The organism is Arthrobacter sp. NA-172 (assembly GCF_043952055.1).
Classification (GTDB): domain Bacteria; phylum Actinomycetota; class Actinomycetes; order Actinomycetales; family Micrococcaceae; genus Arthrobacter.
Window position 1 is genome coordinate 1 of sequence record NZ_JBINOT010000003.1, and the last position, 112,082, is coordinate 112,082.

Below are 112,082 nucleotides of genomic sequence, written 5' to 3' on the forward strand. Positions count from 1 at the left end.
GGTAAGTTTGGAAAGTTGCTCCGGAGCGATCTTGGACCGTGTGGTTTGGGTGGTGTCGGGTGTGTCTGTTGTTTGAGAACTCAATAGTGTGCCAAGTTTGTTGATACCGGTTTATTTTATATGAATTGGTTGATTTGCCGGGCTGCCCGCACCCCCGTGTGTGGTGGTCTGGTTTTTTGGCTGGTTTCAAATTTTGTGCAGCTGTTTCTGCCGTTATTTCCGGTGGTTGTGGTTGTGTCTGTTTTTGTTTTACTTCAACGGAGAGTTTGATCCTGGCTCAGGATGAACGCTGGCGGCGTGCTTAACACATGCAAGTCGAACGATGATGCCCAGCTTGCTGGGTGGATTAGTGGCGAACGGGTGAGTAACACGTGAGTAACCTGCCCTTGACTCTGGGATAAGCCTGGGAAACTGGGTCTAATACCGGATACGACCAGTCTGACCGCATGGTCAGGTTGGTGGAAAGCTTTTGTGGTTTTGGATGGACTCGCGGCCTATCAGCTTGTTGGTGGGGTAATGGCCTACCAAGGCGATGACGGGTAGCCGGCCTGAGAGGGTGACCGGCCACACTGGGACTGAGACACGGCCCAGACTCCTACGGGAGGCAGCAGTGGGGAATATTGCACAATGGGCGCAAGCCTGATGCAGCGACGCCGCGTGAGGGATGACGGCCTTCGGGTTGTAAACCTCTTTCAGTAGGGAAGAAGCGAAAGTGACGGTACCTGCAGAAGAAGCGCCGGCTAACTACGTGCCAGCAGCCGCGGTAATACGTAGGGCGCAAGCGTTATCCGGAATTATTGGGCGTAAAGAGCTCGTAGGCGGTTTGTCGCGTCTGCTGTGAAAGACCGGGGCTCAACTCCGGTTCTGCAGTGGGTACGGGCAGACTAGAGTGATGTAGGGGAGACTGGAATTCCTGGTGTAGCGGTGAAATGCGCAGATATCAGGAGGAACACCGATGGCGAAGGCAGGTCTCTGGGCATTAACTGACGCTGAGGAGCGAAAGCATGGGGAGCGAACAGGATTAGATACCCTGGTAGTCCATGCCGTAAACGTTGGGCACTAGGTGTGGGGGACATTCCACGTTTTCCGCGCCGTAGCTAACGCATTAAGTGCCCCGCCTGGGGAGTACGGCCGCAAGGCTAAAACTCAAAGGAATTGACGGGGGCCCGCACAAGCGGCGGAGCATGCGGATTAATTCGATGCAACGCGAAGAACCTTACCAAGGCTTGACATGGACTAGTAAAGCGCAGAGATGCGTTCCCCTCTTGAGGCTGGTTCACAGGTGGTGCATGGTTGTCGTCAGCTCGTGTCGTGAGATGTTGGGTTAAGTCCCGCAACGAGCGCAACCCTCGTTCTATGTTGCCAGCGCGTGATGGCGGGGACTCATAGGAGACTGCCGGGGTCAACTCGGAGGAAGGTGGGGACGACGTCAAATCATCATGCCCCTTATGTCTTGGGCTTCACGCATGCTACAATGGCCGGTACAAAGGGTTGCGATACTGTGAGGTGGAGCTAATCCCAAAAAGCCGGTCTCAGTTCGGATTGGGGTCTGCAACTCGACCCCATGAAGTCGGAGTCGCTAGTAATCGCAGATCAGCAACGCTGCGGTGAATACGTTCCCGGGCCTTGTACACACCGCCCGTCAAGTCACGAAAGTTGGTAACACCCGAAGCCGGTGGCCTAACCCTTGTGGGGGGAGCCGTCGAAGGTGGGACCGGCGATTGGGACTAAGTCGTAACAAGGTAGCCGTACCGGAAGGTGCGGCTGGATCACCTCCTTTCTAAGGAGCGCCTTTATCGCCCTTTTCCTGCCGCATGGTGGGTGGGGGGTGTATTGGAAGCAAAGCCCATTGCGCAGGCGTCTGTTCTGCGGTGGGTGCTCATGGGTGGAATATCAACGAATCAAATTTTTGGCATGGCCTTTTCCGTGGTTGTGTCCTGGTGCCAGTACGGCGTCCTGTGTGTCCTGTGTCCCTTTTGGGGGGTGCGGGTGCGGGGTGTTGGGAACGTGCCGGGGTGTGGGTTGCGGGGGTTGTGTTTGGCGCACTGTTGGGTCCTGAGGCAACAGGCCCGTCGCTGGTGTCACCTTTGTGTGTCCTTCCCTGTTTTTTGGGGGTGGGGTGCTGGGGTGGGGTTGGTGGTGGTTTTGGGTGTTTCTGGTTTCCTGGCTGCATGGCTTTTCACGCTGTTTGGTGTGGGGGGTGTGTGGTACGGGGTTGTTGTTTGAGAACTACATAGTGGACGCGAGCATCTGACATGGGCAGGCCTTTTGGGGTTTGTTCCGTGTCTACAGCAATTTCTTTTTATGAACCTGGTGCCGGTGTGCGCTCCTTCGGGGGTGTGTGTCGGTGTCTGTGGTTCTCTCGAAATTTGTGTTGTTTTTGTGTGGTCAAGTTTTTAAGGGCACACGGTGGATGCCTTGGCATTAGGAGCCGAAGAAGGACGTAGGAATCTGCGATAAGCCTGGGGGAGTTGATAACCGAACGGTGATCCCAGGATGTCCGAATGGGGAAACCCCGCCAGACGCGTTTTGCGTGATCTGGTGACCCGCATCTGAACACATAGGGTGCGTGGGGGGAACGCGGGGAAGTGAAACATCTCAGTACCCGCAGGAAGAGAAAACAAGAGTGATTCCGTTAGTAGTGGCGAGCGAACGCGGATGAGGCTAAACCGTTCCATGTGTGATAGCCGGCGGGTGTTGCATGGGCGGGGTTGTGGGACTTTCCGTACTGGTTCTGCCGGACCGGTGGGGTGAGAGTGTGGGCATAGGTGAACGGTCTTGAAAGGCCGGCCGTAGAGGGTGTGAGCCCCGTAACCGTAATGTCGTGCACCGCCTGGAGAGGATCCCAAGTAGCACGGGGCCCGAGAAATCCCGTGCGAATCTGTCAGGACCACCTGATAAGCCTAAATACTTCCTAATGACCGATAGCGGACCAGTACCGTGAGGGAAAGGTGAAAAGTACCCCGGGAGGGGAGTGAAACAGTACCTGAAACCGTGTGCTTACAATCCGTCGGAGCATCTGCAGCTTGTCTGTATGGGTGTGACGGCGTGCCTTTTGAAGAATGAGCCTGCGAGTTAGTGTTACGTCGCGAGGTTAACCCGTGTGGGGTAGCCGTAGCGAAAGCGAGTCTGAACAGGGCGAGTGTAGTGGCGTGATCTAGACCCGAAGCGGAGTGATCTACCCATGGCCAGGTTGAAGCGACGGTAAGACGTCGTGGAGGACCGAACCCACTTCAGTTGAAAATGGAGGGGATGAGCTGTGGGTAGGGGTGAAAGGCCAATCAAACTCCGTGATAGCTGGTTCTCCCCGAAATGCATTTAGGTGCAGCGTTGCGTGTTTCTTGCCGGAGGTAGAGCTACTGGATGGCCGATGGGCCCTACAAGGTTACTGACGTCAGCCAAACTCCGAATGCCGGTAAGTGAGAGCGCAGCAGTGAGACTGTGGGGGATAAGCTTCATAGTCGAGAGGGAAACAGCCCAGACCACCAACTAAGGCCCCTAAGCGTGTGCTAAGTGGGAAAGGATGTGGAGTTGCGAAGACAACCAGGAGGTTGGCTTAGAAGCAGCCATCCTTGAAAGAGTGCGTAATAGCTCACTGGTCAAGTGATTCCGCGCCGACAATGTAGCGGGGCTCAAGTACACCGCCGAAGTTGTGGATTTCAGAGTATAGACAAGCCTTCGTGGTTCAGTCCTCTGGAGTGGTAGGGGAGCGTCGTGTGGGCGGTGAAGTCGCGGTGGAAACCAGCGGTGGAGCCTACACGAGTGAGAATGCAGGCATGAGTAGCGAAAGACGGGTGAGAAACCCGTCCGCCGAATGATCAAGGGTTCCAGGGTCAAGCTAATCTGCCCTGGGTAAGTCGGGACCTAAGGCGAGGCCGACAGGCGTAGTCGATGGACAACGGGTTGATATTCCCGTACCGGCGAAGGACCGCCCATGCTGATCGGGGGATACTAACCGCCCGGAGCCTGCCCAATCACCCTTGTGGTGTGCGGGTTTTGGCCGAGCGCGGGATCTGATCCCGGGAGGTAAGCGTATTAACAGGTGTGACGCAGGAAGGTAGCCGGGCCGGGCGATGGTTGCCCCGGTCTAAGGATGTAGGGTCAGCGATAGGCAAATCCGTCGCTGTGTCTTGGATGACGTGCCTGAGATCTGACGGGACTCCCGCAAGGGGGGATCCGGTGATCCTATGCTGCCTAGAAAAGCATCGACGCGAGGTTCGAGCTGCCCGTACCCCAAACCGACACAGGTGATCAGGTAGAGAATACCAAGGCGATCGAGAGAATTATGGTTAAGGAACTCGGCAAAATGCCCCCGTAACTTCGGGAGAAGGGGGGCCCCAACCTTGAACGGTACTAGCGACCGGGAGGGGATCGGGGCCGCAGAGACCAGGGGGAAGCGACTGTTTACTAAAAACACAGGTCCGTGCGAAGTCGCAAGACGATGTATACGGACTGACTCCTGCCCGGTGCTGGAAGGTTAAGAGGACCGGTTAGCCGCAAGGCGAAGCTGAGAATTTAAGCCCCAGTAAACGGCGGTGGTAACTATAACCATCCTAAGGTAGCGAAATTCCTTGTCGGGTAAGTTCCGACCTGCACGAATGGAGTAACGACTTCCCCGCTGTCTCAACCATAAACTCGGCGAAATTGCAGTACGAGTAAAGATGCTCGTTACGCGCAGCAGGACGGAAAGACCCCGAGACCTTTACTATAGTTTGGTATTGGTGTTCGGAGTGGCTTGTGTAGGATAGGTGGGAGACGTTGAAGCCCGGACGCCAGTTCGGGTGGAGTCATCGTTGAAATACCACTCTGGTCACTTTGGACATCTAACTTCGGCCCGTGATCCGGGTCAGGGACAGTGCCTGATGGGTAGTTTAACTGGGGCGGTTGCCTCCTAAAAAGTAACGGAGGCGCCCAAAGGTTCCCTCAGCCTGGTTGGCAATCAGGTGTCGAGTGTAAGTGCACAAGGGAGCTTGACTGTGAGAGAGACATCTCAAGCAGGGACGAAAGTCGGGACTAGTGATCCGGCGGTACATTGTGGAATGGCCGTCGCTCAACGGATAAAAGGTACCTCGGGGATAACAGGCTGATCTTGCCCAAGAGTCCATATCGACGGCATGGTTTGGCACCTCGATGTCGGCTCGTCGCATCCTGGGGCTGGAGTAGGTCCCAAGGGTTGGGCTGTTCGCCCATTAAAGCGGTACGCGAGCTGGGTTTAGAACGTCGTGAGACAGTTCGGTCCCTATCCGCTGCGCGCGCAGGAAATTTGAGAAGGGCTGTCCTTAGTACGAGAGGACCGGGACGGACGAACCTCTGGTGTGTCAGTTGTACTGCCAAGTGCACCGCTGATTAGCTACGTTCGGATGGGATAACCGCTGAAAGCATCTAAGCGGGAAGCTCGCTTCAAGATGAGATTTCCAAACACCTCGCGTGTGAGAGGCCCCCAGCCAGACCACTGGGTTGATAGGCCGGATGTGGAAGACAGGACTAAAGACTGTTGAAGCTGACCGGTACTAATAGGCCGATAACTTACATCACACCAAAAAAACTGCTTGCGTCCACTATGTGGTTCCCAGACAACAACACTGTTGCACGGGAACAAAAAACCACAACTGAATAACACGACTGTCACAACACAACAGCCGCAACCACAACACTTCCCACACCACCCCCCCAAAGGGTTGGTGACGGGTGAAAAGGTTACGGCGGTCATAGCGTGGGGGAAACGCCCGGTCCCATTCCGAACCCGGAAGCTAAGACCCACAGCGCCGATGGTACTGCACCCGGGAGGGTGTGGGAGAGTAGGACACCGCCGGACAACCAGTACAGGTCGAGACCCCCCAACCACCAGGTCGGGGGGTCTCCCTCATTAACCCCCAAACCACACCACCCAAACCAAACCCGGCCCCGGCTGGCCACCAGGCCAAACCCCCGCCGTCGAACACTGCAGGAGCGTTCAGAAAACGGGAAAGAGCTAGCCGGAGAAGAAGTCGGAGAGCTCGGCGATGAGTTTGTCGGGCGCTCGGATCACTCCGTCGTGGCCGTGACCGGTGAGGATCGTGTAGCTAGAGCCGGAGAGGACGTCGTGGATCTGACCACACGCCACTCCGAAATAGGCCGGGCTCTTTTCCCCCACCACAATGAGGGTCTCCAGGGGAAGCTCAAGGAACGGCTCTGCGGGCATGTCGGCGGCGATGACTGCCTTGATCTCGCGGACTCCGGCCTGCATGAGCTCACGCATTTGCTTGCCCATAGGGGTGCCCGCGGTCAGCTTGTTGACGAGGGTGAGCATGGACAATGGCATCCGCGCGAAGGCACCCTCGGTCTCAACGCCTTTCACCAGCACGGCGAGCCCGCGGTCAAAGTCTCCAGCCGCCGTCGCGCGCTCGTATTCGCTCGTCCATTCAGCCTTCACGCTGTGGTTGACCGAGACTGCGGGGTCGTAGACCGCTAGGCGCTCCACTGGCAGCGTGCGCGCCGCGTGAAGGGCCACTGCGCCGCCGAAACTGTGGCCGAAGACATCGGTGCTGGCCGTGTGCTTCATGACTTCTGACAGATCGTGGATGTCGACGTCGAGCGTGTAGTCCTCGGGCTGGGGCGATGATTCGCCACGGCCGCGGCGGTTGAACGTGTGTACCGGCCGGCCAAGGGCGGCGCTAAGTTTCTGGGCAAACTTTGAGTAGTCTGCGGCGGTCACCATGGAGGCTGGCACCACCACCACGCCGGAGCCGGCAGCAGCCAGCTCACCGCCAGTGGTGAAGAGCTCGAGGGTTCCGCCGTCGGCCGTTGTGATGTTCTCGCGCGTCATGCTTCGAGCCTAACGGAGCCGCAGGGTTCCGTCAGTTCTTGAAGTAGCTGGAAATGTCCGCCACGAGTTCTTTCACGGCTGCCGGGATGGATCCGTGGAAGCCTTTTGGCGATACCACCAGCGTGCTTCCGGGGACGGCCGCGTACAGTCGCTCTGCGGTGACCTTGTAGTATTGAGGACTTTTGCTGCCCACGATGAATCGCGTGCTCCGAGGGAGCACGGAGAAGTCCCGGGGGAGCGCAGATTCGTCGTAGGCAGCCTTGAGTTCGGCCACGCCCGTTGGCATGAGACCGCTGAGGACCTTGTTGACCTGGGTGTGGGAAACGAGGGCCATGAGTCCCGCCAAGATGGGCTCCGGGATTCGCGCCAAAGCGGTCCCCGGCTCCAGTCCCCTCTTCATGCGGGCCAGGGCATGTCCCACATTGCCGCTGTTCACGGACTGGGCAAAGCCGTCCAGCCAGCCTGTGTCCACGCTCCCATCGATATTCACGGCAGCGTCGTACACGGCAAGTTTGTCCGGTTCGTAGCTTGTTCCTGCAAATTCCTGCACGGCGTTCAGCGCCACGGATCCGCCAAGGCTGTGGCCAAGGAGGTTCCTGGCGCCGGTTACATCCATGATGGTGCGTACGTCGGAGATTTCGGTGGCCATGGAGTAGTCCGGGGGTAGCTCGGACGAACTGCCGCGACCCCTGCGATCGTAGACGTCCACCGCCCAACCGTCCCCGAGCCCTTTGGACAACGCGACGGAAAACGGCCGGTAGATGAACGCAGTAAGGAATGCGCCGCCAATCAGCACCACACGGTGCTCTCCTGGAGCGTCCACCGAGCCATAACTGTACAAAGCGAGCTTGCCGCCGTCGGGCGTTGGGACCTCACGTTCTCTCACCGGTTCATCCTATGGGGACGGCGCCTTCGCCGTTCCTAGTGCGAGGTAGCGGGCGATTCTTACCGCGAGCTGCTTCCCCGGCCGGAGGGGTCCTTCGTGGAATTGCAAGGGAACTATTGCGAATTTCACCGGCGGGAGGGCGGCCGCAAACTGCCGGCCGGTCTCGGCGAAGTACGCGGGACTCCAGCCGCCGCTGAGCATCAGGGTTGGCGTTGCCAGCGTTGCGAAGTCTTGAATGTGCGCGTCGGAGTCGAGGATCGCCCGCATCTCCAGCACGGCGGTGGGTAACAGATCCCTCATCTCGGACCCCAGCCTGGTCTTTGCAGAGAGGATGCTGAGCACTCGGAGCGCCCCGAGCGGCAAATAGGAGATCGGCCCGGCCGTGGCCAGCCCTTGAACCAAATGTGCCCACGCATGGTCAAGTTGGCCGGCCGTGACGGCCTCTTCCAGTTGCGGACGCCAGCGCCCGTTCAGGCTGCCGGACAAGGAAACGGCGGCATCGTAGGTGACGAGCCTGGAAATGGGCGTGCGCAGCGCGGCCTGGAGTGCCACGAATCCGCCATAGCTGTGCCCAACTACATCCGTGGAGCCGCTCGCTTGCATGACGGAAGTAAGATCACTGATTTCCGTCGCAGCGGAGTAGCCAGGCGGCTGCGGCGCCGAGCGGCCGCGGCCGCGCCGGTTGTAGGTGTGCACCGGCCGGCCAAGCAGGATGCTTAGGTTCCTGGCAAATGGCCAATAGAGGGAATCCGTCACCAAAGTGCCGTGAACGAGTACGACGCCGGGTCCCCCCGCTGTGCTCTGGGCTCCCGGAATCGAGGCCTCGGCCGCGGGCCGGAACGAGTGCACCTCAAGGTGGCCGCCGTCGTCGTCCGTTTCAACTGTCCATGTCTCCACAGCCCGAGTCTATGTCGGCGCGGACGCCGGAAGGCAAGATAGGGAACTCCAAGGAATCCCCGGTAAACTTGGGGATTGTGACTTCCGCAAACACCACAACCACGCACACCGCCCCAGAGCCTGCCGACGCCAGCGAGCAGATGCGCATCCGCATGGAAAAGCGCAGCAAGCTGCTCGAGCGCGGCGCCGAGGCCTACCCGGTGGGTGTTGAGCGGACGCATTCCCTCGCCGAGATCCGCGAGAAGTACGCGCATCTGCAGGCTGATGAAACCACGGGCGACACCGTGGGAATCACCGGGCGCGTTGTGTTCGTGCGTAATACCGGCAAGCTTTGCTTCGCCACCCTCCAGGAGGGAGGGGTGGACGGAAAGGCCGTGCGCCTGCAGGCGATGCTCAGCCTGGCGAACGTCGGGGAGGAAACCCTGGCGGACTGGAAGGCGTTGGTGGACCTCGGAGACCACGTCTTCATCAAGGGTGAAGTCATTTCCTCCCGGCGCGGCGAGCTGTCCGTCATGGCCGAATCCTGGTCCATGGCGTCGAAGGCTTTGCGCCCACTACCGGTGCTGCATGCTGAATTGAATGAAGAGACCCGCGTCAGGCAGCGCTATGTGGACCTGATGGTCCGCGATGAAGCACGGGAAATGGTCTACACCCGCGCAGCCATCACCCGTTCGGTTCGCGACACCCTGGACCGCCGCGGCTATGTGGAGGTGGAGACCCCCATCCTGCAGCTCGTCCACGGCGGCGCAACAGCCCGCCCGTTCGAGACGCATATGAATGCCTTTGACCAGAAGATGACCTTGCGCATCGCCACCGAGCTGTTCCTCAAGCGTGCCGTGGTGGGCGGAATCGACCGCGTTTACGACATGGGCCGCGTCTTCCGCAACGAAGGCGTCGATTCGACGCACAGCCCCGAATTCACCACATTGGAATGCTACGAGGCGTGGGCGGATCAGTTCGTCATGGCCGAGCGGATGAAGGAAATCATCCTCAACGTCGCCGACGTCGTGGGTACCCGCACCATCCAGACGGATGCCGGGGAAATCGACCTCGACGGCGAATGGGCGTGGGTTGCGGTTTACCCCGGGCTTTCCGAGGCGATCGGCGAGGAGATCACGCCGGACACCACCGTGGCGGAACTGCAGGCGATCGCAGCGAAGCATGAGGTCAAGGTGGATCCCAAATGGGATGCCGAAAAGCTCGTGGTTGAACTGTTCGGCGAGATAGTCGAACCCACCCTCCTCAACCCGACCTTCGTCTACAACTACCCGCCGTCCGCGCAGCCCCTTGCCCGCCCGCATCGGGAGGACGGCCGCCTGATCGAGGCTTGGGACCTCATCATCGGTGGCATGGAACGCGGAACCGCCTTCTCCGAACTGATCGACCCCGTCATTCAGCGCGAACGCCTGACCGAGCAGTCCCGCCGTTCGGCCGCCGGCGACGTCGAAGCCATGCAGCTGGATGAGGACTTCCTGCGGGCCCTTGAGTACGGTGCTCCGCCCATGGGCGGCATCGGGCTCGGCATCGACCGCTTGGTCATGCTGTTCACCGGCTCAGGTATCCGCGAAACAATCTTGTTCCCACTACTCAAGCCCGAAGGGCACTGATCATGGATTATATTGCCGTTCTTGCGCCGTCCGTCGTTGTCGGACTGCTGTTTTGGTTTGCCATGAAGGCTATCTTCAACGCGGACAAATCAGAGCGCCAAGCAGAAGCCCGGGCCCAGGAAGAAGCCGGATTGGGAATTTCGAAGCCAGCAGGCGACGGTTCAACGCCAGCCAAATAGGGCTTTCTCGGGCTGTTCACAAGCTTTAATAGTGTTTTTGATAACGTCTTTGACGATCTCTTTGACGAGTGGCCATGACCTGGACGATAATCTTTAAATTAGTAGTCTAGCTATTCTGCATACCCGACCCCTCCAAAAGAGAGTCTTTTCATGGCACAGAAAGTCAAAATTATCCTCGTTGACGACCTGGATGAAGGCTCCGCGGATGAAACTGTCCGCTTTGGTCTTGACGGAGTCAGTTACGAAATGGATCTGTCCAGTGCGAACGCTGCGAAGCTGCGGGACGCTCTTGGGCCATTTGTAGCGAAGGCACGTAAGACCTCCACCGGCCGTGCAACGCGTAGCCGCGTTGCCGCGGGGAGAAACCAGGACTCGGCACAGATCCGTCAATGGGCGCGCGAGAACGGTTATACCGTAAACAGCCGTGGCCGTATTCAGGCCGAAATTCAGGAAGCCTACCAGAAGGCCAATTCCTAACACGAAGTATCAATACCCCGGCCCTAGGGCCGGGGTATTGTCATTTCACCGCCCGTTTGCCCGTTGCGGGTGTTGGCTGACAGTTGAACCGCATTATTCGCCTGCAAGCTTGTGGCGGACTGTGTATATCCGGCATGTAGTCACTGTGTTTGCCGTTGTTTGCTGCGGTGGCCAACAGTGATGGCCTACTGCGGTGGCCAACAGTGATGGCCTACTGGGATGGCTTGCTGCGATGGCTTGCTGCGGTGGCCGACTGTAATCAACGACGCCGGGTGGCCGTCCCGTGTGGGCGGCCCTCGGCAGACTGGGGTGGTTGTCCTGGGGTGGTTGTCCGCCCTTTTGGCTAAGGTCCGCTGGGATTCCATTGGCCCCGAAGCCCGTTGGCGACCTGAAGCGAACTTATTCCATGGCGCGGTCATGTTTCCCCTGTGGCGAACACGCCCCAAAATTCCAGCGTTGCCACGTAGCATCAAAGTACGTCGTAGCTAGGAGTGTGGCGAAATGTTTGAGAGATTTACGGACCGTGCCCGTCGCGTTGTTGTGCTTGCCCAAGAAGAGGCACGCATGCTCAACCACAACTACATCGGTACCGAGCACATCCTCTTGGGTCTGATCCACGAGGGTGAAGGCGTTGCTGCCAAGGCGCTCGAGTCCCTGAGCATTTCGCTCGATGGCGTCCGCGAGCAGGTGCAGGAGATTATCGGCCAGGGCCAGCAGGCCCCGTCCGGGCACATCCCCTTCACCCCGCGCGCCAAGAAGGTGCTCGAGCTCTCGCTCCGCGAAGCCCTGCAGCTCGGCCATAACTACATCGGTACAGAGCACATCTTGCTCGGCCTCATCCGCGAGGGTGAAGGCGTTGCCGCGCAGGTCCTCGTCAAGCTTGGCGCCGACCTCAACCGCGTCCGCCAGCAGGTCATCCAGCTGCTCTCCGGGTACCAGGGCAAGGAAACTGCAGGCTCTGGCTCAGGACCGGGACAGCAGGAAGGCACCCCGGCCGGTTCGGTGGTGTTGGACCAGTTCGGCCGCAACCTGACTCAGGCTGCGCGGGAAAACAAGCTCGATCCCGTGATCGGCCGCGAGCTGGAGATGGAACGCGTCATGCAAGTCCTCTCCCGCCGCACCAAGAACAACCCCGTGCTGATCGGTGAGCCCGGCGTCGGCAAGACCGCCGTCGTCGAAGGCCTCGCTCAGGCGATTGTCCGCGGAGACGTCCCGGAGACCATCAAGGACAAGCAGCTCTACACGCTTGACCTCGGCTCCCTTGTGGCCGGTTCCCGTTACCGCGGTGACTTCGAGGAGCGCCTGAAGAAGGTCCTCAAGGAAATCCGCACCCGCGGGGACATCATCCTCTTCATCGACGAAATCCACACGCTCGTGGGTGCCGGCGCTGCCGAGGGTGCCATCGATGCCGCGTCCATCCTCAAGCCGATGCTTGCCCGTGGTGAACTCCAGACCATTGGGGCCACCACTTTGGATGAGTACCGCAAGCACATTGAGAAGGACGCCGCGCTGGAGCGCCGCTTCCAGCCGATCCAGGTCAAGGAGCCTTCAGTCGCACACGCGATCGAGATCCTCAAGGGCCTGCGTGACCGTTATGAGGCGCACCACCGTGTGACCATCACCGACGGCGCCCTTGCCTCTGCGGCGACGTTGGCCGAACGCTACATCTCGGACCGCTTCCTGCCGGATAAGGCGATCGACCTGATCGACGAAGCAGGTGCGCGTTTGCGCATCCGCCGCATGACGGCTCCGCCGGAGCTCAAGGCGATGGATGAGCGCATTGCCGAAGTGAAGATGGAGAAGGAATCCGCCATCGACGCCCAGGACTTCGAAGGCGCCGCCTCCCTGCGCGACAAGGAGCAGAAGCTCATTGCCGAGCGTGCCGATAAGGAACGCAACTGGAAGTCCGGCGGCATGGACGATATTTCCGAGGTGGACGAGGAGCTGATTGCCGAAGTTCTCGCGAACTCCACCGGCATCCCGGTCTTCAAGCTCACCGAGGAAGAGTCGTCGCGTCTGCTCAAGATGGAAGACGAGCTGCACAAGCGCGTCGTCGGCCAGGACGAGGCCATTCGTGCCCTCTCCCAGGCGATCCGCCGTACACGTGCAGGCCTGAAGGACCCCAAGCGTCCGGGTGGCTCGTTCATCTTCGCCGGCCCCACAGGCGTCGGCAAGACCGAGCTCGCCAAGGCTTTGGCGGAATTCCTGTTCGGTGAAGAGGACGCCCTCATCACGCTGGACATGTCCGAGTACTCCGAGAAGCACACGGTTTCGCGTCTCTTCGGTGCGCCTCCGGGCTACGTCGGCTACGAAGAGGGCGGGCAGCTGACCGAGAAGGTCCGCCGTCGTCCGTTCTCCGTGGTGCTGTTCGACGAAGTTGAGAAGGCCCACGCCGATCTCTTCAACTCGCTGCTGCAGATTCTGGAAGACGGCCGTCTGACCGACTCCCAGGGCCGCGTGGTGGACTTCAAGAACACGGTGATCATCATGACCACCAACCTGGGTACCCGCGATATCTCCAAGAGCGTGGCGACCGGTTTCCAGTCCGGCACGGACACCACCACCGGTTACAACCGGATGCGGGCACGGGTCACCGAGGAGCTTAAGCAGCACTTCCGTCCCGAGTTCCTCAACCGCGTTGACGACGTCGTGGTGTTCCCGCAGCTCACGCAGGACGAGATCATCGAGATCGTTGACCTGTTCGTCACGCGCCTCGAGGGCCGCCTCAAGGACAAGGACATGGGCATCGAGCTCACCACGGCCGCCAAGGTGCTTCTGGCAACCCGTGGCTACGATCCCGCTATGGGTGCCCGGCCGCTGCGCCGGACCATCCAGCGCGAGATCGAGGACCAGCTCTCCGAGAAGATCCTCTTCGGCGAACTCCACCCCGGGGACATCGTGGTGGTTGACGTGGATGGCGAAGGTGACGAAGCCAAGTTCACGTTTGCCGGCAATGCCAAGCCGCGCATCCCGGAAATCGCACCTAGCGCCTAAGTAGCGAATTCGCGCACGCTCCAACTCAAAGGCCCCGCCCACTCCCCAAAGGAGAGGGCGGGGGTTTTTGCGCTCCCGTACTGGAGTTTGTGTACAGATCGTGTCCCGTAAGAGCCGTCTTAAGGGACACGATCTGTACACAAACTGCGAGTTAGTTGGGAATGTGTGAAATAACTGTTTCACTCTCAGTGAACGTTCTGTGATATGCCACACATTGCGTGTTGAATCAGAGCATGGATTCGAATGCCTTAGAGACCCCGAGCACACAACCCGAAACTCCTTTCCACGATCTGGACCACTACCTGGCCATTCCCCGGGTCGGTGGCCTGGCTCTCAGCCCGGACGGAAACCGCTTGGTCACTACGGTTTCCACCTTGAACACCCAGGGCACCGGATACGTCACTGCCCTCTGGGAACTTGATCCTGCAGGAAAAAAGCACGCCCGTCGGATCACGCGCAGCGCCAAGGGCGAGACCGGTGCTGTGTTCGCCGCCAACGGCGACCTCTATTTCACCTCGGCCCGGCCGGACCCGGACAGCCCTGAGGCCGATCCCGTGAGCGCCTTATGGCTTCTGCCCGCCGACGGAGGGGAAGCACGGGTGGTGCACTCCCGTTCCGGCGGCGTCGGAGGTGTCATGGCCGCGTCGGCCGCCGATGCCACTTTCGTGACGGCCTCGGTCTTGGCTGGCTCTCTTGACGAGGAAAACGATGAGGTGCGGCGGAAGAACCGCAAGGAAAACAAGGTGGCGGCCATCCTGCACACCGGCTACCCGGTTCGCTACTGGGACGCCGATCTGGGACCGGCCCAGCCAAGGCTCTTCGCCGTGGAAAACGGGGAGATGGTTGACGCCGGAAAGCCCTCGACCGTGGACGCCACCGCGCCCTTGAAGCTGCGCAATCTGACTCCCGACGTCGGCAGCAGCCTTCGCAACACCCACGCTGTGGTCAGCCCGGACGGGAAAACGATCTACACGAGCCTCGCCAAGCCGCTTGCGAAGGCCGATACGCGCTTTGTGCTCGCCGCAATCGACGTCGCTTCGGGGTCCCTCAAGGTGCTCCTTGACCGCGAAGGAATGAGCTACTTCCCAGGCCCGGTCAGCCCCGATAACAGCATGCTTGCGGTGACCAGCGAAAGCGACAGCACTCCCGCGCAGGCGCCCCAGGTCAAAATGCACATCCTGAACCTTGCCGCCGGGGAGACTCTCGACCTTGAGCCGCTTGCACCCGGTTGGGACCGCTGGGGCAGCCCGGCGGCTTGGCTTCCGGATGGGCTCTCGCTCCTCGTGACAGCGGACGACGACGGCGCGACGCCAGTCTTCCGGGTCGGCGTCGCCGACGGTACGGTCACCCGGGTGACGCCAGACGCCGCCGCGTACACCGACGTCGTGGTTTCCGTGGACGGACTGAACGCGTTCGCGTTGCGCAGTTCGTACGAGTTCCCGGCGGAAGCTGTCCGGATCGATCTCGCCACGGGAGAGGTTGAACGGCTCCCCGCGCCGGCCGAGCGGCCAAAGATCCAGGGTTCGCTGGAGCGGGTTGAGGCGAACGCCGTCGACGGCTCGCGGGTTCCGGCTTATCTCGCCATGCCGGAAGGGGCCTCGGAGGCGAACCCGGTACCGCTGTTGTTGTGGATCCACGGTGGTCCCCTTGGCTCGTGGAATGCCTGGACCTGGCGGTGGAACCCGTGGCTGCTCGTGGCGAAGGGGTATGCCGTGCTGCTGCCAGATCCCGCGTTGTCCACCGGGTACGGCCAGCAATTCATCCAGCGCGGTTGGGGTGAGTGGGGCAGGGCGCCGTACACCGACCTCATGTCAATCACCGATGCCGTAGTCCAGCGCCCCGACATTGACGAAAACCGGACTGCAGCCATGGGCGGATCATTCGGCGGGTACATGGCCAACTGGATAGCCGGGCAAACCGACCGGTTCAAGGCGATCGTGACGCACGCCAGCTTGTGGGCTCTCGACCAGTTCGGCCCCACCACCGACGCTTCCCAGTATTGGCTTAAGGAAATGACCGCGGACATGGCGATGCAAAACTCGCCACATCTCCATGTCGGAAAGATCACCACGCCCATGCTGGTGATCCACGGTGACAAGGACTACCGGGTGCCCATCGGTGAAGGCCTGCGGCTTTGGTACGAGCTTCTCTCCAGCTCCGGGCTGCCTGCGGACGAGAACGGCGAGACAAGGCACCGCTTCCTATATTTCCCCGACGAGAACCACTGGATCCTGCAACCGCAGCATGCCAAAGTCTGGTACGGAGTGGTGGAGCACTTCCTGGCCAAAGAGGTCCTCGAGCAAGATGTCTCCGTGCCTGAGGAGCTCGGGCTGTAGGGAGGGCCGATCGGGGGCGGGCGGGACGCTGGATAGGATGGGGCTGTGACTTCGACGTTCAGTATCCGCCCTGCCCGCACCGGCGATGTTGCCGCGATCAAGAGGCTGGTGGCCCCACTGGCGGAGCAGCGAATCCTGATGGCCAAGGAGACCGTGGCCTACTACGAAAGCCTTCAAGAATTCCGGATTGCCGAATCGTCCGACGGCGAGGTTATCGGTTGCGGCGCCTTGCACGTGATGTGGGAGGACCTGGCCGAGGTACGCACGTTGGCGGCGGACGACTCTTGGCGGGGCAAGGGTGTGGGTCATGTCCTGGTTCAGCACCTCCTGGAGGATGCGCGGGCCTTGGGCGTCGGGCGGGTTTTCTGCCTCACCTTCGAAGTGGACTTCTTCAAGCGCCACGGATTCGAGGTCATGGCCGACCAAACGGCGGTGGACCCCCAGGTGTACTCAGAACTGCTCCGTTCCCATGACGAAGGTGTGGCCGAGTTCCTCGACCTGGCACGGGTAAAGCCCAATACCTTGGGCAACACCCGCATGATCAAGCTCCTCTAGTTCCGGCTTCTTCCTTACGGTTCTGTACCTGCACTTGTCCACATACGGCGCCTTCCCCTACCAAGCCGGGGGTGCTGGTAGTAGGGTCAAATCACCTACCAGCAACGTATCAGGAGCGCGCCATGAAGAAGCTCATCAACGATCCCCGTTCAGTGGTGGACGAGTCTGTCGAGGGTTTTGGCATGGCCCATGCCGAGCTCGTGGACGTCCATACGGACCCCATTTTCGTCGTGCGAAAAGGCACGCCGAGAGCTGGCAAGGTGGCCCTTGTGTCCGGAGGGGGAAGCGGGCATGAGCCTCTTCATGCCGGCTTCGTTGGGCATGGAATGCTCGACGCCGCGGTGCCGGGTGCCGTTTTTACCTCGCCCACTCCGGACCAGATCATTCCGGCCACTGCGGCAGTTGATTCCGGGGCCGGCGTGTTGCACATCGTGAAGAACTACACCGGTGACGTCTTGAACTTCGAAACCGCCGCTGAGATGGCCCAGGCGGAAGGGATCAGCGTTCGCACCGTCCTCGTCAACGACGACGTCGCGGTGGAGGACTCGCTGTACACCGCTGGCCGGCGCGGTGTCGGGGGCACCGTGCTGGTGGAAAAGATTGCCGGAGCGGCCGCGGAACGGGGAGATTCGCTCGAGGCGGTCGCCAGTGTCGCGGAGGGGGTTGTCCGCAACGTACGCACTATGGGCGTCGCCTTGTCCGGCTGCACGGTGCCACATGCCGGGGTCCCCAGTTTCGAGCTTGCCGAGGACGAAATCGAAATCGGCATAGGCATTCATGGAGAGCCAGGCAGGCACCGGATTGCCATGGAGAGCGCCGACGCCATCACGAGCCGCCTGCTGGACCCCGTACTGGAAGACCTGGCGATCAAGCCCGGGGAGCAGGTGTTGCTCTTCGTCAATGGCATGGGCGGTACACCACTCAGCGAGCTTTACATTGTTTATCGCCGGGCGGCCCAGATCCTCGCGGAAAGGGGAGTCAAGGTGGAACGCTCGCTGGTGGGCAACTACGTCACATCGCTGGAGATGCAGGGCTGCTCCATCTCGGTGCTCCGCCTCGATGACGAATTGACCACACTCTGGGATGCGCCCGTCCACACTCCTGCGCTGCGTTGGGGGATGTGATCGTGAGACTGGGCGTCGGCTGGGCGGTTCAATGGTTGACGCTCTCGGCGCAGCTCATGTCGGAGCATCGTGAGGAACTGATTGCATTGGACCGGGCGATCGGCGATTCAGACCACGGCGAAAACATGGACCGCGGATTCCGGGCGGTCATGGACAAACTGGCTCAAACTCCGCCGGAAACGCCCGGCGCAGCGCTGAAGCTGGCGGCGATGACCCTCATGTCCAAGGTGGGCGGGGCGGCCGGTCCGCTGTACGGAACGGCCTATCTCCGGGCCGGCACGGCACTGGGCGATAGCGCAGAGATCGACGCCGCTGCGCTCACCGCTGCATTGACTGCGGCCCGCGACGGAATTGTTGCCCGCGGCAAGGCGGAACTGGGAGACAAAACCATGGTTGATGCCTGCGTCTCCGGCAGTGGAGGCGGCGGATGAGGTCCTGGTAGCGGGCGGGGATGCCGTGGCGGTGCTGGCTGCCGCAGCCGAGGCCGCAGAGGTAGGTGCGGTCACCACCGATCCCTTGGTAGCCCGCAAAGGCCGCGCAAGCTATCTGGGTGAACGCAGCGCCGGGCACCGCGATCCGGGCGCCGTGTCATCGGCGTTGTTGTTGCGCGCAGCCGCCACCGCTGCGGGGTTCCCCGAGGGATCCGCTGAATGACCGTGGGTTTGGTGGTGGTCTCGCACAGCCGGAAGATCGCGGAAGGCGCGGTGGAATTAGCTGCCCAGATGGCCCCCGATGTGAAGTTCTATGCCGTGGGTGGCACGGACGACGGCCGGATTGGCACTGACCTCGAAAGAACGATCGCCGCGTTCGAAGCCGGACTTGCCGAGGCTGCCGGGGACGGCGTGGTGGTCCTGACAGATCTTGGCTCCGCAGTGATGACAGCAGAATCAGCGACTGAGTTCTGCAGTGATCCGGACACGGTCTTTCTTGCCGACGCTCCCTTGGTGGAAGGCCTCGTTGCTGCCGCTGTCGCCTGCCAAGGCGGTGCACTGGCAGCTGCGGTAAAGGCCGCCGCCGAGGCGGTCCGGTTCGGTCCGGAACCCGCTTTTGACGCAGCGGGTTCCGCACCATTCCCGGGCAGGGGTGAACCGGCGGAAACCGGCGAATTCGAGCTCATCAACCCCATGGGAATGCACGCCAGGCCTGCGGCGAAAATTGCAGGTGGACTCGCTGGCTTGGACGTCGAGGTCACGGTGAACGGCGTCGATGGAACATCCATCATGGAACTCATGACCCTCGCCGTGGGCCAGGGCGCCAAGCTCAGGATCGAGGCCTGGGGCAAGGATTCGTCGAAGGCAGTGGACTATGTCCGGCGGCTGGTGGAACAGGGATTCGGGGAGATCTGAGGGGAGTTCAGGCTTGAGGTAGAGGCGTGGATTTCAGGTCTGCCGTAGGCCGCTGGCATCCAGGAGGAGGCTTGCTGTGATGGTGGCAGGACATTGCTCGCCCCAAGGTTTCGCGCTCTTCGGCGTGAAGTCCAGTGTCCTGACCGGCAACGGCCCGCCGTTTACGCTGTAGCCCGTCACTTCCGCATTGACAGGCGATGCCGTCAGGGTACCCATGTTCAAGAACCCGTAGCGGGTGCCATCCGGGGAGGAAGTAGCGGAACAGGCCCCGTCTGGTTCGGGGCTGCAAGGTTGAGCGACCGATATGCTGCCCGGGCGCAACTCCAGCTCGGCCTCACGGCACTTCCCGTCCTGGCAGGCCTTCAAATGCAGGGATTTGACCGCTGGCACGTAGTCCGCGGCAATCGTCAGGGACACCACCGGGGCGATTGCAATTGCCGGGCACACGGTCACCTGAGGCTGGCATCCCGAACCGAGCGCCGCCGTCGTGGTCAATGCGATAACGGCCCACAACCTGCGCATACTTGAGGATATTCCCGCCGTAGGGAGCTGCGACCTGAGGCCTGCAACTGGCAGGCACATCGTTACGGACGTCCGCCCGCCGTTGCAGCTCTGCGACTTGTGGACCCCGGCCAGCCGCGCGCAGTCTTGTACGCCCACGGAATAGGGTTCTTTGCATGACTGAACCCGCCGACGTGCGCACCACCCGCGCCGCTTACAACACCGTGGCTGCCGACTGAGGGGTCGATGGAGGCCTTGGAGCTGGCGGACGGCTCGCTTGGCGGCGTTGTCGCGTGGTATTCGAATATCCACACGCCACCGGCCCGATTGCCCGGGGTGTTCGCCGAGTTCCACCGGACGCTGCGCGATGGCGGCCTGCTCCTGCTTGCATTTCAGGCCGGTGACGAGCCCAGGCGCCTGGATTTCGCCTATGGCCACGAGATCGACCTTGACGCCTACCGCTTGCCACCTGGACGCACCTCGGAGCTCTTGCGTCGCGCGGGCCTTGTTGTGGAAGCACAGCTTCTCCGCGAACCAGACGACCATTACGAAAGAACCCCTCAGGCTTTCCTTCTGGCTCGCAAACCCGTCCCCGGCCTAGAGGAAAGCGGCCTAGAAGAAAGCGGCGTCGCGGAAGCTCAGGTCGGGAGCCGCAACCCGCCGTCGTGCATCTCGGCCAGGCCGTCGCGCACGAGTCCCTCGAGCGCCCGTTCGAGCTGCTCCGGCGCCGAATTCAGGCGGTGCAGGGCGGCCAGCGGCACAGCGGCGCCATCAGGCGCGAAGCCAAGGTCGGCTGCTGGGCGCTCAAACAGTTCCGGCGCCACGGGGGAATCGGCAACACGCAACACGGCCATGACGGCACCCCGCAGCTGCCGGTCCGTGCCGTGCCAGGCCTGGCCCTTGGGCGTGTACGTCGGCGGTGGCTCTCCGGCGGCAAGCCACGCGCAGGACTCGCGGACCGGGCAGCCGGAACACTTGGGGGAGCGGGCTGTGCAGACGAGCGCTCCGAGTTCCATGACGGAAGCGTTCCAACGGACGGACAGTCCGACGTCGTCGGGCATGAGCGATTCAGCGAGGCGCATCTCGGATGCGGTGAGCGACGGCGCGGGCAGCGCCAATCCTGAAAAGAGCCGGGCGTGCACGCGCCGGATGTTCGTGTCCACCACGGTTTCGCGGCGCCCAAAGGCAAAAGCGGCCACCGCCGCAGCGGTGTAGTCGCCGACGCCGGGAAGGCTGAGCAGCGCTGCATGCGTGTCCGGCACGTTGCCACCGTGGTGTTCCATCATCGCGACGGCGGCCGCGTGGAGCCTGAGCGCGCGGCGGGGATAACCGAGTCTGCCCCAATGCCTTACCGCCTCGCCCGAAGGCTGGCTTGCCAGATCCGAAGGCTCCGGCCAGCGTTCCAGCCAGTCCTCCCACACCGGCAGCACGCGAACCACGGGGGTCTGCTGCAGCATCACTTCACTGACCAGGACTCCCCACGGGCTGCAGTCCGGTGACCTCCACGGGAGCACCCGCGCCGACTCGGCAAACCAGCGTTCCATGGACTGGTGCAAGTCCGGGAGGTGTTGGGTGCCGGCAAGTTCAGCGGCGCCTGGCAGTGGCATGGGGTTCCTCGTAGGCGGTTCCTGGCGGGGCCCTGGTGGCCGCCGATTCCTGCCATCCACTGTAGTGGAACCGGCCCGGGATGACGGACGTCATACTCCCTCCGTTCAGGCCTTGGCGGCGTGGTGCGGCGTCATCTCGGCCTTGCGTTGCCTAGCCTAGAAGTATGGTCAACAAGGGCAAGCAACCGCCAAGGGCGCGCACGTCGCCGTCGGCTAATGGCCGTGCCCGGGCCCAAGGCACTAACCGTTCCAGGGGCCCCGCCCGGCCCCCAAGGCGCCGGCCGAGCCCTGCCGTTTACCGGCGTCGTCGGCTGGTTGTATTCGGCGCCCTTCTGCTGGTCCTGGCGATGCTCATAGCCGGGGTTATTGCCGTGAGTTCCTCGCTTTCAAGCAAGGCTGATTCCGGTGCACCCAAAAACCAAGCGCTCGGAGCGGCATCCGCCAGCCCGGACCCCTCCGCGGTTCCCACTGTTGTCAGCACTACAACCCCACCGCCGACGCCGGTCTGCGACCTCAATCTCGTGACGGTAACCGCGTCCACGGACCAGCCCGCCTATGCGGCCGGGCAGAACCCGGTGCTGAGCATGAAGATCACCAACGGCGGAGCGGCTGCCTGCCAAGTCAACGTCGGTACGTCCCAGATGGAGTTCCTGGTGATGAGCGGCGAGGACCGGATTTTCTCGTCGAAGGACTGCCAAGCGAAGGGCGAAGACCTCGTGAAGCAGATCGACCCGGGCAAGAGCGAGATCGCAAACTTCCCGTGGCAACGGAACAGAACGTCGGAGGGCTGCGGCGTCGTGTCGGCCAAGCCAGCAAGCGGAACCTACACGTTCAAAGCCGTTCTGGGAAACAAGGCGAGCACCAAGGCCATCTTCCAGCTCGGCTAGGGCTAGAGGAACCTGTCGAGCAGGCTGGCTTCTGCCATGCGGCTGAGGCCTTCACGGACGGTCCGGGCGCGCTGGTCACCGATGCCGTCCACGGTCATGAGATCTTCAATGGTGGCAGCCATGAGGTTCTGGAGACCGCCGAAGTGGTCCACCAAACGGTCGGACACGGCCTTCGGAACGGACTTCAGCCCGGACAGGAGGCGGTAGCCGCGGGGCTGCACACCGGCGTCGAGCACATCCATGCCGCCCGCGAAACCGATGATGCTTGATATCTTGCTCAGGTCGATCAGCTCCGTGGGGCCAAGGTCCAGAAGCGCTTGGACCGCGGCGTCGATCTCCTCCGGCGACGCGTTGGCGCCCGCGTAATCGCGGATGATCACGTCGCTGCCCGGTCCCCGGCCCGTGGTGAGTTCCTCCAGCTGCAGGGAGAGCAACCTGCCGTCCTCGCCCAGCTCCAGGACGTATTGTGCGATTTCTTCGGCAATGCGCCGGACCATTTCCTGGCGTTGCAGGGTGACTGCCACATCCCGGACGGTGACCATGGCCTCGATCTCAAGGGCCGAAAGCGCGCTGGTCACCTGGTCCAAGCGGGCGCTGTAGCGCTCGAGGGTGGCGAGGGCCTGGTTGGCGCGGGCCAGGACCTTCTCCGAACCCTCCAGCACGTGCCGCAGGCCGTTCACGTAGAGGGCGATGATCTGCATGGACTGGCTGACCGAAATCACCGGCACGCCTGTCTGGATGGCCACACGCTCGGCCGTCCTGTGACGCGTTCCTGACTCCTGGGTCTCGATGCTGGAGTCAGGCACAAGCTGGACCGCGGCGCGAAGGATGTTGCCGGCGTCTTTGTCGCAGATGATGGCACCGTCCATCTTCGCGAGTTCACGCAGGCGCGTCGGGGAGAAATCGATGCCGATTTCAAAGCCGCCAGAGCAGATGGACTCGATGGTCCGGTCCGTACCCAAAACGATCAGGGCGCCGGTGCGCCCGCGCAGAATGCGTTCCAGGCCGTCGCGCAGCGGCGTTCCGGGGGCCACCCTGCCCAGAGTCGCCTTGAGCGATTCTTCGGGGCTCCGAGCCATAGGTGTTCCCTTCAAAGGTGCAGGCAAGCGCGCCCGCGAGTATGCCGGTTTTCAGTCATGAGCCGGCAGGACAAAAGTGCTAGGTTTCCCGCAAGCTCAATGATAGAGGTATTGACCGGCAACAACCGCACGGGCAAGCCTTAAAGTGCCCCAAAGAAGGTTACGTGACGCGTGCTCCGAAACGCGTTCGACGGCGGCCGCCAGACCACCATTTTGTGCTGGGTCCTCCAAGGTGTTGGAACCGAGGTGTTAAAGCCCTGGTTTTAGAGTCCTGGTTTTGGAGCCCTGTGAACTCAGCTAGTCATCCGAACCCGCGCAAGCAGCGCAAGCCGTTCGAGGTCGAGCCGCACGCTGTGCAGCGCGGCTTCCCGTGCCAGTCCATTCCTAGCGTCCGGGCGCGCTCGCCCGGGGGATGCCTGGGTTCGGCTGGAGGGTGTGTCTTGGGTGTGTCCGGGCCGAGGCCGTTTGTTGCCCGCTTCGGTGTTCGAGGCGGAGCTTGCCGTGGCGCTCGACGTCGGGCTCGCAGAGGCGCTCGCCGTCGCGCTCGCCGTCGCGCTCGCCGTCGCGCTGGCGGCGGAGGCGGTCCCGAGCGGGTCGTAAAACAAGTCATTCCGTGGGTTCATTGATGCACTGCCCTTTCGTGCTATTGCCGGCGTGAGCGATTGATTTTTCGCGGAGGGGTCAAGGCAACTCCGATGTAACTGCCTGCAATTTCAAACTAGCGGCGGATGATTTCCGGGACTTGTGCAGCCCGTTTCAGCCCTGTTAAACGGTGGGTTCTTAGTGCTGCCTCCGGCTGGTTCGCGGGCTGCGATAAACTTGGTATCTTGGCTGGCGCGCAATTCGCGCCGCTCCCTGAGTTGGCCCCGGCCAGCAACGGGCCAGTATCCAGCCGCAATTCCACGTCTGGCCCGTCGTATTTCAGTGCGGGCAACGCCCAAATCGCAGCGAAAGTAGCACCGTGTCCCAAGAAGTCCTGAGCCCCGCCCGAGTCCAGGCAATTCACCACGAAGCCTCCCGGCGTCGGACTTTTGCAGTCATTTCTCACCCCGACGCAGGCAAGTCCACCCTCACGGAAGCGCTCGCCCTGCATGCCAAGGTCATTGGCACCGCGGGTGCGTCGAGCGGCAAAGCCAACCGCAAGGAAACTGTTTCCGACTGGATGCAGATGGAAAAGGACCGCGGTATTTCCATCAGTTCCGCGGCGCTCCAGTTCTCCTACCGGGACACCGTGATCAACCTGCTTGACACCCCTGGCCACGCCGACTTCTCGGAGGACACCTACCGGGTCCTTGCCGCCGTCGACTGCGCAGTGATGCTGGTGGACGCGGCGAAGGGCCTGGAAACGCAGACCATGAAGCTCTTCGAGGTCTGCAAGCAGCGGAACCTGCCCATCATTACCGTGATCAACAAATGGGACCGCCCGGGTCTGGACGCACTTGCGTTGATGGACGAGATCACGGAGCGAACCGGCCTTCAGCCCATGCCCCTGACCTGGGCAGTGGGCATTTCCGGCGACTTCCGCGGAGTCTGGGACCTACGCAATGACCGCTTCGCCCGCTTCATGCGGAACAACGCCGGGGCCAACATCGCCCTGACCGAATACTTCACCCCGGAAGAGGCAGCGGAAACCCAGGGCAATAACTGGAGTGACGCCGTCGACGAAGCCGGACTGGTGATCGAATCAAACCTTGAATTCAATGTGGAAAGCTTCCACGCCGGAACGGCAACCCCCATCCTCTTCAGCTCTGCGGCCCTGAACTTCGGCGTCAAGGAAATCCTGGATGCCTTGGTGGACTTCGCGCCCCCGGCAGCGCCCCGCCCGGACGTGGACGGCGAGCCCCGCCCCGTTGACGCGCCCTTCGCTGGGTTCGTCTTCAAAGTCCAGGCCGGCATGAACAAAGCCCACCGTGACCACGTTGCCTTCATCCGCGTGTGCTCCGGCGTCTTCGAGCGTGGCATGGTGGTCACGCAGACCCGCACCGGGAAGTCCTTCGCCACGAAGTACGCCCAGCAAGTGTTTGGGCGCGAACGCGAAGTGATCGACGAGGCCTACCCGGGCGATGTTGTGGGCCTGGTGAACGCGTCCTCACTCCGGGTAGGGGACAGCCTGTTCCTGGAGCAGCCAGTCGAGTTCCCGGCGATCCCGTTGTTCGCGCCTGAGCACTTCCAAGTGGCTCGGTCCCAGGACCCCAGCCGCTTCAAGCAGTTCCGCCGCGGCATCGAGCAGCTTGAGCATGAGGGCGTCATCCAGGTGCTCCGCTCCGACGTCCGCGGAGACCAGGCGCCAGTGCTCGCCGCCGTCGGTCCCATGCAGTTCGAAGTGGTGGAAGACCGCATGGCCCACGACTTCAACGCCCCGATGCGGCTCGAACGGCTCCCGTATTCGATGGCGAGGATCACGACGGCGGAGGCCATGCCCGCGCTCGCAAATGTCCCCGGCGCGGAGGTGCTGCTGAGGTCCGACGGCGAATACCTGGCCCTGTTCAACGACGTCTGGGCCCTGCGCAGGATCGAGAAGAATCACCCGAATCTCACGTTGGTGCCCATCGGGACGCACAATCCCGCCAAGTAACCCTCTGGACATGCCCCCCGTTTGACTCTATGCACTGGACATAATGCCTTTATGTCCAGTGCATAGCTTGAGCAGGGGGCATGTCCAGTGCTGGCTCGGGTTGGTGGCGGCCGGGGCTTAGTAGCGGACCTGGCGTTCGAGCTTGTTCCCGGCCCACAACATGGCGAGGCTCACCATGAGGAAGCCCACGGAGATCGCCGCTGCGAAGACCACCACTCCGCCCCAACCGCCTGCGCGTGCAGGGTCGATGAACCAGTAGGCGTACCAGTTCACGAACGAGCCACGAATCAGGCTGTAGACGAGGTACGCAACCGGGTAGAGCAACCAGTACCAAAGGTGCTTGACGGTCAGGGTGGACCGCGGGGGTTGGAACAGCCAGTCGGCCACCATGACCACCGGCATGAGGTAGTGGACCACGAAATTGACCCAGGGGAGCAAGGATCCAAGATCCTGCCCCGCCAAGAGCGCTCCGAACACGAGTCCCACAACGGCCATGGCGATGGTGGCAGTGCCCCGGGTGGCGTCGTCGAGCTCGCTGGGGCGCTTGCCAACCAGAAGGCGATAGGCGCTGATCAGCAGCACCACCGACGCAAAGATGTTGGACAGGTTGGTGAAGTAGCTGAAGAAGTTCCACGCATCGAAACCCAGGCCGATGTGGACGGTGAGTTGCGTTATTACGGCCACCAGCGTCAGGAGGCCAAAGAAGAGGCGTCCCCCGATGAGCACATTTCTTTTGGTCATACGGACATCATCCGGTGGCCGCAATGAGCGGCGCCCTCCGACACTCCGAGACCAACCCGGCTGCTACGTAATCAGCAACTCGAGTGCTTCCGCCAAGTGCCCCACCTCGCGGACCGAGAACCCGTCCGGGACGGGCCCCGGGCCATTGGGACTGGCAGGCACGATGGCGTGCGTGAAGCCAAGGCGCTGGGCCTCATGGATGCGTTGGTTGATCCCGGGAACAGGACGGACCTCGCCAGCCAGGCCAACCTCACCGAACGCAATCAAACGCTGCGGCAGCGCCTTCCGGGCCTTGGCCGAAGCTACGGCAAGCGCGACGGCCAGGTCCGTGGCTGGTTCGCTCAGCTTCACCCCGCCCACTGTGGCCACGTAGGAGTCGTCCTTGTGCAGGATGCAACCGGCTCGCTGTTGGAGCACGGCAAGGAGCATCGCCACGCGCGAGCTGTCCAGGCCGCTGGTGGCCCGGCGCGGCTGCGAGCTGGAACTCTCGGCAAGAAGCGACTGCACTTCGGCCAACAAAGGCCTGCGCCCTTCCATGGTCACTGTGATGCAGGTTCCCGACACAGGCTCACGCGTCCGCGAGACAAAGAGGCCGCTGGGATCGGCGAGCCCCTCGATGCCGCCTTCGTTCAAGTCGAAACACCCGACGTCGTCGGTGGCCCCGTAACGGTTCTTGACCGCGCGCAACAAGCGGAGCCGGGAATGGCGCTCGCCTTCGAACTGGCACACGACGTCCACCAAGTGCTCCAAGAGGCGCGGACCGGCAATGGAACCGTCCTTGGTCACGTGACCCACCAGCAGGGTGGTCATGTTGCGGCGCTTGGCGGCGGCGATGATGGACGCGGCCACTTCCCTCACCTGAGAAACACCGCCCGCGCTGCCTTCGACGTCGGCGCTGCTGAGGGTCTGCACCGAGTCCACAATGAGCAACTTCGGCTCAAGCTTCTCCACCTGGCCCAGGGCTTGCCCGAGGTCCGTTTCCGCCGAGAGATAAAGGCTGTGCGCGACGGCGTCAATACGTTCGGCGCGGAGTTTGACCTGGGCGGCCGATTCCTCGCCCGTGACGTACAGGACGTCTTGACCCGTGCGCGCGAACTTCGCCGCGACGTCCAGCAGCAGGGTGGATTTCCCGACGCCGGGCTCGCCGGCGAGCAGGATCACCGCGCCGGGGACCAGACCTCCGCCCAGCACCCGGTCCAGTTCATCGACGCCGGTGGGTAGGAAGGCCGCGGTGGTGCCATCTACCTCGGCAATGCGGCGGGCCGGCTCCAAAACTGTTGTTGCCGCCGTCGTACGTGCAACCGTGGCGCCGGATTCCTCCACGGTGCCCCACGCCTGGCACTCGCCGCAGCGGCCCACCCACTTGACCGTGGTCCAACCGCATTCGGCGCATTTGTACGCGGGTGTCTTGGAGGTGCGCGAGGTCTTGGAAGCCATGCGTACAAGGCTAGTGGAGGGGTAGGACAGTCAAGCGCTCATCACTGCAAGGAAGGCAGGACATCTCTTGCCTCGTCGGGATCCATCCCGGCAGCTTCGAGCAAGTCCACCATGAGGGGCCGGAAGAGCATCACCACGGTTTCGCCCTCGAGTTTCTGGACGTGAAGCATTTTCGGGTGAAGCCGGGTGGCAATGCCCGCCAGGTCCCTGCCGCGCACCGCGCATGTGGGCCCTGCGGGCGCCGTCGTGCACTTCCGCGAGGCCCAGAGACAGTTCCTCGACGGCGGCGGAGGTGTCCTGAAGGACTTCCGAGATGCTGTCCGTGGCCTCATCCGTGAGCGCGGCATGGTTGATGGCGCTGGTGAGGCGCCGGGCGAAGACGCGGCTGTTGCGGAGCGCGAGGTCGATCGATTCGAGCGACTCCTCCAACCTGGTGAGTTCGTCGCGGTGCTGTCGGTAGGCCGGGGCGAGAGTCGCTACCTCGCCGGACGCCCGCAGGGATTGGCGCATCCTGTCCACGAGGGGTTGGCAATTCCGTCCCCGGATGAGGGCGTGCCAGGCCTGGTGGAATCGCTGTTGATCAAAGCGTCGGCGCACTCGCGAAGTACTTCGGAGAGCTCGTGCAGGAGTTTTCGGACGTCCTGACGCGGTTCCCGGCGAGGGTCCTTGGGCACAAGTACGGTGACCAACAAGGCGAAACTACCCCCGACGACGGCGTCGAGGCTGCGGGTGAACGGTCCGCCCGCCGGCGCCGGCAACAAGACCACCAGCAAGGACTGTAGCCCCAGTTGGGTGGTGAAGATGGTTCCGCTGTCCAGAAACCGGGCAAGCAGGATGGAGAAAAGCAGCACGACGGCGGCCTGCCAGATCCCGGCGCCCAGCCAGTGCAGCAGCAAATCGCCCACCACGATCCCGAGGGTGCAGCCAAGTCCGACCTCAACAACGCGGCGCAATCGCGGATCCCGCGAGAATCCCAAGGCGATCAGGGAAGAAGTAGCGGCGAAAAGCGGGCCTGTGTGTCCGAGGATGTACTCGGCGAACGCATATGCGCCCACGGCGCACACGGTCATCTGAACTGCCGGAACCAGCGAGCCCCGGCTGCGGACGAAGCCAGTGCGCAGCCGCGCCCGGAGGAATTTCTTGCTTGCTGAAAGTCCTTGGGGGGCGGTCATGGTTCAAGTCTATTCAGGAGCCGCTCGCGACGTGTTCCTGCCGTCGGACTTGTCTGTCAATCATGGCTTCCAAAGTGAGGGGCATCACTTAAAACCCCATGCCGCACCAAAGCAAGGGCGACGCTGCATATGTAAGCCAATAGTCCACATCCGTTAACCTGCTGTTCACTTTGCACCGCCGATCCCGTTACCTAGGCCTCTTACCGTCAGTGAAGGTACAAACACGTACGCAAATCTTTCGTATGCCGACTTTCTCCTTCGGCACGCATCAGAGAATCCCTGGAAGGGGTACATCCCAGTGAAGGCAACTCGCTTCGGCCGCAACGCGGCAATCGCGGTCCTCGCAGTCGGCGCCCTCGCGCTGACCGCTTGCGGTTCGGACAACGCAACCAACGCTCCGTCAGCTTCCCAGAGCCCGGCGGCCGTCAAGGTCACCGGCACGCTGACTGGTATAGGCTCCTCGGCGCAGGGCGCCGCAATGGACGCTTGGAAGACCAACTTCGCTTCCGCGAACCCGGGTGCCACGGTCCAGTACTCCCCGGACGGCTCGGGCGCAGGCCGTAAGGCCATCCTCGACGGCTCTGCACAGTTCGCAGGCTCTGACGCCTACTTGACCGACGCTGAGCTGGCCACCTCCAAGACCAAGTGCGGCACCGACGGCGCCATCAACATCCCGGTCTACATCTCGCCGATCGCCGTTGCCTTCAACATCCCGAACGTCAAGGACCTGAAGCTCGACGCCGACACCGTTGCGAAGATGTTCCGCGGTCAGATCGTCAACTGGAACGACCCGGCAATCGCCGCCCTGAACGCCGGCGTCACGCTTCCGGACCTCAAGGTCACCCCGGTCAACCGCTCTGACGACTCCGGCACCACCCAGAACTTCACGGACTACCTGGCATCTGCTGCTCCTTCTGTCTGGACCGACAAGGCTGCTGGCCTGTGGCCTGCATCCCTGAAGGGCGAGAACGCCAAGGGCACCTCCGGCGTCGTCAAGACCGTCACCGACACCCCGGGGGCTGTGACCTACGCTGACGACTCCGCTGTTTCCGGCAAGCTTGGCACCGCGCAGATCAAGGTTGGCTCGGACTTCGTCAAGATCTCCGCTGCCGCTGCCGCCAAGGCTGTTGAACTGGGCAAGCCTGTTGCCGGCCGCGCCACCGGCGACCTGTCCATCAAGCTCGACCGCACCACCACGGATTCCTCGGCCTACCCGGTTGTCCTGGTTTCCTACCACGTCGTCTGCACCACCTACGACAAGCAGGCAACCGCTGACCTGGTCAAGGCTTTCGAGAACTACGTAGTCTCCGACGCCGGCCAGCAGGCTGCCGCCGGTTCCGCCAAGTCCGCTCCGCTCTCCAAGACGCTGCAGGACAAGGCAAAGGCCGCTGTTGAGTCCATCAAGGCCAAGGCCTAAGGACCACCACGGAGTAGTGGCGCGGCGGACCGCGGCACCACTACCCTTGAATATCAACGTTCCCCGTCCCGCGCTGGTGAAACATCACCGGGCGGGGCGGGGAACTTGGCCGTTTTTGAGTGAATCTGAAGGATCGTGAAGTGACCACCAACTCCTTGACCACTTCCCAAGGTGCCGGACGCGCCGGGGACAAGGTCTTCTCCGGGGCCACCCTGGCAGCGGGATGCCTGATCCTTGCGGTTCTCTTCGGCGTCGCACTTTTCCTTGTCATCCAGGCCGTTCCGGCTCTTGTGGCTTCACCCGCCGACATCCAAGGCGGTCAGGGCTTCTTCGCCTACATTGGGCCGATCGTGGTGGGGACCCTGATTGCCGCCGTCATCGCGCTCGTGATCGCCACTCCCGTAGCCATCGGCGTTGCGCTGTTCATCTCGCACTACGCGCCCCGCAGACTTGCCTCGGGCCTCGGCTATGTGGTGGACCTCCTCGCTGCTATTCCTTCCGTGGTCTACGGCGCATGGGGTGCGGCGTTCCTTGCCCCCCAGATTTCGCCCGCCTACGGATGGCTGGCCAGCAACATGGGCTGGTTGCCGATTTTCCAAGGCCCGGCCTCCGCTACCGGCAAGACCATCCTGACCGCGAGCATCGTCCTCTCTGTCATGGTTTTGCCGATCATCACTTCCTTGTCGCGGGAAATTTTCCTGCAGACCCCCAAGCTCCACGAGGAAGCCGCTCTGGCCCTCGGCGCGACTCGCTGGGAAATGATCAAGATGGCTGTCTTGCCATTCGGCCGTCCGGGCATCGTCAGCGCCGTCATGCTGGGCCTCGGCCGTGCACTTGGGGAGACCATGGCCGTGGCGCTGGTCCTGTCCTCCGGCGTTCTGACCGCTAGCCTCATCCAGTCCGGCAACCAGACCATTGCCGCGGAAATCGCCTTGAACTTCCCTGAAGCTAGTGGGCTCAAGGTCAGCACGTTGATCGCAGCAGGCTTGGTATTGTTCGTCATCACCCTGGGTGTCAACATGATTGCACGCTGGATCATCTCCAGGCACAAAGAATTCTCGGGAGCCAACTAATGACCGTCACAGCCCCCGTGGCGCGCAAACGCTCCGCACTGACCAAGGGCCAGTTGCCCGCTTTCGCCCCGTACGTCGTCTTGGCCGTCGCCTTGGTGCTCGGCGCAGCGATCCTTGCGCTGATCGGCTTCAACGCTTTCGGCTGGGGGCTTGTGTCCGCCATCCTCTTCGCGATCGGCCTGGTCGGCTGGAGCGCCGCTGTCGAAGGCCGCCGCAAGGCGAGCGACAAGCTCGCCACCTGCCTGATTGTCGGCTCGTTCCTTGTGGCGCTGCTGCCGCTTATTTCGGTGATCTGGACCGTCCTCGTGAACGGCATTCCGGGCATCATTACCCCGGGCTTCCTGACGACTTCCATGAACGGCGTCACAGGTTCCCTTGACAACAAGAGCGTCGATGAGGGCACGAAGGTCCTCGGCGGCATCTACCACGCGCTGATTGGCACCGTTCAGATCACCCTGCTCGCAACCGTGATCTCGGTGCCCGTTGGCCTTCTGACGGCGATCTATCTGGTGGAGTACGGCAACGACCGGACCCTCGCCCGCGCGATTACCTTCTTCGTCGATGTCATGACGGGTATCCCGTCGATCGTCGCAGGTCTCTTTTCTGCCGCCTTCTTCTTCGCCGTGGTCGGCCCGGGCACCAAGACCGGTGCTGTCGCCGCCGTCGCGCTTTCGGTCTTGATGATCCCGGTGGTGGTCCGCTCCAGCGAGGAAATGCTTAAGATCGTCCCGAACGAGCTCCGCGAGGCGGCTTACGCGCTTGGTGTGCGCAAGTGGCGCACCATCCTTAAAGTGGTCATCCCGACGGCGATTTCCGGCATCGCGTCCGGCGTCACCTTGGCGATCGCCCGCGTGATTGGCGAGACAGCTCCGATTCTGGTCACCGCAGGTTTCGCCACAACGATCAACAGCAACGTATTCGGCGGCTGGATGGCCTCGCTGCCTACCTTCATCTACACGCAGATCCTGAACCCGACCTCGCCGTCCAACCCGGACCCGTCGAGCCAGCGAGCTTGGGGTGCCGCGCTGGTCCTGATCATCCTGGTGATGCTCCTGAACCTCGGCGCCAGGCTGATCGCCCGGGCCTTCGCACCCAAGGCCGGCCGTTGAGCCGCCAGGCCACACGCACACTTCCAACCACAGCACCGAAGGAACACCATGTCTAAGCGGATCGACGTCAAGGATCTGAACGTCTACTACGGCAGCTTCCTGGCCGTTGAAGGCGTCAATATCAACATTGAAGCCAAATCGGTCACGGCATTCATCGGCCCGTCCGGTTGTGGCAAGTCCACCTTCCTGCGCACCCTTAACCGTATGCACGAGGTACTGCCCGGTGCCCGCGTTGAAGGCGAAGTCCTGCTCGACGGCGACAACCTCTACGGCCACGGCGTGGACCCGGTGACGGTCCGCACCCAGGTGGGCATGGTCTTCCAGCGGCCCAACCCGTTCCCCACCATGTCCATCCGCGACAACGTGTTGGCCGGCGTGAAGCTGAACAACAAGAGGATCTCCAAGGGCGCGGCAGACGCGCTGGTGGAGAAGTCCCTGCGCGGCGCCAACCTCTGGAACGAGGTCAAGGACCGCCTCGAGAAGCCGGGCTCCGGACTCTCCGGTGGCCAGCAGCAGCGGCTCTGCATCGCCCGCGCCATCGCCGTGGAACCGCAGGTCATCCTCATGGACGAGCCTTGCTCCGCGTTGGACCCCATCTCCACCTTGGCCGTCGAAGACCTCATCAACGAGCTCAAGGACGAATACACCGTGGTGATCGTGACCCACAACATGCAGCAGGCTGCGCGCGTTTCCGACAAGACGGCGTTCTTCAACATCGCCGGCACCGGCAAGCCCGGCAAGCTCATCGAATTCGCGGACACCACCACCATCTTCAACAACCCGTCCCAGCGGGCCACGGAAGACTACGTGTCCGGCCGCTTCGGATAAGCACAAACCGACGGGAAAGCCCGACGGCGGCAGTCACCTTGGGGTGACAGCCGCCGTCGGGCTTTCGTGTTCTTTGGCTACAAGCGGCTTGGTGCGGATGGTGGAGTAGCTGCGAAGCTAATGGGACAGGGGTGAGAGCGCCAATCCCAGGACGAAGGCCGCTGCGGCCGTAACGATCGGCGTCGCCACCCAGAACCCCAGGATCCGCAGAACCATCCGACGGTTGGTGACGGAAAAGTTCTGGTTGGTTCCTGCGCCGAGCACCGCTGAAGTCACGGTGTGGGTGGTGGAGAGCGGCAAATGGAGTCCGATTGCGCCAACAAACAGCATGAGCGAGGTCAGGGTCTGTGCGATGAATCCCCGTAAGGGATCCACCTTGGTCAGCTTGTAACCCAGGGTGTAGGAGATACGCCAGCCGCCACAAAGCGTTCCCGCTGTCAGCATGACCGCCGTGAGGAGGATGACCCACACTGGAAGGTCGGCTTGACCGGACACTCCCGCGGCCACAGCGCCCAGCAGGATCACGGCGACGGTTCGCTGCCCATCCTGCAGGCCATGGCCGAATGCCACAGCGGCGGCCGAGACGGATTGGGCGTGGCGGAAACGGCCGTGCACGACATCGGGTTGGGTGTAGCGTGCCGCCCACGTGACAGGCCACACGAGAAGATACGCGCCAAGGAAGGCAATCACCGGGGACAGCAGGAGCGGCAGGGCCACCTGGACCAGCAAGATACCGTCTACTCCGTTGATGGAGCTGCCGCCCATGATTGCGCTTGCAACTCCGGCGCCGGCCAGGCCTCCCACCAGGGCGTGCGTCGACGAGAGCAGGGACACCTCGCCACCAGGAATAGATTCCCCAAAGGATGGCACTGCACAGCCCCGAGGCGAGCACAGTGAGCCCGCTCATGCCCGGAGGGAGGATCACCCACGATTGGCTGAATATCAGGGCGAAACCGCCGCTGAGCAACACACCGGCAAAGTTGAAAACTGCCGCCAATAAAACAGCGACGGAAGGAGTGAGGGCGCGGGTCCGCACCGAGAGCGCGACGGCGGTGGAGACGTCGCGGAAGCCGTTGAGGAACGCGAAACCAGCCGCCAGCGTCACCACCAGGGCGAAGAACGCGACCTCCACGTCATGCTTCCTTGACGATGATGCTGCCCACTTGCGTGGCGACGCGGCGCATGTCCTTGGTGACGTCCACCAATTGGTTGGCTACGTCTCGGTTTCTCGAAAACTGTGCGGATTTCATGTCGCGCAGCATTTCGGCCACCCAGGTCCGGTGGCTGCGCTCTGCGCGCTTGGCCAGCCGGAGGACCTCGATCCAGTAGTCCTCGAGCTCGTCCAGGTCATCCAGTTGGCGCATGGCATCGACCGTCAGTTCCGCCTGGCGGCTGATGATCTCCAACTGGTCTGTGGCGCGCTTGGGCAGCCGGTCCAACTTGTAGAGGGCCACGAGTTCGCCCGCCGCATCCAGCTTCTCCATTGCCTCGTTGAGGAAACGGGAGAGGGCGTACATGTCCTCGCGGGGGAGCGGGTTCACGAAACTTGTGCGCATATGGGTCAGCAGGGCGAAATGCAGATCCGTGGATTTCGCCTCGTGTTCGTGCATCTCTTCCACAAGCCGTTCATGCTCCGCGACAGGGGCTCCGAAGATTTCTGAAAGCGTCCCGGTTGCCTCAAGAATCTGGCGGGCCATCTGCGATAACAATTGCAACCCAGCAGGTTCTTGGGGGAAGAGACGCAGCTTCATATGGCTTCCGGTAGGCGGGAGGGACGGGGGCGGGGCGGCGTCTTCGCCGAAGGGCATAAAAATGGTGCCGAACCGGATACGCCTCTCGGCGGTAGGCCGCTCGAAGCGGCTGTAAGTTGAAGCCCGGGGGTTTCGCGGTTCGACACCAGTTTCAGTTTTCTACGTCGGCCGGGCTAAGTCAACATTGACAGCTGGCGCCTGGGGTGGTTGGGGTGGCCCTTCGTCCTGGTATCTCATGTCAGTCCAGCTCGCCGAGGCGCCATGCGTTGGCCGCGTGCTCCAGGTCCTCGGCGGTCTTCACGAGTTGGTGCGAGTTCCGGGTCAGCTTGCTTGCATGACCTTCGTTGGAATGCTCTGCGCTGTCTGCAAGGGTGGCCTGGCCGAGCGCCACGACGCGGCAAAACGCGGCTGAGCGTTCCAGCGCGACGTCGAAATCGCCGTCGAACGCGCCCGAAAGGATGGCGTCCGCCATCTGCTTCATTTCGTCGGCTCCGGGCGGCTCTGCTGCCCCAGCCACGACGTGGGAAACCTGCGCGGTGTCCCGGCCGGCCCTGAAGTAAACAGAGATGCGCTCGGAATTCTGCATGGTTGCCGCACGAAGTGCGTAGAGCCGCCACAAAGCGCCCGGCAAGGACCGCGCGGGGCTCTCGGCCCACATTTCGGCGATGGCTTCCAGGCCTTGTTCGTCCGCGAGCTTCACGAGGCGCCGGGTGATCTTGGGATCGTCGCTATCGCGGCCGCGACGGACGAGGGCTTGGGCGGCGAGGTGTGCGGCTTCGGACACGCGCGCGGGGTCCGCTCCGCCGGCGAACGGCTCGAAGTCAATCGGCGCGAAGGGTTTCGGCTTGTGATGCCTGTTTGCTCCGCCGTACACAGGAGGTCCCGATTGTTCGCTCATGCCCCAACGCTACTCCTGTGCCCCGGCTCGTGCACTCTTGGGTGGGGGCTTTACAGTGCTCCTTCGGGTGCGGTCCTTCCTGACCCCTTTTGAATCCGCAGCCACCGCGACGCGCCGTAGTTGCCGCGCGCCGTCGTCGGGAATCGGTTCAAAAGAGGTCACGACGGCGCGGGTGCTGCCCGTGTCAAAACGGCCTTGAGCTTGAGGTACAGTATTTATGGCTGTTTCTACAGCCGGCAGGGGCCTTTAGCTCAGTTGGTAGAGCATCGGACTTTTAATCCGTGGGTCGTGGGTTCGATCCCCACAGGGCCCACCATTTACGCAGGTCAGAGACGCTTTGTCTCTGACCTGCTCCTCTTCCAGGACCAAATCCAACGGAAACCCAACTATTTGAACTCTGAGCCGCCCTCCTGGAGTCGAGTGAACAGGTCAACTCCCAGTGCGCTGGCCTCCAATGTCTCGTTGAGATCGCCTGCTTGGAACACGCTGGGTTGATGCATGATGGTGTGCGAACCCGCGACCTCGTGCCCTGCTACGGCAAAACGCCCAAATCATCATCACCGGAAAGGACATCCGCAACTGGGCATTCCGCGGCAAATTCAAAGCCGTCGAAACCAAGCCATCGCGGACGTACCACCCACACGAAGTACTCGACGCTTGGTACGAAACACTCCGTGACGAAAGCCGAACTTGAACAGCCCCGGGAAGACCCGGCGCATCAACGCTACGCTTGAATGGCCGGCTCAACGTGATGTTTCTCTTGATGCTGTTCATCGTACGTTTCTTCTCGAAGTTCGTCGTACGGTAAGCCTCCAGGAACCGCCCCCTCAGCGAGGCCGCGGAGGATGAGCTGGCGCAGGGGCGGCTGGCCATCTGCCGCGACAGCTGACACGCGGACAGAAGCTGGGGCCGGTATGTTGGCTGCTGCCATCCGGTCAACCCCTGATGCGCTGGCGGCTCCCAAGAGCGCGACCGCGAGGGCCGCCATTGCGGGCAGTACGGTTCCTTTCCAAAGCCTCATCCGTTAAAACTGCCCTAGCTGCGTCAGAACTGCGACAGATTCTCCTATGCGGAGGCTGTGAATGTGTTAAAAGTGTCTCACTGAGGGGTACTTCACGTGCCCAAAAGGAAGCCGGATCGCACAAGCGACCGGCTTTTTTAGTACCCAAAACTGAATAGCCCGCCGGACATGAACGGCGGGAGGGCTGCACTTAAGGACTGCGTCCATGGCGTCCTCAGCGTCGTTGTTGCCGATGGCGGAGATGATGCGTTCTATCCGGGCCTGGAGCATTTCCATAAAGGTCAGCGCGTAGCCTCTGGGGATGGTTGTGCATTGCAGCTGTTCTGCGAGGTCGAGCAAGGCGCCCGGGTGGAAGACTGCCTCGCCTGCTATGGCTGTCATGTACTGGTCCTTGTTTCTAAGTTCATGCCTGGTTGATGTGTCGGTGTCGTGGGCGGGTTGTATGTGGGTCAGCCGCCGGTGGTTGTCGCGTTCCGGACCTCGGCGCGATTGACGGAGACGCCGATGCTCAGTGCCGTGGTGGAGTTGTTCGGAACCTTCCCGTTGGTGTTGACGCTGACCCGGAGCCGGATGGTTGATAGGGCCCCTGCCGGGATGGTCGGGGAGGACGCCGTGGTGGGCGTGGAGGAAGTCGCCCCAGAACTAGGGATGACGAAAACGGAGCTCCGACGCTACTGCCGAGAGTCCGGCATCCACACCCGGCTTAGCAACCGACGCATCATGCTCCACCAGGTCGACGTCGACAACATCATCGAATGGGTGCGGAAACGAAGGGAAAAGGCCCCAGAGTGGTGGAACGAACAAGAAGCGGAACCGGACCCATTCGCTTAGGCACCTTTCGTGGCCGCCGCCCGGCGGCATGTGGAACCCAACGTTTACCCAACGAAATCGACGAAATGTAACAAAAATCAACGGTCTACATAGGTTAGTCAAACAGGGCGCAATTCCGCGTCATCACAGGGAATAACGAACAATGACGACACGCCACGAAACGAGTCGCCACCTAATCCGTGGGTCGTGGGTTCGATCCCCACAGGGCCCACTTTCTTATCTAGGAGTGGAAAACCTCCGGTTCTTTGCAATTGCAGGGACCGGGGGTTTTGCGTTCATTGTCCTAACAGCCTCTTCATGTCCAAGCATGAGCTGGACGACTAATGCGGACCGCCCTTGGTGCGTCATAATCTACGGCCTTATCCCGCGCGCTGACGGTGACGGCTGAGCATGTGAAGCCGGTAGGGACCGCCTTCGCTGTCAATTCGACGTCGTAGCCCCTCCAGTCCTCGGCGAAAGTTCGGCAGAGTCCGGCGCGTAGACCTGCCCGTATCGCGTAGGTCGTCAGCGCATCCACCACCAGCTCCCTCAATCACGCCGCTACGTGGAAGTTTTCTATGAGTCTCGTCGCGTCCTTGCAAGGGCGGTCCATGATTGCTAGTCTGGTGAACGCAGGACGCGGAAACGTCTCCCGCATAGACCGAAGCCCCGATGCAGAAGCACGGGGTTTCGCGTTTTAAGCGGTCAGCCCTATGCCCTCACGGCCAGACATAGCTAAACCGCGTAGCTTTGTCGAGATTGCTCTTAATTTCCTGCATTGCCTTCTTCGCGGCAGGATGGCTCTCCGTGATCGTGACGGAGCGGTTCGTCAAAAAGGTAGCCATATCCGCGGCCTGAAGCAGTCGGCTGTGGTTCGACGGGCCGAAATAGATTGTATCCATGAGACCGCTCAACGGAATACTTGTATATCCCCTTTGTGCGGCGGCCCGCATTCCGCGGAATCGGGTCCTGCTGTCCGGCGCAGTATGGTGCTCGTCGGCGAGAACCAGGACACTTTCGTCCGTGTGGTCAAGGTTGAGGACGCGCTGCACCGACTCTAGTGCGTGCGAGAGCGCAAGCCCGTGGACCGGATGTGGATTTGTGTACTTGGCTTTGAGCTTCTGGACATCGATACCACGGAAAACGAAGACAGCCCCGGAATCGTGTATGGCCTCGGCGACCTGCTTGCATATCTTCACTGTTAGCCACACTGGGACGTGTTCCCAACCCTTTCTGATGGAAGACTTCGTAACCATGAAGCTCAGTTGCGGGATCAAAGCCAGGTGACGTCGTTGACAACAGCTGCAACAATTGCATCTAGGCTCTTCTCAAGCTTTTTCGCTTCCTCAGCACCCACCATTAGAGCACCCATGTAGTAAAGCCGTCCGGCCCGAGCGGATTCGTCTAGAAATGCAAGGATCATTCGCTGATCCTATAGAGCGTAAATCAAAGTTACTAAACCTATGGGGCTGAGCCACTTCGTAGCCGATCATGAGATCTCCCGCGGGGTTCTTATGCTGTCAGGCGCATGGGGTGTAGCCACGGCTCGACACTAACCGGACCTCCAGCAACACCGGCGGCCGGTCCCTTTTGGAGACATGCGTCCCGGAAGCGGCAAGGTTTGGCTTAATCTTTGTCAGATGCTTTGAGTTATTTCGGCCATGTTTCTCGCGGTTTTTCTGGTTTCACTGACCTGGATTTGTTGCCTGAATATTACGCGGCGGCAGGGTCGATGACGCCTAATGTCAGTCCCTCCATCTAGCCTCCTCAATACGAGAACACAACAGCACGGAGGAGTCCGCGATGATTAAAGATGAGCGCCAGCGTCAAGCGAGCGGTGACGGGGACAAAAACATGCAGATCCAGGCGGGCGGAGACGTCAACGGGCCGTTTGTTGGCCCGGACGCACGGTTCGAAGGTGTCCATGTCGGTGGCCATAACTCGGGGTCGATCACGATCACCGCTGTCAAGGAACCTGGCCAGCCAGAGCAGGAAATCTCGATCAAGCGGATGCGAAGACTCCCCGCGCCTGCGAGTGTAATCGGCGTCGTGTCGGGGGTTATCACAATTGGAGGAGCCATCACGGGGTACTTCTCGGTGAAGGATTTCATCTCGGCATGGCAGGCAGGCAGCCTCAACTCCCTTGCGGGAGTCACATCCGCGGCGCACTGGTGGCTTATCGGATCCGTCTTTATAGTGTTTGTCGGAGTGTGCGGCTTTGCATTCTTCTCTTTTCTGAGAAAGCACGTGCTTTGGCTACCGCGCTGGGCCGTTTGCCGGGCTCGTGCTGGGATCCGGCTGGAGAATGGTCAGACCTACGCCTATTCCCTTCGCCTCGCGGCGCAATGTGTTGAATGCGGATCCAAGATGAACTTTTTCAACAAGCCCATGGAATGGGTTGATCACTACGAGGGCCACAAGCGAACCGGACGAACGGTGACAGAGCGCTTGCCGGTCGCGCAGTGCGGTCGTAACCCAAAAAGGCATTGGGTGGAGATCGATATTGCGCGGAACGATTTCGATTCAGCGGTGTCTCGGTAGTTTTTGATGCCCAAGTCCACCTCCAGCTGCCAGACTGTTCCTTATGCAGGCCCTTTTGGATGGACTCCTCAACACCAGCCCTCTCGTGATCGCTTGCATCGTTTTCGCCCTCGTCTTTGCAGAGGATGCAATTTTTGTGGGCTTTGTGATCCCCGGAGAAACAGCCGCGGTGGTGGGTGGCGTGATTGCGAGCCGTGGCCTCTTCCCGTGGTGGGTCATGATCCTGATTGTTGTGACCGCCGCGATTACGGGCGACACCGTGGGCTATGAAATAGGTAAGCACTTCGGCCCCCGGGTGATGGCCCTGAAAATCCTGGACAAGAGGCGCGCCCAACTCCAGAAGGCCGAAGACTTCCTCAAGGACAAGGGCGGTCTCGCCGTGTTCCTGGGCCGGTTTACTGCCTTCTTCCGGGCAGTCATGCCAGCGCTCGCCGGGCTGAGCCAGATGCCCTACCGGAGATTCGCGTTCTGGAATTTCAGCGGAGGCATCGTCTGGGGGGCGCTGTTCGTGAGTTTGGGCTTCGTGGCCGGAAACTCGTACGAGCAAGTCGCCCGCACGGTGGGCCGCGGTGCGGCCGCTGTGGTGGCGGTTGTTGTGGTGGCGATTGTGGTCGTGTGGCAGGTCAGGAAGCACCGGGCCAAGAAGGTCTGACGAAACCGGGACTTGGAAATCCGGCGGAAATCCAGCGGGCTTAGGCTGGTCACAAATCGTTGGGAAGGGGTGGTGCAGGGGCGAAGTGGATATGGCTGACGTTTGGCGTTATAACCGTAGTAGCTGCCCCGACGTCCTCGGCTTGTCTAAGCCTCGAGTGAACTGATGTCCGCTTCTGCAGCACACAACTTTTAAGGAGAACCGATGCATCTTTTGCCCCGTGAGCAAGAAAAGCTCATGATCGTGGTCGCAGCCGACCTCGCCAGACGGCGGCAATCCCGCGGGCTGAAGCTCAACTTCCCCGAAGCCGTGGCGATCATCAGCTACGAACTGATCGAGGGTGCCCGCGACGGCCGCACCGTGGCCGATCTCATGAGTTACGGAACCACCCTGCTTCGCCGCGAAGATGTCATGGAGGGTGTCCCTGAGATGGTCCATGACGTCCAGATCGAAGCCACTTTCCCAGACGGCACCAAGCTCGTCACAGTCCACGATCCGATCCGCTAGGAGCACACCATGATTCCCGGGGAATACCGGCTCCAGACCGAGCCCATTGCTTGCAACAGCGGACGCGAGGCAATCGCCGTCGAGGTGGTGAACCGAGGCGATCGCCCTATCCAGGTGGGCTCGCACTACCACTTTGCCGAGGCGAACCGTGCCCTCGATTTCGACCGCGAAGCAGCCCACGGCCGCCGCCTCGACATCCCCGCGGGAACGGCCGCGCGCTTCGAACCCGGCGACTCCAAGACGGTGAAACTTGTGGCCCTTGCGGGCAGCCGTGAAGTCTATGGCCTGCGGAACGTCGTCAACGGATCGCTCGATTCCGTACCGGGTTCCGGAGCCGGCACTGAAAGGCCCGGAGCCGGCACTGAAAGGCCCGGAGCCGGCACTGAAAGGCCCGGAGCTAGCACTGAAAGGACAGCCTGGTGAGCTTTGAAATTTCGCGCAAGCAATACGCAGACCTTTACGGCCCTACGACGGGCGACTCCATCCGCTTGGCGGACACCGAACTTTTCCTCGAGATCGAAAAGGATCACACGGTCTACGGCGAAGAGGTCATGTTCGGCGGTGGCAAAGTGGTGCGCGACGGTATGGGCCAGAACGGCCAGGTGACCCGCGACGAAGACGTGCCGGACACCGTGATTTCAAACGTAGTGGTCCTCGACTACACCGGAATCTACAAGGCCGATGTGGCGCTCAAGGACGGGCACATCTTCAAGATCGGCAAGGCCGGGAATCCGCAGATTGCGGACGGCGTGGACATCGTGATCGGCGCCAGCACCGAGATGATCGCGGGAGAGGGCAAGATCCTCACCGCGGGCGGTGTGGACACCCACATCCACTACATTTCTCCGGACCAGGCCCCCACAGCCCTGTGCAGCGGTGTCACCACCATGGTGGGCGGTGGTACCGGACCGGCCGAAGGTACCAAGGCCACCACCATCACGCCCGGCAAATGGCACATTTCTCGGATGCTCCAAGCTGTGGAGGGGCTCCCTATCAACATCGGCATCTTCGGGAAGGGCCACGCATCCGCCGTCGAGCCGTTGGCCGAACAGATCCGCGCAGGCGCCGTAGGCCTCAAAGTCCACGAGGACTGGGGTGCCACGACGTCGTCCATCGACATGTCGCTGCGCGTCGCGGATGAATACGATGTGCAGGTAGCCATCCACACCGACACCCTCAACGAGTGCGGATTCGTGGAAGACACCATCAAGGCCATTGACGGCCGCGTGATCCACACCTTCCACACCGAGGGCGCCGGCGGCGGGCACGCTCCGGACATCATTAAGATCGCCGGATTGCCCAACGTGCTGCCGGCCTCCACCAACCCCACGCTTCCGTACACGCGGAACACCATCGAAGAGCATCTGGACATGCTCATGGTGTGCCATCACCTCAACCCGGATATCCCGGAAGACGTGGCGTTCGCCGATTCCCGCATCCGGGCTGAAACGATCGCTGCCGAAGACGTCCTGCAGGACATGGGCATCTTCTCCATGACCTCCTCGGATTCCCAAGCTATGGGCCGCGTGGGCGAGGTTGTTCTCCGCACGTGGCAAGTGGCCGATGCGATGAAACGGCAAAGGGGGGTGCTGAAGGATCCGTCAGGCGCCGCGCATGGTTCAGAGGGCAGCGACAATTTCAGGATCAAGCGCTACATCGCCAAATACACCATCAATCCGGCGATCGCGCAGGGCATGGCGGACTCCATCGGCTCGGTGGAAGTGGGCAAGTTCGCCGACCTCGTGCTCTGGAATCCAGCCTTCTTCGGCGTAAAGCCTGAACTGGTCCTCAAGGGCGGACAGATCGCCTACGCCATCATGGGCGATTCCAATGGGTCCATCCCCACCCCGCAGCCACGCACCATGCGCCCTATGTTCGCCACGCACGGCAAGGCATTGCAGCAGTCCTCCATCACCTTCCTGTCGAAGGCGGCCATCGACGCCGGGGTGCCGGAGGAACTTGGCCTGGAACGCGTCATCCGGCCGGTGTCGGGCATCCGGAACCTGAGCAAAGCGGACCTCAAGTTCAACGGCGAGACCCCCGATATCGTCGTCGACCCCGAAACCTACAAAGTAACGGTCGACGGCGAGGACGTCACCTGCGAGCCCTCCGACGTGCTGCCCATGGCACAGCGCTATTTCCTTTTCTAGCTATCGCGCTTAGCCCTCTCAGGAAGAACCACATGATCATCGAAAAGATCCTGGGCAATATTCACGAAGTGCCCGACCCCCAACAATATGCCGGCCTCCACAAGGAGAAGGTGGTGCTGCCGAGCGCTCAGCTGGTCAAACGCATCCAGCGCGTCACCACGGACCACGGCAAGGAATTTGGCATCCGCCTCCCGGCCGGATCCGGTGACCTGCGCGACGGCGACATCCTCGCCGTGGAGGACGCCAACATGATCGTGGTGTCCGTTCTGCCGAGCGACGTCCTGGTCATCGCCGCACGCAGCATCTACGAAATGGGGATCGTGGCTCATTCGCTGGGCAACCGGCATTTACAGGCCCAATTCTTCGACGGCTCTTCGGAGTACGGGGCGGAAGTCATGGTGTGCCAGTACGACCACACGGTCGAGGACTACCTCAAGCACGTCGGTGTGCCTTACGACCGCCAGGAACGCGTAATGCCGGTGCCTTTCCGCCATGCTGAACACACGCACTGAGTCCGTTCAGTGGTCTCCCCGTGGGGTCGCCTTTGCTCCGACGGGTGATAGGGGCCGTGCCCGTCCCCAGCCGCTCCCAACCCTCGCAAGCTCGGGTCGGGGCCCTCGCGGCTGTGGGCCCCTCGCGAGCATCACCACGCCGCGGCCCCTATCACCCGCCTCCGCCTTGTACGTCGCGTTTTGGGGGACAAGATGAGCGCCGGGTATCAGCTCGCGCTTCAGCAGCTCACCGATTCTGCTTTGCCTACTGGGGCGTTTGCTCATTCTTTGGGGTTTGAGACGTACGTCGACCGGGGGGTCGTTGGGGATGAGGGGAGTTTCGGAGGCTGGTTGGGGGCGTTCATTTCGCAGCAGCTGACTTATTCCGACGGGCTGGCCATTCGGTTCCTTTATGAGGGGGCGGACTTGGCTCGGCTGGATGCCCATCTGAGCGCCCAGCTCTTGCCGCGGCAGGTGCGCGAGGCCAGTACCAAGATGGGTGGGCGGCTGATCGAGATCGGGACCGGCGTCTTCCCCTCGGCCGAGTTGGAGGCGTACCGGACCTTGGTGACCACGGGCCGCGCTGCCGGGCATCAGCCGCTGGCGTTCGCCGTCGTCGCGCGCTCGCTGGGGGTGCCGTTCGAAGAAGCGCTGGCCGCGTACCTTTTCGCCGCGGTGACATCGCTGACGCAGAACGCCGTGCGCGCCATCCCGCTCGGCCAGAACGCCGGGCAGCGGGTGCTGCGCCAAGCGCACGACGACGTTGCTACCGCCGTCGAACGCGTCCCGTACCTCAGCTGGGACGACTTCGGCGCCGTGAGCCCCGGGTTGGAAATTTCGCAGATGCGGCACGAATGGCAACGTGCGCGCATGTTCATGAGCTAGAAGGAGAACAAAGTGTCTGAACCCATCAAGATAGGCATCGGCGGCCCGGTTGGTGCCGGCAAAACCCAACTCGTGGAGCGCCTAACCCGGCACATGAGCCAGGAAATCTCCATGGCCGCCATCACCAACGACATTTACACCATCGAAGACGCCAAAATCCTCGCCGCCAACGGCATCCTGCCCGAAGACCGGATTATCGGGGTCGAAACCGGCGGCTGCCCGCACACCGCCATCCGCGAAGACACCTCCATGAACACGGCGGCCATCGAGGAGCTCAAGAAGCGGCACCCGGACCTCCAGGTCATCTTCGTCGAATCCGGTGGCGACAACCTCTCCGCCACGTTCAGCCCCGAACTCGTGGACTTCTCGATCTACATCATCGACGTCGCCCAAGGCGAGAAAATCCCGCGCAAGGCCGGCCAAGGCATGATCAAATCCGACCTGTTCATCATCAACAAGACTGACCTCGCACCGTTCGTCGGGGCGGACCTGTCCGTCATGGAGCGGGATTCCAAGGAATTTCGTGGCGACAAGCCGTTCTGCTTCACCAACTTGAAGACCGACGAAGGGCTCGACAAGGTCATCGCATGGATGCGGCACGATGTCCTGATGCTCGACCTGCAGCCATGAGCACGACGGCGACGGCGGCTCCGGCGGTTGTCTCACCTGGGCCTGTGCCCTACCCTCCGGCGGCTACGCCGGATTTGGGGCCGTGCCCGCTTCGCGGTGCCCACCACGCCGCGGCCCCCAAATCCGGCTCCGCCGCCTCTTCTGCTGTCTCGCCGCGGGGAGAACTCAGCCTGCGGGTCGCCTTGCGTGGTCAGCGCTCTGTGGCCGTGCATCAGTTTCATCAGGGTGCCTTGAGGGTGTTGCGGCCGCATTACTTGGATGGGTCGGGGCAGGTTTGTTATGTCGTCGTGAATCCGGGTGGGGCTTATTTGGGGGCGGATCTTTATGTCATTGACGTCGGGGTGGAGGCGGGGGCTTCGTTGCTTTTGACGACGCAGTCGGCCACGAAGATTTATCGGACTCCGGGGTCGTATGCGGAGCAGCGGATGGATATCCGGTTGGGGGAGGGGGCGGAACTGGAGTTGGCTCCCGACCAGCTCATCGCCTACCGGGAGGCAAGCTATCGGCAGAACACGAACATCAGCATGCACCCGACGTCGAGCCTCATCATGGCGGAAGTGATCACTCCCGGCTGGTCGCCGGACGGCGCTTCTTTCAAGTACCGGGAACTGCGGCTCCGGACTGAGATCTCCGTGGAGGGCGACGACGGCGCAGAGTTGCTGGCGCTGGACAACCTCCTGATCCGGCCGCCCCTGGGCGATGTCACCGGCGTGGGCTTCATGGAAGGCTTCAGCCATCTGGGCTCGCTCGTTGTGGTGGATCCGCGCATTGACCAGGCGCTCGCCGATGAACTGCACCGACTGACCGCTGGGTACGACGCGTACTCCGGCTTGTCGCTCACCCGGACGATTGCGGGCACCACGGGCGTGATCCTACGGTCGCTGTCTAACAGCACCGAGGAACTGAACCGCCTGCTCGGCGCCTGTACCGGTCTTTTGCGCGATCGCTGGTACGGCCGGGCGCCGCTGAACCTCAGGAAGTACTGATGACCTCACTGGCCGAGTTCGCCGCCATGTATCGCCAGCGGGAACACCTTCCGATGAAGTCACGTCTCGCGTTCATGTTCGGTTCCGTCGTCTTCCTGCACGTTGCCGCCGTCGTTCTCCTGCTGGTGGGTGGCGCCGGTGGCGGGCAGCCGCTCGCGCTGGGACTTGTGCTGACGGCCTATGTGGCCGGTATCAAACACAGTTACGACTGGGACCATCTCGCCGCGATCGACAACTCCACGCGCAAGTTCGTTGCCCAGCACAAAGACCCCGTGAGTGTCGGTTTTGCCTTCAGTCTGGGCCACAGCTCCGTGGTGATCCTGGCCGGTGTGATGGTGGTGGGTGGCGCCGGCCTGGCGGGTCAATTCATGGAGGATGGCACCACCGGACACCTTGTGCTGGGGCTGATCGGCAGCGGGGTATCCGGTCTCTTCCTCCTGGCCATGGGCGTCTTCAACGGCACTGCATTCCTCCGCACGGTGCAGCTGTACCGCGCCGCGCAGGCCGGTGGCGAGATCGCCGTCGAGGACCTCGCCACCAAGGGACTTGTCGCCAGGCTGCTGACCAAACCGCTCGCCAAGGTCCAGCGTCCGCGGAACATTTACGTGATCGGATTCTTGTTCGGCCTCGGCTTCGACACTGCCACCACCATCGGGCTCCTGGTGCTCACGACTGCGGCGTCCCTCGCCGGGGTGTCGGTGCTTGCCCTCCTGGCGTTGCCGTTGGCCTTCACCGCGGCCATGACCCTGTGCGATTCCACCAATGGCGTGGCCATGATGCGCATGTACAAGTCCGCTATCGACGATCCTCAGCGGAAGCTTGGGTTCAACGCCGTTGTTACCGGGATCTCTGCCTTCTCGGCGTGGTTCATCTCGGTCATTACCTTGGGAAGCTTCCTCAATGCGGCCTTCCGACTCTCGGATCCGGTCACGACGTGGCTGGGCGAGATAGACCTCGGCGACGCCGGCTTGGTGCTGATCGGGATGTTCGCCCTTGTGTGGTTGGTCGCGGCCGTGCGTACGCGCCCGGCCCGCCGCCTTTAACAGTTGGCACCGATGGCGGGGACTATTGCTTTTCCTGGAGCCATTCCAGAAGCCGATCCAACGGCCACGTCGTAACAATGCGATCGGCGGGTACGCCGTTGGCTTCCGCCCGCTCGGCACCGTATTGCAGGAAATCGAGCTGACCCGGGGCATGCGCGTCACTGTCAATGCTGAAAAGGCAGCCAGCGTCGAGGGCAATACGAATCAAGTCATCCGGCGGGTCCTGGCGTTCGGGCCTCGAATTGATCTCGACGGCGACTGAGTGTTCCGCGCACGACGCGAATACTTTTTCTGCGTCGAACTCCGATGGGGGACGTGTTCCTCGTGATCCCTTGACCAAGCGGCCGGTGCAGTGCCCGAGGACGTTCGTCTGGGGGTTTTCGATGGCGGCGAGCATGCGCCGGGTCATGGACCGCTTGTCGGATCGGAGCTTCGAGTGGACGCTGGCCACCACAACGTCCAGTTGGCCCAGCAGTTCCGCGGACTGATCCAGCACGCCGTCTTCCAGAATGTCCACTTCTATGCCGGCCAACAGCCGGAAGCCGGGCCCCTGCGCGTATCCGTTGTTGATCCCATCCACAACGCTGAGCTGCTCCATCAAGCGCTCGGGACTGAGTCCGTTGGCGATGGTGAGGTGGGGGGAGTGATCGGTCAAAGCGAGATATTCCCGTCCGAGAATACGAGCGGCATCGGCCATAACCTCGATCGGCGAGCCGCCGTCCGACCAGTTGCTGTGGCTGTGCAGGTCGCCCCGGAGCTCTGCGTTTAGCTTGTGCCCGCCGTTGACCAAGGGTTCGGCCCCACGCTGGCGGAGGTTTTCAAGGTAGTCCGGAACGGCGCCACTCAGGGCCTGGCTGATCACTTCTAAGGTACGGCTGCCGATTCCCTTGGTTCGCTTGAGGCGGCCATCCCGGACCCGGGCAGCCAATTCCTCTTGGCTCAGTCCGGCGATGACGTCCGCAGCCCGTCGGAACGCCTGCACCTTGAAGCTGTCCGCGAGTTCCCGTTCCAGCCAGAAGGCGGTTTCGTTGAGCGCGTCTATGGCGTCCATGGCTCAATCATGTACCACGCCGCGCGCAGGCGCATGTGCGCGAGGGTTTGGGTTTTGGGGCGTCATGCTGTCGGAATAACTGGGACGGCCCCCAGCGCCCTGCAATAATCGGAACCAGTTGCCTCGCACGGGAAACAAGCGGGGCGGCATGCACCTTCGGACGAATCACATCGCAGACGAGGCGGACATGACCAACACTCCCACCCAGCAGGACACCTCGGTCCAGCCAGACAGCCGAGTCCGGCCAGACAGCGGGGCCCGGCAAGCAACGGGGAACATAGCCGCCGTTGACGAGGAACTGCTTCACCGGCTGGCCGACGCTCACGGCGTCGGAACTTCATTTCATGGCTGGGATGGGCTACAGCACAACGTGGCCCCATCCACGCTGATTCAGGTACTGGCTGCCCTGGGAGTCGCAGCCCATTCCAACGAGCAGATCGAGGCGGCGCTTGTTGAGGCAGAACTGGCGCCGTGGCGGCCGATGCTGCCGCCCGCCGTCGTCGTCCAAGAGGGAACGACGGCGGCTGTGCACGTGCACGTCCGCGACGGTTCGCCGGCCCGCCTGACGATCTCGCTTGAGGACGGAACGGAACTTGAAGCCACCCAGCAAGAAGACTGGGCGCCCCCTCGTGACGTGGACGGCAGGCAAACCGGCCGTGCCACCTTTGAGGTGCCGGCCGATTTACCGCTCGGTTGGCATTCGCTCACAGCCGAGTCCGACGGCGTGATGGTCACGGCCGCGCTGGCGGTGGTTCCAGCCAAGTTGCAGACGGCAGCACAGCTGGAGGAACGGCGAGGCTGGGGACTCGCCACGCAGTTGTACTCGGTACGCTCGAAGCGCTCGTGGGGTATCGGGGACTTCGCGGACCTGGCCGATCTGGCGACTTTGGCCGGTGCGCGCGGTGCAGACTACGTCCTGGTGAACCCCCTCCATGCTGCGGATCCCGTACCCCCGGTTCAAGCCTCACCGTATTCGCCGTCGACCAGGCAATTCTTTAACCCTCTCTACATCCGGGTCGAAGCTATTCCCGAATTGGCATATGTAAAGCCCCGGAAGCGCGGCACGATTGACCGGTTGTTGGATCGCGTCCATGCGCTCAACAAGGACGCGGAACGGCTGGACCGGGACCAGATCTTCGCCGCCAAGCTCGCTGCCCTGGAACTCCTTCATACGGTCAAGCTTTCTCCGGCCCGGCAACGCGCCTTCAATGAGTTCTGCCGTGAGTCGGGCAAGGGCCTGGACGATTTCGCCCTTTGGTGCGCCATCCGCGAGGACCGCGCGCCGGATGACCCCTTCTGGCAGGATCCAGCGGTGACACTCGGCTCCCCGAAGATCGAGTCCATGCGCCAGGCTCTGGCGGATCGGATTGGCTTCCACCGCTGGCTTCAGTGGATCTGCGATGAACAGCTCGAGTCGGCCCAGGCCGCGGCGAAGCGTTCCGGCATGCGGCTGGGAGTGGTCCACGATCTCGCGGTCGGGGCGGACCTCAGCAGCGCCGACGCCTGGACTCTGCGCAGCAGCTTTGCACCGGGAGTCAGCGTGGGCGCACCGCCGGACATGTACAACCAGCTGGGTCAAAACTGGAACCAGCCGCCGTGGCACCCGGTCCGCTTGGCCGAGGCGGGGTACGCGCCGTTGCGTGCGATGCTCTCGACCGTCCTTCGCCATGCGGGCGGCATCCGCGTGGACCACATCCTGGGGCTTTTCCGCTTGTGGTGGGTGCCAGCCGGCAATTCCGCCAGCGACGGCGCCTATGTCCGCTACGACCACGAGGCCCTCATCGGCATCCTCGCGTTGGAAGCCCACCGCGCGGGCGCGGTGGTCATCGGCGAAGACTTGGGCGTCTTCGAGCCTTGGGTGCGGGACTACCTCGCCGCTCGCGGCATTTTGGGCACGTCGATCCTGTGGTTTGAGTACGACGGCGACTCGCCCCTGCCGCCCGAACGTTACCGAACGCAGGCCCTCGCCAGCGTCAACACACACGACCTCCCGCCGACTGCCGGGTACCTCGCCGGTGACCACGTGGAACTCCGGAGCCAACTGGGTTTGCTCGAACGAAGTGTGGACGAGGAACGGGCCGAGCACGACGCGGGTTTGGACAAGATGATGGGGCTGCTGCGTGAACGTGGCCTGCTGCCGAAAGGATTCGACGGTCCCGGATTCGACGCTGACGGCCAAGCGGTCGGCGAGGAACAGGTTATTGAGGCACTGCATCGTCTGCTGGCTCAGGCGCCCTCGGTGCTGTTAGGCGTTGCCCTGGTGGATGCGGTGGGGGAACGGAGGGTGCAAAACCAGCCCGGAACGACGTCCGAGGTCTACCCCAACTGGCAAGTGCCACTGGCCGACGAACACGGCCGCGCGGTGCTCATAGACGATCTCGAGGCGAACCCCCGGTTCAACTCCCTACTGGCGGCTGTTGACGACGCCGTCCGGGACTAGCCACCGCATCGAGAAGTGAGATCTCGTCTCTTTCAGGTCGCGGAAGGGGCTGTGGAGTCTCATGACTTAATGGACACTTCTGTCTCAGGACATCGTGGACAGTGTGTCTCAGGACTTCGTGGACACTATGGCGGGATTTGCTCTGGTCATGAGCAATTTCACTCCGGATATCAAGATCCGGCTTTTGGTGGCGACATGGCCCGAGGACGCTCCGAGGGGTGCAGTGGCGCGGTTCTGCCGGCAGCACAAAGTGTCCCGGTCTTGGTTCTATAAAGTCAGGGCCGCGGCCGAGGCTTCCGGATCGATCAGGGCCATGGAATTGGGGTCCACGAAACCGAAAAGCAGCCCGGCGCAAATCGGCTCGGGAATGGTTGAAGTGGCGCTGTTGACGAGGGATTCCCTGGAGCAGGCCGGTTATGACCACGGGCCTTTGAGTGTGGCCGCGAAAATGCGCCGGCAAGGCTTCGAGCCGCCCTCCCGCGCGACTCTGGCCCGGATCTTCACCAGGGCCGGGGTCGTGGTCCCGGAACCACGGAAGAAGCCCCGCAGCGCTCTTCGCAGGTTCGTTTATCCGGAGCCCAACGGGTGCTGGCAGATCGACTCGACCGAGTGGATGCTTGCCAAGGGAACGAAGGTTGCAATCTTTCAGATCGTCGATGACCACTCCCGTTTGGCGCTGGCCTCGCTCGTGGCGAGCGGAGAGACCAGCGAAGCGGCCATCCGGGTCGTAAAAACAGCGATCGAACGCCACGGAGTACCGCGGAAGTTCCTCTCGGACAACGGATCCGCGTTCAACCCCACCCGGATGGGACGGACCGGGGCCCTGGTGGACTACCTGAAATCCCTAGGCGTGGAACCGATCACCGGCAAACCATACAAACCCACCACACAGGGCAAGAACGAACGCTTCCACCGGACGCTGCACAGATTCCTGAACAAGCAACCGCCGGCTGCCACGATGGAAGAGCTCCAGGCCCACATCGACACGTTCGACCAGTACTACAACACCGAGCGCGAACACCAGTCGCTCCCGCCCGGAACAACGCCGATCGAGGCATGGAACACCACCCCGAAGGCCATGCCCCCGCAGCCGCCCACCCCGGAAACCACCAAAGCGAACGCACGCCGCAGCGTCCGGCGAACCGCCAATCTACACGGCGAGGCCACCGTCGTCGGCACCCGCTTCAAACTCGGCAAGGAATACATCGGCCACGAAATTCACGTCCTCTACGACGATGAAACGATCATGTTTTTCGACACCCGCGGAACGGAAATCATCAGCCACCAGCGCCCTCCGAAAGGCACGAACTACGTCGGCAACAACAAACCCCGCGGATTTATGGCCAACCAACTGTCCACAATGTCCTGAGACATGAACCGTCCACGATGTCCCGAGACATCACAGGTCGCGAAAGGGGCGAGATCTCACGCATGGATCAGCCACTCAGGGAGCCACGACCAAAGCGGTTGGTGAACCCACTCCCAGCTTCTGAAAGACCTCGCCCGGAACCCCGGTCGCCGGATCCAGGGCGAAGGTAGCAACGTCATGGGAACGTTCGTGCGCCACGTGTAGCCAACCATCGCGGACCAGGTGGTGCCGGGGCCAATCTCCTCCGCTGGGCACATCGGCAACGGGACGCAGCCGCGTGCCGCTGCCTTCAACTGCCAAAACCGAGATCCGGTTGGAGCCGCGGATGCCTGCATAGACGAAGCGGCCGTCTTGGGACAAGGCGACTTCCGCGGCAGCATCGCCGTCGGCGGCCCCACCGGCCGTCGCGGGACCGCGGCCGGAGAGCACAAAGCGGCCATCCGCGCCGGGCAGGAGCACCGCAATTTCAATGGAGTATTCCGTCACGACGAACACGGCTGCGGAGGGGTGCTGGACCAAGTGCCGCGGACCGCTGCCTAGCGGGAGGGCGACTTCGTGATCCAAAAGCAGGCCCGAGTCGGGGAAATAGTTCCACACCCGTACGACGTCGAAGCCTAGGTCGGTGGTCATGATCCGGCCGTCGTCGAGCATGAGGCTTGCATGGGCGCGGCTCACGCGGCTCGCGCCAGTGGCAATGTCGATGCCGCCGTCGGCAGAGGAATGCGGGTCCTTCGCCGGCGCGGCAGCGAAGCGCGAGGTGATGCCGCCGTCGTCGTCGAGCCCGAATAGCAGGACGTTGCCGTCCCCCCAGCAGGTCACCACGATGAAGCGGCCAGCCGGGTCCACGGCGACGTGGCAGGCCGCGGCGGCTGCGGGCCACGCATCGCCCAGCGCCTCCAGTCCGAACGGACCGGTCCGCCGGTATGCGCGGACCGTCTGCGCAGCCTCAGCTACCGCGTAGACAACCGGCAGGGCGGGGTGAACGGCAAGAAACGACGGCGACGGCGCTTCGACGGCGGTGCCCAGCCAGCTGAGATCACCGTCATCGCCGACGGCAATTGCCCCAATGCCCATTCCCTTCCCGTCGCTGTCCGCGGTGTACGCGCCCGCCCAGATGAGCGTTCCGTCGATGTTCGCTGCCATGCCGTCCTCAGTGTTGGTGATGCTGCCCGTCGAGTGGAACCGCGCGTCAGTGGCCCTGTACGTCCGAGTCGACACCGGCATCGGCACCTGCGTCCAAAGTGGCGATCGCGGACAAGTCGTCGTGGTCCAAAGCGAAGTCGAAAACGTCCAGGCTTTTCCTTCATGCGCAGTGGATTGGCGGATTTCGGGATGGCCACGAGCCCCTCTTGGACGTGCCAGCGCAGCACCACCTGCCCTGGCGTCTTTCCGTATTTCTTCCCGATCGCAGCCAAGACCGGGGCATTCAGGAGATCCCGACCGGCCCCCAACGGACTATACGATTCTGTGACGATGCCGTGGTTGCCATTGAAAGAACGCTCGTCGATCCGCGTGATGGACGGCGAGATCTGGATCTGGTTGACGGCCGGCACCACCGAGGTCTCCTCCAGAAGCCGCCCGAGGTGCGAGGGCTTGAAGTTGGAGACGCCGATGGAGCGCACCTTCCCTTCGGTCTGAAGCCGTTCGAATGTCTTCCATGTGGAGACGAATTCATTCCGTTGGGGAAGCGGCCAATGGATCAACAAGAGGTCCACGTAGTCCAGCGCGAGACGTTTGAGGGAGCCCTCGAGCCCGTCGACGGCGCGATCGCGGCCCTGGTGGGTGCCGTCCAGTTTGGTGGTGATGAACAGTTCCTCGCGCGGGACGCCGCAGTCCCGCACCCCTTGCCCGACGCCAGCCTCGTTGCCGTACCGGACGGCCGTATCGACGTGCCGGTAGCCAAGTTCGACGGCGGTCACGACGGCGGCAGCCACCTGGACGTCGTCGAGTGGCCAGGTTCCGAGGCCGATCTGTGGAATGGCGTTGCCGTCGTTGAGCCTGACGGTCGGAGCAAGAGCCATGGTCCTGTCCTTTCAGTTGCTAAGCGGCCTCCGCGCCCATTCGACCAACCGGTCGCTGAGCGCCATGAAGTCCGGGTCCACGTGCTTGATGCCTGGATGTTCATCATGCCACTGCACAATCTCCCGCGCGCCGGCTGCGAACGGAATTTCTGCCCGGTACCAGGGCACCAGTGCTTTGATCTTGGTGTTGTCGAAAACCACCGAATGGGACCTGTCCCCGAGAAGCCCTGGGCCAAGCGCTGGGGAATGGGCCGCAATGGTCTCCGAGGCGACGTGCACCAGTTCGGGTTCGGGAACCCCCGCGGCCGTGGCGAAGAGCCGGTAGACCTGATCCCATGGCAGGGCTTCGTCAGAGGTGATGGTGTAGCTTTCGCCCACCGCCTGCGGACGGCCCAGGAGGCCCACGAAGGCCACCGCAAAATCGTCCGCGTGAGTGAGGGTCCACAACGAGGTGCCGTCTCCATGGACAATCACCGGAAGCCCCTCCCGCATCCTATGAATATCAGTCCAGCCGCCCAAGAGGGCGATCCGCGCCCGGTCATAGGTATGCGAAGGCCGCACGATGGTTGCGGGGAAACCGTCCTCGCGATAAGCCCGCATGAGGAGGTCCTCACACGCGATCTTGTCCTGGGAGTACTTCCAAAATGGATTCCGCAGCGGCGTGGACTCCAGGATCGGCAGCCTGGCGGGAGGCTTCTGGTAGGCCGAGGCCGAACTGATGAACACGTACTGGCCGGTCCTGCCGCGGAACAGACCTACCGCCGCCTGTGCATGCTCCGGGGTGAAGGAAATGAAGTCCGCCACGACGTCGAACTCGCGCCCGTTCAAGACCGCGGTTACCTCGGCTGCGTTGCGGACATCAGCCTGGAGCAGCTCGGTGCCCGGCGGCGCGGGCCGCTCCGAGGTCAGACCGCGGTTGAGGATGGTGAGCCGGTGGCCCAGTGCGACGGCGCGCTCCGCGGCCGCCGCACTGATGGTCCCGGTCCCGCCAATGAACAGGATGCGCAACGGCACGGACGTCACCATGCGTAGTCCTCCGGCGCGGTCCGGTGGCCCGGGAAGATGTCGTCGAGCCGCTTGAGGGCGTCGGCGTCGAGGGTGACATCCAGAGCCCTGATAGAGGCGTCCAACTGCTCCTGCGTGCGCGGGCCCACGATCGGCGCGGTCACGGCTGGTTGGTGCAGCAACCAGGCCAAGGCCACATCTCCCGGTTCGTGGCCTAGATCGTCGGCGAGGTCCTCGTATTGGCGGATCTGGTCTTCATGCTTCTTCAGGGTTTCGGCCGCGCGGCCCTCAAGGCGACGGACGCCGTCGCGCTCCTTCTTGAGTACGCCGCCCAAGAGGCCGCCGTGCAGCGGTGACCACGGAATCAACCCGAGGCCGTACTGCTGGGCGGCCGGAATGACTTCCAGCTCGACGTTGCGGGTGAGCAGGTTGTAGATGGACTGTTCGCTCACGAGTCCGTTGTAGTTGCGCCGGGAAGCGGCTTCCTGGGCTTGGGCGATGTGCCAACCAGCGAAGTTGCTGCTGCCGGAATACAGGATCTTGCCCTGCTGCACGGCGACCTCGATGGCCTGCCAGATCTCGTCCCACGGCGTGTTCCGGTCCACGTGGTGGAACTGGTAGACGTCGATGTAGTCGGTTTGCAGGCGCTTCAGGCTGGCGTCCAAGGCACGCCGGATGTTGAGGGCGGAGAGCTTGGACTCGTTGGGGCGGTCCGTCATGGTTCCGTAGAGCTTGGTGGCCAGGACGACGTGCTCGCGGCGCTCGCCGCCTTTCGCGAACCAGCGGCCGAGGATTTCCTCTGTCCAGCCCCGGTGTTCCGCGCCGCCATAGACATTGGCGGTGTCGAAGAAGTTGATGCCGGAGTCCAGCGCGGAATCCATGATGGAGTGCGCTGCGGATTCCTCCGTCTGCGGGCCGAAGTTCATGGTTCCGAGGCACAAGCGGGAGACGCTGAGGCCTGAGCGGCCCAAGTGCGTGTACTGCATGGTTTGGTTTCCTTACGCTGTGGTGGGTTTCTACATCTGGCTGAAGGACGCGACGGCGGGATCGGCGCCGATGCGGGTGCCGGCGTCGAGCGCGCTAATGGCTGCCAGTTCCTGTTCGGTGAGTTGTATCGAGGCGGCAGCGAGGTTCTGCCGGATCCGCTCCGGGTGGACGGACTTCGGGATGACGATGTTGCCGGTTCCCAAATGCCAGGCCAACACGATCTGCGCCGGTGTGGCGCCGTGCTTCTCGGCGAGTTCGGAGACCGTGACCGATTCCAAGTCCGCTCCCTGGCCCAGCGGGCTGTAAGCCTCGACGGCGATCCCGTGCGAGCGGCTCTTCGCCGCCAGCTCCGCCTGTTGGTACGTCGGGTGCAGCTCGATCTGGTTGACGGCGGGAACGACGTCGGCGGACGCCAAAAGGGTGTCGAGGTGATCCGGCAGAAAGTTGGAGACGCCGATTGCCCGGGCGCCGCCGTCGGCGTGGATGTTTTCCAGCGCCCTCCACGCGTTGACGAAGAGGCCCTGCGACGGCACCGGCCAGTGGATCAGGTAGAGGTCGATGACGTCGAGGCCGAGTTCGCGGCGGCTGTTGTCGAACGCCGTAGCCGCATGTCCCTGTTCGCCGTTGCGGAGTTTGGTGGTGATAAAGAGTTCTTCCCGGGAGATGCCGGAGGCCTTGATCGCCGCGCCGACGCCGGATTCGTTCTGGTACGCCGCGGCGGTGTCGATGTGCCGGTACCCGGCTTCAAAGGCGTCCTCCACGGCTTTTTGGGTTTCGGCAGGCGGAACCTGGAAGACACCGAAGCCGAGCTGGGGGATGGTGACTGAGTTGTTCAGGACGAGCCCGGGAACGGTTGAATTCTGAGCGTTGGACATGTCCGGCCCTTTCGTCGCTGGTGTATGGATTGCCTGACTGGCTTTTTTGAGCCTATGCACTTTCGGCACAACAATCAGTAGTTTTGACGCCCCCTGTTTTTCCTAGGACTCGCAGTCCTACCTTGGCCGTAGAAAGACGGCCCCTTGGGAGGAAGAATGGTGATATGGGTCAAAGTGCCGAGTTCGGAAAATTCCTCAAAGCCATGCGTGCCCGGATGTCGCCGGAGGATGCAGGATTGCCGGAAGCGTCCGGCGCGCGCCGTGTTCCCGGGCTGCGCAGAGAAGAGATTGCCCGCCTGGCCGATGTCAGCACGGACTACTACACACGCCTCGAACAGGGCCGTCACATCCATCCGTCCCGGGCGGTCCTTGAATCAGTGTCGCGGGCTCTTCGCCTGGACTCAAGCGAGCACACCCACATGATGGACCTGCTTGAGCACTGCGCGGAGAGCGCCAAAGCGCCGACTCCTACGCCGAGGGTGCGTCCGGCGCTGCGTCAACTTCTGGACGCCGTAGGCGACGTTCCGGCGCTCCTGCTCGGCCGGCGCAGCGACGTGCTTGGAGCCAACCGCATGGCGATCCTGCTGTTTGCCGACTTCCCGGCCATGCCTCCGGCAGAGCGGAACCTCACGCGCTGGCTGATCCTGGACCCTCAGGCCCGCGAATTGTTCCGGGACTGGAAGACGGTTGCCGCGGAAGCCGCCGGTTCCCTGCGTGCGGATACTGGTCGGCATCCCGACGATCCGCAAGCCAACCAGTTGGTGGGCGAACTCGCCGTAAACAGCGAACACTTCCGCCAGTGGTGGGCCGGACATCGCGTGGCCGCCCGTTCAGCCGGGACAGTGCGCCTGCACCACCCCACCGTGGGGGACGTGGAGCTGAACTTCGAGAATCTGGCCCTGCCGCAGGACCCGGACCAGGGTCCTGCGGGTCTACTCCGCGAAGTCGGGTTCGCCGTCGGACGATGCCCTGAAGTTGCTGGGCAGCTTTGGTGCGGGGATCGCGACGGCGGACAACTCGGAGCTGTCTGCGCGGCAGGCCCCAAGCGAGACCTAAGGGTTCCCCCGAAAGTGCTGCAGGTCACTGTGCTACTGCATAGTGAATAGGCGTGATTCTGTCTAGATGCCCATTGGGTGGCTCTTGAATCGCGTTTTAGGCTGAATCCAGACCTTTTCGCATATCAAGGATGGAATTCAACGATGAAACGCATCGCGCTGCTGAGGGAGCGGTCAACCACAGCCGGGTCTTCGGGATCTACAGGTTCGCACTGCCCGGCGTCCGGTCAGTGGAGCCCTGACGGAGAACCCCACGTGGTGCACACGTTCTTCGAGGGCCACGTCTTCCCGCCCCACAACGGCGCCGCAACGGTCTGGCATCGCCAGTACGTAGCACTTGGTTCCCGATGAGCGCCGAAACCTTAGGGGCGTGGGGCCCAAGCCACTTTACGACGCCGGCCCAGCGTCCCGCTGGAGTGTCGCTGCAGTTGCCGCCGGCGAAGTGGTCCGAACTCAGCCGTGGCGAAACGGTCTGGATCCACGAGGACAAATGGGGCTTCGACGCCGGCGTCGTGGACGACGTTTCCTCCGAGCACGAATTCTTGTGGATCGAATTTGCCGGCCGTGGCCGGCGACTCCTCTGTGGCGGTGACCCCGTCCAAGTCTGGACCCGCGGGTGAGTCCAGCCTCGCAACTGATGGCCGTCAGTCCCTCCACAGAAGGGCTGGCGGCCATCGTCGTTTGTTGAGGTTTTGTGGGCCTCGGGCGCAAGCTTTCGGCCCAATCGAGGCAGCGGCCTATCGCTCCAGGCGGAAGCCAAGCTTGATGGTTACCTGCCAGTCGGCAACTCCGCCGTCATTGAGGTGCCCGCGGATTTCCTTGACCTCGAACCAGTCGAGGTTCCGAAGCGTCTGACTGGCGGCCGCAATGCCGTTCTTGATAGCGGCGTCGACGCCCTCGGACGAGGTTCCAACAATTTCGGAAACGCTATAGGTGTGGTCAGCCATTCTTGCTCCTCATGATCGTCCCTGATGCTTGAACTGCTTGAACTGCTTGAACTGCTTGAACTGCTTGAACTGCTTGAACTGCTGGCCCGGCGGGCCGTGGAAGCAGACTAGCCGAAGCAGGGGCGCTGGACTAGGGCTGGCGTTGAAGGTCATTTCCAGAGTGGACCAGCAACGGAGCCACGCCTCAGTCTGGAATCCAGCACCCTACCCCGGACTTCAAGCTGGCCGTCAGAGATGAGCCACTGCAGGCCTTCCGCGATTGCCTGGAGGGAGCTGTATTTGGGGGCGTAGCCGAGCTCCCGTTTGGCCTTGTCGATGCTCATCGAGGGGCTCCTGCTGATGTGATCGTAGGTGGCCTCGGCGTTGATCGATGAGGTTGCCGTTTTGAAGTCTTCGAACGGCAGGTAGCGAAGGTCCGCATCCCGGCCGAACCAGCCAGCGGCCGCCGTCGCAATGCCGCGCAGGGTCAAAGCCCTCTCTGAGACCACGTGGTAGCTGCTGCCTGCGGACGCTTCGGGTCGTTCAAGCGCCAACTGGAATGCTTGCGCCACGTCGTCGGCATGCACGTGGTGGACCGTTTCCAGTCCGAGGTTTGGGATCGCTACTGACTGTCCAGTGGCGAGCCTGTGCCAGACGTCCAGGTCGAAGTTCCCCGCGGCGTTGACCATGGCCCATCCCGGCCCGGTGATGTGCCCGGGATGAAGCACTGACGACTGGAGGCCCCCGGGCCTGTGCGACTCGGCGAGTAGCAACTCTTCGATCCGAGCTTTCTGCGTACCGTAGTCGCCGAACGGATTTCGGGCGTCGTCTTCGCGGGTGGGTACTTCGGCTCCGGGGCCGTGAACCCAGATGGTGCCGCAGCTCAGCAACAGCTCGATGCGGCCGCGGAGTGCCTCGATGAGTTGATCCGCCGAGTCGGACGCGAAACACACCATATCGATAACGATGTCGGCCCGCAGGTCCGCGATCGCGCCGGCGAAGGTTCCCGCCGCGTCGCCCTCGTCGCGGTCCAGCGTTACACGGCGGACGTCCTTCCACGCCGGATGCTCCCGATAGGGCTTGCTGATTCCGCGGCTCACGGCGATGACTTCGTGACCAGCGCTCGCCAAACGGGGTACGAGGTATCCGCCGACGTGGCCGGTTGCTCCGAGCACGACCACACGGGACATGTGCCTTCCAATCACTGGATCCGGCGTCGGATTGCTGGGCGGCCGGCTGCCCTCAGGTTACTCCTGCGGGGGCTCTTCGCAACGGTTCAGGCGGATATGCTCAGCTCTAGGTCAAGGGCGCGTTTCCCGGTGCAGGGAAGAAACGGACCGAGCTTCCGGCGGCTTTATGCGGCCCGACCCGCGAGAGTAGGACCCGCAGTCCTAGGAAAAGCAGGGAGCGGCACAGCTGCTGACTTGGCTTCCCAAGCGCCGTAACGTCTTAGACGTAGCCCACAAGAAATGGTTCCCTGCCTGACTTCGCACACCGGGTTACTCCAGTAGACAAAAGCGCCGCTATGGCATGCCATTTCGCTGCGCGCTAGATATAAAGAGAAGAAGCATGGAAATTTTGCTCATGATGTCCGTCGTCAAAACAATGAATCACGAAGCCCACAGCGCGTTGCCGAACGCGCCTGTAGTGCCTGAACGACCCCGAGGAAACACACGCAGAAGGCTCGCCCGCTTGCAGGGCTCGCTCGCTAGTGTTTTGCACCAAGTCGCGTGGGCAATTGAGCCTGCGCCGCAGGCCGGCACCGAGGCCTGCCGGTAAGCCTCGCCCCCGTCGCGGATCCTGGACGAAACGGGCGTAGCCCGCTTCAATGACTCAGGGCGGCTAGGATCAGCACATGATCCTGGCCTCCTTGCTTTTTGCCATCCTTGCCGGCTTGCTGCACGTCTACATCTTCAGCATGGAATCCGTCACCTGGACCCGTCCTGCCACGTGGAAGCGTTTCAGCATCGTTTCCCAGGCCGACGCCGAGACCACCAAGCCCCTCGCCTACAACCAGGGTTTCTACAACCTCTTCCTTGCCATCGGTGCGCTCGCCGGGGTTGTGGTGGTCGCGCTTGGCCACCCGCAGGTGGGCTGGACTCTCGTGTTCAGCTCGTGCGGCTCGATGCTGTTGGCCGCAATCGTGCTTGCCTTGAGCGGCAAAAAGTACCTCCGCGCCGCGGTTCTCCAGGGTACGACGCCGCTACTCGCCGTCGTGCTCGGCCTCCTGGCCGTGACGCTCGGCTAATCCGGACCCTCGCTCACATCCCGCTAGGCCACACTGCCCGTCAACACCCTGAAACCTAGTTCCGCATTGAAGCCGTGGATCTCCCGGGTGTCCAGCGCTGACATGAAGGCCAGGATCTCCTCCGTGATGACCTGCCCGGGAACCAGGACGGGGAATCCCGGCGGGTAAGGGGTCACGAAGGACGCAGACACCATTTCTTCGCCGGCTGCGACCCTGCGTGCCAGTTCGTTCGCACTGAAGTATTCGCAGGAGCCGGCTTTGTAGCTTTCAAAGTACGCTGCCCGCATGTTGCCGTCGGGCGTTACTGCATCCTTGCGGAAGCGCTCGGCAAAGCGGCTGAAGTCGGGCAGTGGCGGCGGTGTGCTGGTCAAGGCTGCCACACGGGCATGGCGAGCCCTTTGTCCTAAGCCACTCAACCCGGATTGCTCGTCTTCGAAGGTCCCGGCCAGCTTGACCAGGACCTCCACGAGGTAGGCAACGGCACTCCGCGAGGTACCAATGTTGGTCATGAAAAGCACGCTGTTCCTGGAGGTCTTGTTGACTTGGATCCCGTACTTGTCCATCAGGTAGTCGTGCTTGAAGGTGTCTCCGTCCACTCCGGTGAGGCCGATGTGGAGGGTCAAGCGGCTCGGATCGACAACAAATTCGTCGCGCTCCCAGGCTTCCGACATCGCGGCAAGCCCGTCCCGCAGGGGCATTTGCCGGCTTGTTTCGCGGTACTGCGCCGGAATCAGGTCCCGGGTTCCAAGGACCCTGAAGTACTTCCTCAGCAGGGGATGCCGGGCCACGGCCTGGGCGATGCTGACGGCGAGATCTGCCTGCCGCTGGACGAGCTCGTAGCCTTCGAGTTCGGCCTGCCGCCGGCCCATGTCGAGGGAAGCCAGGATTTGGTAGTTGGGCGACGTTGACGTGTGCGTCATGTACGCCTCCCGGAAGCTCTCTTCGTTCAACTGACCGAAGTCCTGGTCATGGATGTGGATCATGGACCCCTGCCGGAGCGACGTCAGGGTCTTGTGGGTCGACTGCGTCGAGTAGACCCTGATGCGGGCCTTCGCCGGATCGGGCAGCAGCCGCGTCTTCAGAAGCAGCTCATCGCTGACGGGCCCGACGCCGGAACCCGGGCCGCCGCCGTCGGGCTCGCCGCCGCCGTCGTAACCGCGGCCGCCCTCCACGCCCAGCTCCCGCAGTTGCTGGGCGTATCGCAGCGCGTAGGCCGGATCCGCGAACGACTTTTCAAGCGAACGTGCCGAAGCCATGGCAGTACGACGCCGGTAGATGTGATGGAAGCCCGCGAACGCGAACCAGGCCTCGTCCCACAGGAAGACCAAGTCCGGTTTGATCGCCAGGCACTCCTCCATGACCCGTTCGACGTCGTACACGATGCCGTCAAAGGTGCAATTTGTCAGCGCGAGCATCTTGACCTCGTGAAGCCTGCCCGCCCGGCGGTAGTCCAGGAGCATCCGTTTGATGCTTTCCAGGGGAACAGCCCCGTAGAAGGAGAAGTCGTTCAGGGGGTAGGCGTCCAAGTATGAGACCTGCGCCCCGGCCAGCATGAGGGCGTAGTGGTGCGATTTGTGGCAGTTCCGGTCCACCAGGACAACATCTCCGGGTGCCAGGATCGATTGGTGCACGATCTTGTTGGCCGTTGACGTTCCGTTGGTGACGAAGAGCGATTTCTGCGCACCAAATGCGCGGGCCGCCAGTTTTTGGGCCTGTTTGAGGGAGCCATGCGGGTCCAGCAGGGAATCGAGCCCACCAGAGGTTGCGGAGGTTTCGGCCAGGAGCAGGTTGAGGCCATAGAACTCGCCAAGGTCATTGATCCATTTGGAATGGATGACCGATCCGCCCCTGGAGACCGGCAACGCGTGGAAAACCCCGGCGGGTTTGCGGCTGTATTGCTGCACCGCGTGGAAGAACGGCGCCTCATAGCGTTCCGCGACGCCGGCCAGCAAGGACAAGTGAAGTTCCAACCCGTCCTGGCGGCGGAAAATCCGGCGGAATTGGCGGGTCAAGGAGCCGGCGAGTTCCTCGATCCCCACTCCTGCCACCAAGTAGAGATCTAGTTCCGGGCGGAGTTCTCCGAGCTTCTCCGCCAGTGTGAGGATGCGGTCCAAGGGACGTGGGGGGAGCGACGGACCCAAGAACCGGTCCAGGAAACTTCGCACGTCCCGGCTCAACCGCTGCCCGCTGTTGAGGACGAATCCAGGACGCAGCACACACGCCTGGATGTCCGGGTTCAGCAGGATGGCCACGACGGCGTCCTCGAAGCTTGGCACGAACACGAGCTCGTAGTTGAAGGCGTCGGCGTTCCGCCGCTGGCCGAGAAGTTCAGCTTGAAGGTCTTCGCGGTCGACGCTCGAAACGTCATCGATCACGAGCACCTCGAACCGCTTTCGCGCTTCGGCAGGCTCTTCAGCCCGGTCCTCGCGTTCAGTGTCCGACGCCGGCTCCGGAGTGTGTTGGGCGTGCCCGGCGACCCGTCGCGCAACTGGCTCGATCAGGCCCAGGGCTTCAGCGTATTCGCGAGCTTCCAGGCTTCGGCGCAATTCGGCGACGTACTGCTGCCCCGGAGACGCCCAATACATTTCCAGCGCTTCCAGCAGCGGTAGCAATCGCTGGACATCCCGTGGCACATCGCGCGGTGTTCGGGCATTTTCGGAACGCGAGGTGGTGGCAGCGAGTTGTTTGACGGCGTAACCGAGGAACTCCCATGCATCCGCCCGAACCCGCCAGGCGCTGCTGGGAACCTCGCCGCAGGCCTCGCCGTCGTCGGGGTCGCGTCGTTTCGCCGCCGTTTCGAGGGTGAGTGCCACGATGACTCCTTTGTCATGGATTGATAGCACTCTCTACTAAACGCCGGGACGCGCGGGAACGCACCGCAATTGTTCGGGTTGCAGTCTGGGTTTCCAGATGCGCGCATAGCGTCGGGAAAAGTTGCCGCCATAGGTGAGCGAGCGTGTGGAGAGGCTACGCCTCGCGCCACAGCGGCAACGGGACCACGCTGCGGCTGCGCCCGGACTCGTCCAGTACATGCCCGAGGCGTTTGTAGTTGCGGACAACCGCCTGCCGGGAAATCACCGCGCTCCCGGGCGCCCGCTCAGCCAGTTCCCGCTCATGGCCTTGGACTTCCAGGTAGTCGCGGACCCACAGCGTGACCAGCAGGTTTTGGGCGCCCAGTACTTGGGCGCTTAGCCGGCAGTTCGGTAAAGCAGCGAAATAGCGTCCGACGGCGTCAACATGGTGTGCGGGTACGTTCAGGATCAGGCTCACTTCCCTCAGCCCTTGTTGGGCAGAAGCGGAGGTATCGCACCTCAGAGTCATGTAGCCGGACGCAAGGAACCGCTCCACACGCCGGCGTGCGGTTTGGGGGGAAACGCGGCTAGCGGCCCCCAGCTCTGCCCAACTGGCCCGCCCGTCCCGGGCCAGTTCCTCCAAGAGCGAAGCATCAAGACTGTCCGGCGCGTAGGCGGCGGGCGCGGGCAGCGGCTCTGCCGACAAGAGCCGGGCCCGGGCCGGTTCGAGCGTGCCGCTGCGCCAATCCGAAGCCTGCCGGTACAGCTTCGTGACGAAAACTACCTCGCGGTGGGTCACCCCGGGCAGCCCGGCGAAGGAGCCGGTGACAATCTCCATGAGCTCTTCGTGGCTCGAGGCGAAACAGTCCATGAAAAGGTCGTGGGAGCCGGACACGAGGGACACTGTGCCGAATGCCGGTTCCGCGCACAGCTTCCGGACCAAGGCTTCGTTCTCGCTGGGAAGCGAGGAGAGGCTAATGAACGCCGACCAGCCCGCACTCAAATAGCGCGGCCCGGGGGCTGGGGTAATCCACGCCAGTCCCTGCTCGGCAAGGGAGTTCCAACGGCGTGCGACGGTAGGCCCGGACAGGCCGAGAGCATCCCCCACGCGACTCCATTCGGCACGGGGATTGATCTGCAGTGCATTGACGATTTCAAGGTCAGTTTCGGAGATCATGGACGATTCCTTCAAAATTGACGATTTTCAGGGGATTTAAAACAAATTCCTAGCCAGTGTAGACGGCGGCTCTAACGTTGTGACTCGCATCACCCCACTCGCATCCCAGCACTCAGGCAACGACGCCCCCAACACTCAAGGAAGCACATGCCCAGCAGAACAGCACCTCCGGCGACAGCGGCCGTCGCACGCCGGACCATCACGGGAATGATCGTGGCGATGGCCCTGATCGAGTCACTCAGTGGAGTCACACAGGGTTACCTCAACCCCATCCTCCCTGCGTTGGGTCCGACCTTTTCGATCGACGACCCCACCATCAACGGCATTTTCCTCATCTCCAACGTGAGCTTCGCGGTCCTCACGCCGATCATCTCGCGGCTCGGCGACAGCTACGGTTACCGGCTCGTCCTCCGCTGGTCGACGGCGGTGGTGGCGGCCGGCGTCGCGATGATGGCGTTGTGGCCGTCGCTATGGACGGTGACAATCGGCGTCATCATGCTCACGTGCGTGGTGGGCTTCATTCCGCTGATGATGGGCATCCTCCGGGTGAGCAACCCCGCGCAGACCCGCACCGGAGTCAGCGTCATGATCGGCATGCTCATGATCATGGTGGGTGCGGGTGGCCTGTTTGCAGGGATCATCGGAGTCGAAGATCCCACCCTTGGTTTGTGGGTCGCCGTGCCCTTCGCCGTCGTGGCACTGGTTTCCTCCTTCCTCCTGCCCGACGCCGGAACCCCCACCCGTGAGGGACTCGCCTTGGTGCCGCTTCTGGCCTGTTCCCTCGGGCTGATCGGCTTTGTGGTTGCCCTGTCGATGGGCCCGGACTGGGGTTGGCTGGATGCCAGGACCCTCGGGGCCGGGATCCTTGGCCTCGCGCTGTTGGCCTACTGGGCAGTCCTGGATGCCCGCAAGATCAACGGAAAACGATTCATGGACCTGCGCATGCTTGCCATCCCGCGCATCCGGGCAGTCTCGCTGGCCACATTCTTCTTCGGGTTTGCCTCCATCAGCTACTTCGGCACCAACGGGATTTTCCTGCATTCAAACCCGGACAAGACCGGCTACGGTTTCGCCCTCAGCCCGCTCCTGATCGCGATCGTCCTCGCGGCGGCTTCAGTGCTCTCGCTGCTTTCCTCGCTCCTGACCGCAAGGGCGCTGAGCATGTTCGGCGAGCGTGCCACTCTGGTCTTCGCCGGCCTCCTGCTGGCGGGAGGCTTCCTGGTGATGGCAGCCGCCCACGGCTCGTTGGCCGGGTACTGTGCAGGGTTCGCCATGTTCAATCTGAGCCTTGGCATGTACCAAGCGGGGACCCGGGCACTGTCCGTTGAAGGTGTTCCGCTTGAAGAAACCTCGACGGCGGCCGGCCTCAACGAACTCGCACTGTCTGTCGGGATCGCGGTGGGCGCTGCCGTGGTGAAGCTCATCTCCTCGTCCTCCGTCCAGTCCGGGCACATCACCGAGGGCGGGCTCCTGGCCATCTGGATCGCGCTGGCCGTCGCCGCCCTGATCGCGGCAGCAGCCGCTGCCCGCTACCCGAAGCGTCAGAACGCGGGGGCTGCCGCATGAAAGCCGCCTCCCCCGGCACCGCAACGTCCGCAGCAGTGCCGTCAACCGCCGTCGAACGCTGTGTCTCGGCAGCCTTGGAACGCTGGAAGCCGGAAATCCTTGGACTGAGCCACGCGATCCACGCCGATCCGGAGCTCAGCGGCCAAGAGTTCCGGGCCGCTAAACGCGTTAGCGGGCTGCTCCGGAGCGCGGGCTTCAGCTTCGACGGCCCCCAGCCGCTGCTCCCGGCATCGTTCAGCGCGCGCTTCGGGAATGGTGAGCTTGTGGTGGCGCTGTGCGTTGAATACGACGCTTTGCCCACCATCGGGCACGCCTGCGGACACAATGTGAACGCGGCCTGCTCTGTGGGGGCAGCGCTCGCGCTCGCATCCGTCGCCGACGTGCTCGGCATCACCGTCAAGGTCCTGGGCACCCCCGCAGAGGAGACCAGCGGGGGCAAAGTCGATCTCATGGGCGAAGGGTTCTTCGACGACGTGTCGCTGGCGATGATGGCCCATGCCGGCGCCGAGGACATCATCGGCGGCTCATCCTTGGCCATGTGTATGTGGGACGTGCTCTACGAAGGCCGTCCGGCGCATGCCGCGGCAGCTCCCTCAGAAGGGGTTAACGCCCTCGACGCGCTCGTGATCGCGCAGACGGCCATTGCTTTGGCGCGGCAGCAGCTTCCGGCCGGCTCGGTTGTTTCGTTGATCGTGACCGAAGGCGGGAGCGCCGTCAACGTCATACCCGAACGGGCGCGGGCGAACATCGAAATGCGTTCACCCAGCATCAACAACCTGCGCATCATCGAAGAACGCGTCCGGCGCTGCCTCGAGGCGGGAGCGCTTGCCAGCGGGAGCGCGCTCAAGGTCACGCCGTCGGGCAATGCCTACGCTGAATTGCGGCAGGACCAGTACCTTTCCGAGGCCTACCGCGGAGCTATGTCCGCCAGGGGGAGGGCTGTTGCTTTCAACGAGGAACCAGTGGCCTCCACTGACATGGGCAACGTCTCCCAACTGGTTCCAAGCATCCATCCGCTGCTTGGCTACGACGTAGGCGGGGCCGCCCATCACACCGCCGAGTTCGCTGCCCACGGCTCCTCCGCCTCCGCCGACCGGGCCGTCCTGGATGGCGCCTTCGGCTTGGCGCTCGCAGCCAGCGCGGCCGCAAGGGACCCCCGGCAACGGGAACGGCTGCTGAGGGGCTAGCCCGCCCGCTCTGGTTCCCGCCGCCGAGCGGGCGGACAATGATCTCAGCAGTTCGCGAAGGAGTGCGATGGGATTCTCGAGGCAACAAAAGACGTCGGCGGGCATGGCCGCATTTGGCCGCTCTCGTGACCCTGTGATCGATCTCGCCCGGTTCTTTTGCCTCCTCTTGGTGGTGCTCGCGCACTGCATGATGGTCAGCCCGGTCCTCCATCCGGACGGCACGGTCACCACCGAAAATACGCTCATGGAGCAGCGCTGGTTCGAACCCGTGCTGTGGGTGCTCCAAGTGATGCCGCTGTTCTTTGTCCTTGGTGGCATCACCGGGCTGGAGTCATGGCGTCGGCTCCGTGCGCGTGGCGGCACCGGCGTCGACTATGCGCAACTGCGCCTGCTGCGCCTCATCCGTCCGGCAACTGCGCTGCTGGCCACGATGTTCGTGGGACTGTGGGCCGCCCGGCTCCTGGGAGTCGACCCTCAAGTGGTCCAACTCATCACCACCGGAGCGGGCATGCCCCTGTGGTTCCTGGCCGCTTACCTTGCTTCCCAGCTCAGCGTTCCCGTACTGGCACGGCTGCACGGACATTCTCCTTGGTTGACTCTCGCCGGGCTGGTGGCTGCCGTCATCACCCTCGACTCCCTCCGCGGGGCATTTCCGATGCTCGCTTTCGTCAACATGCTCTTTGTCTGGTGCGCGGTCCAGCAGTTCGGCTTCTTCATTGCCGACGGTATTTTCGCTGGACGCAGCCGAGGCTGGTTTGCCGGGTTGATTCTAGGGAGCAACCTGCTGCTGGGTTTCGTCACGGGGATCGGGGTCTACTCGGGGAACATGATCGTGGACCTGAATCCGCCCAACTTCTGCATGCTGCTCTTGGGCCTGTCGCAGGCGGCCACATTGCAGTTGCTGCGCCCCGGGCTCGCGTGGGTGGCTGGTGTGCGCTGGATCCGCTGGATGGTGGCCGTGGCGGGCCGGCGGTCCATGACGGTCTATCTGTGGCATTTGCCGCTTCTCGCCGCCATGTCCGGACTGCTGCTGCTCACGAACTTCCCCAAACCCGCGGCCGGTACAGCCGAGTGGTGGTGGGGGCGCCCGCTGGTGCTGCTCGCCGTCGTCGTCCTTTTGGTGCCCGTCCTGCTGCTGTGCGGCAAGCTCGAAGAGCGCCCGACGGCGGCCGTCCACGCGCGCGGCAGGGCGCACGCCGCGGTGGTGACAGCCGGCGTCGTGGTCTTTGTTCCGGTGGTGGACGCCGCCTTCAACGGGCTCACGCTGACCCTTCTCGGTGGGGGAGCGGCGTGCTTCGCGCTGGGAGTGTTACTGCTCGGACGAGTGCCGGCCGGAGTGTTGTCCCCAGCCGACCCCGATGCCTCCGTAGTGCCATTGCCAGAGCAGGGTTTAAGTGCGAATCTCGACTCATGACTGAGTTCACGGATTCAACCGCAGAGTCGTTCAGCCCGGCCGTCACAACGGTCAGGAACGACAAATTCCACCGCTACGAGCTTCTGGTTGACGGTGAAGTTGCCGTGATCTCGCAGTTCATGGACAAGCCTGGCCACGTCGACTTCCTGCACACCGAGACGCGCCCGCAGTTCAAAGGCCGGGGACTCGCCAAGGTTTTGGCCCACTTTGCCGTGGACGACGTGGTTGCCGCCGGCAAGCGGATCATTCCGCATTGCCCTTTCATCGCCGCCTATTTGCGCAAGCATGAGGGCTACGAGCTCGACATAGATTGGCCGCCGGAACTGCCCGTGGGCGAGCCGGACAACGAGTAGGCACCCGCTCGGGCACATTTAGGGCGACGTCACATATAGTCGGATTTTGCCCAGGAATTCAAGTCGTGTTGAGGTCTGCTGCCACACTGGAATGCTATGGAGCAGGATTCTGAGCATAGGTCCGATGGCGCGCCCCCGGCTTTGGCCCCTGAGACCCACAGCGACCCGCAAATCATGGCAATGGTGCGTGAGGGCGACGCTGCTGCATTCGACGTGCTTTATCAGCGACACGCGGGAGCGGCCCTCTACGTTGCGCGCGCCCAAACGGACAATGCAAGTGACGCCGACGACGTCGTATCCGAGGCCTTCGCGTCGATTTTCCAAGCCCTCACCGAAGGCAAGGGCCCGGACGAGTTCTTCCGTTCGTATCTTCTGACTGCTGTGCGGCGGCTTGCCCACGACAGGAACCGGAAAGCCCGGCGTACCCTGGCTGTGGGGGACAGCGTCAGCCTGGACTCATCGATTTTCGACGCGGATAGTGTTCTCGACGCCTTCGAGTCCAGCACCATGGCAAGGGCGTTCAACTCACTTCCCGTGCGCTGGCAGGCGGTGCTCTGGCACGTCGACATAGAAGGGTTGAAACCCTCCGCTGCGGCGCCCTTCATTGGATTGAGCCCCAACGGGGTCTCGTCGCTCGTGATCCGGGCGCGGGAGGGGCTTCGGCAGGCCTATTTGCAGAACCACATCAGCTTGGCCGTTGAAGATTCATGCGCCGAGTATTCAAGCCAACTCGGAAAGTACGCCCGCAATGGGCTGAAACGCTCGTCGCACGAAAAGGTCAAGGCTCATTTGGAGGAATGTCCAAAGTGCACGGCCTTGTTGGTGGAACTCCACGACATCCAATCGGGCATGAGGGCGATTGTCTTCCCGCTGGTGGCTGGGATTTTCTTCACGCCAGCAGTGCCCGCAGGTTTCCTCCCCGATGCGGCCGATCCCACCGCTGCAGGCCTGAAACCGGCCAGCCTCTGGAAGGTGGCAGTCGCCGCTTTGGTTCTTGCGGGTCTCACGATTGCAGGCGTCCTCATGTGGCTCGGACAGACTGGGCCGCTGGTTGAAGCGGATGCAGGTTACGCGCCGTCAGCCCCGCAAGTCGCGCCACCGTCGGCCACCCTGCCACCAAGCCCGTTGCCGACGTCGGACCCGCCTCCCATCGCGGTGCCGGAACCGCCGCTACGGGAGATACTCCCGGCCCCGGAGGGGAAGGCAATCGTGGTAGATTCCGGGACCGTCTTCACAACTCCCATGCCGCAAACGTCCGCCACCTCGGCCCCACCTGCGCAGACGGTCTCGGCCTCCTTCGGCATTCAGCCGGGACAGGCTGCGCTTGAACGGCAGATCGACGTGGGCTTCTCCTTGCAGGGCGACGGCACGCCGACCACGGGCGAGGCCATCTTCAGTCTTTCGACCGAAGCAGGCTTCGTCGCAGGGAAATTCGCGGCGCCGGCTGGCTGGACCTGCTCTGACCCAGCGGCGGACATCCATCAGATTCGCTGCACGACGGGATCGATCGCCCCCAGCAGCCTCGGTTTCACGATGGGCGTTGCGATCTCCAGCCAGGCTGAGAACGCCACCTTGAGCTATCAATTTGGCGGACAGCGCATCGTCACGAAGACGTTTGCCAACCTTTTCCACTAGGTAGATTCCACGGGGTCGATCAAGGCCGCGACGGGCCTTTTAAAACGCGACGGGCCCTTTAAAAATAGTTTCGATTTTCGCGTCACGAATTGCCACTTACCCCCACTTCGTAATGGGTAGTCGTTTGTCTCCACAGCTAGCGGAGCAGGCAACCCTTGGAGATTGCTTCGAAATGGCTCGGCAGGACCGGGCCTCGGGTTGAAATGAGGGTGTGCCATGAACGGCGCAGTAATGGGTAGGAACCGATCATGAGGTCATGGTTTGCCAGGGCAGTGGCATTCTTGACAGTCCTTGCTGTCACCATGACCACAGTTGGTGTTGCCGGTTTGGGCCTTGCGGCGCCGGCCGCTGCGTACGGAGTGCTGAGGGGGGTGGCTGTTTCATGCCAGTCGATTTATGCGATCGAACACGCCGACCCGCACACCTTGTCCACCGTAAATCCAACCACCGGCGTGCTGACCCCCATCGCGACGCTTGCCAGTACTACCCCCGCGAGCAATGCGCTTGCGGTCGACTCGATCCACAATGTGCTTTGGCTCGTCGATCAAGCAGGCGGCCAGACAGGCAGCCCCACAATTCGGAGCGTGGACCCTCAGAGTGGAGTGGTCACCACCTTTACCGGGACCCCCCTCACGGCTCCGGCGGCGAACGGTGGAATCGTGATGGGTGCCTTCAATCCGGTAACCGCCATTTATTACTACGGCATTGTCTCCGGCGGAACGCTCTACATCTACGGTTTCAATACGAACACCAACACGGCCATTGCCGGTGAAACCGCGCGTGTTGCCTTCGGTGGCGCCTTCAACAACGGGGATTTTGCGTTCGACGGCGAAGGTCGCCTCTATGTGGCCACGTCAGGCGCCCTCTACGTCATTGACGCGGCTCTCCCAACAACTGGCGCGCCCACTGGACCGTCCCTTCCTTTCGCGGAAATCAGCCCCATTGCGGGCGCCGGCACCATTGGTGCAGTAGCGTTCGGAGCCGACGGCTACCTTTACGTTGGCATTGGCGGCGCCGGCGGCACCGTGTCCAAGATCAACCCAAGTACCGGCGCTGAGATGTCATCGGCCGTGATGACCCCAACAAGCGGCATCAGCGACTTCGCGTCCTGTGCCGAGCCCAACGTCATCCGCGTGCAGAAGAACCTGCCCTCTGGCCGGGCTGTTGCCACGGACCAATTCAACCTGTCAGTCACTGGCGGCGGGCTGGCTCACGGCAACGCGGGGACCACGGCGGGTACGGAGACGGGCGTCCAAAATCAGCAACCGTACGAGGTCGCTGGCCCGGTCTTGGGACTCGCGGGAACCAGCTACTCGATCTCGGAGACCGGTGCAGCGGGAGCCAATCTGGACAGCTACATGACGTCCTGGCAATGCGTCGACGTAGCCAACGGAAGCGTTCAAGTGGCCTCCGGCGCAGGCTCGAGTGGTTCCTTCGTGATGCCGGCGGCGGCGGGAACCGCAGGAACGGACGTTCTCTGCACCTTCACCAATACCCCTGTACTGAAGTCAATTTCCTTGGTGAAGTCCGTGCAGGAGACGACGCTGACCGCCGCGGGGCAAGTGCTGCATTACAACTTTGCGGTGACGAATACGGGCACCGTGGCTCTGGCCCAGGTGACCGTGGCCGAGACGGCCTTTACCGGTAAAGGGACGGCTCCGGTCATCACGTGTCCGGCGGGGACATCCTCGCTGGCTCCAAGCCAGTCGATCACCTGCACTGCCACCTATGTGGCGACCCAGGCGGATATCGATGCCGGGACCATTACAAATACCGCTGTCGCGGCAGGCACCCCGCCCACGGATTCGCCAGTGAGATCGGACCCGTCCACGGTGGTGCTCCGGGCAACGCAAAGCCCGGGCTTGTCGTTCTCGAAGGCCGCGGATGCTTCCAAGGTGACTTCCCCGGCCCAGGTCGGCCAGGCGATCACGTATCTCTTCTCATCGCAGAACACGGGCAACGTGACCCTGACGGGCGTCACCATTACAGATGGGCTGGCTGGCCTCTCGGCACGGGCCCACACCTGGCCGGGAACTCCCGGGACGCTGTTGCCCGGCCAGACCGTGACCGCTTCGGCGAACTATTGGCTGGCCCAGACCGATCTCGACGCCGGGCACGTGAAGAACACCGCCACCGTCGCCGGCACCCCGCCCACAGGGACCCCGATCACCCCGCCCCTTGGCTCAACGGACACTCCACTCGTCCAAGGGCCCGGACTGTCGCTTGCGAAGGGGGCCGACGCGTCGGCCATCCATTCCCCTGCGCGGCCCGGGGATGTGATCCTGTTTCATTTCACAGCGAAGAATACGGGCAACGTGACGCTGACGAACGTGGCGGTCACCGATCTGATGGCGGGGCTGTCCGGCCTGGTTACGCCTGGCCCGGAACCCCCGGGACGTTGTTGCCGGGGCAATCCTTGATCGCAAGGGCCAGCGCTGCGGTGACCCAGGCAATTCTCGATGCCGGGCGACTGAGGAATACTGCGACGATCACAGGAACCCCGCCGACGGGGACCCCGATGGTTTCGCCGTCGGCCCAAGTGACTATCTCGTTCACGGACCCGGCGGCCTCGCCTACCTCGTCGTCGCTTCCCTTTACCGGAGTTATGCTCGGGCTGCTGCCGTTTGGGCTGACGTTGCTATGCGGCGGTTTCCTGCTGGTGCTTTTCGGACGGCGCAGATAAACACCGGAGTTTGTGTACAGCTCGTGTCCCCTAACATCCGTCTTAAAGGGACACGAGCTGTACACAAACTCATGAAGCGGGAGGCCAGACAGGGCTAGTCTGGGCGCATGACAACTACAGCGAACGCCCTCACGGCACTTGTCACCGGCGCCACCGCCGGCATGGGTGCGGAATTCGCCCGCCAGCTCGCCCAGGAAGGGCACCACTTGGTCCTCGTGGCGCGCGATGCCAACCGCCTCCAGATCGCGGCTGACACACTCGAACGCGATTACAGCATCACGGCAGAGGTGCTTGCCGCCGACTTGACCGACGACGCCGGGGTGGCCGCCGTCGTCGCGCGTCTTTCGGACGCAACGCGGCCGGTGGATGTGCTGGTCAATAATGCGGGGACCGGACTTGTGAAGTCCTTCGAGCAGAACGACCCGAAAGATGAAAAGCGACACCTGCGGCTCCACGTCCAGACACCGCTGGAACTGTGCCATGCCGCCCTGCAGGGGATGCTGAAACGGGGTTCGGGGCGGATTGTCAATGTGGCCAGTGTCGCGGCATTTGCGAATCGCGGCACGTATTCCGCCGCCAAAAGCCTGGCAGGTGAGTTTCAGCCGATGGGCCAACCTTGCCTACGCAGCTGGCGGTGTGAAGGTCACTGCCGTGTGTCCGGGATTCACGCATACGGAGTTCCACGACCGCATGGGGATGGACAAGACGGTGGTGCCGCGATGGATGTGGCTGAACGCGGAGCGTGTGGTTCGTGAGGGCCTGGCCGACAACGCAAACGGCAAGGGCGTTTCGATCCCCTCGAAGCGGTACAAGATGGTGGTGGCCATCGTGAGGATGCTGCCGCCGCGATTTACCTCGGGGCCGCCACGGAGGCTGGCGAAGTAGCTCCTGGCGACTTATTACGGCGGGGCGCCTGGACCAGCACTGCCACGCCAATTCCGATCACTGCTCCCACGAAAGTCTCCACCCCGCGTTCCAGTGAACGAGTACGTCGGGATCTGTGGGGGAAGCGAGTTGGGTCATGAGCAAAATGACCGGGGTGAAGAACACCATGGCCCACCCGTAGTGCCGCGCCATGAACAACTCGGTGGGGAACTGGAAGGCGATCACCAGCAGCGCCAGAATGATGGTGGTTTGGCCCGGGAAATAGTGCAGCGGGGACAGCGGACCGGGGAAGAGCACGACGGCGACAATCGCCAATCCGAGGAACGTCCCCACGATGCGGTGGATCCCACGGTGCAGCCGGCTTGGCATGTCGGCTCCGGCCAGCGGAACCGCGGCCGCGGCCATGGCCCAATGCGGGTGGCCGCTGCCCGTGAGCACCCCGCAGGCTCCTGCCGCGCCGACCGCGAGTACGTACCGAGCGGCGTGGAATCCCACAGTGACGCGGAGTTGAGCTGTGAACGCCGGAATGTCCCGGGTGGCTCCCCGGTCCACAGGCCCGGTACCGGAACCACCCGGCAAAGCCAACCATCATCGAGAACGCCGCCGATACGGCGCAGATCAGCACAGCAGCAAAGAAAGGGATGCTCACCGGAACGGATGCGCATGCCCCTAGCGCCAGGATTCCGAAGAACGGGCCGTTGGGCTTGAGCCGCACCTTGTCCGAGAACAGCGATCCCGCGCCTGCCAACACCGCCTCGACCGCCACCAGGCCCCATGAATGGATGTGCGCAAGCGAAAGGAACGTGCCCACCGAGACGCCGGCCAAGAGCACGGCGGCGGCCTGCGCTTGGTGCTTGATCCGCAACTGGTGCGGTTCCGCGCGGCCGTACATGCCGGTCAGGGCACCGAAGACGGCGTAGATGATGAGGTCCGGACGGCCAACCGTCAGGAGGACGAGTGCAGGCGCGGCGACGCTGAGCGCGACCCGGACGGCAGCAAGGTGATCGCCGCTTGCTGGGGGAACGGTATTAAGGGCGCGGACGTGCGCCATGATTGATCGCAACAGCACACCACCAATCATTTTCAGCCGACCATTCGGAAGGTATCAGGACCCCAAGATCCGCGCCATTAGCTGGGTCACAACGTTGCTTTGTGTTTCGGAGAGCGCCGTGGATCGCTCGCAAAACCGGGAGCGAAACAGTGGCAGGATCGAATCATGACTGTGTCGTTCACCTGCCGCACCCACGTGGCCCTGGAACCGGGGCAAGTGTTTGATCTCGCCCGCAGCGTCGACGCCCATGTCGGCTCCATGGCCAGGTCCCGTGAACGCGCAGTGGCGGGTGTGGTGTCCGGACTGATGTCGGAAGGAGATGAGGTCACCTGGCAGACGTGGCATTTCGCCCTCCCCTTGCGGATGCGTAGCCGCATCACCCATCTTCGCTTCCCCTATTCCTTCACCGACGAGCAAGTGCGCGGTCCCTTTCGCTTCTTCCGGCACGTGCACGAGTTCATTCCCGACGACGGCGGGACCCTCATGATCGACCGGGTCGAGTTCGCGGCGCCTTTCGGTGTTGTGGGCCGGATTGCGGAGAAAGCGGTCTTGGGCAAATATCTACGGAACCTCATTGAACAGCGCAACCGGTACCTGGCGCGCGGTGGGGCCGACGCGTGATCAGGGCAGCACGCGTGGACGAACTGGAACGCCTCCGGGGGATCGAATACGCCGCGGGTGAAGTCTTCCGCTCCTGCGGAATGGGCGCCATCGCAGACGACGAGCCGTTGACGGTCACTGAGTTGGCTCTCTTCCAGGCCTCGTGGCGGTGCTTTGGTTTTTGCCGACGCGTCGGATGTTCCGGTGGCCTATCTCCTGCTTGAGTACCTGGGCGGCAATGCACACGTGGAGCAATTGAGTGTCCACCCCTCGCATGCGCGGCAAGGTCTCGGGAGTGAGTTGCTTGATGTCGCAGAAGAATTAGCCCGCGGCGAGGGGGCAGAGTGGCTGACCCTGACCACCTTCCGCGACGTCCCATGGAATGCCCCGTATTACCGCCGCTTGGGCTTTGAGGAATTAGATTCGAACGAGCTGGACGATGGCTTGCGAGCCATCCTCGAGTGCGAAGCCTTGGTGGGCCTCACCCGCTGGCCGAGGATCGCCATGCGGCGGCGGGTCAACTGACTTTCAGACCCCAATGATTGTGTCAGTTTGTATTGACAGATTCATACTGTCAGTCCAGACTGACAATATGAACGGTGACGAGCTGCCTGCACCCATCCCGGCTACTGACCCCGCGATTGGCCTCCGCGCCGTTGGCGCCTTGCATCGCCTGGCCGAAAAAGTTGAAGCGAGCAATGTGGCTCTCGCGAGGGAACGGGGCTGGTCCTGGAACAGATCGGCGATGCGTTGGGCGTCTCCCGGCAGTCGGTTCACGCCAAATACGGAAAGTGAGACTGACATGTTCGAACGATTTGCCGGCGAAGCAAGAACCGCCGTCCACGCCGGTGCGGAGGAAGCCAAACGCCGCGGCGACAGGAGGATCGGCACAGACCATTTGCTCTTGGGGTTGTTCCACGATCCCCAGAGCCGCCGGATCCTGGGAACGGACCTCGAATCCGCACGCGCCGGGCTCGATGCCCTGGACCGTGAGTCCTTGGAAGCCGTCGGCATCACGGTGGACCACTTCGGGCCGCTGGATGCGCCGATCAAGGCAAGCAGGGTGACTTTCACTTCGGCTGCCCGCTCGGTCATTCAGGACTCCCTGATCCTGACCACGAAGGAGAAAGCCCGCAGAATCACTACGCGGCATCTCTTGCTCGCCCTGCTGGAGCGGCGGCAACCCGATCCGGCCGCGGTCCTGCTCGACCATCTGGGCGTCGATGCGGTCGCACTCAAGGCGCGCCTCAAGAGCCCGGATTCATAGCGACCCGCTCCCTGGTGCCCTGTTCCCGGCTCAGGTCCTAGCCCGCAACCAGCTCAACCTCGTAACCGTCGGTGTTCACCAGATAGGCGGCGTAGTGGTCGGGACCGCCGGCATGGGGATACTTGCTCTCGAACATCTCGTACCAGCCGGAGTCGGCGCCAAGCCGGCGAAGGCGTTCGACGTTCTCCCTCGTGCCCGCATGGAAGGCGAGGTGGTTGAGCCCTGCTTGTCCGGCGGTGCGTGCTCCCGGTGAGCGCTAAGGACTGTTCCACCACAATGTAGGTCGCCCCCAGTTTCCAACTGCATCCGTCGGGCCATTCCTGGAATCGCTCGTAGCCCAGTTCTGCCAGCAGCCAGCCCCATTCTTCCTGCGCACGGCTGGCGTGCGGTACCCAAATCTCTATATGGTGCAGCGAACCCACTGGAACTTCAGCCATGCGCAGAGTCTACGTTTGCTGGGAGTCCGCCGGAACGTTCACGCCTCAGGCAACTCCACCACGAATGCCGCGCCACCCTCCGGCGCGGTGCGCACGCTGATGCGGCCACCCATCCGCTGCACGATCCTCGCGGCGATCGACAAGCCCAGTCCGCTGCCCACGGGCCGTTCGCCACTGTATCTGGCAAAGAGAGCGCCGCGTTCAAACGCGACGGCGGCATCCGCCTCCGTGAGTCCCGGCCCGCCGTCGCGCACTTCCGCGATAAGCCCGCTGCCGGGCACACTGCCCGAGGGATAGGCCGCAAGCACGACCGGGCAGCCCTCCGGAGTGACGCGCAGGGCGTTTTCCAGAAGCCCGTCCACCACTTGCCGCAACCGCTGGCCATCGCTGCGGATGGGCAGAGGCCCCGGAGGCAGCTCGAGCCGTCCGACGATCCCGTTTTGGACGCACACCGCCTGCCAGGCCTGCCAACTCTCCCGCAGAATCAGCGATGCGTCCACCGGCTGCAGCTCCAAGCGGAAATCGTCCGACTCGAGCCTCGCCAATTCCAGGAGGTCGCGGACAAAACGGTCCAAACGGTTGGTTTCGGTCACAAGGGTTCGCCCTACTCCGCTCACTTCGGCTCCGCTGACAACGCCGTCAGCCAGGGCCTCGGCGTAGCCTCGCAGCGCCGTGAGCGGCGTCCGGATTTCGTGCGAAACGGAGAGCAGGAACTCGCGTTGGCGTCCCTCGCTGGTCCGGAGCGCGGCGTCCAATGCGGCCAGGGCCTGTGAAACCTCCACCACTTCGGCGGGACCGCCGGGCGTCACTGCCACGGATCGTTCTCCGGCTGCGAGCCGGTGGGCCGATTGGGCGGTCCGCACCAACGGCCGGCTGAGCCATTGCGCCAACAAGCCACCCGCCACGATGGAGAACAGGAGGCAGACAGCCAGGGCGATCAACATCCGGCTGAGCAGCGGGGCAGCAGCTGCGCGGATCTCGGACACTGGCTGCGCCAGCACCACGCCACCGCCGGCCGCCAGGGGCGGGCCTCGAGGACCACAGTGTTTTGCGGACCATCCACAGTCTTGGACACCGGCTTTCCGGCCAGGACGTCCGCCACCGTTGTTGCATCCACCAGCCTGGCACCGCCGCCTGCCACGCGGCCGTCGTTGCTGATCTGCGCGAGCCTTGCGCCGTGGGTGAGTAGATCTGCGCGAAGGTCCTGGAGGCTCCCCAGACTTGTTTGTTTGCTGAGGGAATCGGCTTCAACCGCGAGGTACTTCTTGGCTTCGTCGACGGCGGTAGCGTTCACCAGTTGCGCTGCAAGCAAACCGGCGAGCACGACGGCGACGGTCGCGACGGCGGCGATCACCGCCGTCGTGCGCCCGGCCAGTGTGCCGAACCAGCGCCTCACGCCGAGCCTCCAGCGGAGCGTGGCCCGGACGTTGGAAGCGCCGCCACCGAGTACCCGACGCCGCGGCTCGTCGCGATGGGGGAGTGTTGGCCGAGCTTGGCGCGCAGTTGGGCGATGTGCACATCCACGGTCCGTCCGGCCGCATAGCTGGCTTGGCCCCACACCGCGGAAAGGAGTTGCTCCCGGGAGAACACGCGCCCCGGCTGGGCCATCAGATAGGCAAGGAGATCGAACTCGGTGGCGGTCAGGGTGAGTTCTGCCGTGCCGGCACGTGCGGTCCGGTTCAACGGATCCAGTTCGACCGCGCCGAGCACGAGCGGTTTGGGCCGTGGGGTGCCCTCTGTGCGGCGCAGCACCGCTTTGACGCGGGCCACCAGCTCGGAGGGCGAAAACGGTTTGGTGAGATAATCGTCAGCGCCCAATTCCAGGCCCAGGACACGGTCCACTTCCTCGTCGCGGGCGGTGACGAACAAGACCGGCGTCCAGTCCTCGGCCTGCCGCAGCTGCCTGCAGAGTTCGATCCCGTCCATGCCAGGCAGCCCGACGTCGAGGATCACCGCGACCGGCTTGAGCCGCTTGATCTGTGCCAGCGCGGAAATCCCGTCGCGCTCCAGGTGCACGCCGAAACCGGCGCGGCTGAGGTACAGGCGCTGGATATCGGCGATTGCCTGTTCATCCTCGGCAATCAGCACCAACCCGCGGCTTTCCTCCATGCGTCCATTCAACAGCAAGGACGAAATGCCTGGAGCGTCCTTGGCCCTCGAGGGTGACGGTTTTACATTCCTCGAACATTGGCCGAACAATCAGTTCATGCCTGCGGACCAAAGTGTTGTGGAGAGCGCTGGTGGATATGCCGCCGGCCGGAAACAAAGGACACGGACCATGAACAACTTCACCCCCGTCGCCAGTACCCCGATCCAGCGTCGCAAGGGCACCAAGGCCCGCACCGCCGTCGTCGGCGTCCTTGCAGCCGGTCTGCTGCTGGGTGGAGGCGTGATCGCCGCAAACGCGGCCACCTCAAGCAGCGCAAGCACGACGGCGGCAGTCGCCTCCCAACCGAACGCGACTACCGCCGTGGCCGCCAAGGCGGCGCTCGCACGGCATCCCTTGGCGGTTGCCCTTCGGTTCTTCGTCAACGGCGACAGCACCAAGGCCAACTAGGGTCAGCGGGCCGCGAAGATCGCCACTTTCATTGTGGACAAGCGTCCTCAGCTGGCGGCAAAGCTTCCAGCGGCCCTTCAAGCGGACTTGAAGGCGCTGAAAGACGCGGCGGCCGGCGACCAGGTCGCGAAGGCCACCCACATCAGGGATACCGCACTTAACGGCGGCTATGGACCGAAGATCCAGGCGCAAGCAAAGCGGATGCAGGAACAGAAAGCCAACCGCAAGGTCTGAGCCGCAAGGCCCTAAGCCGAGACCTTCGCTACGCCGGGACCTTCGCTACGCCGGGACCTTCGCTACGCCGGGACGTGGTCCCGGTCCGGCGCTGCATCCACAAGCACGCCGTCGAACGGCATTTCGTCCAGGTCGATCAGCGGGTTGGTGTCCTGGGTGGCCACCAGCTCGCGGGCCTCCGCAGCGGTGTCCACGCTGGGCATGGAACCCGGGAGGGGCCGCTGGGCAGATTCGCGGAGGAAGTAGATGGCAATTGCGCCAACCACGGACGTGCCCATGAGGTAGAACGCCGGCATCATGTCGTTGCCGGTGCCCTGGATCAAGGCTGCCACGATGAACGGCGTTGTGCCGCCGAAGATCGCTACAGAGAAGTTGTAGGCGATGCCCATGCCGCCATATCGGCTCGACGTCGGGAACAATGCCGGCAGCGCCGAGGCGAGGTTGGCCACGTAGAAGGTGACGGGGAAGGCGATCAGTGCCAAGCCGGCAAGCGTGGACCAAATATCTCCGATGCCGATCAGCAGGAAGGCCGGAACGGCAAACACGACGGTGCTGATGGCGCCGATCCACAGGACGGGCCGGCGGCCGATCCGGTCGGAGAGCTTGCCCGTCAGCGGGATGCAAACTGCCATGATGACCAGCACGGGGATGGTCAGCAGCGTGCCGTGGACGGGGTCGTAGCCCTTGGACTCGGTCAGGTAGGTGGGCATGTAGGACGTCAGCATATAGCCCACGGTGTTGGCGGCCGCAGCAAGGATCATGGCGAGGATAATCTGGCGCCAGTAGGCCTTGATGATGCCAACCGGTCCCTTGACCACGGCGGCGTCGCCAGCTGCGGCCTCTGCGGCAATTGCCTCCTGGGCGTCCAACGTGGCCTGGAACTGCGGTGATTCCTCGATCTTGCTACGGAAGTACACAGCGATGGCGCCGAGCGGCCCGGCGATAAGGAACGGCAGGCGCCAGCCCCACTCCTCCATGGCGGTCTGGCCGATGGTGAGCTGCAGGATGGACACCAGGGCCGCACCCAGGGCGAAGCCGATATAGGAGCCCATGTCCAGGAAGCTCGCGAAGAAGCCGCGGCGCTTGTCCGGAGCGTATTCGCTCACGAACGTCGTGGCGCCGGCGTATTCGCCACCTGTGGAGAAACCCTGGACGAGTTTCAGGATGACAAGCAGTGCCGCCGCCCAGATGCCGATCTGTGCGTATCCAGGCAAGAGGCCGACGGCGAAAGTACTGGCCGCCATGAGCAGCAGCGTGGTGGCGAGCACTTTCTGGCGGCCCACTTTGTCCCCCAGCCAACCGAAGACTACGCCGCCGAGCGGCCGTGCCAGGAAGGTTGCGGCAAAAGTTCCGAGCAGGAAGAGTGTCTGCACCGACTTGTCCGCCTCGGGCAGGAAGACGGGTCCCATCGTGGTGATGAGGTAGCCGAAAACTCCTACGTCGTACCACTCCATGGTGTTGCCGACGATCGTGCCGCCAAGGGCTTTCTTCAGCATCGGCTTGTCCACGACGTTGACGTCGGAAACCTTCAGCCGACGGCGTGTTGGAAGCTTCAGTTTCGAGGCGCCGCGGGGTGCGGCCTTGCTTGATTCAGCGGTGTTCCTAGCACCTGCTGAAGAGTCGGTCATGCTATGGTCTGTGGGCATTTGGGCTTCTCCTAGGGAGGTCATTTGCTTGCGACATACAGCTGCCCCGCTCTGGGCAGGGTTTCAATTTTACGCGAGTTTCGCCGAAACTGAGAGTCGCATTCCGAATTTGAGGCCCATTTTGGCCTGTCTTCGATCCAAATGCCTGCCGTTCACATGCCGCCTACAGCCGCGGAAACACGCGGATTTTGGCGTGTTCTCAGCGTTCGTTACCAAATTGTTTGGTTCAAGCCCCTCAAACGCACAGTTTGCTGATCATTCCCGGTGGATTTTCTGCCGCTTTCCGAGCACCACCGTGGCATCGAATTCTTCGGAATGAACCACTTTCGCTGACAGCCCGGCCCGCTCGAGCAGTGCCGCCGTCGTCGGGGCTTGCCGGGCACTCGTTTCGATCAGGAGGTGACCCCCGGGAGCCAGCCACAACGGCGCCTCCCCGGCGATCCGGCGCTGGACATCCATGCCGTCCGCGCCGCCGTCGAGCGCTACGAGAGGTTCATGCAACCGGGCCTCCGGCGGCATCATCCCGATTGAGTCTGTGGGCACATATGGAGCGTTCGCCACCAGCACGTCCACGCGTCCGCGAAGAGTGGCGGGCAGGGCCGAGTACAGGTCGCCTTCATGGACCTGGCCGCCCGCCGGCCCGATGTTGCGGCGCGCGCAGCGGACCGCCGTGGGGTCGACGTCGGCGGCGTGCAGTTCGATGCCGTCCGCCGCGGCAGCCAAGGCAGTGCCTACGGCACCCGAACCACAACAAAGATCGACGACGACGGCGCCCGGCCGGATCAAGCGGGCCGCCTCACTGGCGAGGTACTCGGTGCGGCGGCGCGGGACGAACACTCCCGGGTCCACTGCGATACGTTGGCCGCAGAACTCGGCCCATCCAAGGACATGCTCGAGGGGCAGTCCTGAGGCGCGTTGTTCGACCAGCCGGTCAAGGTGCCCAGGAGACTGCGCCGCGGCGATCAGGAGTTGGGCCTCGTCTTCGGCGAAGACGCAGCCAGCGGAGCGGAGCCGTGCTGTGATGGCGGAGTGGGAAGTTTGGAACGCTGGTGCTGACATAGGAGAGCCTTTCGGGATACCGAGGGGTGCTCTCCGGGCCACTTGCGTCAGACTCGTTTGTTCAGGCTCGTCGGTTCAGACTCGCCGCAGGATCGGGAGGGAGCACCCGTGAATTGTTGAGTTGATGGGTCTCACCTCCTGGTCTTGTGCTGGAAATGCTGGTCGCGTGCTGGAACTGCCATGCTAGCCGAGAGCGGACGGGGAGGCCACGAGCGAAACCGGGTTCCAGCAAACCCGGTGTTCCCAACCCTGGGTCTCAACACAGGGTCCCGACCCGGGGTTCCCAACACCGGCAGGAGTGTTTAGGGTGGATGCATGGGAACACTGATTTTTGAATAGACCGGCGCGTTTAGCTTGGTCGCAGAGACTGCTGACTTTTGCCGACGCCGCTGAGTTTGATCCGACAAAAATCCACGCCTGTTGAGGCTTCGCCTCCGCGCCGTTCCTGTTGCTGCTATTTGGACCCAAGGTCTCGCAGTGGACGTCGCAGTCCCGAGGCCTCTCCGGCAGTTCAGAGCTTAAGGAGTCCACTGCATGACAGCGAACACACCCGAAACCAACCCCGAGCAAGAACCCGTGGCGCAGGAATCCGACGCCCCGGCCGCCGGCGTCAAATCGAAACTGACTGACGCCCAGAAGGAAATGTTGGCCAGCAAGTCCCGTGGTGGCGCCGGGGCTGGCTGGCAGAGCACCGGAAAGGGACACAAACCCACGCAGGCGAGCGGCAAGCAGGCCAAGTCCGAAAAGAAGGTCCGCTGGTAGATCCTGCGGACAAGCGGACCGCTCCCACCTAATATGGATAATCCCTTCGTTTCATTGCAGAAAGGAAGAACAATGGCTGCGAAGCACGTTGCGCAACAGATCAACTCCGAGGTCGCCGGCCGGCACCTGGTCGAATCCATGGAAACGCCACTGATGCCGGCCCCGGCAACTGTGGCCGCGACCTTGGGCTCATCCCAAGGAACGTCTTGGCCGGACGGTAGCGGCAAGACCAAGCATCCCAAGGAGCGCGGCACCAACCATGGCCGCGCAGGGCAGCAGGCGGCCGTCACCGCGGTCCACCGCACCGGCCGTCCCCAGATGCCGCACTCCTCTTAGGAACACCCGACCTCGACGCGGAAAATGCCCTTCGCCACTGGAATTCCGTGGGCGAAGGGCATTTTCCGTTTCGCTGGAATTCGGGCTAGGCACGCTCGACTCGGGCTAGGCACGCTCGACGTCGTCGGGGGACTTGTCGGGGCGCCAGCCGCGCCAGACGGGGTGGCGCATCCTGTCGGTGCCGGTCCAGTCCCCGAAGGACACTTCGCCTACGAGCTCGGGGGCAACCCAATGGGCGGTGGCGGCATCTTCCGCCGGGATGTTGTGGAACGGTGAGTCCGGGCGGTCCAACGCTTGCAATCGCTTCAGGATGTCGCGCAGCTGCCAGTCCTTGAATCCGGTACCTACCCGGCCCGCATAGCGCAACTTGTCGCCGTCGGGAATCCCCACGAGCAACGCGCCGATGGTCCCAAGCCGCGTTCCGGCGCCCGGCCGCCAGCCACCCAGCACCACTTCTTGCGTGCGTTCCAATTTGAGCTTGATCCAGGACCTGCTGCGCCTCCCCGGCTGGTACCGGCTGTCCGCGCGCTTGGCCATGACCCCTTCAAGGCCGAGCTCGGCGGCGCTCGTCAGGATGTCGTCCAGATCATGCGCCAGCACTTCGGATAGGTGAAGGGGGGAGCCCTCGGTGGGCAACCCGGCACAGAAGGCAGACAGCCGGTTCCGGCGCTCGCTGAGCGGCAAAGAGATGAGCTCGGCACCCTCGCTCGCTCCGGCGTCGTACAGGAGATCGAACAACATGAGCTGCACGGGAACCGCAGCCCGCGCCCGTTCGACGTCGCCCGGTTTGAGGAGGTTCATCCGCTTCTGGAGCAGCTCGAAGCTGGGCCGCCCGTTCTTGCTGAGTGCGACGATTTCGCCGTCTGCTACGAAGTCGTGGTCAGGCCAATAGCGCGGATCCGCCAGTTCGGGGTAGGTGGGTGTCATGTCGATTCCCGAGCGGCTGGTCAGCCTGATCTTGCCGCCCGAACGCGAGACGATGGTCCGGAAACCGTCCCATTTGAGCTCAAGCAACCAGTCGCCGGTGGAGACGTCGGCGGTGGTCCCTGACGTCGCGAGCATGGGCGCATACGCCGGAACCGCTGAAACCGCCGGAACTGACGTGACCGGCGATGGGGCACCGGGCAACAGCGCGGTCTTATGGCCCGGCTCCTTCATCAGGTGGATCAGCCATTGCGACGGCGACTCTCCAGTGTGGATGAGCGCGAAGCGACGCGTTCCGTGGAGTCCGCCGCCGGGCTTGCCGGTGAGGGTGGCGATGACTTCTTTGCCGTCGCGCCATTTTTCGCACTCGAACTCGCCGCTGTCCCAGATGCTGACCGTCCCGGCACCGTATTCGCCCTTCGGAATGATGCCCGAGAATTCTGCATACTCGAGCGGATGGTCCTCCGTGCGCACCGCGAGGTGGTTCTTGGCCGGAGTGTCCGGCACGCCACGCGGCAAGGCCCAGGACGCAAGGACGCCGTTGTGCTCCAGACGGAAATCGAGGTGGAAACGGCGGGCGTGGTGCTCCTGGATGACGAAAATTCCGCCGGGCGGGCTGGGTTCCGCGTCCGCCTGGAGGGGACGGGATCCCGCTTGGTGCCCGACGGCGGGAAACGGTTCGGGGGTCCGACGCGGATCGCGCTTGTCCACATAGCTGGCCAACCTGGGGTTGACGGCTGTGCTGGCGACGGCGGTACTGGCGGTGCCTCCGACGGCGGTACTGGCGGTGCCTCCGACGGCGGTGCCTCCGACGGCGGTGCTCGCGCTGCCCGCGCCGGGGGAGCCGCCGTCGTCGTCGCTTTTGGTCCGCGAGCCGCCGGAGCGACCGGAGCCGCTGGCACCGTTGCCAGCATTCGCGGGCGCGTGCGCGGAGCGGTGGGCGGCTACCGCGGCGAAGGGGTCCATACCGTCTTTGACGCGCTTCATGACCGCCGTGAAATCCAGATGCTCGAGCTTGGGGGAGGCCAGTTCCTGCCAGGTCCTGGGGGCGGCCACCATGGGGTGGGCGCGTCCGCGAAGGGAGTACGGGACGATGGTTGTCTTGTTGCCGCTGTTCTGGCTCCAATCCACCAGGACCTTGCCGTGGCGCAGCGTCTTTTTCATGTCGCTGACGACAAGGTCCGGGTGATCCGCCTCGAGAGAGCGGGCCAACTCGTGCGCGAAGGCGGAGACCTGCTCCCATTTCCAGGTGCCATCCAGGCCGGCGTAGAGGTGGATGCCCTTGCTGCCGCTCGTGACCGGGACGGGGTCCAGTCCGATGTCCTGAAGGATGCTGCGCGCCAGCTTGGCGACTTCCACGCATTCGGGAAGCCCGGTGCCGGGACCTGGTCACAGGTCCAGCACCAAGCGGTCCGGCGGCAACATGGTTCCGTCGGCGTCCACCTGCCATTGGGGGACGTGGATTTCCAAGGCGGCAATCTGGGCAAGCCAGGTGAGGGTGGCGAGATTGTTGACCAGCGGGTAGTTGTTGCTGTGGTCCCTGTGCTGGATGGTGACGCGCGGAACCCACGACGGCGTGGAGTCGTCCAGGTTCTTCTGGAAGAACATCTGCCCGGGGTTATCCGTTGTCCCCACTCCGTGCACCCAACGCTTGCGCGTGGCAGGCCGGTCGGCAGCGGCGGGAATGAGGAACGGTGCCACCGCGGCGTAGTATTCGAGCACTTCGGCCTTGGTGGTACCAGTCTCCGGGTAGATGATTTTGCCCAGGTTGGTGAGCGTCAGTTCGCGGCCTTCGACGTTGACGCGTTCCTTTTGGCTGGTTGCCACCTCTTCACCTCCGCCTTGTTGTGATGTTGACTTAGTGCATGAGGGCCATATGGAAGGGTTCTATCGCGTTCGGGCTGGTCAACGTACCCGTCAAGCTCTACAGCGCCACCGAGGACCACGATGTCAGTCTCCACCAGGTCCACAACAAAGACGGAGGCCGCATCCGCTATCAACGGAAGTGCGAAATCTGCGCCTCTGTTGTGGATTATGAGGATATCGACAAGGCCTACGAAGAGGAAGGCCGCACGGTGGTGCTGTCCGGCGAGGATTTGAAATCGCTCCCGGCCGAGAACAGCAGAGAGATCGAAGTGGTGGAGTTCGTACCGGCCGAGCAGTTGGACCCCATCATGTACGAGCGGCCCTACTACCTTGAGCCGGACTCCAAGTCGCCGAAAGCCTACATGCTGCTCCTGCGCACCCTGCAGGACACCGAGCGCGTTGCCATTGTGCAGTATGCCCTCCGGCAGAAGACCAGGTTGGGCGCCTTGCGGGTACGCGGGGACGTGTTGATGCTGCAGTCCCTGCTCTGGGACGACGAGGTCCGCGAAGCGAATTTCCCCTCCCTCGAGACCGACGTCAAAATATCGGACAAGGAGCTGGAGATGTCCTCTGCCCTGGTGGACTCCATGGCGCGCGACTTCGAACCCGAGCAATACACCGACAACTACCAAGTTCAATTGCGCCAGCTCATCGCGGCCAAGTTGGAGAAGGGCGATTCGATCGACACCGAGGAGACATTCGGTGTAGCCGCAAGCGAAGGCGAAGGCGGCGAAGTCATCGACCTCATGGAGGCACTCAAGCGGAGCCTCGAGAAGAAGCGCGGCAAAGGCACGGCCTCCGGCACGGATACGGAAGAGTCCGACGACGCCGGCACCGGCAAAGCGGCCAGCAAGCCAAGGGTGCGGGTCAAGAAAGCCTGACGCGCCGCCGTCGGCCGCTCACCACTGGACATGTCCCCTGGGAGTCGCGGCCGCGGGCGCGCGCGGCCCGGTGTTGTCAGTGGTTTCGCAACGCCGAGATCAGTTCGGCCTTCTTCTTGCTTGAGTACCCTGTGAGGCCCAGCTCCTTGGCCCGGGATTTCAGCCTGGGCACGGTCCAGTCCTCATAGTCGCCCGAGGAACCGCCACGTCGGCCGACTTCCTTGCGCCCGACCTTGGCGGCTGCATTCGAGATTCTGGCTGCTTTTTCCTTCGATGCGCCATCCTCGCGGAGGGTTTCGTAGAGTTCCGGGTCCTTGAGGCTGGGATTTTTCTTCCTTGGCACGTGTTCCTCCTTAAGCAAGGTATCGGCTATGACGGAAGTTCCATCCGGAACCCGCAACGGCACTGCAGCACCTTTGTCGCCAAGTAGACGTCGAGTAGGTCCACCGTGGGGTCCTCCGTGGTCATTGGCGCGTAAACGCTACGGAATCCGGTGCCCGCAATCTTCATCGGTTCGCCACAGTGGACGTATTCGCCGCCGAATTGCAGCACACCTGATGCCGTTCCGCGCAGGTTTATGATCGCAGAGACGTCCTGGAATGTCGCAGGATGGGTGTAGAAGCTAGCACATTGCGAGCAGGTGTAGGCGGCTTCAACAAGGTCTGACACCGGTGGTTTGAGTGGCTCGGCCGAATCAAGAATCAAGTACTCGGTTGTGCCGCATTGAGCGCACCAGATTCGTTCACCCCGGGGGCGCGGTGCGCCGCTAGGGACTATGGGGTCAGAGATAGTCGGCATTGACGTAACTTCCTGGAACTGGGAATTGCGGCTCCCGCGCAGGGCGGGAGCCGCAATTCGAGCGGACTCAATCCTTCTTGAAAGCGTCCTTGACTTTTTCGCCGGCCTGCTTCACATCGCTTTTGGCCTGGTCCATCTTGCCTTCGGCTTCCAGTTTTTGGTTATCCGTTAGCTTTCCGGTTGCTTCCTTGGCCTTGCCTGCAAGCTTTTCGCCGGTGTTACGGATCTTGTCATCTGCACCCATGGACGTACTCCTTTTGGTGGTAACGGATTCAATTCATCTCGCCACATGGCGTGGATCGGGCCCTTCGGGGCCAGCCGTCGTCGGCTAGGCGTGAGTTCTCCGGCCGGAAACGAAGCTGAGGAGCCAGCCGATTGCCGCGACGATCAAGAGGACCAAGCCGACCCAAAGGAGCCAGCTCACTGCCTGCGAGAATCCGCCGACCAGGAGAAGAACGATTGCCACAACGCCTGCAATGATCAGAAGAGTGTTCACAATCACACATTCCTTACTAGAGCGGGGCCTCCGACAAGCGCCTGAGCCCCTTGCCATGTATTCGGTTGTCGGTTCACTTTCGAACCGCGCTTCCTCACCAGTCCCCCCGACTCCATGCGAGGTCTTACTGCAGTGGATGCCGCCTTGTTTCGCGGGATTTTCATCCAGGAGGACCGGCATCGACTTCCTCCATATTACTACTAAGTACGCTTATCAAAACAAGTGCTAAGCATGCTTATGAGAAATTTTGAGTATCGTCGTAGGCTAGGCGGAAGGGTTCGCGCCGGTGTCCGGCGCGCTTATCCGACCCGTTGTCAGCAGTCGTCTTGGAGGGGAAACCGTGAAAGCATCGCAAACTCTGGCAGATAATCTCCAGCTGGTCCTGACGGATCTGATTGAGCTCCAACTCCAAGGGAAACAAGCCCATTGGAACATCGTTGGCCCCAATTTCCGGGACCTGCATCTGCAGCTTGACGAACTCGTCGCAGCCGCCCGGGAGTTCGCCGACGAAACCGCCGAAAGGATGCGGGCGCTCCATGCACTTCCCGATGGCCGGAGCAGCACCATCGCTGCCTCAACCAGGGCTGGAGCAATTCCCCGCGGGGTTGACCAAAACCAAGGATGCCGTGAAGCTGATCACCGACCGCCTGGAGCGGACGGTCCAGACCATGCGTGATGTCCACGACGAAGTAGACGAAGAAGACCCCACGACGGCGGACCTCCTCCACGCGTTCATCTCCCGTTTGGAGCAGCTCGCCTGGATGATCAGTGCCGAAATCATGTCAGCCAGTGCATCCGTGGCAGACCCACAGGAAGCCTAGGAACCCGGGAACCCAGGCAAAAGGCGCCCGGGCATGCCACGGCTTCGCCGCAGCAAACCCGGCACTTCAGGCATTTCGCGGAGAAGGTCGGGCCGCGGATTCAGCTACTACTATCCGGACGGATCGCTTGTCGGGGGTAGGGATCGCAAGCGCCTTGATGCGCTTGCGATCCCTCCTGCGTGGGCCGACGTCTGGATATGTCCGTTCGAGAACGGGCACATCCAGGCAATGGGAGTGGACGACGCGGGTCGGAGCCAATACATCTACCACCCGGAGTGGCGGGCTCGCCAGGATACTGAGAAGTTCGCCCGGGCTGCTCGGCTCGGATCTCTCCTGCCGCAGGCGCGCCGACTGGTCTCCCGTCATCTGCGGGAGTCACCTTCGGAGAAGACCAGAACCTTGGCCGCGGCCGTGCGGCTCATGGACCTCGGGGCCCTGCGCGTTGGGTCCGACGGCTACATGCGCCGCAACGGCTCCTACGGTCTCACAACGCTGAGATGTAAGCACGTGCGGCTCAGTGGAGATGCGGTGTCCTTGCGTTTTCCGGGGAAGAGCGGCCAAACATGGGAATCCACCATCGAAGACGCCGCGCTGGCCCGGTTCCTTCAGCCCTTGGCCGAAAGATCTGGCAAGCAGCCCCTGCTGGCCTTCCACGAGGGTGGGGACTGGATCAGCTTGAACCCCACGATGGTCAACGAATACCTTCGCCATGTCACGGGTGGCGAGTACACAGCCAAGGACTTCCGCACCTGGAAAGGCACCGCGGCTGCTGGCATGGCGCTCGCAGGCAAGTCCGAGGTGCCTGCCCGCCAGCGCGTCCTTGAGGCCGTCAAGGAAACCGCCGAATTACTCGGCAATACGCCAACGGTGGCCAGAGCCGCCTATGTCGATCCGCGCATTGTGGAGGGGTTCCTGCGCCGGAGATCTCGAGCAACTCAAGGCAACCGAGTCCCAGATTGCCAATTACTTGGGGTCTTTGCCCTGAACCCCACTGAGCATGCTCCCTGTTGGCTGCGAGCGATGGACATAGCGCCAATATGTCCATCGCTCACTGCTAGGGGAGAGCATGCTCAGCGGTGGAGTGCTCGAGGGGGCATGCTCGGTGGGTTACTCGGCGTCGTGGTCCGTTTCGAGGATCTTCACCAGGCGGTTCCAGGGCTTCGTCGGCTCCGGCGCCCTCGGCGCGGAGCACCACGACGTCGCCGAACGAGGCACCCAGGCTCATGAGGGACAGGATGCTGGCTGCGTCCATGGCGTCGTCGGCGGGCTCGCCTTCGCGGGCGATCGTGACCTCGAGGTCCAATTCGCCGGCAGCTTCGGCGAAGATGGCCGCGGGGCGCGCGTGCAGGCCGACGCGGCTGGCAATGGTGGCGGTACGTTCGGACATTGTTGCTCCTTCATTTGTTTGCTTGGGGAAAGTCTAGAGACCCAGCTCGTTCAGGATAGGCAGCTGGGCGCGGACTGTTTGCCGTGCGGCGGAGGCACTCATGGAAAGCGTCGCGACGCCCAGCCCAACGAGTACGACGGCGAGGGCTGGATCCGTCGCGGCCTCACCGCAGACCCCCACGGGCTTCGTTGTGTGCTTTTAAGGGTTGGTTCAGGCTGCGACTGCGACAGGAGTCGGCTCGGCCTCGACCGGCTTCCTGACTGCCCAGCGCTTGAGGGCGATGACGGCGAAGGCCGTCACCACCGTGCCAACTGCGATCGAGAGGAAGAACAATAGGAAGTTGTCGATCGCGAAGAAGACGAAGAATCCGCCGTGCGGGGCCTTGGACCCTACGCCGAATGCCATCGACAGAGCGCCGGTGACGGCCCCGCCAAGCATGCTGGCAGGGATAACGCGCAGCGGGTCGGCGGCAGCGAACGGAATGGCGCCTTCGGAGATGAAGGAGGCGCCCAGCAGCCACGCGGCCTTGCCGTTTTCGCGCTCGGCCAAGCTGAAGCGGTGCTTGTTCAGGACGGTCGACGCAAGGGCCATGCGCCAGGGGCGGAACCATGCCGGACGCCATGACGGCGGCCATGATCTGCCACGGGGCCTGATTGTCCATGCTTGCGGCACCGAGGCCGGCGACGGCGAAGGAGTAGGCAACCTTGTTGACCGGTCCGCCGAGGTCGAAGCACATCATGAGGCCGAGGATCACGCCGAGTGCAATGGCGCTAGCACCAGTCAAGCCGGACAGCCAGCCGTTCAGGCCCTTGGTGATGGCGACAATTGGCGCGCCCAGGATCAGGAACATCAAACCGGAGGCCACGAGCGACGCCAGGAGAGGAATGATCACCACAGGCATCAGGCCGCGCAGCCAACAGGGCGAGCCTGGAGCCGGCCGATGACGTGGGCGATGTAGCCCGCGAGAAGGCCGCCCACAATGCCGCCGAGGAACCCGGCGCCCATGAATCCGGCAACCGCGCCGGCGACGAAGCCGGGTGCGATGCCAGGACGGTCAGCGATCGCGTAGGCAATGTAGCCTGCCAGGGCCGGGGCAGGAAGCCCAGCGATAGGGCGCCGATCTTGAAAAGGACCGCCCCGAGATAGGCGCCCAACGGGCCCCAGGCGTTGTCCGGGAACTGTGTCGGCAGGTTGAAGATGCTGTTGTTGACGACGATTGTGTCCGCGTACTTCGTGATCAGGTAACCGCCCATAAGGAAGCCGAGCGCGATCAACAGGCCACCACCGGCGACGAACGGGATCATGTAGCTGACACCAGTGAGCAGTGCCTTCTTGAGCTTCTGCCCGATGTGTTCGCTGGCTGCCTCAGCAGCCTGCTCGGCTTGTTCCTCGGCGCCGAAATGCGGGACGCGGTGGGCGTGTGGATCGCTTGCTGCCGCCAGGGCTTCCTGCACCATCTTGGCCGGTTCGTCGATGCCGCGCTTGACGGGAGCATTGATGACAGGCTTGCCGGCGAAACGCTCCTTGCCGCGGACATCCACGTCGACGGCGAAAATCACCGCGTCGGCGGCCGCGATGACTGCCGGGTCCAGCGGCTTGGCGCCGGAGGAACCCTGGGTCTCAACCTGCAGGTCGACCCCCATTTCCTTGGCCGCCGCTACGAGCGAGTCAGCTGCCATGTAGGTATGGGCGATGCCGGTGGGGCAGGCCGTGACGGCGACGATGCGCTTGGGGGACGTGGCAGTGGCGGCCGGCGCTGCGTCGGCAACGGTAGGCGCTGCGTGCGCGGCAGGCTTGTCTGCCAGAGCGCCGTCAACCAGGTCCACAATGTCCTGCTCGGTGGCAGCTGCACGGAGCGCGGCCGTGAAGTCCTTCTTGATGAGGGAACGGGCCAGTTTGGAGAGCAGTTTCAGGTGCTCCTGGTCCGCTCCTTCCTGGGCCGCGATAAAGAAGATGAGGTCCGCGGGGCCGTCCTTGGCGCCGAAGTCCACCGGGGTGGAGAGCCGGGCCATCGCCAGGGTGGCCTCAGTCACGGCGGTGGAGCGGCAGTGCGGGATGGCGATGCCGCCCGGCACACCCGTGGCGGTCTTCTGCTCGCGGGCGAAGGCATCTGCGAAGAGCCCTTCAACCTCGGTGGCGCGACCGGCCGCGGCAACTTTGCCGGCAAGGAAGCGGATGACGTCGGCGGGGTTGGCGCCGAGGTACTGATCGAGAGAGACCAGTTGGGGGGTGATGAGCTGGGTCACTGTTAGTCCTTCTGAAGGGCCGTGATGGTTACGGCGTCGGGAGTTGTTTGGTGGACCGCCGGGACAGTGGAGCCCGGCAGCGAAGCAGCGGCGGCACCGTGTGCCACAGCCTGACGAAGGCAGTCCTGCGCGGTTCCGCCGTTTATGGCGGCCAGCAGATAGCCAGCAAGGGACGAATCGCCGGCACCTACGGTGCTGACGGCTTGGATCGGCGGATGCGTGGCGAGCCACGCGCCGTCGGCGGTTACCAGGACGGCGCCCTTGGAACCGAGTGTTGCGAGTACTGCACCCACACCGCTGCCGACGACGGCGGCCGCGGCCCTGGCGGCAAGGCCGGGGTCCGCTTCCAATTCGTCAGCCGTGTGGACGTCGGTGAAGCCGGCTGCGGCGGCCAGTTCGGCCAGTTCTTCCGCGTTGGGCTTCAGGAGATCGGGCTTGCCGCTGGAGTCGCCGCTGATGGCAGCCGCCAGCGGAGCTCCGGAGGAGTCGATCGCTATGAGGGGGGTGGTGCCGTTCGCGGAACTGTTGTTCGAACGTAGTCGGCGGGCCACAGCGGCGTAGAAGTCCGCAGGAACTCCTGGTGGGAGCGATCCGGCGAGTACCACCCAGCTCGCGCCACGGGAGCGGTCCAGCAGCAGCCCGATCAGGGCTTCCTGCTCGTCCAGGCTCAACTCCGGGCCGGGTTCGTTGATCTTGGTGGTGACGCCGTCCGGTTCGGTGAGCGTCACGTTGCTGCGCAGCGGCTCACTGATGGGGAGCGCGGCGTAGGGGACGCCGTCGTCGAGCAGGCCCGCGAGCACGGGATCGGAATCCCCGCCCGGCAGGACTGCGACAGTGTCCAAGCCCGAGGCGACCAGTGCCCGGGAGACATTGACGCCCTTGCCGCCGGAGTGCTGGTGTACGGCGACCGCGCGCTGTACCTCGCCGCGGGCCAAGGGGGCCGGGAGCTCCACTGTACGATCCAGGCTCGGATTGGCGGTCAGGGTGACGATCATGCGACCACCACATCGACGCCGGCCTCGGCCAAAGCGGCAGAGAGCTCTTCAGAGGGTTCGTGGTCAGTAATCACGGTGTCCACATCTTTCAGGGCAGCGAACTGGACGAGGGTTTCCGCGTCCAGCTTGGAGGAGTCCGCGAGGACGACGACGCGCCTCGCGGACGTGACGAAGGCTGCCTTGACGGCGGCTTCTTCGGGATCAGGGGTGCTGAGCCCGAACGTGGCATGGATTCCATTGGCGCCAACAAATGCGATGTCGGGGCGGAGCCGGGAGGCGGCTTCCACCGTGGACTGCCCCACCGCGGCTTGGGTGAGTCCGCGGACACGGCCACCCAGGATCTGGAGGGCGATGTTCGGGTTACCGGAAAGGCGTCCGGCGATGGGGATGGCGTGGGTGATGACCACCAGTTCTTCGTGAGGGCCATGTCCGTTGGAGGCCGCCGCGTGCTGGGAGGTCCTCTGGTCCAGCAGCCTAGCGAGGGCTTCTGTGGTGGAGCCGGCGTCGATCAGGATGCTGCCGGCCGCGTTTACGGGGATGAGAGAAAGGGCGGCCTCAGCAATGCGAAGCTTTTCCGGCTGGCGCTGGACGGCTCGCTCAACGACGCTTTCCTCGCGTGTGCTGAGGCGGTCGGAGGGGACAGCTCCACCATGCACACGGCGGAGGTTGCCAGCGGATTCGAGGGCCGCGAGGTCTCGGCGGACAGTCTCCGTGGTGATGCTGAATCGGTCCGCAAGGTCCGTGACGCTGACCCGTCCGCGGTCGGCGACGAGCTCGGAGATCAGCTGTTGGCGCTCTTCAGCAAACACATACCCTCCATTGCGTACAAGCTGTAGATACATCAGTGACAGTGATCACATGATGTGGAATTGCTTGACTCTATCTTTGTTCATGTTGGTCTGTCAATAGAAAAACAACACAAACAAAGATTTGGGTGGAGGAGGGTGCGATTGCGGCCGGGTTCCAGCCGGTTCCAGCCGGAACGGGGTGTGGTTGGGGCGGGGCAACTGTGGATTCTGCTGGATCATTCGGGGGAGGACGCCTTACGGGCCGCGGAATGCCGGGGGCGGTGGGCCTGGGCGGCGGAATGATCCAGCAGAATCTCACCGCGAACGCGCACGACGGGGAGGCGGACCAGCTCAGTCCGGCCCGGCGACGGGATGGCCAGCCCAATAGGGGGTGGTCAAGAAGGGGCTGGTCTGCCCTGCCGCCGGACCGGATAGTGCCCTACGGCCACTCGATTTCGAGCCGGCCCGGGTATTCGAGGCGAACGGGGTAATCGATGGGGAGGTTGTCAGGGTCGGGAGGATCGGGCAGGCGGCACTGCGGAGAGGAATCGGCTTGGCTGCGGTGCTTATTCCTCTGGCTGCCGAGCTCGTCGGGCTCTTTCTGGGAGTCGCCGTCGACGCGCTGCGTGGTGCTTTCGAGCTTCATGATGATTCCTTCTGGTAATGCTGCAGGCGCGTCTAAGCCGGTATTTCCAACTCGAACCCGCAACTGCACTTCAAGATCTTGGTAGGAAGGTGGACGTCCCGGGGAGAGCTGCGAGATTGACGCCGGTCGGCCCCCTGTGATTCGAAGCTTCGCAGTACGGTTTCCGTCTCTACGAGGGGTTCGCCGCAGTGGAGATAGTGGTTGCCGAATTCCAGCAGGCTGGAGCCGTCCTGAATCCCCCGACGATTCAGGACGGCTCCAGCCTGCTGGACGGTGGCGCGATGGTTGTAGGAAAACCCGCAGGAGGTGCAGGTGTAGAACACGGCGATCTGCTGGGAAGGCCGCGAAGTGGTTGCTTTGATGGATTCAATGACCAGGTGCCTGTCGGTGCCACAACCGTTACACCACAGAGGATGGACTCCGGGCTGATGCGGCTCGTGGGGTATCGGAGATTCGGAGAGGGTCGACATCGACTAAGCCGAGGCCGATGCCAGGCATTTGCTCACAGGGCAGCACCTTCACATTGAGTGACTTGGCGCCCGGCTGCATGAGCGGAAACAGGCCGAAGGCTCGGCCCTTGTCCGGTGGTCTTTACGGACTGTAGAAAGAATTGTGCACTGCCGGCCCCCGGCGCGCAAGCCCTATGGAGGGTTTGTCCATGTGATGGATGCCGTTTTGGGAGGCTGGTTTTCCTCCCATTCGAGCCCTGCTGCTCCTAAACTAAGCCATGGACGGAATGGACCTGAACGCGTCGGTAGTGGAACAACTCCAGGACTTGGTCATCGACAGCGAAGATGTCAGCGGCTTCCTCGAAGATCTTGCGGTGTTCACGGCGTCCTCAATGTCCGATGCGCGCGGCCAGGATGTCCTGTGCGGCGTGACGTTGAGCCGCCGCCGGCGATCGATGACAGTGGCCGGAAGCAGCCACGAAGCGCGCCTCATTGACGAGGTGCAGCAAGCGTACGGGGATGGGCCGTGCCTGGAAGCGATGCGAGCCGGAAAGGCTGTTCTGGTTTCGGACACGTCCGCCGACTCGAGGTGGCCCGAATACTGCACCACCATCGCGGAGCGCGGACACGGTGCGGTGCTCTGCGTCCCCTTGAATTTGGAGGAGGGCGCGACGGGGGCGATCAACCTGTTCGCCCCGCAGCGCGACACTTTTGATGAGGCGTCTATCCGTAGCTGCGAACAGTTCGCGAGCCAGGCAGAAAAAGCCTTGCGCCTGGCCATTCGGATAGGCGCAACCCAACAACGCGCGGAAGATCTTGAGCAGGCCATGCGTTCACGGACCGCCATCGATCTGGCAACGGGCGTCATTATGGGCCAGAACAGGTGCAGCCAGGAAGAGGCATTCCGGATTTTGACGAAAGCCTCCAATGGCCGGAATCAGAAACTGAGGGATGTTGCCGAATCCCTCCTCCAGTCCCTTTCGAAGGAAACGCCAACCTCGCACTTCGAAGCGTAGGCGCCTCTGCTAGCTGCGCTCCGCGATATTCTTGACGCCCTCCACGAGGCTGTCCCACATGCCCTTTGAATGCGCGGCTTCATCCGGGCTGGCGTTGTTGTCCTGGACCAAAGTCAGCTTGGTCATCCCGCTTTCGGGCTCCAAGGTCCAAATGAGGGTGTGGTAGTTTTCCGGGGCGTCGACCTGGCCTGACAGGGGACTGAAATGGGTGTTTACCAGGCGCCTCCCGGGTTCGAATTCCAGGATGGTGCCCTTGTCTTCGTACTCCTTGCCTTGCCAAACGCCGCGCCAAGCGATGGACCCGCCGACCGTCCAGTCGGTGACAATCTCAGTTCCGAACATGAACTCCTTGATGGCCTGGGGGTCGGTGAGCACTGACCACACCCGATCGGCGCTTGCGTGGATCGTGATGGTTGAACTCGCGATGAATTTGCCCGTCATGTCAGTCTCCTTTTGCTGCCTGCGCCTGCGTCCGGACGCTGGCGCAACAGAGTCTACGCCCGCGACGGGACGGGACGGAGAGACTTCCGACGGCGCGACGGTGGACTTACCGCTGCCGTTGAGCGCGAGCTCGCCGGAACGGTGCCGGCTCGCCCGAGCCTTTCGGCGACCCGGGCGCGTACCGGCGATTTCGACGGCGGCGGCGGGCCGAGCGTTATCGCGACGTCTGGCCCATCAACATAGGCTCTTTCCCATGGAAACAGTCGCCTGGTCCAAACAGGAAAATGAGCGCGCCGGAACGCCACTCCTTGTGATGATGCACGGATACGGCACGGATGAGCAGCGAATGGTGAATCTCTTTCCGCAGCTCCCTTCGGATTTCACCTGTGCTGCGCTCCGCGGGCCCATGGCAATCGGTGACCACTACGGCTGGTTCCTTCTGGACTACTTCTTGGCCAACGACTTCGCGGACGTTATCGCCGCCACGAACAAGGTGTTCGCCTGGATTGACTCGGTCAAGCACAACCACAGCAGCGTGAGCCTTCTGGGCTATTCCCAAGGCATGGCCATGGCCAGCACCCTCCTGCGTCTCCGTCCTCAAGGCTTTAAGGCGACGGTCGGGCTCTCCGGATTCGTCCTGGAAAACGACCTCCTGGCACTCAGTGAATCCTTCGACTCCCCGCCGCCGTTCTTCTGGGGCCGGGACAAGGGTGATCCCGTGATTTTCAGTGAGGCGATCGAGCACACCGAGGAATGGCTGAACAAGAACACGGCCCTCACTGCGCGCACCTACCCCGGCATGGGGCATCGCATCGAGGCCCGGGAAATGGCCGATGTCAGCGCTTTTCTGCGGTTCTACGCCCTTCACTAAAGTGAGGCCTACGTCACAATCGACGGAACTGGAATGCAACTCTTGATTGCCAAAATTGTAAGCGCTTACACTTTTCTTCGGCGGTGCAAGGAAGTGCCGTCAAATCCAGAAGAAGAAAGGGTTGAGGCCGTGTTGAATGGTTAAGGCTCACCGCGTCACTATTCAGGACGTTGCCGTCCTCTCCGGGTTGTCCATCTGCACCGTTTCCCGCGCATTGCGGAACCTGCCGAACGTCTCCGAAAAGGCTCAAGCGAAAGTGAGCGACGCCGCAGCCAAGCTTGGCTATAAGGCATCTTCCGCCGCAGCCAGGTTGGCCGGCGGAAGTACCGGCTCCATCGCCATCATCGCCCCCACGGCTACCGCATGGTTCTTCGCCCAGGCCGTTGAAGCAGCCGAGGAAGTGTTTGGAGACAGCGGTTTCGACACCGTCCTGATCAGCCTGCGCGGCAAGTCGAGCGTCAAGAGGAAGATCTTCGGCGATCTCCTTGGTCTGTCCCAGCGGGTGGACGGCGTCCTGCTCTTGAATGTTGATTTGAGCGAATCCGAGGTTGCGCTCCTGGCAGCATCCGGCCTTGCAGTTGCGAGCGTGGGGATGACTTCCGTACCGTGGGACAACGTAGGGATCGACGACGAACTAGCGGCTTGGCAGGCCACCTCACACCTCCTGGGGCTGGGCCATTGGGATTTGGCGGTGCTTTCCGGCCGCGAAACCCAGGAGAATTCCGTGCTGACGGCCAGTGACAGGCTCAAGGGATTCGGCCGCGCACTGAGAGACCATCACCTGACCGTTCATCCGGGCCCTGGTCATCAACTCGGATTCCACGATCGACGGCGGACGCAAAGCCATGAATGAACTGATTGCCCACCGAAGCCTTCCCACCGCTGTTTTCGCCGACTGCGACGAGGCGGCATTTGGCGCACTGATGGCCATGCGCGAACATGGATTGTCTGCACCGAAGAATGTCTCCGTCATTGGAATCGACGACCACCCCATGAGCTGGTTCCTTGGCCTCAGTACAGTGGCGCAGCCAGTGGCGGACCAGGGTGCCTTCGCCGCCAACCTCTTGGTGGACCGGCTCCAGAACGCTGATGCCCCCAACGAACCCTCCCATCACTTCCTTGACACGAAGCTCATCGAGCGCAAAACCACGCGCCGCCAGCGCTGAACGGATCACTGCACACCATGACTGATACCCGAGCAACCCAGAAGACTGCCTGGACTGGCGCTACCGCGCTCCTTTTCGACCTCGACGGCGTGCTGACGCCCACCGCCGTGGTGCATGAGCAGGCCTGGCAGGAACTGTTCGACGGTTACCTGGCCGGGACGGGCCATCCGGACGGTTACCGGGAGAGCGACTACTTCGACCACATTGACGGCAAGCCGCGCTTCGATGGTGTGCGGGATTTCCTTACGTCCCGCGGGATCACGTTGCCCGAGGGGCCTACTGACGAGGATCCTTCAAAGGCCAGCGTGCAGGGCCTGGGCAACCGCAAGAACCTGATCTTCAATGAGATCGTGGATTCGCGCGGCGTCGAGCCCTACGCGGGCTCGGTCCGCTTCATCCATGCCGCCCTGGAGCTGGGACTCAAGCTCGCCGTCGTATCCTCCTCGCGAAACGCGCCCGCCGTCCTGAAGGCGGCCGGGCTGGATGGCTACTTCCCGGTGGTGGTGGACGGCCAGGTGGCGGCCGCCGTCGGGCTTCCCGGCAAGCCGGACCCGGCCACGTTCCGTTATGCCGCCGAGCTGCTGGACGTCCCCGCCGCGGGCTGCGTCGTCGTCGAGGACGCGGTGTCCGGTGTTCAGGCCGGCAGCGCCGGAAACTTCCGCGCGGTGATCGGGGTGGACCGGGGGGCCGGCCATCAGACCCTGCTCGACGCCGGTGCAACCTTTGTTGTCGACGACCTCGACGATCTTCTCTGACTCACCCGTTTCACCCGAAACAGAAAGAACCAACAGTCCATGGCACTCATCAGCTCCGACCGGCTGCGCTTCCCCTGCGAACCGTGGAAGCTCGTGGAGAGCATCCACGTTCCCGGCGATGCCGGTACGCTCGAAACACTTTTCAGCCTCGGCAACGGCCACCTGGGCATCCGCGGTGCCCATTGGGCCGGCGCGGACAGTGAACTTCCCGGTACGTTCGTTAACGGTTTCCACGAAACATGGGACATCAAGCATGCCGAGAACGCGTATGGCTTCGCCCGCACAGGGCAGAGGATCGTCTATGTTCCGGATGCCAACAACTTCAACGTCGTCATCGACGGCGAGCAGCTGAGCCTTGCCGAGTCCGCGGTGCAGAATTACCGCCGCAGCATCGATTTCGCCACGGGTTTGTACGAATGCGCCGTCACGTGGGAATGCCGTTCAGGCGCCATCGTCACCACGGTGGAGCGACGCGCCGTCGGCGTCGAATCCAGGGGTTCCCTCGGCATCGAGCTAAGCCTCACTGCCGATCGGCTGGTGTCCGCGGACATCACGTCCTTGGTGATCAACCGGCAGGACCAGCCTGTGGAGGACCACTCGGCCCACGACCCCCGCCGTTCCGGCCGCCACGCCGGCCGGGTGTTGCTCCCTCTCCACCTCCAAGGCTCCGACGGGTCCCTGCGCATGGCGTGGGAAACCGCGGAATCCCGGCAGCGCATCGGCATGGCCGTGGACCACTGGATTTCCGCCGAAGGCCAGCCTTTCGAAACCGTGGTGGGGGAGGACGAGTCAACGGTTCGCTACGTCATGGCCGTAAATGAAGGCGAGACGTTCCGCTTGGAGAAGAGCGTCAGCTACGTCGTGAACAGCGCCGATGCAAGCGAATCGGACCCCGGCGAGATCCTGGCGTCCGACGCCGAATTGGGACTCGTGCCGTTCGACGCGCTCCTGACCGAAGGCGCCGCCCACTTCAACGACTACTGGTCTACGGCAGATATCACCATTGGTGGCCAGCCCGAACAGCAGCAGGCCGTGCGCTGGAGCCTGTTCCAGCTCGCCCAAGCGACGGCGCGTGCCGGCGTCGCGGGTATCCCGGCCAAGGGCGTCAGCGGCTCCGGCTATGAGGGCCACTACTTCTGGGACCAGGAAGTGTACCTGCTGCCGTACCTGACGTACACCAACCCGGCAGCCGCCCGCCAGGTCTTGGAATCGCGCCACGCCATGCTTCCCGATGCCCGGATCCGGGCCAAGGAACTGAGCGTGGACGGTGCGCTGTTCCCGTGGCGCACCATCAACGGGCTCGAGGCCAGCGCCTATTACGCGGCCGGCACCGCGCAGTTCCACATTGCCGCCGCGATCTCGTTCGCGGCGAATCGCTACCAGTGGGCCAGCGGCGACCCCGGCTTCCGCGCCGAGGTGGGCGCCGATCTGTTGATCGAGACGGCTCGCATGTGGGCTTCCTGGGCTTCTTTGGCAAGGACGGCCTGTTCCACATCCACGGCGTGACCGGCCCTGATGAATACACGGCCGTGGTCAACGACAACCTCTACACCAACGTCATGGCCCGCTTTAACCTGCGGGCTGCCGCAGCGCTGGAACACCCGGACGTGCCGGACACGGAACGGATGGTGTGGCAACAGGCCGCCGCGCGCATGTCCCTTCCCTACGATCCGGACATGGAGATCTACAGCCAGGACAACGACTTCATGAGCATGGAGGCCCTGGGATTGGTCCCTGCCGCGGTCCAAGTACCCGCTGCTGCTCAACTTCCACCCGCTGGTGATCTACCGGCACCAAGTCCTCAAACAAGCCGATACCGTGCTGGCCATGTTCCTGCAATGGCAGGACTTCACGGCCGAGGAAAAGCAGCGCGCCTTCGACTTCTACGATCCCATCACCACGGGAGACTCCACGCTGTCAGCGTGCGTACAGGGCATCATGGCTGCGGAGGTGGGCTACTCCGACGTCGCGATCAAGCACTTCACCGAGGCCTTGTTCATCGATCTGGACAACACTCACAACAACACCGTGGATGGCGTGCACATCGCGTCCACGGGCGGCATTTGGAGCTCCTTGGTGTGCGGTTTCGCAGGCATGCGCGATCAGGGCCAGGTCCTGCACTTCGACCCGCGCTTGCCGGACGAATGGGACAGCCTGTCCTTCCGCCTCAAGATCCGCGGGCGGCTCTTGTCCGTCGAGCTGCGCGCGGGGTCCATCAGCCTTGCACTGGTGGCGGCTTCGGCGGACACCACGCCGCTGGAGCTCAGCGTCCGTGGCGAGCGGGTCGCCGTCGGCGTCGAGACGGTCACGGTGCCGCTCGACGCTGTGCCGGTCCCCGAGCCGTCGGTCTTCCCGAGCCTCTTCCCGACGGCGGGACTCCCCGTGATCGGTAGCGTGCGGGTTTAGTCCCACCGATTCATAAGGTTCGACGACGGCGGCCGCGTGCCGCCGTCGTCGTCCGCCTGAGGGCTACTTAGGCGCGATGCCCCGCATGGTGTTGTTCCGCTTCTCATGGGTAAGCTCGGCGAGACCTAGGGCTTCCAGCAACGGTGGCATGTACATGCCGAAGCGGCCGCGGTAGCCCTTGCGGAGGCCGTACCAACCGCCCACCGGATTGGCGTCGTCGCGCCCCCAGGCCTCCACCGTGCCCTCGGCTGCGGGCTTGTTCTCGTCGGCAGCCCCGAGCGCAACCCAATCGCCCTGCTCCAGCAGCCACGCATGCAGGTCTTCGATGGCGCGCAACTGGTATTTGAGGGTGGTGGAACCCACCTGGCAAACGATCGCCGGCGGATCACCCGCTTCGTCGCGGTACATCGTGTAGTCGGAGAGAACAGGCGGGGTGGTGAGCTTCCAGGGGTCTTCCTTGGATCCAGCGGCCATTGTGTCGGTGTCCTTTTCTGGCGGCGGTGTCGCGAGGGCATCGCGGTGATGGCTTCACGCTACACAGGAGTGGGGCGGCGCAGGAAGGGCACGCCATTCGCGCAAGGGGACGTCTGCAGCAGCTCAAGGGCCGACCTGGCGACCGGAATGAGATACCTCAGCTTCGATCGACCTTCTGCGGACTCGCTGAAGGAGGTGTTGCTACGACGTGAAACGCCTGCGAGGGTCGAGCGCTTGAAGCTAAAGACGGAACTCAAATTGGTATGCGGGAAACGGTAATACTGGAAAAGGTCTTGAGCCTGCGTGACTCAGCAAAAAACTGACGTGCCCGGCGGCACTGTCTTTCCGACGATCTGTCCGCCGGCTCAAGGTCCGTTTAAAGGGGTGTGGAGCCAGGCGGACATGACTTCATAGCGCCTCTGTGTGTCAAGCGGCGGTTCTTCGGCATGGTGGTGGTCGTGCAGGATGCGCCGGTAGAGGACGTTGGAGAGACGTCTTTTGAGTGCTCTGCGGGCTTCGCGGGGTGTTTTTCCTTCGGCAGTTACGAGGCCGGAGGCACCTTCGTCGGGATCACCGACGGCACCGGCACCACCGTCACCCTGGGCTCGATCACCGCACACGTGACCACACCAAGACTCACAGGCTTGTGAAAAGAGAAATATCCGACGCTTAGGTTCTGTTTCCGTCTGAGTGGCGTGAATTTGTGGGATTTGGTTGCATTCCCAGCTAAGAGCGAGAGGAACTCTTTTTCGATACTGCCGGTAGACCCAAGTTACTGTTGATGCAATATGGGCAGAACGTGGTACGTTCTGCTCGCTGTGAAGGAGATCTGTGCGCCCGACACGGCCTCGCAGTTGGTCTCTACAGTTTTGGGGGTTTGGCATGGATGGTGCAGGGTTCGCGGGGTCTGGACGGGGAACGGGTCGTTCTGCGGCCCTGCTCGTGTTTGCTGCCGTTCTGGGGCTCGCGTTGGCAGCGACGGGTATATCAGTGCCGGCAGCGGCTCACGCAGTAGTTGCGCCTTTCCCGCGGTTTGCAGCATTCGGTGGGTCAGGAGCTCCGGCGGATCCGGGTGCGATGGTGCCGATTGCTCCGACCCGGATGCTTGACACCCGAAGCATGGCCGCAGTTGGCCCGGATTCGACAGTGTCTTTCCAGGTCGGCGGGGTTTCCGGCATCCCCGCATCGGTGTCGGCGGTCACGTTCAACCTCACGGTGGCCAACCCAAGCTCCTTCGGGTTCATCACTGCCTTCCCGTCCGGTACTACCCGTCCGAATGCCTCCAACCTCAACTTCGCGACCGGCCAGACCGTGCCGAACTCCGTGACCGTCCCGGTCGGCGCTGACGGGAAAGTCACGCTCTTCAACCGCTCCTCCGGCACCACCCATTTGATCGCGGACGTCTCCGGCTACTACCTCCCGGGCGGTCCCGCCGTCCCGGGTGCCTTCGCACCCCTGGCTCCGACCCGGATGCTTGACACCCGAAGCATGGCCGCAGTTGGCCCGGATTCGACAGTGTCTTTCCAGGTCGGCGGGGTTTCCGGCATCCCCGCATCGGTGTCGGCGGTCACGTTCAACCTCACGGTGGCCAACCCAAGCTCCTTCGGGTTCATCACTGCCTTCCCGTCCGGTACTACCCGTCCGAATGCCTCCAACCTCAACTTCGCGACCGGCCAGACTGTGCCGAACTCCGTGACCGTCCCGGTCGGCGCTGACGGGAAGGTCACGCTCTTCAACCGCTCCTCCGGCACCACCCATTTGATCGCGGACGTCTCCGGCTACTACCTCCCGGGAAGCCCGGTCGGCTCCATGTGGCCCTGGGGTGGGCCCAACGGCAACTCGTTACCTGCCCGGATGCCGGGCCTGTCGGGAGTCACCGAGCTGACTGGGGTCGACAGCAGTTGGTTCGCCGTGCTGGCAGACGGGACCGTTCGTGCGTGGGGAGACAACAACGCCGGTCGGCTCGGTGACGGCACTGCTACCGACAGCACCACGCCGGTCCAGGTTGCTGGCCTCACTGGAGTCAAATCCGTGATCGCCAACAACGGGGCCGCTTATGCCTTGCTTGCGGACGGCACGGTCCAAGCGTGGGGGAGCAACCTGTATGGGTGGCTCGGCTACAGCACAAACTCAGCCGTTCCGGTCAGGGTCGCGGGTCTCTCCGGTGTCACCGCACTCGCCAACGATGGCGGACAGATAGATGGCGGCGCACTCTTTGCCTTGCTTAACGACGGGACAGTTCGCGCTTGGGGAAGGAACGGCTTCGGTCAGTTGGGTATCGGCACCACCGTCGACAGTTACACCCCCGTCCCGGTTCCTGGCCTCACTGACGTCACGAAACTCGTCTCAAGTAGCACCGCCACCTACGCGCTGCTTGCCGATGGCACGGTCCGCGCATGGGGCCAGAACTCTGCTGGGCAGCTCGGCAACGGCACTACCATCAACAGCAACATCCCCGTCCAAGTCACCGGCCTTACCGGGGTCAAAACCCTCACTGCACACGGCGGCAGCGTCTACGCGCTACTCACCGATGGGACGGTCCGCGCGTGGGGATACAACTTCTGGGGGCGGTTAGGCATTGGCACCACCACCAATAGCAGTACTCCCGCCGAGGTCACCGGCCTCACCGGAGTCGCCTCAGTCATAAGCGACTCGGGCACCACATTTGCGCTACTCACTGACGGCACGGTCCGCGCGTGGGGAGACGGCCAGGTCGGACAGTTCGGCAATGGGACAGCCACCATCAGCAGCACTCCCGTGCACATCGAGGGCCTCACTGGCGTCCAATCCGTGGCTGCCGCCAACGGTGCAGCCTACGCCCTACTAGCCGATGGAACAGTCCGCGCCTGGGAGCGAACCTCGACGGACAATTGGGCAACGGCGTCACCAGCTTATACAGCCTGTATCCCGTGCAGATCCCTGGCCTGATCGGGATCAGAAGCTTTCAGATAAATACACCAGGCTGATCGTTGCTGCCGGGCGTACCTATACGATCGTTGACGAGCCACTATTGGAGCGTCTTCCGGATCCGCGGAATCACGGGTGGCCTTTTGTAATGCTTGACGTGTATCCGCCTACGTAACGGGTTGCCCCGGTGGTGATACGTTTTGGGCATGCGAATCGGATACGGCAGGGTGTCCACGCAGGAACAGCATCCCGAGGCCCAGCATGATGCGCTGGCCGCTGCGGGCTGTAAATAGAGATTCATCGACACCGCTTCAGGAAAACTGGCCCGCAGACCCGAGCTCGACAAAGCCCTGCTCTCCCGCGAACCGGGCCGGCGACCAGATCGTCGTCACGAAGAGGGTCTGTGCGGCTCGGAGAGGGCTTCACCGGTCAGATCCTCAACTAGCCCTGCGAAACCCGCGTCAACAGAAAATCCTCAATGGCGTCAGCCGCAGCGGGTGCTCCTCCGGAACCGCGGACGCGTGTGCTCATGGCTTCGAGGTTGCCCCGGAGCAGCTGATCGCCGCTGACGTTGACAACCGTTTCCCGGATCAGCTCCGGTGAGAGGCCTTCGGCGGGCAAGCGGCGTCCTAGCCCCAGGTCCTCCACCCGGCGCGCGTTGGCTTGCTGCTCGGGCTGCAGCGGGAAGGCCACCAACGGCACCGCGAAATACAGTGCCTCCATGGTCGAATTCATCCCGGTATGGGAGAGAAATGCGCTGGCATGCCGGAGGACCTCCAGCTGCGGAAAGAAGGGACGCACCTCAACGTTGTCCGGAATGTCCCCCAATTCGGAGGCCTCCACGCGCTCTCCGATTGCCATGGCAACCTGCCAGGGGCTGTCGATAAAGGCTTCCAAGCACATACGGAAGAAATCCGGCCGGTCATTCAACGGGGTGGTGCCCAAAGAGATGAACAACAGCGGCATGTCCCTCATCCGGGGCCGCCAACCGTCCTCGTTCCCCCGCACCCCGAGGCATGGGCCAACGAAATGGAATCTGCCATCGAAGGTCTCTCCCGAGGGCTGGAATTCCCTAGGGATGAAGGAGATGTTCAATGACGCCGGGGGACCTCCCATGAATTGCAGATGACCCACGCCCTGTTCGGTGGTGAAGTCATTGATGAGCTGCCCGACCTGTTTCCACGCTTCGAGCATGCCTGCTGGCGGCGGCCCCGGCATCAGATCCTGCATCGAAAAATGTTCGTTGGTGGCGTAGCTCGGGAGCAACGCAATGTCTGGCAAAGCTAGCTTCGCGGCAGCCATCTTGCCGGAGAGGGTCATGGCGTCGTAACACACACCGTCGGGCGGGTCCGCTGTCAAGCGGCCCAGGAGCGCCGGGAATTCTGCCCGGGTGCCCTCGAGAATCCGCTCAAGCAGTCCTGACATCATTCCGGGCTCCATCCCGGCAAACATCCCGGACATCGGTGACGGGCCGTCATCAGCTGCAACCGTGCGCCAGGGAAGATGAGTGGTTAGGTCCTCTCCACTGGGGAAGAATATTGCACCGGAAGATTCAACTGCCTTCCCGTACTTCGCCGAGGTGGCATAAGTGATCCGGTGGCCCCGGCGGACCAGCTCGGCGACCACCGGCAACGTAGGATTTACATGGCCAGCGGCCGGCAAACAGATGATCGCAACATGCATGACCGCCACTCCTTCATTGGGTAGGACGAACTGATTGCAGGCATGCCGCAAAATCGATCGGTTGCACCGTAAGTGCCGTTTGATTCATGCGGAAAGATCCGTGCCATGGACGCTGCGACGGCGCGATTTCAGCCCGGTCTCGAGCTTGGTCCGGACCTCCCGCTTCACCCGGGCGGCAAGCTCGGTCTCGTGCATCTCGAGGAAGGACCGGACGGCGCGCGGATCCCACGGCACCAAGGACCGCAACGCCCAACTGACTGCCTTGACTACGGTGTCGTCGCGATCGTTGATCAAGATCCCGACGACGGCGAGCGTCCGTTGCGTATCACCGGTTCCCCACCGCGATCTGGTGTTGAGGACCGTGGTGGAGACTAGCGCGATTCGACGCCACCAGTGGTCCGGGCTCCGTGCCCAGTGGTCGACGTCGGCATCCGAGATGAGCCCTTCGCGCCACGCAGGCCCCACCAGGATGGTCGCGAAAGCGTCGGCCTGCCCCCAGGAAGTGATGCCACTCCCTAGCTCTTCCAAGCGTGCCGGTGTGAGCGCTGCAAAAGCTTCGCGGTGGGCATTGATGAATTCCCAGCCCTCCCAGTCAAAGCCGGCTCCGGTCAGCCCTTCGGCGAGACTGAAAACCACCGATGCTTCCATCGCGGCGATTTCCGAGGAGACCGCGCGGCGGACGGCGCGAAAACTGGCGGCGTCGTGCTTTTCCACGGCGCGAAATTCACCGAGGACACGCGCTAGCAATTGCCCGGGTTCGGTATCCCCCGGAGAAAGAAGTAACCGGCGCGAGGCCACTTTTCACGCCTAGGTCTAGGCAAGCTCAATGCTGCTATTCGGGGGCGTCGTCTGTATCTGGCCCTTCCGCGGGTTCCTGGCTGTGCAGCCCGGTCTCGTGGAACACCCAGCCTTCAGTTTCCCCTTCTGCAGGGGCGTCGCTGTGGTGGCGGACGTCGTTGGGCTCGACTGGCTTCTTCATTCCGGATACTTCCTGTCCTTCGTCGGACTGTTCCCGCGAACGCCTTAAAGTCTACGCCGGGGAGGGGGCATGTGGCCTAGGCTTGGCCAAGGAACTACCCAACGAATCCAACGGCTGAATGCAGAGGTGAAGAATGGCAAAGCGACCCAACCCGGCAGTAAGGATTGCGCAGGAAACGGCCCACAACGCTATGTTCGACGCCAGTGGCAAACCCAAGCCCGGTGTTCACAATGTGCTGCTCCGGGCCGTCGAGGTCCAGCGTCCCCTTGTCTTGGCGAACCTGCGCCGCCTGCAGCGAAAACATCCGCGGGCCACGGCGGCGCAGCTGGCCGCCAAACTGGAGCGGGACTACCTCGCAGCAGTTACCGGTGGAGGTGCCGCGGTCGGGGCCACCGCCGTCGTGCCCGGTATCGGCACTGCAGCCTCGCTTGGCCTTTCCGCGGTTGCCACGATCGGGTTCCTCGAAGGGACCGCCCTATACGCCGCTTCCCTGGCCGAACTTCACGGCATCCGCCTGACCGATCCGGACCGTGCCCGAACCATGGTCATGGCCATCATGCTCGGCGAGGAAGGCACCGCCCTGCTGGGCGCGCTGAGTGGACATTCGCTCGGCAATGGCAGAGGCGTCACGCAGGCCTGGGGAAGACCCTCACCAACAAGCTGCCTGGTGGAGGGTTCGGGGTCATTCGCGATGCCATCCAGCGCGCCTTCCTCAAGCGGCTCCTCCAGCGCCAAGGCGCAGCCTTCCTCGGCCGTGCACTGCCTTTCGGCGTGGGGGCCGTGGTGGGCGGGGTGGGAAACCGCATCATGGGGCGTGCCGTAGCGGCCTCGGCGAGAGAAGCATTCGGTCCAATGCCGGACACCATCCCGGGCGAGCTCATTCCAGCCGCCCGCAAGAACGCCCTGGAAGGCGGAAATAGTGGATCTGAACGCTGATTCGGGGGAGTCGTTCGGCTCCTGGACTATGGGGAACGATGCCTCGATGTTCCGGATTGTCAGCAGTGCCAACGTCGCGTGCGGCTTCCATGCAGGGGACCCCGTGACCATGCTGGACAGTTGCCGTGCCGCCTTCGAGCTCGACGTCCGGGTCGGCGCACACGTGGGCTACCGGGACCTGCACGGCTTCGGGCGCCGCTCGATGGACATGTCCTTCGATGAGCTCTTCGGCGATGTCCTCTACCAGCTCGGTGCGCTGGACGGCATGGCCCACGCGGTGGGCGCCTCCGTGGACTACGTGAAACCCCATGGTGCCCTGTACAACAGGATCGTCCACGACGAGGAGCAGGCCGAGGCCGTGGTTGCCGCCATTCACGCCTACGATCCCGGGCTTCCCGTCCTTGGACTGCCGGGATCTGCGTTGCTGCGGCTCGCCGAAGAGTCCGGGCATCCGGTGTTTCGTGAGGCTTTCGTGGACCGCGCCTATCTGCGGGATGGCACGCTGGTGCCGCGCTCGCAGGAGGGCGCAGTGGTGC

The 112,082-nt window shown here is 63.0% G+C and carries 99 protein-coding genes, 1 tRNA gene, 3 rRNA genes and 16 pseudogenes (1 of these 119 running past the window's edge); 69 read left to right on the forward strand and 50 right to left on the reverse strand.

The window, feature by feature from the left end:
- The first annotated feature begins 254 nt into the window (after positions 1-254).
- From ACF0H6_RS13665 to rrf, 3 genes are all read left to right on the forward strand, one after another.
- A 16S ribosomal RNA gene (locus ACF0H6_RS13665) occupies positions 255-1,780 on the forward strand.
- Between the two features lie 606 nt (positions 1,781-2,386).
- Positions 2,387-5,535, forward strand: a 23S ribosomal RNA gene (locus ACF0H6_RS13670).
- Between the two features lie 163 nt (positions 5,536-5,698).
- Positions 5,699-5,815, forward strand: a 5S ribosomal RNA gene (gene rrf / locus ACF0H6_RS13675).
- The 16S, 23S and 5S rRNA genes sit together here, the layout of an rRNA operon.
- Positions 5,816-5,971: 156 nt before the next feature.
- Here the strand turns inward: rrf and ACF0H6_RS13680 are convergent.
- From ACF0H6_RS13680 to ACF0H6_RS13690, 3 genes are read right to left on the reverse strand one after another with little or no spacing between them, the layout of a single operon-like run.
- Entirely contained in the window at positions 5,972-6,805 is an 834-nt protein-coding gene (locus tag ACF0H6_RS13680; protein ID WP_395250180.1) for an alpha/beta fold hydrolase, read from the reverse strand.
- Positions 6,806-6,836: 31 nt separating this feature from the next.
- The gene (locus ACF0H6_RS13685) at positions 6,837-7,691 is read right to left on the reverse strand and encodes an alpha/beta fold hydrolase (RefSeq protein WP_395250181.1); all 855 of its coding nucleotides are present in this window, start codon (positions 7,689-7,691) and stop codon (positions 6,837-6,839) included.
- 9 nt (positions 7,692-7,700) lie between these two features.
- The gene (locus ACF0H6_RS13690; RefSeq protein WP_395250182.1) at positions 7,701-8,588 is read right to left on the reverse strand and encodes an alpha/beta fold hydrolase; all 888 of its coding nucleotides are present in this window, start codon (positions 8,586-8,588) and stop codon (positions 7,701-7,703) included.
- Between the two features lie 77 nt (positions 8,589-8,665).
- Between ACF0H6_RS13690 and lysS the strand changes: the two genes are divergently transcribed.
- The 9 genes and pseudogenes from lysS (at position 8,666) to dhaM (ending at position 19,206) form a co-directional block, all read left to right on the forward strand.
- Positions 8,666-10,195 (forward strand): lysine--tRNA ligase, encoded by a 1,530-nt coding sequence (gene lysS, locus ACF0H6_RS13695; protein WP_395250183.1) that lies wholly within the window; start codon positions 8,666-8,668, stop codon positions 10,193-10,195.
- A gap of 2 nt (positions 10,196-10,197) precedes the next feature.
- Positions 10,198-10,374 (forward strand): hypothetical protein, encoded by a 177-nt coding sequence (locus ACF0H6_RS13700; protein WP_395250184.1) that lies wholly within the window; start codon positions 10,198-10,200, stop codon positions 10,372-10,374.
- 150 nt (positions 10,375-10,524) lie between these two features.
- Positions 10,525-10,851, forward strand: coding sequence for an Lsr2 family protein (locus ACF0H6_RS13705; RefSeq protein ID WP_059390281.1), 327 nt, complete (start codon positions 10,525-10,527; stop codon positions 10,849-10,851).
- Between the two features lie 501 nt (positions 10,852-11,352).
- On the forward strand, positions 11,353-13,845 hold the full coding sequence (locus ACF0H6_RS13710; protein WP_395250185.1) for an ATP-dependent Clp protease ATP-binding subunit: 2,493 nt from the start codon (positions 11,353-11,355) through the stop codon (positions 13,843-13,845).
- Positions 13,846-14,078: 233 nt separating this feature from the next.
- Positions 14,079-16,181: a prolyl oligopeptidase family serine peptidase gene (locus ACF0H6_RS13715; RefSeq protein ID WP_395250186.1), complete on the forward strand. Its 2,103-nt coding sequence runs from the start codon at positions 14,079-14,081 to the stop codon at positions 16,179-16,181.
- Positions 16,182-16,226: 45 nt separating this feature from the next.
- The gene (locus ACF0H6_RS13720; protein WP_395250187.1) at positions 16,227-16,736 is read left to right on the forward strand and encodes an amino-acid N-acetyltransferase; all 510 of its coding nucleotides are present in this window, start codon (positions 16,227-16,229) and stop codon (positions 16,734-16,736) included.
- Between the two features lie 122 nt (positions 16,737-16,858).
- Entirely contained in the window at positions 16,859-17,860 is a 1,002-nt protein-coding gene (gene dhaK / locus ACF0H6_RS13725; RefSeq protein ID WP_395250188.1) for a dihydroxyacetone kinase subunit DhaK, read from the forward strand.
- A gap of 2 nt (positions 17,861-17,862) precedes the next feature.
- Positions 17,863-18,514: pseudogene (gene dhaL / locus ACF0H6_RS13730) on the forward strand (dihydroxyacetone kinase subunit DhaL).
- Positions 18,511-19,206 (forward strand): dihydroxyacetone kinase phosphoryl donor subunit DhaM, encoded by a 696-nt coding sequence (gene dhaM / locus ACF0H6_RS13735; protein WP_395250189.1) that lies wholly within the window; start codon positions 18,511-18,513, stop codon positions 19,204-19,206. The pseudogene dhaL and the gene dhaM overlap by 4 nt, the downstream one beginning before the upstream one ends.
- 33 nt (positions 19,207-19,239) lie before the next feature.
- On the opposite strand, the gene ACF0H6_RS13740 is transcribed toward dhaM, so the two are convergent.
- Together ACF0H6_RS13740 and ACF0H6_RS13745 are read right to left on the reverse strand one after the other, a co-directional pair.
- Complete coding sequence (locus ACF0H6_RS13740) at positions 19,240-19,728, reverse strand: hypothetical protein (RefSeq protein WP_395250190.1); 489 nt, start codon at positions 19,726-19,728, stop codon at positions 19,240-19,242.
- A 617-nt stretch (positions 19,729-20,345) separates the two neighbouring features.
- Positions 20,346-21,314: an A/G-specific adenine glycosylase gene (locus tag ACF0H6_RS13745; protein ID WP_395250191.1), complete on the reverse strand. Its 969-nt coding sequence runs from the start codon at positions 21,312-21,314 to the stop codon at positions 20,346-20,348.
- 164 nt (positions 21,315-21,478) lie between these two features.
- Between ACF0H6_RS13745 and ACF0H6_RS13750 the strand changes: the two genes are divergently transcribed.
- Positions 21,479-22,201, forward strand: a complete 723-nt coding sequence (locus ACF0H6_RS13750; protein WP_395250192.1) for a hypothetical protein — start codon at positions 21,479-21,481, stop codon at positions 22,199-22,201.
- Between the two features lie 2 nt (positions 22,202-22,203).
- Here ACF0H6_RS13750 and disA read toward each other — a convergent pair whose 3' ends face one another.
- Positions 22,204-23,280, reverse strand: a complete 1,077-nt coding sequence (disA, locus tag ACF0H6_RS13755) for a DNA integrity scanning diadenylate cyclase DisA (RefSeq protein WP_395250193.1) — start codon at positions 23,278-23,280, stop codon at positions 22,204-22,206.
- Between the two features lie 435 nt (positions 23,281-23,715).
- On the opposite strand from disA, the gene ACF0H6_RS13760 reads away from it, so the two are divergent.
- Both ACF0H6_RS13760 and ACF0H6_RS13765 read left to right on the forward strand, forming a co-directional pair.
- Positions 23,716-23,880: a hypothetical protein gene (locus tag ACF0H6_RS13760; RefSeq protein WP_395250194.1), complete on the forward strand. Its 165-nt coding sequence runs from the start codon at positions 23,716-23,718 to the stop codon at positions 23,878-23,880.
- A 361-nt stretch (positions 23,881-24,241) separates the two neighbouring features.
- Positions 24,242-25,855 carry a peptide chain release factor 3 gene (locus ACF0H6_RS13765; protein WP_395250195.1) on the forward strand — a complete coding sequence of 538 codons (1,614 nt, stop codon included), beginning with the start codon at positions 24,242-24,244 and terminating at the stop codon, positions 25,853-25,855.
- Positions 25,856-25,972: 117 nt separating this feature from the next.
- Here ACF0H6_RS13765 and ACF0H6_RS13770 read toward each other — a convergent pair whose 3' ends face one another.
- From ACF0H6_RS13770 to ACF0H6_RS13780, 3 genes and pseudogenes are all read right to left on the reverse strand, one after another.
- Complete coding sequence (locus tag ACF0H6_RS13770) at positions 25,973-26,596, reverse strand: Pr6Pr family membrane protein (protein ID WP_395250196.1); 624 nt, start codon at positions 26,594-26,596, stop codon at positions 25,973-25,975.
- 63 nt (positions 26,597-26,659) lie between these two features.
- Entirely contained in the window at positions 26,660-28,033 is a 1,374-nt protein-coding gene (radA, locus tag ACF0H6_RS13775) for a DNA repair protein RadA (protein ID WP_395250197.1), read from the reverse strand.
- Positions 28,034-28,074: 41 nt separating this feature from the next.
- Positions 28,075-29,205 (reverse strand): annotated as a pseudogene (locus ACF0H6_RS13780) (aromatic acid exporter family protein).
- 298 nt (positions 29,206-29,503) lie between these two features.
- Between ACF0H6_RS13780 and pstS the strand changes: the two are divergent.
- The 4 genes from pstS to pstB all read left to right on the forward strand — a co-directional run bounded on the left by pstS (position 29,504) and on the right by pstB (position 33,632).
- Positions 29,504-30,622 (forward strand): phosphate ABC transporter substrate-binding protein PstS, encoded by a 1,119-nt coding sequence (gene pstS, locus ACF0H6_RS13785; protein WP_395250198.1) that lies wholly within the window; start codon positions 29,504-29,506, stop codon positions 30,620-30,622.
- A gap of 140 nt (positions 30,623-30,762) precedes the next feature.
- Positions 30,763-31,695, forward strand: coding sequence for a phosphate ABC transporter permease subunit PstC (pstC, locus tag ACF0H6_RS13790; protein ID WP_395250199.1), 933 nt, complete (start codon positions 30,763-30,765; stop codon positions 31,693-31,695).
- Positions 31,695-32,804 (forward strand): phosphate ABC transporter permease PstA, encoded by a 1,110-nt coding sequence (pstA, locus tag ACF0H6_RS13795; RefSeq protein ID WP_395250200.1) that lies wholly within the window; start codon positions 31,695-31,697, stop codon positions 32,802-32,804. The genes pstC and pstA overlap by 1 nt, the downstream gene beginning before the upstream one ends.
- A 48-nt stretch (positions 32,805-32,852) precedes the next feature.
- Complete coding sequence (gene pstB, locus ACF0H6_RS13800) at positions 32,853-33,632, forward strand: phosphate ABC transporter ATP-binding protein PstB (RefSeq protein WP_395250201.1); 780 nt, start codon at positions 32,853-32,855, stop codon at positions 33,630-33,632.
- Positions 33,633-33,749: 117 nt separating this feature from the next.
- Here the strand turns inward: pstB and ACF0H6_RS13805 are convergent.
- The 3 genes and pseudogenes from ACF0H6_RS13805 to ACF0H6_RS13815 form a co-directional block, all read right to left on the reverse strand.
- Positions 33,750-34,764, reverse strand: a pseudogene (locus ACF0H6_RS13805) (anion permease).
- Between the two features lies 1 nt (position 34,765).
- On the reverse strand, positions 34,766-35,383 hold the full coding sequence (locus tag ACF0H6_RS13810) for a DUF47 domain-containing protein (protein ID WP_395250202.1): 618 nt from the start codon (positions 35,381-35,383) through the stop codon (positions 34,766-34,768).
- 238 nt (positions 35,384-35,621) lie between these two features.
- The gene (locus ACF0H6_RS13815; protein ID WP_395250203.1) at positions 35,622-36,281 is read right to left on the reverse strand and encodes a hypothetical protein; all 660 of its coding nucleotides are present in this window, start codon (positions 36,279-36,281) and stop codon (positions 35,622-35,624) included.
- A 240-nt stretch (positions 36,282-36,521) separates the two neighbouring features.
- Here ACF0H6_RS13815 and ACF0H6_RS13820 point away from each other — a divergent pair.
- Positions 36,522-36,597: transfer RNA gene (locus ACF0H6_RS13820), tRNA-Lys, on the forward strand.
- A 771-nt stretch (positions 36,598-37,368) separates the two neighbouring features.
- Here ACF0H6_RS13820 and ACF0H6_RS13825 read toward each other — a convergent pair.
- On the reverse strand, positions 37,369-37,683 hold the full coding sequence (locus tag ACF0H6_RS13825; protein WP_395250204.1) for a hypothetical protein: 315 nt from the start codon (positions 37,681-37,683) through the stop codon (positions 37,369-37,371).
- 63 nt (positions 37,684-37,746) lie between these two features.
- Between ACF0H6_RS13825 and ACF0H6_RS13830 the strand changes: the two genes are divergently transcribed.
- Complete coding sequence (locus ACF0H6_RS13830) at positions 37,747-38,133, forward strand: hypothetical protein (RefSeq protein ID WP_395250205.1); 387 nt, start codon at positions 37,747-37,749, stop codon at positions 38,131-38,133.
- A gap of 698 nt (positions 38,134-38,831) precedes the next feature.
- Here ACF0H6_RS13830 and ACF0H6_RS13835 read toward each other — a convergent pair.
- Both ACF0H6_RS13835 and ACF0H6_RS13840 read right to left on the reverse strand, forming a co-directional pair.
- Complete coding sequence (locus ACF0H6_RS13835; RefSeq protein WP_395250206.1) at positions 38,832-39,368, reverse strand: DUF3800 domain-containing protein; 537 nt, start codon at positions 39,366-39,368, stop codon at positions 38,832-38,834.
- Positions 39,369-39,385: 17 nt separating this feature from the next.
- Positions 39,386-39,535 (reverse strand): hypothetical protein, encoded by a 150-nt coding sequence (locus tag ACF0H6_RS13840; protein WP_395250207.1) that lies wholly within the window; start codon positions 39,533-39,535, stop codon positions 39,386-39,388.
- Positions 39,536-39,915: 380 nt separating this feature from the next.
- Here ACF0H6_RS13840 and ACF0H6_RS13845 point away from each other — a divergent pair, with 380 nt between their 5' ends.
- The 10 genes from ACF0H6_RS13845 to ACF0H6_RS13890 all read left to right on the forward strand — a co-directional run bounded on the left by ACF0H6_RS13845 (position 39,916) and on the right by ACF0H6_RS13890 (position 47,997).
- Positions 39,916-40,653 (forward strand): hypothetical protein, encoded by a 738-nt coding sequence (locus ACF0H6_RS13845; RefSeq protein ID WP_395250208.1) that lies wholly within the window; start codon positions 39,916-39,918, stop codon positions 40,651-40,653.
- A gap of 43 nt (positions 40,654-40,696) precedes the next feature.
- Positions 40,697-41,305, forward strand: a complete 609-nt coding sequence (locus ACF0H6_RS13850) for a DedA family protein (RefSeq protein WP_395250209.1) — start codon at positions 40,697-40,699, stop codon at positions 41,303-41,305.
- A gap of 204 nt (positions 41,306-41,509) precedes the next feature.
- The gene (locus ACF0H6_RS13855) at positions 41,510-41,812 is read left to right on the forward strand and encodes an urease subunit gamma (protein ID WP_395250210.1); all 303 of its coding nucleotides are present in this window, start codon (positions 41,510-41,512) and stop codon (positions 41,810-41,812) included.
- A 9-nt stretch (positions 41,813-41,821) separates the two neighbouring features.
- Positions 41,822-42,235, forward strand: a complete 414-nt coding sequence (locus tag ACF0H6_RS13860) for an urease subunit beta (RefSeq protein ID WP_395250211.1) — start codon at positions 41,822-41,824, stop codon at positions 42,233-42,235.
- The gene (gene ureC, locus ACF0H6_RS13865; RefSeq protein ID WP_395250212.1) at positions 42,232-43,962 is read left to right on the forward strand and encodes an urease subunit alpha; all 1,731 of its coding nucleotides are present in this window, start codon (positions 42,232-42,234) and stop codon (positions 43,960-43,962) included. The genes ACF0H6_RS13860 and ureC overlap by 4 nt, the downstream gene beginning before the upstream one ends.
- A 32-nt stretch (positions 43,963-43,994) precedes the next feature.
- Complete coding sequence (gene ureE / locus ACF0H6_RS13870) at positions 43,995-44,474, forward strand: urease accessory protein UreE (protein ID WP_395250213.1); 480 nt, start codon at positions 43,995-43,997, stop codon at positions 44,472-44,474.
- Between the two features lie 192 nt (positions 44,475-44,666).
- The gene (locus ACF0H6_RS13875; protein ID WP_395250214.1) at positions 44,667-45,338 is read left to right on the forward strand and encodes an urease accessory protein UreF; all 672 of its coding nucleotides are present in this window, start codon (positions 44,667-44,669) and stop codon (positions 45,336-45,338) included.
- A 12-nt stretch (positions 45,339-45,350) separates the two neighbouring features.
- Complete coding sequence (ureG, locus tag ACF0H6_RS13880) at positions 45,351-45,968, forward strand: urease accessory protein UreG (protein ID WP_395250215.1); 618 nt, start codon at positions 45,351-45,353, stop codon at positions 45,966-45,968.
- Complete coding sequence (locus ACF0H6_RS13885; protein ID WP_395250216.1) at positions 45,965-46,954, forward strand: urease accessory protein UreD; 990 nt, start codon at positions 45,965-45,967, stop codon at positions 46,952-46,954. Before ureG ends, ACF0H6_RS13885 begins: the two co-directional genes overlap by 4 nt.
- The gene (locus tag ACF0H6_RS13890) at positions 46,954-47,997 is read left to right on the forward strand and encodes a HoxN/HupN/NixA family nickel/cobalt transporter (protein ID WP_395250217.1); all 1,044 of its coding nucleotides are present in this window, start codon (positions 46,954-46,956) and stop codon (positions 47,995-47,997) included. Before ACF0H6_RS13885 ends, ACF0H6_RS13890 begins: the two co-directional genes overlap by 1 nt.
- A gap of 22 nt (positions 47,998-48,019) precedes the next feature.
- Here ACF0H6_RS13890 and ACF0H6_RS13895 read toward each other — a convergent pair whose 3' ends face one another.
- The gene (locus ACF0H6_RS13895; RefSeq protein WP_395250218.1) at positions 48,020-49,048 is read right to left on the reverse strand and encodes a PHP domain-containing protein; all 1,029 of its coding nucleotides are present in this window, start codon (positions 49,046-49,048) and stop codon (positions 48,020-48,022) included.
- Positions 49,049-49,235: 187 nt separating this feature from the next.
- On the opposite strand from ACF0H6_RS13895, the gene malQ reads away from it, so the two are divergent.
- Together malQ and ACF0H6_RS13905 are read left to right on the forward strand one after the other, a co-directional pair.
- Positions 49,236-51,488, forward strand: a complete 2,253-nt coding sequence (gene malQ / locus ACF0H6_RS13900) for a 4-alpha-glucanotransferase (RefSeq protein WP_395250219.1) — start codon at positions 49,236-49,238, stop codon at positions 51,486-51,488.
- A gap of 223 nt (positions 51,489-51,711) precedes the next feature.
- Positions 51,712-52,880 (forward strand): annotated as a pseudogene (locus ACF0H6_RS13905) (DDE-type integrase/transposase/recombinase); the annotation flags it as partial.
- Between the two features lie 52 nt (positions 52,881-52,932).
- Here ACF0H6_RS13905 and ACF0H6_RS13910 read toward each other — a convergent pair.
- From ACF0H6_RS13910 to ACF0H6_RS13930, 5 genes and pseudogenes are all read right to left on the reverse strand, one after another.
- Positions 52,933-54,000, reverse strand: a complete 1,068-nt coding sequence (locus ACF0H6_RS13910) for a lactonase family protein (RefSeq protein WP_395251310.1) — start codon at positions 53,998-54,000, stop codon at positions 52,933-52,935.
- A gap of 46 nt (positions 54,001-54,046) precedes the next feature.
- Positions 54,047-54,878: pseudogene (locus ACF0H6_RS13915) on the reverse strand (aldo/keto reductase).
- A 12-nt stretch (positions 54,879-54,890) separates the two neighbouring features.
- Positions 54,891-55,904 carry an SDR family oxidoreductase gene (locus ACF0H6_RS13920; RefSeq protein ID WP_395250220.1) on the reverse strand — a complete coding sequence of 338 codons (1,014 nt, stop codon included), beginning with the start codon at positions 55,902-55,904 and terminating at the stop codon, positions 54,891-54,893.
- Positions 55,898-56,869, reverse strand: a complete 972-nt coding sequence (locus ACF0H6_RS13925; RefSeq protein WP_395250221.1) for an aldo/keto reductase — start codon at positions 56,867-56,869, stop codon at positions 55,898-55,900. Before ACF0H6_RS13925 ends, ACF0H6_RS13920 begins: the two co-directional genes overlap by 7 nt.
- Positions 56,870-56,899: 30 nt before the next feature.
- A complete protein-coding gene (locus ACF0H6_RS13930; RefSeq protein ID WP_395250222.1) occupies positions 56,900-57,745 on the reverse strand; it encodes an aldo/keto reductase in 846 nt (281 codons plus the stop codon).
- A gap of 164 nt (positions 57,746-57,909) precedes the next feature.
- On the opposite strand from ACF0H6_RS13930, the pseudogene ACF0H6_RS13935 reads away from it, so the two are divergent.
- The 3 genes and pseudogenes from ACF0H6_RS13935 (at position 57,910) to ACF0H6_RS13945 (ending at position 59,420) form a co-directional block, all read left to right on the forward strand.
- Positions 57,910-58,801: pseudogene (locus ACF0H6_RS13935) on the forward strand (helix-turn-helix transcriptional regulator).
- 143 nt (positions 58,802-58,944) lie between these two features.
- Positions 58,945-59,151 carry a hypothetical protein gene (locus tag ACF0H6_RS13940; protein WP_395250223.1) on the forward strand — a complete coding sequence of 69 codons (207 nt, stop codon included), beginning with the start codon at positions 58,945-58,947 and terminating at the stop codon, positions 59,149-59,151.
- The gene (locus tag ACF0H6_RS13945; protein ID WP_395250224.1) at positions 59,148-59,420 is read left to right on the forward strand and encodes a hypothetical protein; all 273 of its coding nucleotides are present in this window, start codon (positions 59,148-59,150) and stop codon (positions 59,418-59,420) included. Before ACF0H6_RS13940 ends, ACF0H6_RS13945 begins: the two co-directional genes overlap by 4 nt.
- A 117-nt stretch (positions 59,421-59,537) precedes the next feature.
- Here ACF0H6_RS13945 and ACF0H6_RS13950 read toward each other — a convergent pair whose 3' ends face one another.
- Genes ACF0H6_RS13950 through ACF0H6_RS13960 form a run of 3 tightly spaced genes read right to left on the reverse strand, consistent with a single transcriptional unit; the run spans position 59,538 to position 60,916 of the window.
- On the reverse strand, positions 59,538-59,747 hold the full coding sequence (locus ACF0H6_RS13950) for a dodecin (RefSeq protein WP_395250225.1): 210 nt from the start codon (positions 59,745-59,747) through the stop codon (positions 59,538-59,540).
- Between the two features lie 9 nt (positions 59,748-59,756).
- The gene (locus ACF0H6_RS13955) at positions 59,757-59,900 is read right to left on the reverse strand and encodes a hypothetical protein (protein WP_395250226.1); all 144 of its coding nucleotides are present in this window, start codon (positions 59,898-59,900) and stop codon (positions 59,757-59,759) included.
- Positions 59,897-60,916 (reverse strand): NAD-dependent epimerase/dehydratase family protein, encoded by a 1,020-nt coding sequence (locus ACF0H6_RS13960; protein WP_395250227.1) that lies wholly within the window; start codon positions 60,914-60,916, stop codon positions 59,897-59,899. The genes ACF0H6_RS13955 and ACF0H6_RS13960 overlap by 4 nt, the downstream gene beginning before the upstream one ends.
- A 665-nt stretch (positions 60,917-61,581) precedes the next feature.
- Between ACF0H6_RS13960 and ACF0H6_RS13965 the strand changes: the two genes are divergently transcribed.
- On the forward strand, positions 61,582-61,974 hold the full coding sequence (locus ACF0H6_RS13965) for a DUF1304 domain-containing protein (protein ID WP_395250228.1): 393 nt from the start codon (positions 61,582-61,584) through the stop codon (positions 61,972-61,974).
- Positions 61,975-61,997: 23 nt separating this feature from the next.
- Here the strand turns inward: ACF0H6_RS13965 and ACF0H6_RS13970 are convergent, their stop codons facing one another.
- Together ACF0H6_RS13970 and ACF0H6_RS13975 are read right to left on the reverse strand one after the other, a co-directional pair.
- Entirely contained in the window at positions 61,998-64,787 is a 2,790-nt protein-coding gene (locus ACF0H6_RS13970) for an aminotransferase class I/II-fold pyridoxal phosphate-dependent enzyme (protein ID WP_395250229.1), read from the reverse strand.
- 154 nt (positions 64,788-64,941) lie between these two features.
- On the reverse strand, positions 64,942-65,943 hold the full coding sequence (locus ACF0H6_RS13975; protein ID WP_395250230.1) for an Lrp/AsnC family transcriptional regulator: 1,002 nt from the start codon (positions 65,941-65,943) through the stop codon (positions 64,942-64,944).
- A gap of 147 nt (positions 65,944-66,090) precedes the next feature.
- Here ACF0H6_RS13975 and ACF0H6_RS13980 point away from each other — a divergent pair, with 147 nt between their 5' ends.
- The 6 genes from ACF0H6_RS13980 to ACF0H6_RS14005 all read left to right on the forward strand — a co-directional run bounded on the left by ACF0H6_RS13980 (position 66,091) and on the right by ACF0H6_RS14005 (position 74,518).
- On the forward strand, positions 66,091-67,509 hold the full coding sequence (locus ACF0H6_RS13980; protein WP_395250231.1) for a hypothetical protein: 1,419 nt from the start codon (positions 66,091-66,093) through the stop codon (positions 67,507-67,509).
- Positions 67,506-68,696 carry an amidohydrolase gene (locus tag ACF0H6_RS13985; protein WP_395250232.1) on the forward strand — a complete coding sequence of 397 codons (1,191 nt, stop codon included), beginning with the start codon at positions 67,506-67,508 and terminating at the stop codon, positions 68,694-68,696. Before ACF0H6_RS13980 ends, ACF0H6_RS13985 begins: the two co-directional genes overlap by 4 nt.
- A gap of 67 nt (positions 68,697-68,763) precedes the next feature.
- Positions 68,764-70,110 carry an acyltransferase gene (locus tag ACF0H6_RS13990; RefSeq protein WP_395250233.1) on the forward strand — a complete coding sequence of 449 codons (1,347 nt, stop codon included), beginning with the start codon at positions 68,764-68,766 and terminating at the stop codon, positions 70,108-70,110.
- Positions 70,107-70,463, forward strand: a complete 357-nt coding sequence (locus tag ACF0H6_RS13995; protein ID WP_395250234.1) for a GNAT family N-acetyltransferase — start codon at positions 70,107-70,109, stop codon at positions 70,461-70,463. The genes ACF0H6_RS13990 and ACF0H6_RS13995 overlap by 4 nt, the downstream gene beginning before the upstream one ends.
- A gap of 96 nt (positions 70,464-70,559) precedes the next feature.
- Positions 70,560-72,098 (forward strand): sigma-70 family RNA polymerase sigma factor, encoded by a 1,539-nt coding sequence (locus ACF0H6_RS14000; protein ID WP_395250235.1) that lies wholly within the window; start codon positions 70,560-70,562, stop codon positions 72,096-72,098.
- 248 nt (positions 72,099-72,346) lie between these two features.
- Entirely contained in the window at positions 72,347-74,518 is a 2,172-nt protein-coding gene (locus ACF0H6_RS14005; protein WP_395250236.1) for a hypothetical protein, read from the forward strand.
- Here the strand turns inward: ACF0H6_RS14005 and ACF0H6_RS14010 are convergent.
- Positions 74,469-74,654: a hypothetical protein gene (locus ACF0H6_RS14010; protein ID WP_395250237.1), complete on the reverse strand. Its 186-nt coding sequence runs from the start codon at positions 74,652-74,654 to the stop codon at positions 74,469-74,471. The genes ACF0H6_RS14005 and ACF0H6_RS14010 overlap by 50 nt on opposite strands.
- 234 nt (positions 74,655-74,888) lie before the next feature.
- On the opposite strand from ACF0H6_RS14010, the pseudogene ACF0H6_RS14015 reads away from it, so the two are divergent.
- Positions 74,889-75,666: pseudogene (locus ACF0H6_RS14015) on the forward strand (SDR family NAD(P)-dependent oxidoreductase).
- Positions 75,667-75,723: 57 nt separating this feature from the next.
- Here the strand turns inward: ACF0H6_RS14015 and ACF0H6_RS14020 are convergent.
- On the reverse strand, positions 75,724-76,251 hold the full coding sequence (locus tag ACF0H6_RS14020) for an FUSC family protein (protein WP_395250238.1): 528 nt from the start codon (positions 76,249-76,251) through the stop codon (positions 75,724-75,726).
- 199 nt (positions 76,252-76,450) lie between these two features.
- Here ACF0H6_RS14020 and ACF0H6_RS14025 point away from each other — a divergent pair, with 199 nt between their 5' ends.
- From ACF0H6_RS14025 to ACF0H6_RS14045, 5 genes are all read left to right on the forward strand, one after another.
- Positions 76,451-76,723: a hypothetical protein gene (locus ACF0H6_RS14025; protein ID WP_395250239.1), complete on the forward strand. Its 273-nt coding sequence runs from the start codon at positions 76,451-76,453 to the stop codon at positions 76,721-76,723.
- A 159-nt stretch (positions 76,724-76,882) separates the two neighbouring features.
- Entirely contained in the window at positions 76,883-77,338 is a 456-nt protein-coding gene (locus ACF0H6_RS14030; RefSeq protein WP_395250240.1) for a cyclase, read from the forward strand.
- Positions 77,335-77,541: a hypothetical protein gene (locus tag ACF0H6_RS14035; protein WP_395250241.1), complete on the forward strand. Its 207-nt coding sequence runs from the start codon at positions 77,335-77,337 to the stop codon at positions 77,539-77,541. Before ACF0H6_RS14030 ends, ACF0H6_RS14035 begins: the two co-directional genes overlap by 4 nt.
- Positions 77,522-77,842, forward strand: a complete 321-nt coding sequence (locus ACF0H6_RS14040; RefSeq protein WP_395250242.1) for a GNAT family N-acetyltransferase — start codon at positions 77,522-77,524, stop codon at positions 77,840-77,842. Before ACF0H6_RS14035 ends, ACF0H6_RS14040 begins: the two co-directional genes overlap by 20 nt.
- 67 nt (positions 77,843-77,909) lie before the next feature.
- Complete coding sequence (locus ACF0H6_RS14045) at positions 77,910-78,584, forward strand: Clp protease N-terminal domain-containing protein (protein WP_395250243.1); 675 nt, start codon at positions 77,910-77,912, stop codon at positions 78,582-78,584.
- A 37-nt stretch (positions 78,585-78,621) separates the two neighbouring features.
- On the opposite strand, the pseudogene ACF0H6_RS14050 reads toward ACF0H6_RS14045, so the two are convergent.
- The 4 genes and pseudogenes from ACF0H6_RS14050 to ACF0H6_RS14065 all read right to left on the reverse strand — a co-directional run bounded on the left by ACF0H6_RS14050 (position 78,622) and on the right by ACF0H6_RS14065 (position 81,130).
- Positions 78,622-79,021, reverse strand: a pseudogene (locus tag ACF0H6_RS14050) (VOC family protein).
- Between the two features lie 38 nt (positions 79,022-79,059).
- Positions 79,060-80,007, reverse strand: coding sequence for a sensor histidine kinase (locus tag ACF0H6_RS14055; protein WP_395250244.1), 948 nt, complete (start codon positions 80,005-80,007; stop codon positions 79,060-79,062).
- Positions 79,959-80,417 (reverse strand): hypothetical protein, encoded by a 459-nt coding sequence (locus ACF0H6_RS14060; RefSeq protein WP_395250245.1) that lies wholly within the window; start codon positions 80,415-80,417, stop codon positions 79,959-79,961. The genes ACF0H6_RS14055 and ACF0H6_RS14060 overlap by 49 nt, the downstream gene beginning before the upstream one ends.
- Positions 80,414-81,130 (reverse strand): response regulator transcription factor, encoded by a 717-nt coding sequence (locus tag ACF0H6_RS14065; RefSeq protein ID WP_395250246.1) that lies wholly within the window; start codon positions 81,128-81,130, stop codon positions 80,414-80,416. The genes ACF0H6_RS14060 and ACF0H6_RS14065 overlap by 4 nt, the downstream gene beginning before the upstream one ends.
- 169 nt (positions 81,131-81,299) lie before the next feature.
- On the opposite strand from ACF0H6_RS14065, the gene ACF0H6_RS14070 reads away from it, so the two are divergent.
- Together ACF0H6_RS14070 and ACF0H6_RS14075 are read left to right on the forward strand one after the other, a co-directional pair.
- Entirely contained in the window at positions 81,300-81,578 is a 279-nt protein-coding gene (locus ACF0H6_RS14070; RefSeq protein WP_395250247.1) for a hypothetical protein, read from the forward strand.
- A 33-nt stretch (positions 81,579-81,611) separates the two neighbouring features.
- Positions 81,612-81,812, forward strand: coding sequence for a hypothetical protein (locus ACF0H6_RS14075; RefSeq protein ID WP_395250248.1), 201 nt, complete (start codon positions 81,612-81,614; stop codon positions 81,810-81,812).
- Positions 81,813-81,874: 62 nt separating this feature from the next.
- On the opposite strand, the gene ACF0H6_RS14080 is transcribed toward ACF0H6_RS14075, so the two are convergent.
- Both ACF0H6_RS14080 and ACF0H6_RS14085 read right to left on the reverse strand, forming a co-directional pair.
- Entirely contained in the window at positions 81,875-83,458 is a 1,584-nt protein-coding gene (locus ACF0H6_RS14080; protein WP_395250249.1) for an MFS transporter, read from the reverse strand.
- Positions 83,459-83,713: 255 nt separating this feature from the next.
- The gene (locus tag ACF0H6_RS14085) at positions 83,714-84,517 is read right to left on the reverse strand and encodes a putative protein N(5)-glutamine methyltransferase (protein ID WP_395250250.1); all 804 of its coding nucleotides are present in this window, start codon (positions 84,515-84,517) and stop codon (positions 83,714-83,716) included.
- Positions 84,518-85,051: 534 nt separating this feature from the next.
- Here ACF0H6_RS14085 and ACF0H6_RS14090 point away from each other — a divergent pair.
- Together ACF0H6_RS14090 and ACF0H6_RS14095 are read left to right on the forward strand one after the other, a co-directional pair.
- On the forward strand, positions 85,052-85,279 hold the full coding sequence (locus ACF0H6_RS14090) for a hypothetical protein (RefSeq protein WP_395250251.1): 228 nt from the start codon (positions 85,052-85,054) through the stop codon (positions 85,277-85,279).
- 72 nt (positions 85,280-85,351) lie between these two features.
- Positions 85,352-85,615: a hypothetical protein gene (locus ACF0H6_RS14095; RefSeq protein ID WP_395250252.1), complete on the forward strand. Its 264-nt coding sequence runs from the start codon at positions 85,352-85,354 to the stop codon at positions 85,613-85,615.
- 105 nt (positions 85,616-85,720) lie between these two features.
- On the opposite strand, the pseudogene ACF0H6_RS14100 reads toward ACF0H6_RS14095, so the two are convergent.
- Positions 85,721-88,366, reverse strand: a pseudogene (locus ACF0H6_RS14100) (ATP-dependent DNA ligase).
- Between the two features lie 38 nt (positions 88,367-88,404).
- On the opposite strand from ACF0H6_RS14100, the gene ACF0H6_RS14105 reads away from it, so the two are divergent.
- A complete protein-coding gene (locus ACF0H6_RS14105) occupies positions 88,405-89,286 on the forward strand; it encodes a Ku protein (RefSeq protein ID WP_395250253.1) in 882 nt (293 codons plus the stop codon).
- A gap of 76 nt (positions 89,287-89,362) precedes the next feature.
- Here ACF0H6_RS14105 and ACF0H6_RS14110 read toward each other — a convergent pair whose 3' ends face one another.
- The 4 genes from ACF0H6_RS14110 to ACF0H6_RS14125 all read right to left on the reverse strand — a co-directional run bounded on the left by ACF0H6_RS14110 (position 89,363) and on the right by ACF0H6_RS14125 (position 90,580).
- Positions 89,363-89,629 carry a Rho termination factor N-terminal domain-containing protein gene (locus ACF0H6_RS14110; RefSeq protein ID WP_395250254.1) on the reverse strand — a complete coding sequence of 89 codons (267 nt, stop codon included), beginning with the start codon at positions 89,627-89,629 and terminating at the stop codon, positions 89,363-89,365.
- A gap of 26 nt (positions 89,630-89,655) precedes the next feature.
- Positions 89,656-89,991 carry a hypothetical protein gene (locus ACF0H6_RS14115; RefSeq protein WP_395250255.1) on the reverse strand — a complete coding sequence of 112 codons (336 nt, stop codon included), beginning with the start codon at positions 89,989-89,991 and terminating at the stop codon, positions 89,656-89,658.
- Positions 89,992-90,151: 160 nt separating this feature from the next.
- A complete protein-coding gene (locus ACF0H6_RS14120; protein WP_395250256.1) occupies positions 90,152-90,328 on the reverse strand; it encodes a CsbD family protein in 177 nt (58 codons plus the stop codon).
- An 84-nt stretch (positions 90,329-90,412) separates the two neighbouring features.
- Complete coding sequence (locus tag ACF0H6_RS14125; RefSeq protein ID WP_395250257.1) at positions 90,413-90,580, reverse strand: hypothetical protein; 168 nt, start codon at positions 90,578-90,580, stop codon at positions 90,413-90,415.
- 340 nt (positions 90,581-90,920) lie between these two features.
- Between ACF0H6_RS14125 and ACF0H6_RS14130 the strand changes: the two are divergent.
- Both ACF0H6_RS14130 and ACF0H6_RS14135 read left to right on the forward strand, forming a co-directional pair.
- Positions 90,921-91,401 (forward strand): annotated as a pseudogene (locus ACF0H6_RS14130) (Dps family protein).
- Positions 91,402-91,434: 33 nt separating this feature from the next.
- Positions 91,435-92,217, forward strand: a pseudogene (locus ACF0H6_RS14135) (DNA topoisomerase IB); the annotation flags it as partial.
- A 291-nt stretch (positions 92,218-92,508) separates the two neighbouring features.
- Here the strand turns inward: ACF0H6_RS14135 and ACF0H6_RS14140 are convergent.
- From ACF0H6_RS14140 to ACF0H6_RS14165, 6 genes and pseudogenes are all read right to left on the reverse strand, one after another.
- A pseudogene (locus tag ACF0H6_RS14140) lies at positions 92,509-92,788 on the reverse strand (HPr family phosphocarrier protein).
- Between the two features lie 33 nt (positions 92,789-92,821).
- Positions 92,822-92,974 (reverse strand): annotated as a pseudogene (locus ACF0H6_RS14145) (putative PEP-binding protein); the annotation flags it as partial.
- A 24-nt stretch (positions 92,975-92,998) separates the two neighbouring features.
- Positions 92,999-95,034 (reverse strand): annotated as a pseudogene (locus ACF0H6_RS14150) (fructose-specific PTS transporter subunit EIIC).
- Positions 95,035-95,036: 2 nt separating this feature from the next.
- Positions 95,037-96,029 (reverse strand): 1-phosphofructokinase family hexose kinase, encoded by a 993-nt coding sequence (locus ACF0H6_RS14155; RefSeq protein ID WP_395250258.1) that lies wholly within the window; start codon positions 96,027-96,029, stop codon positions 95,037-95,039.
- On the reverse strand, positions 96,026-96,838 hold the full coding sequence (locus tag ACF0H6_RS14160) for a DeoR/GlpR family DNA-binding transcription regulator (RefSeq protein WP_395250259.1): 813 nt from the start codon (positions 96,836-96,838) through the stop codon (positions 96,026-96,028). Before ACF0H6_RS14160 ends, ACF0H6_RS14155 begins: the two co-directional genes overlap by 4 nt.
- A 418-nt stretch (positions 96,839-97,256) precedes the next feature.
- Positions 97,257-97,463 carry a hypothetical protein gene (locus ACF0H6_RS14165; RefSeq protein WP_395250260.1) on the reverse strand — a complete coding sequence of 69 codons (207 nt, stop codon included), beginning with the start codon at positions 97,461-97,463 and terminating at the stop codon, positions 97,257-97,259.
- Positions 97,464-98,190: 727 nt separating this feature from the next.
- On the opposite strand from ACF0H6_RS14165, the gene ACF0H6_RS14170 reads away from it, so the two are divergent.
- Entirely contained in the window at positions 98,191-98,928 is a 738-nt protein-coding gene (locus tag ACF0H6_RS14170) for a GAF and ANTAR domain-containing protein (RefSeq protein ID WP_395250261.1), read from the forward strand.
- 9 nt (positions 98,929-98,937) lie between these two features.
- Here ACF0H6_RS14170 and ACF0H6_RS14175 read toward each other — a convergent pair whose 3' ends face one another.
- Positions 98,938-99,369: an SRPBCC domain-containing protein gene (locus ACF0H6_RS14175; RefSeq protein ID WP_395250262.1), complete on the reverse strand. Its 432-nt coding sequence runs from the start codon at positions 99,367-99,369 to the stop codon at positions 98,938-98,940.
- A gap of 253 nt (positions 99,370-99,622) precedes the next feature.
- Between ACF0H6_RS14175 and ACF0H6_RS14180 the strand changes: the two genes are divergently transcribed.
- From ACF0H6_RS14180 to ACF0H6_RS14210, 7 genes and pseudogenes are all read left to right on the forward strand, one after another.
- Positions 99,623-100,240, forward strand: a complete 618-nt coding sequence (locus ACF0H6_RS14180; protein WP_395250263.1) for an alpha/beta hydrolase — start codon at positions 99,623-99,625, stop codon at positions 100,238-100,240.
- Positions 100,241-100,376: 136 nt separating this feature from the next.
- Entirely contained in the window at positions 100,377-101,093 is a 717-nt protein-coding gene (locus tag ACF0H6_RS14185) for a LacI family DNA-binding transcriptional regulator (RefSeq protein WP_395250264.1), read from the forward strand.
- Positions 101,086-101,406 carry a substrate-binding domain-containing protein gene (locus ACF0H6_RS14190; RefSeq protein ID WP_395250265.1) on the forward strand — a complete coding sequence of 107 codons (321 nt, stop codon included), beginning with the start codon at positions 101,086-101,088 and terminating at the stop codon, positions 101,404-101,406. The genes ACF0H6_RS14185 and ACF0H6_RS14190 overlap by 8 nt, the downstream gene beginning before the upstream one ends.
- A 17-nt stretch (positions 101,407-101,423) precedes the next feature.
- The gene (locus tag ACF0H6_RS14195) at positions 101,424-102,161 is read left to right on the forward strand and encodes an HAD family hydrolase (protein WP_395250266.1); all 738 of its coding nucleotides are present in this window, start codon (positions 101,424-101,426) and stop codon (positions 102,159-102,161) included.
- Between the two features lie 39 nt (positions 102,162-102,200).
- Positions 102,201-103,667 (forward strand): hypothetical protein, encoded by a 1,467-nt coding sequence (locus ACF0H6_RS14200; protein WP_395250267.1) that lies wholly within the window; start codon positions 102,201-102,203, stop codon positions 103,665-103,667.
- Between the two features lie 23 nt (positions 103,668-103,690).
- Positions 103,691-103,825 (forward strand): annotated as a pseudogene (locus ACF0H6_RS14205) (hypothetical protein); the annotation flags it as partial.
- 70 nt (positions 103,826-103,895) lie between these two features.
- The gene (locus ACF0H6_RS14210; RefSeq protein WP_395251311.1) at positions 103,896-104,567 is read left to right on the forward strand and encodes a glycosyl hydrolase family 65 protein; all 672 of its coding nucleotides are present in this window, start codon (positions 103,896-103,898) and stop codon (positions 104,565-104,567) included.
- Positions 104,568-104,630: 63 nt separating this feature from the next.
- On the opposite strand, the gene ACF0H6_RS14215 is transcribed toward ACF0H6_RS14210, so the two are convergent.
- Positions 104,631-105,041 (reverse strand): DUF6855 family protein, encoded by a 411-nt coding sequence (locus tag ACF0H6_RS14215; protein WP_395250268.1) that lies wholly within the window; start codon positions 105,039-105,041, stop codon positions 104,631-104,633.
- 446 nt (positions 105,042-105,487) lie between these two features.
- Here ACF0H6_RS14215 and ACF0H6_RS14220 point away from each other — a divergent pair, with 446 nt between their 5' ends.
- The 3 genes from ACF0H6_RS14220 to ACF0H6_RS14230 all read left to right on the forward strand — a co-directional run bounded on the left by ACF0H6_RS14220 (position 105,488) and on the right by ACF0H6_RS14230 (position 108,241).
- On the forward strand, positions 105,488-105,691 hold the full coding sequence (locus ACF0H6_RS14220; RefSeq protein ID WP_395250269.1) for a hypothetical protein: 204 nt from the start codon (positions 105,488-105,490) through the stop codon (positions 105,689-105,691).
- Between the two features lie 469 nt (positions 105,692-106,160).
- A complete protein-coding gene (locus tag ACF0H6_RS14225; RefSeq protein WP_395250270.1) occupies positions 106,161-107,969 on the forward strand; it encodes an RCC1 domain-containing protein in 1,809 nt (602 codons plus the stop codon).
- Between the two features lie 185 nt (positions 107,970-108,154).
- A complete protein-coding gene (locus ACF0H6_RS14230) occupies positions 108,155-108,241 on the forward strand; it encodes a recombinase family protein (protein WP_395251312.1) in 87 nt (28 codons plus the stop codon).
- Between the two features lie 148 nt (positions 108,242-108,389).
- Here the strand turns inward: ACF0H6_RS14230 and ACF0H6_RS14235 are convergent, their stop codons facing one another.
- From ACF0H6_RS14235 to ACF0H6_RS14245, 3 genes are all read right to left on the reverse strand, one after another.
- Complete coding sequence (locus tag ACF0H6_RS14235) at positions 108,390-109,631, reverse strand: macrolide family glycosyltransferase (protein WP_395250271.1); 1,242 nt, start codon at positions 109,629-109,631, stop codon at positions 108,390-108,392.
- An 84-nt stretch (positions 109,632-109,715) separates the two neighbouring features.
- Positions 109,716-110,345, reverse strand: a complete 630-nt coding sequence (locus ACF0H6_RS14240) for a DNA alkylation repair protein (protein ID WP_395250272.1) — start codon at positions 110,343-110,345, stop codon at positions 109,716-109,718.
- Positions 110,346-110,463: 118 nt separating this feature from the next.
- Positions 110,464-110,610 (reverse strand): hypothetical protein, encoded by a 147-nt coding sequence (locus ACF0H6_RS14245; RefSeq protein ID WP_395250273.1) that lies wholly within the window; start codon positions 110,608-110,610, stop codon positions 110,464-110,466.
- Between the two features lie 133 nt (positions 110,611-110,743).
- Here ACF0H6_RS14245 and ACF0H6_RS14250 point away from each other — a divergent pair.
- Together ACF0H6_RS14250 and ACF0H6_RS14255 are read left to right on the forward strand one after the other, a co-directional pair.
- Positions 110,744-111,546: pseudogene (locus ACF0H6_RS14250) on the forward strand (hypothetical protein).
- Positions 111,530-112,082 carry the 5' portion of a LamB/YcsF family protein gene (locus ACF0H6_RS14255; protein ID WP_395250274.1) on the forward strand. Its footprint extends 197 nt past the window's final position, so only the first 553 of its 750 coding nucleotides appear in the window; its start codon is at positions 111,530-111,532; its stop codon lies beyond the right edge, outside the window. The pseudogene ACF0H6_RS14250 and the gene ACF0H6_RS14255 overlap by 17 nt, the downstream one beginning before the upstream one ends.

Excerpts from the sequence above, each read along its gene's own strand:
- disA (WP_395250193.1), bottom strand. The coding sequence starts at position 23,280 with ATGGCTCGGAGCCCCGAAGAATCGCTCAAGGCGACTCTGGGCAGGGTG.
- ACF0H6_RS13945 (WP_395250224.1), top strand. The coding sequence starts at position 59,148 with ATGAGCGCCGAAACCTTAGGGGCGTGGGGCCCAAGCCACTTTACGACG.
- ACF0H6_RS14080 (WP_395250249.1), bottom strand. The coding sequence starts at position 83,458 with ATGCCCACAGACCATAGCATGACCGACTCTTCAGCAGGTGCTAGGAAC.
- ACF0H6_RS14030 (WP_395250240.1), top strand. The coding sequence starts at position 76,883 with ATGACTGTGTCGTTCACCTGCCGCACCCACGTGGCCCTGGAACCGGGG.
- ACF0H6_RS13750 (WP_395250192.1), top strand. The coding sequence starts at position 21,479 with ATGGTCAACAAGGGCAAGCAACCGCCAAGGGCGCGCACGTCGCCGTCG.
- ACF0H6_RS13680 (WP_395250180.1), bottom strand. The coding sequence starts at position 6,805 with ATGACGCGCGAGAACATCACAACGGCCGACGGCGGAACCCTCGAGCTC.
- dhaM (WP_395250189.1), top strand. The coding sequence starts at position 18,511 with ATGACCGTGGGTTTGGTGGTGGTCTCGCACAGCCGGAAGATCGCGGAA.
- ACF0H6_RS13920 (WP_395250220.1), bottom strand. The coding sequence starts at position 55,904 with ATGGTGACGTCCGTGCCGTTGCGCATCCTGTTCATTGGCGGGACCGGG.
- ACF0H6_RS14225 (WP_395250270.1), top strand. The coding sequence starts at position 106,161 with ATGGCCGCAGTTGGCCCGGATTCGACAGTGTCTTTCCAGGTCGGCGGG.
- ACF0H6_RS13840 (WP_395250207.1), bottom strand. The coding sequence starts at position 39,535 with ATGATCCTTGCATTTCTAGACGAATCCGCTCGGGCCGGACGGCTTTAC.
- ACF0H6_RS13715 (WP_395250186.1), top strand. The coding sequence starts at position 14,079 with ATGGATTCGAATGCCTTAGAGACCCCGAGCACACAACCCGAAACTCCT.
- ACF0H6_RS13825 (WP_395250204.1), bottom strand. The coding sequence starts at position 37,683 with ATGACAGCCATAGCAGGCGAGGCAGTCTTCCACCCGGGCGCCTTGCTC.
- ACF0H6_RS14005 (WP_395250236.1), top strand. The coding sequence starts at position 72,347 with ATGAGGTCATGGTTTGCCAGGGCAGTGGCATTCTTGACAGTCCTTGCT.
- ACF0H6_RS14155 (WP_395250258.1), bottom strand. The coding sequence starts at position 96,029 with ATGATCGTCACCCTGACCGCCAATCCGAGCCTGGATCGTACAGTGGAG.
- ACF0H6_RS13925 (WP_395250221.1), bottom strand. The coding sequence starts at position 56,869 with ATGCAGTACACGCACTTGGGCCGCTCAGGCCTCAGCGTCTCCCGCTTG.
- ACF0H6_RS13700 (WP_395250184.1), top strand. The coding sequence starts at position 10,198 with ATGGATTATATTGCCGTTCTTGCGCCGTCCGTCGTTGTCGGACTGCTG.
- ACF0H6_RS13985 (WP_395250232.1), top strand. The coding sequence starts at position 67,506 with ATGAAAGCCGCCTCCCCCGGCACCGCAACGTCCGCAGCAGTGCCGTCA.
- ACF0H6_RS13940 (WP_395250223.1), top strand. The coding sequence starts at position 58,945 with ATGAAACGCATCGCGCTGCTGAGGGAGCGGTCAACCACAGCCGGGTCT.
- ACF0H6_RS14070 (WP_395250247.1), top strand. The coding sequence starts at position 81,300 with ATGAACAACTTCACCCCCGTCGCCAGTACCCCGATCCAGCGTCGCAAG.
- ACF0H6_RS13995 (WP_395250234.1), top strand. The coding sequence starts at position 70,107 with ATGACTGAGTTCACGGATTCAACCGCAGAGTCGTTCAGCCCGGCCGTC.
- ACF0H6_RS13745 (WP_395250191.1), bottom strand. The coding sequence starts at position 21,314 with ATGCCACTGCCAGGCGCCGCTGAACTTGCCGGCACCCAACACCTCCCG.
- ACF0H6_RS13860 (WP_395250211.1), top strand. The coding sequence starts at position 41,822 with ATGATTCCCGGGGAATACCGGCTCCAGACCGAGCCCATTGCTTGCAAC.
- ACF0H6_RS13885 (WP_395250216.1), top strand. The coding sequence starts at position 45,965 with ATGAGCACGACGGCGACGGCGGCTCCGGCGGTTGTCTCACCTGGGCCT.
- pstA (WP_395250200.1), top strand. The coding sequence starts at position 31,695 with ATGACCGTCACAGCCCCCGTGGCGCGCAAACGCTCCGCACTGACCAAG.
- ACF0H6_RS13990 (WP_395250233.1), top strand. The coding sequence starts at position 68,764 with ATGGGATTCTCGAGGCAACAAAAGACGTCGGCGGGCATGGCCGCATTT.
- ACF0H6_RS13955 (WP_395250226.1), bottom strand. The coding sequence starts at position 59,900 with ATGACCTTCAACGCCAGCCCTAGTCCAGCGCCCCTGCTTCGGCTAGTC.
- ACF0H6_RS14120 (WP_395250256.1), bottom strand. The coding sequence starts at position 90,328 with ATGGGTGCAGATGACAAGATCCGTAACACCGGCGAAAAGCTTGCAGGC.
- ACF0H6_RS13850 (WP_395250209.1), top strand. The coding sequence starts at position 40,697 with ATGCAGGCCCTTTTGGATGGACTCCTCAACACCAGCCCTCTCGTGATC.
- ACF0H6_RS14245 (WP_395250273.1), bottom strand. The coding sequence starts at position 110,610 with ATGAAGAAGCCAGTCGAGCCCAACGACGTCCGCCACCACAGCGACGCC.
- ACF0H6_RS14045 (WP_395250243.1), top strand. The coding sequence starts at position 77,910 with ATGAACGGTGACGAGCTGCCTGCACCCATCCCGGCTACTGACCCCGCG.
- ACF0H6_RS14065 (WP_395250246.1), bottom strand. The coding sequence starts at position 81,130 with ATGGAGGAAAGCCGCGGGTTGGTGCTGATTGCCGAGGATGAACAGGCA.
- ACF0H6_RS13710 (WP_395250185.1), top strand. The coding sequence starts at position 11,353 with ATGTTTGAGAGATTTACGGACCGTGCCCGTCGCGTTGTTGTGCTTGCC.
- ACF0H6_RS13975 (WP_395250230.1), bottom strand. The coding sequence starts at position 65,943 with ATGATCTCCGAAACTGACCTTGAAATCGTCAATGCACTGCAGATCAAT.
- ACF0H6_RS13960 (WP_395250227.1), bottom strand. The coding sequence starts at position 60,916 with ATGTCCCGTGTGGTCGTGCTCGGAGCAACCGGCCACGTCGGCGGATAC.
- ACF0H6_RS13810 (WP_395250202.1), bottom strand. The coding sequence starts at position 35,383 with ATGAAGCTGCGTCTCTTCCCCCAAGAACCTGCTGGGTTGCAATTGTTA.
- ACF0H6_RS14220 (WP_395250269.1), top strand. The coding sequence starts at position 105,488 with ATGGTGGTGGTCGTGCAGGATGCGCCGGTAGAGGACGTTGGAGAGACG.
- ACF0H6_RS14190 (WP_395250265.1), top strand. The coding sequence starts at position 101,086 with ATGAATGAACTGATTGCCCACCGAAGCCTTCCCACCGCTGTTTTCGCC.
- ACF0H6_RS13770 (WP_395250196.1), bottom strand. The coding sequence starts at position 26,596 with ATGACCAAAAGAAATGTGCTCATCGGGGGACGCCTCTTCTTTGGCCTC.
- ACF0H6_RS14195 (WP_395250266.1), top strand. The coding sequence starts at position 101,424 with ATGACTGATACCCGAGCAACCCAGAAGACTGCCTGGACTGGCGCTACC.
- malQ (WP_395250219.1), top strand. The coding sequence starts at position 49,236 with ATGACCAACACTCCCACCCAGCAGGACACCTCGGTCCAGCCAGACAGC.
- dhaK (WP_395250188.1), top strand. The coding sequence starts at position 16,859 with ATGAAGAAGCTCATCAACGATCCCCGTTCAGTGGTGGACGAGTCTGTC.
- ACF0H6_RS13965 (WP_395250228.1), top strand. The coding sequence starts at position 61,582 with ATGATCCTGGCCTCCTTGCTTTTTGCCATCCTTGCCGGCTTGCTGCAC.
- ACF0H6_RS14235 (WP_395250271.1), bottom strand. The coding sequence starts at position 109,631 with ATGCATGTTGCGATCATCTGTTTGCCGGCCGCTGGCCATGTAAATCCT.
- ureE (WP_395250213.1), top strand. The coding sequence starts at position 43,995 with ATGATCATCGAAAAGATCCTGGGCAATATTCACGAAGTGCCCGACCCC.
- ACF0H6_RS13890 (WP_395250217.1), top strand. The coding sequence starts at position 46,954 with ATGACCTCACTGGCCGAGTTCGCCGCCATGTATCGCCAGCGGGAACAC.
- ACF0H6_RS13875 (WP_395250214.1), top strand. The coding sequence starts at position 44,667 with ATGAGCGCCGGGTATCAGCTCGCGCTTCAGCAGCTCACCGATTCTGCT.
- ACF0H6_RS13845 (WP_395250208.1), top strand. The coding sequence starts at position 39,916 with ATGATTAAAGATGAGCGCCAGCGTCAAGCGAGCGGTGACGGGGACAAA.
- pstB (WP_395250201.1), top strand. The coding sequence starts at position 32,853 with ATGTCTAAGCGGATCGACGTCAAGGATCTGAACGTCTACTACGGCAGC.
- ACF0H6_RS14090 (WP_395250251.1), top strand. The coding sequence starts at position 85,052 with ATGACAGCGAACACACCCGAAACCAACCCCGAGCAAGAACCCGTGGCG.
- ACF0H6_RS14170 (WP_395250261.1), top strand. The coding sequence starts at position 98,191 with ATGGACGGAATGGACCTGAACGCGTCGGTAGTGGAACAACTCCAGGAC.
- radA (WP_395250197.1), bottom strand. The coding sequence starts at position 28,033 with ATGGCTTCCAAGACCTCGCGCACCTCCAAGACACCCGCGTACAAATGC.
- ACF0H6_RS13815 (WP_395250203.1), bottom strand. The coding sequence starts at position 36,281 with ATGAGCGAACAATCGGGACCTCCTGTGTACGGCGGAGCAAACAGGCAT.
- ACF0H6_RS13740 (WP_395250190.1), bottom strand. The coding sequence starts at position 19,728 with ATGCGCAGGTTGTGGGCCGTTATCGCATTGACCACGACGGCGGCGCTC.
- ACF0H6_RS13980 (WP_395250231.1), top strand. The coding sequence starts at position 66,091 with ATGCCCAGCAGAACAGCACCTCCGGCGACAGCGGCCGTCGCACGCCGG.
- ACF0H6_RS14230 (WP_395251312.1), top strand. The coding sequence starts at position 108,155 with ATGCGAATCGGATACGGCAGGGTGTCCACGCAGGAACAGCATCCCGAG.
- ACF0H6_RS14185 (WP_395250264.1), top strand. The coding sequence starts at position 100,377 with ATGGTTAAGGCTCACCGCGTCACTATTCAGGACGTTGCCGTCCTCTCC.
- ACF0H6_RS14000 (WP_395250235.1), top strand. The coding sequence starts at position 70,560 with ATGGAGCAGGATTCTGAGCATAGGTCCGATGGCGCGCCCCCGGCTTTG.
- ACF0H6_RS14095 (WP_395250252.1), top strand. The coding sequence starts at position 85,352 with ATGGCTGCGAAGCACGTTGCGCAACAGATCAACTCCGAGGTCGCCGGC.
- ACF0H6_RS14175 (WP_395250262.1), bottom strand. The coding sequence starts at position 99,369 with ATGACGGGCAAATTCATCGCGAGTTCAACCATCACGATCCACGCAAGC.
- ACF0H6_RS14200 (WP_395250267.1), top strand. The coding sequence starts at position 102,201 with ATGGCACTCATCAGCTCCGACCGGCTGCGCTTCCCCTGCGAACCGTGG.
- ACF0H6_RS13930 (WP_395250222.1), bottom strand. The coding sequence starts at position 57,745 with ATGTCCAACGCTCAGAATTCAACCGTTCCCGGGCTCGTCCTGAACAAC.
- ACF0H6_RS14165 (WP_395250260.1), bottom strand. The coding sequence starts at position 97,463 with ATGAAGCTCGAAAGCACCACGCAGCGCGTCGACGGCGACTCCCAGAAA.
- ACF0H6_RS14215 (WP_395250268.1), bottom strand. The coding sequence starts at position 105,041 with ATGGCCGCTGGATCCAAGGAAGACCCCTGGAAGCTCACCACCCCGCCT.
- ACF0H6_RS13910 (WP_395251310.1), bottom strand. The coding sequence starts at position 54,000 with ATGGCAGCGAACATCGACGGAACGCTCATCTGGGCGGGCGCGTACACC.
- ACF0H6_RS14105 (WP_395250253.1), top strand. The coding sequence starts at position 88,405 with ATGAGGGCCATATGGAAGGGTTCTATCGCGTTCGGGCTGGTCAACGTA.
- ACF0H6_RS14180 (WP_395250263.1), top strand. The coding sequence starts at position 99,623 with ATGGAAACAGTCGCCTGGTCCAAACAGGAAAATGAGCGCGCCGGAACG.
- ACF0H6_RS13950 (WP_395250225.1), bottom strand. The coding sequence starts at position 59,747 with ATGGCTGACCACACCTATAGCGTTTCCGAAATTGTTGGAACCTCGTCC.
- ACF0H6_RS14085 (WP_395250250.1), bottom strand. The coding sequence starts at position 84,517 with ATGTCAGCACCAGCGTTCCAAACTTCCCACTCCGCCATCACAGCACGG.
- ACF0H6_RS13705 (WP_059390281.1), top strand. The coding sequence starts at position 10,525 with ATGGCACAGAAAGTCAAAATTATCCTCGTTGACGACCTGGATGAAGGC.
- ACF0H6_RS13895 (WP_395250218.1), bottom strand. The coding sequence starts at position 49,048 with ATGGACGCCATAGACGCGCTCAACGAAACCGCCTTCTGGCTGGAACGG.
- ACF0H6_RS13855 (WP_395250210.1), top strand. The coding sequence starts at position 41,510 with ATGCATCTTTTGCCCCGTGAGCAAGAAAAGCTCATGATCGTGGTCGCA.
- ACF0H6_RS13835 (WP_395250206.1), bottom strand. The coding sequence starts at position 39,368 with ATGGTTACGAAGTCTTCCATCAGAAAGGGTTGGGAACACGTCCCAGTG.